Raw genomic sequence first — 115343 nt, forward strand, 5'->3', positions numbered from 1 at the left:
GCTCAAGCGGTCTGCGATCATTGGGAACATGGGCGGCAAGAGGATGGTCTCCAATCGCTCCACCATTGCCAGGCGATTGCCCAGGAACTGTACGCTGGGATTCGCGACGACGGGAGCCCGCTCGTCCAGCAAGTGTTCGCGATCTATGGCTTTGTGATCAAGGAACTGATCGAAGCCGAACTCGACTTGGATGCTGCTCGCGTGACTGGGGTTCTGAACGTGCTGCAAGAAGAGCGTCAAACCTGGCAGGAACTTTGCCAGACGATGCCCGAAGCACCCGTGGCGCGGGACTCTTATTCCGCCACTTCGCAGGAAGTAGTCGCACCCCAGCGGGTTGACGCCGGCAACTACTCCACCGGTTATTTCGCACCCCACATGTCGAGCTCATTTGCCCCGACAGCCAGCAGCGGCTTCTCGCTCGAAGGCTAGGGGAGGGGCTAGGGACTGGGAGCTGGGAACTAGGGCGGGGAAGTGTGGCCAGGTCGGCGACTTTCAAGGTGCTGCCGCGCATTTCATTCTGCATTCTGCCTTCTCACTTCTGCCTTCCGTTATCCCGCACCCGCCCTTGCGGTTCAGACAGCAGATGCCATTATTAATGGCTTACCTTTTGCTGTTTGAGGATCCGCTGGCATGTCTGCAACCACTTCATCCGCCGAAAAGCTCATCCGCGTTGGCCACAGCCCCGACCCCGATGATGCGTTCATGTTCTACGCGCTCGCCAAGGATTGCCTCGATACCGGCAAGTTCCGCTTCACACACGAGCTGGTCGATATCGAAACGCTCAATCGCCGGGCTTTCAGCGGCGAGCTCGAATTGACCGCCCTCAGCCTGCATGCGTACGCGTACCTGGCCGACAAATACATGATCTGCACCTGCGGCGCAAGCATGGGGGACAACTACGGCCCCATGGTCATCGCCCGCGAAGCCCGCGATATCGCCTCCCTCAAGGGGCAAACAATCGCCGTCCCCGGCACACTTACCACGGCCTTCCTCGCGCTCAAGCTCTGCATCGGCAACGACTTCAAGCATGTCGTCGTGCCGTTCGACGAGATTTTGAACGTCACCGAGAAGGGTGAATTCGAAGGGCAAAAAATCGACGCCGGCCTCTGCATTCACGAAGGGCAGCTGACCTACGGCGAGCAGAACCTGCACCTGATCGTCGACCTGGGCAAATGGTGGATGAAAGAAACCGGGCTGCCGCTGCCGCTCGGTGCCAACGGCATTCGCAAGGATCTGGGTACCGACGACATTCGCGAAGTGAATCGCATTCTGAAAGAGAGCATTGCCTACGGCCTCGAACATCGCGGCAAGGCGCTCGACTATGCCCAAGGCTACGGCCGCGGACTCGACCGCGCCAAGGCCGATGAGTTCGTCGGCATGTACGTCAACGATTGGACGCTCGACTTCGGCCCCCGCGGTCGCGCTGCCGTCAAAGAACTTCTCAAACGCGGTTACGAAGCGGGTGTAATTCCCAAACTCGTCGAACCCGAATTCGTCGATTAGCCAACTCACCGCCTTAAACGCCACCGCCCCTGCGGCGGTGGCTCGTTGGCTTGTGCACTACCCGGCCGCTCGACCGTCCCTTTCATAGCCAAGCCGCAAAAGGGGGGTGTTCAATTAAGAGTCGCTTAATTGAACAGCAGATGGCTTAACTCTCGTGTTTCACGGCGATGAGTGTTCAACAATGCAGGGTCATGTTGAACATTTACGTTCAAACTGAGCGGCTGCCTGAAGGGGTGGTCCCAGCTTGCAATTCGCGCGGGCATGTAACAGACTCGCTAAAGAGGGCCACTGATTGGTGGTTGGCGACTGGCCCAGTTTGAATCTCTTCGCCCGCGGAGTTTGTGCGTTATGCCTGAATCAGGAAGCTTGCAGCGCCGGACGTTTCTCGCGTTAACCGTGGGTGGCACTCTGGCCGGTTGGCAAGGACTATCGCTTTCGGCCAGCGGGCAGCAGAACAGCCCCTTGCCGCGCAAGCAAAGCAAAACGCCGGACGCCAGCGACGCATTCTTCATCAATGGCGAAATTCCCTCGATGAAGATTTTCATCGAAGATGGCGAACTCAATAAACTGCGTGGGAACCTGCGGGCATACGTTAAATGCCGCGTGCTCGAAAACGACAAGACCGAGTACAAAGACGTCGGCGTGAAGTGCAAAGGGGCTGCGGGGAGCTTTCGAAATATCGACGACCGCCCGGCCCTGACGCTGAATTTCGACAAGTACATTCGCGAGCAGAATTTTCATGCGATGGACAAGATCCATCTCAACAACAGCGTGCAGGATCCGACCTACATGCACGAGATTCTGTGCAGCGACATCAACCTGGCCGCCGGTGTTCCCTGCGCCCGCGCGTCCCATGCTCGCGTCTGGATCAACAATCGCGACCTTGGTTTTTACGGCTTGAAAGAGGGCTTCGATAAGAAGTTTCTCAAGCGGCATTGGACCAACGGCACTGGCAACTATTACGACGGCGGCTTCTGCCAGGACATTGATGCAGCCCTGGAGAAAGACGAGGGCAAGGGGGTAGACGACCGGAGCGACCTGAAGGCGCTCGTCGATGCCTGCCGCAATGGCGACCCAGCCAAGCGCTGGCCGCTTGTCAATGAACTGCTCGATGTCGATGCCTTTCTGCGGTTCATGGCGCTCGAACTGATGTGCTGCCACTGGGACGGTTACTGTAACAACCGCAACAACTACCGCGTCTATTTCGATCCGACGACGAAGAAGGCCTACTTCATGCCGCACGGCATGGACCAGATGTTCGGCGACACAAACGCCAACATCATGCATCATCCCGGTGCGCTCGTCGCCAACACGGTGATGCACAATCCCGAATGGCGCGCCCGCTATCGCGACATCGTCAACGAAGTAATGCCCCTCTTCAATCCGCCGGATAAGCTCCATCAACGACTCGACCAGATTCATGCCCGCACGCGACCGGTGTTGGCGGCAATCAACGAGAACGTGGCCAAGGATCACGACAATCATGTGAAGGGACTGAAGGATCGGTTGACGAACCGCGCCAAGAATCTGCTGCAACAAAACTCCACTGTCGAGCCCCGCCCGCTGAAGTTCGATGGCAACGGAATCGCCAAACTGCCCACCTGGGGACCCAAGCCCGCCAGCGATGCGTTGCTGGGCGAAGAGACTCCAGACGGCGTGAAATGTTTTGTGATTGGCGTTGGCCCCAGCGGACGAAGCGCCGATTCGTTCCGTACGAAGGTCTTGCTCTCAGCGGGTACTTATAAACTGCAAGGCCGCGCGCGGGTCGCCGAAGTTGCCGCAGTCGCTGAATCGCCGGGCACAGGTGCAGGGCTGCGGATCTCTGGTGGCCAGCGAACGAATAAACTGGAAGGGACGACCGACTGGACGAACCTTGAGCACGAGATTGTTGTCAGTAATCCAACACAGGAGTTGGAACTGGTCGCCGAACTGCGAGCCACCAAGGGCAAAGTGTGGTTCGATGCCGGTTCGCTGCAAATTGCCAAGGTGAATAAGTAAAAAGTCGCTTTTGTCCTTCGCTTACTTGCGCCCCCGCTGCTTACTTCCGCCCCCGCCCCTGCGGCGGGGGTTGATTGGCTTTTGCACTGGACTGTAATTACCGATCCTAGCGCAAAACCCAATGAACCACCGGGGCAGGCCCGGTGGCGTTTGAAGGAGATGGGTTGTTGGTAGAATGGCGACTTTCACCGCGCCACCACGACATTCCCTCCCTTGACTGCATCGCCCACAGATTCTGATATCGCCGAGCCCATCAGCATCCCCACGGGGCCGTCGAACTGGGCGCTCATTCTTCGCATGCTCGCGCTGGGGTGGCGTTATCGCTGGGGTTGCATTCGCCTGCTGGTGCTACAAGGTCTACTGCTCCTGACCGCGCTGTCGTGCCTCGGCTTGACCGGCTTGGGCATCGATTTGATCCGGCATTTTGCCGATCCCGATAACGTGCCGATGACGCCGTTTCCGTTCGGCCTGGCACCGCCGACCGGTTGGTCCCCCATGGCGCAGGTGGCCTTGATTGCCGGGTTGATCTTGGCCTTAGAACTGACGCGCGGCGCGCTGAACTATACGTACGCGTTGTCGGCCGGTTACCTCGTACACACGCGGATCGTTGTCGATCTGCGGGCGCAGGTTTACGACAAGTTGCAACGACTGTCGTTCAATTTCTTCGATGCCAACGCCACGGGCTCGATCATTAACCGCGTAACCGGCGACGTACAATCGGTGCGTGCGTTCGTCGATGGCGTGCTGATTCAGCTGGTCATTCTCACGTTGTCGCTCATTGGCTACATGAGCTACATGCTGACGATCCATCCGCTGCTGACATTCGCCTGCCTCGCGACCACACCCATCATGTGGCTGGTGACGGCCATCTTCTCGCGGATGGTCCGCCCGCTGTACGACCGCAATCGCGAACTGGTCGACAACGTCGTCCTGCGACTGGCCGAGAGCATTCAAGGCGTGCAGGTGATTAAGGGCTTTGGCCGGGAGCAAGAAGAGATCGCGCAGTTCGCCAAGGACAATCGCGAAGTGAAAGACCAACAGCAGGGCATCTTCTGGCGAGTCTCGATCTTCGGCCCGATCATCGGCTATATGACGCAACTGAACCTCGTCATTCTGCTGGCCTATGGCGGCTATCTTGTTTCGCGCGGCGAGCTGCCTCTGGGTTCTGGGTTGATCGTCTTCGCCGGTTTGCTGCAGCAGTTCTCTAGCCAGGTGGCGAACCTGACGAACATCGCCAACAGCGTGCAGCAGAGCCTCAGTGGTGCGCGGCGGGTGTTCGAGATTCTCGATGCTCCGATTCACGTGCAGAACCCCGTGAATCCCACACCGATTGGCCGCGCGCGAGGGGACGTCGCGTTGGAGAATGTGTGGTTCGAATATGTTCCCGGTGCGCCCGTGCTGAGCGACATCAGCGTAAAGATTGCCGCAGGCACTCGCATTGCCATATTGGGTGCGACCGGAGCTGGCAAGAGTACGCTGCTGAGTCTGCTCTGTCGCTTTTACGATCCGACCCGCGGCCGCATCACGCTCGATGGTCACGACCTGCGCGATCTCGATCTGGATGAGCTGCGGCAGAATATCGGGCTCGTGTTTCAAGAGACGTTTCTTTTTAGCAATACGGTTGCCGCCAATATTGCGTTCGGTCATCCTGGGGCCTCGCAGGAGCAAGTCGAAACAGCTGCTAAGATCGCCGCGGCCCACGAGTTCATTGTCGATTTGCCCGATGGTTATCAAACTGTGCTGGGCGAAAGCGGACTCGATCTTTCCGGCGGCCAGCGACAACGGCTGGCCATCGCCCGGGCCGTGCTGCTCAATCCCGCGCTTTTGCTACTCGACGACCCTGCGGCTGCCATCGACCCACACACCGAGCACGAAATTCTCGGCGCGATCGAACAAGCCATGAGTGGCCGCACCACGTTCATTGTCGCGCACCGCCTCAGCACTTTGAGAGCGTGCGATCTGGTGATGGTGCTCGAAGAAGGACGCATCGTGCAGTTCGGCACGCATGACGAACTTCTCAAGCAGACCGGGCACTATCGACTGGCAGCGGAATCGCAGTTTGCAGAAGTGTAGCTCTGTCTAACACCCGTGCCTCGGTACTCCGAGGCGAGGGAGTGAAGATGACTACCCGTACAACTTATACGCTTCGCTGGTGCTTAAGCGTTTGGCGCGGATGCGATTGTCGCTGAGCTTTTCGCCCTTGGGATCGATGTAGAGCCGGCCGCTGCGGTTCTTGGCGTTGGGGTCGACGTTCATCACGTGGATGTTGAAGATGAAGGCTTTGTCGCTGGTGGCTTGGAACCAGTGGACGTTGTCTTTGTGATCGCTGACAGTCGAGTGACCACCGGGACCAAACTGGGCGTCGACGGTGGGGCGGATAATGATGTGGTCGGCTTCGTCTTCGAGCCGGTCATAGTGCTTGCCCTGGAAAGTTCCCTGCAAGATGAGGAAGGCGGTCGCCATGTTGTTATGCCCGTGCGGCACCACGCTCCGACCCTTGCTGAGGGCGAAAATCTGGTGGCCGAAGACGAGGCTTGTCGGCAGCCCTTCGACTTTGGGGAACTTGGCCCGCAAGCTGACTTCGCCTTGATCCTTGTATTTAATGTTCTCGGTCAGTTTTTCGATATCGAGAAACTTCATCGCATCGGCCAGATCGACCTGGGCAAACAGTTCGTCAACCTTTGTCTGCCAATCGGTTTGCTTCAGCTTCTGCCCCTTCACATCCTGGCTCAGGTCGTGCAGATCTTTCATCCACTTGTTAGCGAGCAGCTTCATGTCGGCCGCAAACAGTTCGCGCGTGCAGAGCGTCTCGAGCAGCGAATAAGTGAGGAGCGCACCGAGAGTGTGCTGACCGAACGACCGACGGGAGAGAGACATCGAACCGCCTCCGAGGAAAGTAGCCAAGGGAATGGCAATATCTTAGGCGTATGACGAAGGCACCCGCAAACAAAAACGCCCCCGGGCCTGCCCCGGGGGTTTAACGGCTATTGCGATACTTAGAACGAAGCTCGCAATAGTCGCATTGCGCAAAAGCTAATGAAACACCGCCGCGGAGTCGCGGGGGCGACGGCGATGGTTAGGGTGTCGCCGTTTCTGCCGTGCCACCCTCGCTCGGTGGATCGCGGTGCCGCTTGGGCTTGTAGATTTCGGTGGCGGTACCGAAGAAGGTTTCGCTGGCGTTCATCAAGGTTTCGCTCAGCGTGGGGTGCGGGTGGACGGTCTCGGCCAGGTCGCGAGCTTCGCAGCCCATCTCGATGGCGAGTGCTGCCTCGGATATGAGATCGCCAGCGCCGGGGCCGACGATCCCGCAGCCCAACACGCGCTCGGTCTCGGGATCGATGACGAGCTTCGTAAGCCCTTCGGTTCGCCCCAGGGCGATGGCTTTGCCACTGGCGGCCCAAGGATAAACGGCGATGTCGACGACTCGGCCAGCCTTCTCGGCCTCTTGCTGGGTGAGACCGCACCAGGCGAGTTCGGGATCGGTGAAGACGACAGCTGGGATGCAGAGCTTATCGAACGACGCGGGCTTGCCGAGCACAGCTTCGACCGCCACGCGGGCTTCGTGCGAAGCTTTGTGCGCAAGCATCGGATCGCCGGCAACGTCGCCAATGGCGAGGATGTGCGGGTCGGCCGTGCGCATCGACTTTTCGACTTGGATGAAGCCGCGCGGCGTGACAACGACGCTGGTGTTTTCCAAACCGATGCCACGAGTGTTCGGCTTGCGACCGACAGCCACCAGCACGCGGTCGTAGCGCTCGACACCAAACTTGCCGGGCCCTTCGAAGGCGACTTCGACTTTATTATCGCGCAGGCCGAGCGAGCCGACCTTGGTGTTCAGGAAGATGCGATCTTCGAACAGCTTCATCAGATGCTTTTGCAGCGGCTTCACGAGGTCGCGATCGGCAGCGAGGAGGATGCCATCGAGAGCTTCGACCACGCTCACCTTGGAACCCAGGCGGGCATAGACGGTACCCATTTCGAGGCCGATATAACCGCCGCCGATGACGAGCATCGATTCCGGCACGTCGGCCAAGCGCAGTGCGCCGGTGCTGTCCATCACGCGGTCGGAACCAATATCGAAGCTGGCGGGCATCGCAGGGAGCGAACCGGTCGCGACAATGCATTGGTCAAACGTGAGCGTACGATCTTCGGGAATCGAGGGATCGTCACCTTCCAGCTTGAGGGTGGTCGAATTTTCGAACACGCCTTTGGCGGTGATGACTTTCACCTTCCGCTGCTTGGCGAGATTCTTTAGCCCGCCCGAGAGGGACGAAATGACTTTGTCTTTGCGGCCGCGCAACTTTTCGATATCGAGCTGAGGCTGGCCAAACGTGATGCCCCAATCCTTGTTCAGTTCTTCCACTTCGGAAAGAACGCGGGCCACGTGGAGCAGAGCCTTTGAGGGTATGCAGCCGCGCAGCAAGCAGGTGCCGCCGAGTTTGCCTTCTTGCTCGACGATGGTGACCTCCAGCCCCTCGTCAGCTGCGAAAAAGGCTGCGGCATAGCCGCCGGGACCACCACCGAGAACAACCACAGGAGTATGCATTGTGTCGACTTGGCGAAAGATGACAGCGCGGATGTAAGAGGTGCGAGGAATCGCACGTTGAGAGGCAGGGCGAATCCCGCTTACACGCTAAATCATGTAAGCGGGTCTCGTTGCATTCTATCCTGCAGCCGGAACAATTTCCGGCCAGCGCTTTAGCGGGAGAGGAATTCGACGACGATATTCACGTCGACCGGCAAGCTGAAGTCGTTCGGGCCGGGGACGGCCAGCAGGGTTGCCCGCAGGGTTTCACCGTCGAACGAGACGAAATCGGGAGTGTTGGCCCCGCCTTCGCTCAGCACACCCTTGTACAGGTTGTAGATCGGTTCCTTCGCGCGAACCGTGATCACGTCACCCTGACGGAGTTGATAGCTGGGGCTGGTCACTTTGACGCCGTTCACAAAGAAGTGACCGTGCACAATTCCCTGGCGGGCTTGTGGACGGGTCTTGGTGAAGCCAGCGCGGCGGATGACGTTATCCAACCGGCGTTCGCACAGTGTCAGGAGCTGCTCGCCCGTGTTGCCCTTCTTCGAGGCCACCATGTGGTAGTACTTACGAAGTTGGCGTTCGCCGAGGCCGTAATAGTGCTTGATTTTCTGCTTCTCGGCCGAGGCTTTACCCCAGTTCGACAAGCGGCGGCCACCCTTCACGTGCATACCAGGAGGGTTGTCGCGGCGCTCCAGGGCCTTGGCGGCACCTGCCGATTCATAAATCAGCGCACCCAAACGACGATTGATACGGGCCTTCGGACCATGATAACGAGCCATCGAGCAGTCTCTTTCAAAACGTGTGCGAAATACCTCAGTGGTGACGTTGGCAAGGCTGCTTTTGTGCGACAGCCGATCCTCGCCAAAACAAACGCCCTAGACTCACAAATTTGAACTCGGAAGTTCAACCGGGACCGGGTGCGGCCATCGCGGGAAGCCCGACATTTTGGCAAATCAGGCGGCTTTCGACAAGGGGCAAACTGCGGTCGTTGCAAGGTTTAAGGCTTAATGCTCAAGGATGCCAAGCGCACGAATTCGTCGTATTTCGTCAAACTTGAACCCTAAACTTTGCACTGGCTGCCCCGGCAAACCCAGCGACCAGCAGAATGAGCAGGCAGGCAGCAGCCACCTGATTATCGACCCCAGAATGGATCATGCCAAAGAGTCGGCGCTGGATCAGGTCTTTGCCGGCGGGAATGACAAGGAGCGAGCAGGAGACATCGCCAATGGCAATCGTCAGCCCCAGGAGCCAGGCGACAAGCAGTGCCAAAAGACGCTGGGGAAGGACGATTCGCCAGAGAATTTCCCAGGGGCCGCAGCCGTCGAGTTGGGCGGCCTCCAGTTGGGAACGGTCAAATTGGGCCACGGCATGCCAGACCACCAGCAGGACGAGGGGCAGGGCGCGAATGGCCTGCGCGAGGGCTGGGGCGAACACGGTCCGGTCATACAGGAAGGCCAAAGCAGGGAGCGCCGGCTGATTGAGCAGTTTGATGATCGCCAAACCAATGAAAGGGCCGGGAATCGCCAGCAAAAAAAACGCGACGAGGAACACGAGAGCGTATCTCCAGTTCTCCCCGCGCGCCCACCAGGCAACTGGGACTGCGAGCATCAGTGAGAGCGTGGCGGCGCTGGCCCCCGCCACAAACGTCCACCAGAAGTCCATGCGCGTCACCAGCAGCGTTCGCCAGAGCGTCGACCCGAGCGATTGCAGACTCCACTCGCGCAGCGCTTCGCTCCCCACAATGCGAGTCGACAGGCCAGCCTGGCGAACGAGAACCAGCAACGGAACTCCGGCGAGTAGCACCAGCATCAACCAGACGATTGCCGATGAAATAATCTGCGTTCGATTCACCGACCAGCGGATAGGCGATTGTTCCAGCTGGCGATAGTCGCCGAGCAGCAGCACGCGAGTGGAATAGGCAGCCATGACGATCAAGCCGGCGCATACCGCATAGGCAGGAAACGGATAGATGCTTTCGTTGACGAAGTTCCCAGCGATGCGATTGTAAACGCCTTCGGTCACCGTCGGCACCAAATAGACGTTCGTGACTGTCATCTCGTACCACGAACTGACCGCAGCAAAGAAGCCCGCGGTAACAATCCAGGGCATGGCCCGAGGCACGATGATTTGCCACAGCACCGCAGTCAGCGGCAACTCGAGCAGCGCTTGCTCTTCTTCACTGCGCGGGACTTGCGTCAGGCCAACGGTAATCAACACCACAGCCCACGGAACTGCAGCCACTCCATGCACCCAGATCGCGATGGGCAAACCACTGAGCACTGCTTGTGGTGCATTACGACCAAACAGCCCCAGCCAGGCCCCGACGGCATCCCAACCGGCAAGATGAACATAGAGCGGAGCGAACAGCAGCGCGGCGATGATGGCCCAGGCGATGCGCCCCCCGGCAATGTGCAGTCGCGAGAGCATCACCGCCAGCGGCAGGCCGAAGGAAACGGCGATCAGTCCCGATCCGATTGCCAGCGAGAGAGAAGTCAGCAGTTGCTGAATAGCAGCGGGATCAGCGAGCTCGCTCACATCAATCTCGCTAGGAGAACGCGGAGTTCTTGTTGAATTCTCAGTCAAAACGAGCGAAGCCGCTGTTTCTATCGCGACTTGGCGGGCTCTTTGCCTGGCAACTCCGCGGTGGCATGGCCAGCGGTCGGTTCTTCGGTAAAGCGGGCCAGGTATTCCATCTGACTATCGGCACCGTTGAAGCCCAGGACCGTTTCGCTCATATCCATCTGCTTGTGAAGCAAGCGGCCGGCATCCAGGTCGAACTTGATCGTACCACGCTGCAGCCGCTGCACCAGTTCCGACTTCAACTTGGGATCGTCGACTGGCGTGATGACCTGCGTTTCCATCGAGATGGTCGCTACACCTGTTTCGACCTTCAGCAGGCGATAGACCTGCGAGACCTGAATCTTCTTGACCTGACCATTGTCTTGCTTCAGCCGCACTTCGTCGGGCATGCTCCACTTGGTGCCGACCTTCACCTTTTGCTGCGGCAGGGGAATTGTCAGTTCGCCAATGCCAGGATTGAACTGCGAGTGCGTGTTTTTGCGTTCGAGCACGCGGCCGTGACGATCCATCGTGACTGTGGCAAGGGGGACGCCGACCGAGGTCGCAACGAGTTCGTAGCCGGGCGGCGGAGTCTTGTCGGTTTCGCTGTTGTATTTCACTTCTTGCCGGCCAGTCACACTTTGCCACATGTCGACGTGGTCGACCGAATGAACAAACGTGGTTTTGCCATCTTCGGCCACGCTCAGAATCTTCCAAGTTTTGGTCGATACGCTACGAGTCTTCGCCACTTGAGTCGCGCCACGAATCGTCGTTTCGACCGTTACCAGATGGACGACCTTGGTGTGAAACGTCTGCTCGGGGCGAAATTTATAGGCCAGATCGTAAAGTTCGGTGTCGGTGATGGTCTTGGCCGGCGCACTCTGGGAAGACACGGCTTCTTGCGCGAGGCCCGTGCCAATGAGAGACAAGCCGGAGAGCACGGCAGTGAGAGTCAACAGGTAGGTTCGCATCAGCGCATCCTTGCTGAAGGTGATCTTGCTTTGTCTTACCACCCCCGGGCCTGCCCCGGGGGTTCATTGGCTTTTGAACTAGGGCCACTCGATCAAGGTAGTGCAAAAGCCGCTAAACCCCTGCCGCAGGGGCAGGGGCGGAAAAGGCGATTAGTGAGCATCTTACTTGCGATAGATATTTCCCGCCCAGCCCAGTTTGTCCTGCAACGTGTGATAGTAGCTATGCTCCTGCGAAGCAATCAATTTGAAGGTGCTATCAGCCCGCTCGACTCGAACGCGGTCGCCAGGTAGCAGCGGGCCGATGACGCGACCATCGACCACCAGCGAGGTTCCTTCGTTGGGCTGCAGCACTTCCATTTCGTAAATCCGCTCCGCAGTATCGACGACTGGGCGCACGGTCAGCGTATGCGGGCTGATGGGGCAGATGACGAAGCCTGCTAGCGTACTGCGGAGGATCGGCCCACCCGCCGACAAGCTGTGGGCTGTCGAGCCGACCGGCGTGCTGATAATGAGACCATCGCAGCTATAGGTGGTGGCGAGTTCGCCATCGACATACAGGTGGACGTTCAGCAGGGTGAAGGGAAAGCCTGAGGCGATGACCGCCTCGTTAAGGCCGAGATGCCGTTCGAGCACCGCGCCCTTGCGTACCAGCGAGCAGTGGAACATCAGGTGTTCGACGACGCGGCAGTTTCCTTGGGCCACATTGGGCAAGCGCTCGGCCACGTCTTGCGGGCTGTGCCAGGCGAGAAAGCCAAGCTTGCCCATGTTGATGCCCATGATCGGCAGCTGATTGCTCCCCATCAACTTCGCGGCCCGCAAGATGGAGCCATCGCCGCCCAAGACGACCGCAAAATCGGCGGGCGGAAGAGCCAGTTCGGGCCGATAGTGAAAATCTTCGTGCACCAACTCGCAGTTGGCGCTGACCAGCGGACGAATTTCAGCGGCCCCTGCCAGCACATTGGGCCGGTCGCCAGAGCCCAGCAGCATCACGCGCGGACGGCGGCCCGCGGTATTTTTCCACGCGGGAGTTTCGTCGGCAGAAAACGCGGCTTGCATGAAAGGGCCAGTGTGAACGAACCGTGGGCAGACTGAACCGGTTCCATTCTAATCACACGGGCGAGTGCGCGGGCATTGAGGGAACTTGAATGTCAGCGAACTGCGCACTCTTCGCTGGCGCTTCATGTTTTTTACAAAACGATCAACCGAGCTTCTTTTCCGGCGGCAGGGTAGCGTCGATGCGGATGGCTTTTTGCCCCTTGAAGGCGCCGGGGCTGGCGTGAAACTTGGTCACGTCTTGCACGGCCACTTGCAGCGGCGAGCGGATGTCGTGATCGGTGGTGATGATATCGCCTACGCGCAGACCAATGAGATCTTCGGTCGTGATTCGCGTTTCGGCCATGGTCACCACGACGTCGACCAGCGAACGGTCGATCTGCCTGCTGATTTGCGCGATCGACGCGGCGGAGACCGTCTGTTTGCCGTAGCTGGCCCAACTATTCGAGGTGAGCTTGCTGCCGATGCGCTCGATCGAATTGTAAGGAATGCACAGGTTGATCATGCCCCGAATATCGCCGAGCATCAGTTCGAAACTGATCAGCACGACGACTTCGTTCGGCGGCACAATCTGCACGAGCTGCGGATTGCTCTCGACGCGCTCGACAGACAGTTTAAGGGCGAGGACGTTCTCCCAGGCTCGTTTCAGCTCGTTCAAAAACAGTTGTGTGATCCGCGAGACCAGCCGCAATTCGATTTCCGTGAGCGGGCGACGAGCAACCGGCCCCGCCTCTTTGCCACCACCCAGCAGGCGGTCGATGATTGGATAGAGAATCGATGGGTTGATATCGAGAATCAGGTTGCCTTCGAGCGGCTCGGCGCGAAGAACATTGAAGTACGTGGGGTTTTCGAGACTGAAGACAAACTCGCTGTATGTAAGCTGATCGACGCTGGTGAGCTTCACATCGACAATGCTGCGCAAGAGGGCCGACATCGCGGCGCCGAAGTTCCGGCCAAACCCTTCGTGCAGCGACTGGAGCGCTCGCATCTGCTCTTTGCCGACGCGTTCGGGACGCTTGAAGTCGTAGGGGGTGACCTTTTCGCGCGTACGGGGAGCTTTGTTGATGGCGGCAGCGCCGGCAGCAGGAGCAGCCATTGCGGGCGCAGCAACCGCGCGGCCACCGCCAGCTTCCATCTGACTGAGCAGGCTTTCGACTTCGGCCTGGCTGAGGACTTCGTCTGCCACTGCTAATCACTCCGTTGAATTTCGCCTTAACCGTAGTCCAGTCACTCCGTGACGGGGTTATATACGAGCCATGGAATGACTCGCCCACGGTTACTCCCTCACTTGTCCGTCGCCATAGCACACATATTTGTACGTTGTCAGCTCTTTCAGGCCACAAGGGCCACGGGCGTGGAACTTGTCGGTGCTGATGCCGATCTCGGCCCCGAGCCCAAACTGAAAACCGTCATTGAACCGCGTGCTGGCGTTGACCATCACGGCACTACTATCGACGCGGGCCGTAAAGCTGCGGGCCGCGGCGAGGTTACCAGTAATGATCGCGTCGGTATGTTTGCTGCCATAGCGATTGATATGCTCAATCGCTTCGTCAAGCGAATCAACCACTTTGCACGAAATAATCGGCCCCAAGTATTCCTTGCCGTAGTCTTCTTCCGTCGCCGGCTTGGCCTTCGTTAAGCGTTGCGTGGCTTCATCGCCGCGAATTTCAATTCCCTGTGCCATCAAAGCATTGGCGATGCGCGGCAACATCTTCGCCGCAACGGCGGAATGCACCAGTAGCGACTCCGCAGCGTTGCACACACCCAGGCGATGACACTTGGAATTGACGACGACCCGCTCGGCAATTTCAACATCGGCGAATTGATCGATATAGACGTGACAGTTGCCATCGAAATGCTTGATGACGGGCATTTTGGCTTCAGCTGTCACGCGGCGAATCAGACTCTCGCCACCGCGGGGAATCGCGACATCGATGTATTGCGGCAGTCCGAGAAAATGTCCGACAGCCGTTCGGTCGGCGGTCTCGACCAGGTGCAAGGCATCGGCGGGCAGACCAAAGTCGTTCGCGCAGCTCTTGAGCACATCGACGATGGCCCGGCTGGAATGGGCAGCCTCTTTGCCGCCACGCAGAATCACGCCATTGCCACTCTTCAAGCAAATGGCTGCTGCGTCGGCCGTAACGTTGGGCCGCGATTCATAAATAAAGAACACGACGCCCAGCGGAACGCGTGTCTTTAAAATCTGCAGACCGTTCGGGCGAATGGTCGATTCGATCACTTCGCCAATCGGATCGGGGAGCGCAGCGACTTCTTCCAAGCCGACGGCAATTTCTTCAACCCGCTTGGGATTGAGTCGCAGTCGATCGATGGCCGCTTCGGTCAAACCAAAACCCGGAGCCGCTGCCAGATCGAGTTCGTTGGCTGCGATGATTTCCTTCGTCGCCTTGCGCAAGGCGACCGCGCTAGCCCGAAGCCAACCGTTTTTTTGCGCGCCGGTGCAAACGGCCAGGTCAGCTGCCGCGTGTTTCACACGCTGGGCAGTTTCGAGGCAGTAAGCAGCTAAGTCGGGAGTTGCCAAAACGGCGGACATGACGGAGCTTCCGGAGAATGAGTCGAGCGGAGTATCGGCAGTTAGCGAAAAATGGTCAATGCGAGCTTATTGACCGCCGGCAGTGCTAGCTTCCTGCTTTTGCACGACATTACGTCTTTACCGGCGGCGGGGCCTTGGGGGTCACACGCACTTGGACTTCGTCGCCGACGACGCGAGTCTCGAAGGCGTCGATCTTGATGCGGGGGTTATCCATCCATTTGCCATCCTGAATGCAGAATCGCCAGGCATGCCAAGGACACGAGACGAGTCCCTTTTCGACATACCCGCCAGCGAGCGAGGCCCCCATGTGCGGGCAGAAGTCGTCGATGGCGAAGTAAGTTCCCTGTTCGCAAAAGACCGCTACCATCCGGCCGTTGACCGGATATGCAGTTCCTTGTCCCTCGGGAATCTCGCCGACCTTGGCTACGGTCGTGAAATCGGTTGCCGCGGGTTCGCCTGTAGTCATGTCGCCGGTTACGTCACTCATGTTCGCTTGCTGCAGAATGGTTTAGGCTGAAATGCGGCTGCCCGCTTCGCTCAGTCATTGAGAATTCTATGCATCGACTCCGTTCAGCACTCAATTTTACGTTCGGCCGCATTTCGCCGACAGGTGGCGAAGCTGGCCCCTTGGCGATTGCCCAACTGGGCCTGCTGCTGACTGTTTCGCTCGCCACGACCATGCCCACGCGCGCAGCGGGCCTCAACGATGCTCAAAACCTGCTGCTGAAAGGTCGTTACGAAGAGGCTCGTGAGCTGTTTGCTGCCGAGCAGGCGAACGACGCAGTTGCGGCGATTGGCCTGGCGCGGGTGGCAGAAGAAACTGGGGATCGCAAGGCCGCGGCAGACCAGCTTGCCGCCGCGGCGAAGCAGTTTCCTCAAGATGCCAAAGTCCACGGCGAGCGCGCTCGCCTGGCGCTCGATCAGGGTGATCTGAAGTTGGCCGAAGAGGCGGCCCGGCAAGCGCGCGAAATCGACGATGCGTCCGCCGTAGCCCGCTGGGTGCAGGCCGAGATCTTGCGGCTCAACGGCAAGTTGGATGAGGCACTGCAAGGCTATTTGAAGATCGTTGCCGTGATGAATCGGTTGCAGACGGTAAAGGATCCGTACGAGTTGCGGATCATCGGACTCGCCGCAGCGCGTTACGCCCGGCTGAGCAAGAGCAGCGCGATCTACGAGCGATTGGTGAACGATCTCTATCCCGCTGCGCTCAAGTTGAATGAGAATTTCTGGCCTGCTCATTTCGATAGTTGCCAGCTGTTTCTCGAAAAGTACAACGTGGCCGATGCCACCGACCAATTGCAGGCCGGGCTGGCTATCCATCCCCAAGCTGCCGAGTTGCATGCCGCGCAAGCGGCCATATTGATCGACAAGTTCGATCTCACTCGCGCTCGGGCGGCGGTCGCTCGCGCGCTCCAGGCACGACCTGACCTGCTCTATGCCCAGCAACTGGCCGCCGATATCTGCATTGCCGATCAACGGTCAGCTGAGGCGATTCCACTGCTGGAAAAAACTCTTCCGCTGCAATCGCATTCGCTCGAAACCAAAGGGCGGCTCCTGGCTTGCTACGCCCATGTTGATGGCTGCGATCTTGAGCGGCCTTCGCCGCGGATGATCGACCTGCTCAAGCCGGTGCAAGAAAAATCCTCCTGCCTAGGCGAAGTTTACTTTGTGGCGGGCGACGCCTGCGACCGCACGCTTCATTTTCCACTGGCGCAACATTTTTATGAGGCGGCCCTCAAAAAATTGCCGCAGCACATTTATATCCGCGGCAACCTGGGCCTCGCGCACATGCGACTTGGTGATGAAAAGCAAGCAGCGCTAACACTCGAAGAGTCGTTTCGGCTCGATCCGTATAACGTGCGAGTGAAGAACCAGTTGGAAGTGCTGGACCTGCTGCAGTCGTATGCAGTCATCGAGACGCCGCACTTTCTGATCAAGTTCGATCGCGGGGCCAGCGAACTGCTGGCGAAGTACGCGGCCGAAGTGCTGGAGGAAGAAATCTATCCGCAGATTACGCGCGCGTTGAACTACAAGCCGACTGAGAAAACGTTGATCGAAATCTTCACCCGCGGCAAGAACACTTCCGGCCACGGCTGGTTCAGTGCGCGGATGGTTGGACTGCCGTCGATTGGCACGGTTGGGGCCTGCGCGGGAAAAATGGTGGCCATCGTTTCGCCCGACGAGTTGAACAACAGATTCAGCTGGGCGCGAGTGCTGCGACATGAGTTCGTACACGTGGTCAACCTGCAGCAGACCGATTTTCGAATTCCCCATTGGCTTACCGAAGGGCTGGCTGTTCACTTTGAGAATCAACCCCGGCCTGCCGAGTGGAACAAGCTGCTCGTCGCACGATCTGATGCTGGCAAACTCTTCACGCTCGACGATATTCGCTACGGCTTCATCCGCCCGGCGAATAAAGACGATTGGACACTCGCCTATTGCCAATCCGAGATTTACGTCGACTACCTACTCAAACGATTCGGTCCCGCTGCGCCGGGCAAACTGCTGCAGGCCATCGCCGAGCGCCAGTCGCTGAACGAGTCGATTCAAACAGCTTGCGCTGTCGATCTGCCCGAGTTCGAGAAGGGTTACTCGGCGCATGTGCGTAAAGTGATCGACGAGATTCGTGGCCCCGTCGCAACTCACTCACTGCCGCTCGCAGTGCTGCTGAAAAAGGCAGCAGAAAACGACAAGGATCCGGCCATCGCAGCAGCTCTGGCGCAGGCCTATCTCGAACGCAGCGATCGGTCAGCTGCGCGGCGTTGGGCGAAGCAAGCGATGGAACTCGATCCCAAGCAACTGGCGGCCGCTTATGTCTTGGCCCGCTTGGCCCAGCTCAGTGGCGATGACGAAGCAGCGCTTGAGTTGCTACGTCCTTCGCTCGAAGAAGTTTCCACGAATGCCGACTCACTCGCCCTGCTGACAGACTTGCTAGTTGCCGCCGGCGATCACGCAGCGGCCCTCAAGGGGTACGAGCAAGGACGCCAGGCCTTTCCCACTGACGAGCGCTGGCTGAAGGGGCTCGCGAGAATTTATTTGCAAAAGCAGGAGAACGATAAGCTGCTGCCGATTCTTGCCGAACTCGCCGCCCGCGATGGAGACAACGTCACGCTGCGGAAGAAGCTCGCGCAGCTGACACTCGCGGCCAAAGACCCCGAGGCAAGTCGTCGCTGGGCAACGGAGGCCGTGTATCTGAACGTCCGCGATGCGACGGCGCATGCCCTGCGCGCGGCAGCCGAAGCAGAACTGAAGAACCAGACGATTGCCGAACGAGAATTTCAGACGGCCATCGACCTCGATGGCGCGCAGCCCGAGTATCGCGCCGGTTTGGCGCGGGCTCAAATGGCTCAGAAGAAACTGACGGCAGCGAAAGCAACGCTTGCCGAACTGACGAAACGACACCCCGATTTTTCGCAACTCCCCGAGTTGGAACAGATGCTGAAGGAGGCCCTTCCATGACACCCATAGTCCCCCCGCCAAATATCTCTCTTGGTGATTTGCAGGCACTGATTCGCGAAATGTATTTTGAAAAGGATCAGGCCCGCGGAATTGAAGGAACCTTTCTCTGGTTCGCCGAAGAAGTGGGCGAACTAGCAACGTCGCTTCGCAGCGGCACACACCAAGAACGTCTGGGCGAGTTCGCCGATGTCCTCGCCTGGCTGGCCACCATGGCCAACGTCGCCGGCATCGACCTGAGCGAAGCCATCTCCAAAAAATATGGCTCCGGATGCCCCGGCTGCCGCAAGTTCGTCTGCACCTGCCCAGCGAGTGAGAAGCCGTAGTTGCATTTCATTAAGTAGCCCGACGCGTCAGCGAGGGATTTTATCGCGAAAGTCTCGCCTCAAGTTAAGATTCGCAAGACGGTTTTCCAGCTGCGGCGGAGATCGAACCGTCGTCGGGATGTCCCCTCGCTGACGCGTCGGGCTACGTAAGAGAGTGAGGAAGAAACTGTCCCGACTTCGCCCGATTTTTGCGCAACTCACAAAAGGGGGTGTTGATAAACCCGCTGAGCTTTTCGACCTCAACGAGCGCCATTCCCGAGAGTTGCGCGGTTTGACTCGGAAAACGCAGGCCAGTTAATCAACAAACAGGATGATTTCAGCAGTCGTCATTGACGATTAGGCACTCAAAACTCAAAGTACAACCTGCGTTGCCTTTCAACTCCCATCGCCGGCAATTGTCTCTGAACTCGAAACCTAGAACTTCGCATCTCTCATGTCTGACTACACGAAGATCGCCCAACTGAAGACCGTCGATGCACTCCGAGCACGACTCGCTGAGTTAGGGCTCGAATTGCCAGTTGACGATCAGATACTGACCGCGGCGGGGGGATCGCCACTGGCGGAGCGGTTGTCGCTGGGAACTTTGACGGCGGGGAATCGTTGGTGCATTCATCCCATGGAAGGCTGGGACGCCAATCGCGACGGCAGCCCTAGCCCGCATACACTGCGGCGCTGGCGACACTTTGGCCTGAGTGGTGCCGGGCTGATTTGGGGGGGCGAAGCAGCTGCGGTGCAGGAAGATGGCCGCGCGAATCCGAATCAAACGCTGGCGGTGGAATCGAATCGCGCGGGGCTGCGGGCGTTGTGGGACGAATTGCAGGCCGGGCATCAAAGCTTGGGTGCCGATTCGCCGCAAATGGTCGCGGGATTGCAACTGACGCATTCGGGGCGGTTCTGTCGGCCAAACGATAATCGCCTCGAGCCGCGAATTGCCTATCATCACCCGCTGCTCGATGCCAAGTTCGGCATCGATCCGCAAAATCAAAGTGTAGTTTGGACCGATAGCGATTTGGAACGGTTGATCGATCGCTATGTGGCAGCAGCCAGATTAGCGCTGGAAGTTGGCTATCAGTTTGTCGACGTGAAAGCTTGCCACGGCTACCTGCTGCACGAGTTTCTCAGTGCCCGCACGCGGCCGGGCAAGTTCGGCGGCGATCTGGCGGGCCGCGCGCGGCTGCTGCTTACGATTATCGAACGCATTCAGAACGAAGTGCCGGCGTTGCCAGTCGTTGTGCGATTGAGCGCGTTCGATACGCTGCCATACCAGACGAGCCGCGAAGTCGGCCGGCCGATGAGCTACCAGAACCTGCTGCCGTACGGATTTGGGTTCGGCGTGAGCGATCAAAACCCGCTGGAATACGACCTGCGCGAGCCGATCGAATTGCTGCAGTTGCTGCACCGTGCCGGGGTGATTGCCGTGAACTTGAGCTGCGGCAGTCCTTACTACAACCCACACATTCAGCGGCCGGCAATTTTTCCGCCCAGCGACGGCTACCTGCCCCCCGAAGACCCGCTTGTCGGCTGCGTGCGGCAAATTCAAGCTCATCGTCAACTGAAGGCGGCCGTGCCGGAAATGGTGATGGTGGGCACTGCCTACTCTTACTTACAAGATTACCTGCCGCATGTTGCGCAGGCGGTGGTTCGGGCAGGCTGGATTGACGCAGTGGGACTTGGCCGCATGGTCCTGTCGTATCCGCAATTACCGCGCGACACGTTGCATCATGGCAAGCTGGAGCGGAAGAAAGTCTGTCGCACCTTCAGCGACTGCACCACCGCGCCGCGTAACGGCATCGTCAGCGGTTGCTATCCACTCGATCCGTATTACAAGGCGATGCCGGAATACGGAACGATGCAGGAACTGAAAAAGGCAATCGCCAACGGCTAACTTGACTCTGCCGCCTTCGCGCCTACAGTGCTCAGGGGAACCAACCAACCTGCGAAGGACGAATCGAAATGAACGACCAGCTGATTACGCGCGGGTTTCTGGCACTTGTGGGAGTGGCTTACATCATCCTCGGAGTGTGGTGTACGGTGAGCCCGCAGCAAACGGCCAACTCGATTGGCTATAGCTTTCGTAACGGCTCAGGGATGTCAGAATACATCACCGTCTATGGCGGGCTGGAATTGGGCATGGGGCTGTTCTTCTTGTGGCCCCTGCTAAGGCATGAACAATCGCTGGCCGTGCTGATGGCCTGCTTGCTCGTGCATGGTTGCATCGTGCTGTTCCGCGTGCCGACGCTCCTCACTGTGAGCGGGGTCGAGCGGATGACGTACTACTTGTTCACGACCGAGTTCACGATCTTGCTGATATCGGCCTGGCGAATGGCGGTGACGAGGAGTGCGTGAATAGCGACAACGGAAAGACGATTGGCCCAAAGACGATGGCCCGTTGAGTCAAAACGAGTGAGACGATTACGACCACTGCAGAACATCGAGCGTGAGGTTGGCTCGTTCATTCTGACAGATGAGCATGATGTCGTCGTGGGCAGTGAAATACGCGTTGATGACGTTCGGATCCCACTGCCGGCCAGCACCTTCTTTGAAGATCTGGTCGACTCGTTCGAAGGGTAAACCTTTGCGGTAGGGTCGATCGCTCGACATGGCATCGAAGGCATCGGCCACTGCTACGATTCGGGCAATGAGTGGAGTTTGATCGCCACTGAGCCGGAATGGGTAACCGGCACCGTCCCACTGTTCGTGGTGGTGGAGCACCGCAGGGAGAACGTCCGACAACTGCTTGATATCGGCGAGAATCCGATAGCCCAATTCGGGGTGCTGCTTGATGTGTTCAAACTCGGCGTCGGTGAGTTTGCCGGGCTTACGAAGAACAGCGTCGTCGATGCCAATCTTGCCAATGTCGTGCAGCAGGCCAGCCATGTAGAGTGTGTGGAGGACTTCGGCATCGCAGCCCAACTCCTTGGCTAAACGGACGGCAATGCGAGCCACGCGATCGCTGTGACCGCAAGTGTACGGGTCCTTGGCATCGATGGCGGAGGTCAAAGCCCGCACGACACTGGCGAGGAACTCGGCCTGTTCGCGATAGAGGTCGCGGTTGCCGCTGTGGATGCCGAGCATGGCACCCACGGAATTGAGCAAGCTCGCCTCGACGGTACCGAACTCATCGCCCGTGTTGTGATTGAAGATGGCGATCCAGCCGAACAGGCGCTGGCCATCGCTCATTGGCACAATGATCAGCTCTTGCACTTCCGGAAAGGGCCAGTCTGGTCGTGAGGTAATATTGGGATTCAGCACCTGCGGCGAACAGCCCGCTTCGAGGCGGAGGAATTCAATGAGCCTAGTAAAGCGGTCGTCATCGAGCGGACAGTTGCCGGCTGTGACAAGCTGCGAGTTGGTGCGGGCCTTGTACGTGACGTTGCCATCTTTGGCGACGGGCAGGAGTTGGATCGCCGCCCCGCGAGTGGGCAGGCAATCGAGCACCCAGTTCACAATCAGGTTCGAGAGTTCTTCTTCATCGCGCGAGATGCGGAGGTTTTGAGTCACGCCATGGAGCAGACAGATCTCTTCGTAGGTGCTGGCCAGGCTATCGGAGAGTTTTTCGACTTCGCGGCAATAGCGAGCAGCTTGACGCTCGGCCATGTACTGGGCTTGGACTGCGGCACCGAGTCGGACCAACGAATCGGGCGTCCATTGCATTTGGCGACTGAGCCACTGCCGGGCGCGACGATCGTCGACGCCCAGCATTTCGCACAGGCTTTCTGAAGATTCGTGAGCTTCTAAGGAGCGGGTCGCAAAGGCAGCCGTAGCGGCGACCATCACTCCGCCGGGCAATTGAAAGGGAATCGCGAGCAGCAGAGCGGCGTCGTCATCGAATACGAATTGAGGTTCGAGGCCAACGACACCTCGCACCAGCAGACCGCGGTGAGGATCGTTGCTGCCGGGTTGTTGCAGCGAGACGTGCATCAGTTCGCCGGTGTAGCAGTCCCAAATCGAAAAGGCCACACCGAAGGCTTTGCGCAGGGCGACGGCGACGGCTTGCAGTTCTGCCGATTGTTCCGCTTGGGCCGCGGCCAGGGCGGCGCTGGCACCTGCAGGAGCACTGGGTGCTGATCGAATTGAAGGCTCTAAGACGTTGCTCATGCGAGACCTAACCTCTGTGGCAAACTGTATCGCTACCCACGAGACGAGTTCGTCCAACCAGAACTTAGGTTGCGGATGAAAGGTGGTCAGAAAGCAACGTCCGGTGAGACGGACGATTTGCGGATGCCGGGGTAAGTTTGACCGGTGATAGCGGCTGTGCCGGGGACCACCCCGTGGTGCCCGGGGGCAAACTATACAAACGGTTTGAGCAGCCGACCTAGGTGCAGGCGGCATGCTTATTACAACCGTCACGTGCAGACTGTGATCCGCTACGACTGATGCAGTTCGAGGGGGAAGTGGTTCAAGGTGCCAGCATCTGCCACCGATACTAACTACGCACGGTTTGCGATCCGTGATCAACAACAAAACACGCTGCCAGCGTTCGCGACGTTGGTGGCTAACGGAGCCGTGCGGTTTGCTGCCCCAGCCGCACGGCTCCTCTTTTGTATTGCCATGAAAGATGTGCTCATCCAAAACTGGCCGTTAATCTTGTTCGCCGGCACCTGCGTGGTGTTGGTGATCCTGGCACTCATTTCTTTGCGCGATGGCCCACTTCCCTACGAACGCCGGGGCGTCCTTCTTTCGCCGGCGGAAGTCACGTTTCTGCGCAGCTTGAATTTGGCCGTGCGAGAGGACTGGCTTGTTTTTTCCATGGTCCGCCTGGCCGACATCATTAAGGTCCGGCCAAAGACCCGTAAGACCAGCTTTTGGCAGGGGCGAATCCAGAACAAACATCTCGATTTTGTGATCTGCGATTATGAGACGCTGGAGGTGAAGTTGGCCATCGAATTAGAGGATGAGACTCCATCGCGAACGGAACGCGCGCAGCGTGATAAGTTCCTCAATACGGCCCTGCATGCCGCTGGTTTGCCCCTCATGCGGGTGAAGCCCGAGGCCAAGTACGAAACTGCAGCGCTGCGGAAAGATATTGAAGATGCTCTCGGTATTCAGCGCAAGAAGAAACGCTAGGAATTACACCCAGGTGGCTATTGTCCACTCTTCAGGGTCTGTGGCAGGCATTGAGCTGGGCTTAGCGGCCGAGTATTTTCCCTAGTGTCTGATAGCAGGCACTCTACGAATTCCTGACGAAACCGTGCGGAATTCGGGGCAATTTCGCGATTTTGCCGACTCGGCTATTTCCCCGCACTGGTGAGCCCGGTTACAATACGGGAGCTAGAGGAGGCATTAACCGGCCGACTTATCAACAACGGCCCCATTCGCGGGCTGCCGGTTAGAAGGTTGCAGTTGATTCACTTTTCGTCAGCAACAGCACGATCGCAGGTGAGGCGCAAGGCGGCGTCATCCACCAGCAAAAACCAAGCAGCTTTCATTCTTGGGAATGGACGCGGCAGGGTAAAGGGCAGCTCATGATCCCTGCGGCTAAGGTTTCGTCGCGCCTGCATCAGGCCGTCGGTACCGCACCGGAATCTGGGAAAACAATACATCGTTGCCGGGGGTCCGTCTCTCGGCAGGTTCAACTCTTATGGAACGGACTTCCTGAACCTTTCAGCCAAGGTTCGTTAAGAGGCATTTATGGTAACGACAGTGATAAAAGCCGTGTTGCAAGACACCCCCTCCAATACCGATGACCCCCGCGACGCAGCCGACGAAAGTCCGGCTGTCTCGCTCGAGCGGCTCCCCGAGCCCACAGGCCGCGATCTGGTGCAGCTGTTCAAACTGCTCTCAGACGAAACGCGGCTGCGCATTCTCTACTTCCTAATGCAGCAGGAAGAACTGAACGTGCGAACTCTGTGCGACCTGCTCGAGCAGAGCCAACCGGCGGTCAGCCATCACCTGGCACTGCTGCGTGTGGCGGGAATCATTGAATGCCGCCGCGACGGCAAACACAATTTCTATCACATTGTTCCGAAGCGTTTTCAGCACTTTTTGGACATGCTCTTCGCTGTCGAAGATGGCCAGCCGCGGCGCATCCGCATCGAAAATGCCCTGCTGACTTACGCTCACGACGGCAAACCGGCCGCCGAATAAAGCAGCGGTTGCTGAAGCCGGCAACCGTCAAAATCAACCTCTCCCCAAAGCCCACGGATTGCAACCCGTGGGCTTTTGTTGTTTCATACCCTGTTTCCCTAATTGAACACTGAACAGGCTGCGGCGGCAGAATCGTCGCCAATCACCAGCGGGAGTCCTCTCGATGCGCTACGGTATGAACTTGCTCCTTTGGACCGGCGAACTCAGCGACGAGATGCTGCCTGTCCTGCACATGCTCAAGAATCTGGGATACGACGGCGTCGAAGTTCCGATCTTCAATCTCGGACTCGACTACGCCAAATGGGGCAAACGACTCGATGAACTGGGCCTCGCCCGCACCGCGGTCACCGTTCGCACTGCCGACGATAACCCAATCAGCAGCGAGGCGAGTGTCCGTGCCAAAGGGGTGGAACTGAACAAGAAGACGCTCGACTGCTGTGCTGCCATCGGTGCGACCACGATTGTCGGGCCTTATCACTCGGCTCTCGGCCATTTCAGTGGCAAGGGACGGACGCCAGACGAATGGAAGTGGGGCGTCGACTCGATGCGTCAAACGGCCGAACACGCGGGCAAAGTGAACGTAACGCTCGGCGTCGAACCGCTCAATCGCTTCGAGACCTACCTGCTCAATACCCACGCCGACGCCGCCCGCTTTTGCCGCGAAGTGGCCCACCCGCGTTGCCGCATGATGTACGACACATTCCATTCCAACATCGAAGAAAAGTCCATCACCGAAGCGATTCACAGCTGTGCCGACATGCTCTGCCACGTGCATATTAGCGAGAACGACCGCAGCACTCCGGGGCGCGGCAATGTCCGCTGGTGCGAGAACTTTGAAGCCCTCCATCAGATCGGCTACAACGGCTGGATGGTGGTCGAAGCCTTCGGTCTCGCCCTGCCCGAACTGGCTGCTGCCACCAAGATCTGGCGGCGCATGTTCGATAGCGAAGAGCAACTGGCACGCGACTCATTGGCCTTCATGAAGTCCCAAGTCGCCAAGCGTTGGTGCTCGTAAAACGCGTTCCATTTTCACAAGACTCCCCGGGTGCCACTGGCTTGGCCAGTGCGACATGCAGTTTGACTCTGCATGTAAGCAAGTCGGTGGCACAGCGCACCCTTCAATTCCGAGAACACTATGCCCCGCTTCAAAGTGCTGATTACCGACTATGCCTGGCCCGATGTCACCATCGAACGCGACACGCTGGCCAAGATCGATGCGGAACTCGTCGTCGCGCCGAAGGGGGACATCGAAACCCTGAGCAAACTCGCGGCAGACTGCGACGCCATCATGACCAACTGGGCGAAGGTGCCGCAGCCAGTAATTGAGGCGTGCCCCAACTGCAAGATCGTCTCGCGTCTTGGCATCGGCCTCGACAATATCGACGTCGCCTATTGCACAAGCAAGAACATCCCAGTCACGAATGTGCCCGACTATTGTTTGATCGAAGTGGCCGAACACGCGCTCGCCCAAATGCTCTCGATGGCCCGCAAGATCGCCTTTTACCATCATGAAACGATGAACGGCCGCTACGTGCTGCAAGCGGGTCCGAAGCTGCGCAGAATCGAAGGGCAGACGCTGGGGATTGTCGGCCTCGGCAATATCGGCCGAAAACTGGCCGAAAAAGCACTCGGGCTGAAGATGCGAGTGATCGCCTATAGCCGCAGCCGGAAGGATCCGATGCCCGGCGTGGAGTTCGTTGAACTCGACGACCTGCTCAAGCAGAGCGACTACATTTCGCTGCATACGCCACTCACGGCCGAGAACAAGCAGTGGTTCAATGCCGAAAAGTTCAAGCTGCTCAAACCCACGGCCTATCTGATCAATACCGCCCGCGGCGGCCTCATCGACCACGCCGCCCTGCAAGCGGCCCTCGATGCGGGACAACTCGCCGGCGCAGCGCTCGACGTACAACCGGTCGAACCGCCAGATTTGTCGCAGGCCCCGTTTAACGACCCGCGGGTGATCGTCACGCCGCATGCTGCCTTCGTGTCGGAAGAATCGTTGCAGAACCTTCGTTCGCGCGTGGCTCAGCAAGTGGCCACGTTGCTGACGGGCGGCAAACCCGAAAATATCGTCAACGGCGTTAAAGTCGCTTAGGCGGTCAGCTGCCAAATACTTCGCCTTGCCGCCTTCTATCGCAGTCTGCAATTGCGTCTTTGACCAGGGCTCCGTTTCGACGTAGATATTCTGTAGAAGATTGCGCGACCTCTCCGCGGTTGCAGCGGGGCATTGTCGTCTGCGCATCTTCTCGCCGCTCTTCAGCGAGCAGCGCGTACTGCCCCAGACGTTATCCCCGAACAAGTCGCAATGCACACCATGGACGACCAGGCTCTCGATGTCGCCTCCGCCGAGCACTGGCATGCGACGCTTGCGCGCCGGTTCGACGAGCGTCGCACTCAGGCGCAGGCAGCGCTCGAAGAACAACGCGGCCGCATTCGCAATCTCGAAGCAATGCTCGACCAAAGCTTGCAGCAACTCGCGGGCGAGTTGAACGAGCAGGCCCGCACGCACGACCAATGGTCGGCCGATCATGCGAACTACGAAACGCGGCAGGCTGAGTTTGTCGCTGCCCGGCAAACGCTCGAAGATCAGCAACAGCAACTTGCTCTGCAACGGCAGGCTTGGGAAGCGACCCAGCTGCAAGCGGCCACCGATCAGCAACGCTTCTTCGCCGATCTGCAAGCGCGGTCCCTCGAACATGCCGATCGACAGACCAAGCTCGCCGAACAAGCCCAGCGACTCTCCGAGCAACAGCAGGCGCTGGCCCAACGAGAACTCGCCCTCAGTCAGCGGCAAGCGGAACTGGAAGCGCAGTGCGCACAAGTCGAACAACAACGCCTGGCGCTGCAGCAGGCCGAACAACAGCTGGCCCAGCAGCGGATCGAGTTCGAAAATCAACACGCCAGCCAACTCAACGAACAACTCGAACTGCAGCGGCAACGAGACCAATTGGCTCGCGACCAGGAAGTCGTTGCCGAACGCGAGCGAGATTCCCACAAGCAGCGGCGGCATGTCGCCCAGCAATTGCGGGCCCGCAAGAAAGAGTTGACGGCCGAAATCGAGCTTCATCGCAGCGAAATCCTCTCCAGTGCTCAAGGGCAAGAACTGCAGTTGCAACTACGTCTGACCGAACTGCAAACTCGCTTCGACCGCCAGCAGGAAGAGCTCACGCTCCGCGATCAACAGCAAGAAGAACTCCGCACCCGGCTCGCGCAGCAACAGCCCACGCTCGATCAATCGCAGTCCGAACTTCGCCGCCTGACCGATGCCTTGCGTCAGGCCGAAATGCAGCAGCAAGTCGCCCAGGGCGAATCAAATCGCTATCGCGACATGCTCACGCAGGAGCGCGAAACCGCCGACCGCCAGCGCGAGTCCCTCCGCCAGCAAGCTTCGCTGCAGGCCGAAAAACTCCGCAGCGACATGCAGGCCGAACTCGAACGCTTGCGCCAGGAATTGAACGCCGCACAGCTCCACTCCACGCAACTGCATAACGAACTGGCCCAGTCGCAAAACGATGCAAGTCAGCGGCTCCTCGAACTTCGTAGCGAACTACAGCAATCGGGGGCTGGCCAATCCGAGTCGCTCCAACGGCAATTCAAGCAGTGGGAAGACGAACGGACCAAGCTGCAAATCCGCCTCGACGAACAGATGCAAGAGCGAGCTGCCCTGGCCGCCGAACTGCAACAGTATCGCGACCAGGCCGACTCTCAACTGCTCGACCAGAACTCTTCCAGCAGTCTCTGGGAAGCGGAACGCAACCGCCTCGAGACCCAACTCGAAGAGGCCTTGCAACAAGCCCAACAGCAGCCGCTCCTCAGTGCCGATCTCGACCGCCTGCGCACCGAGAAGCGACAGCTCGAAGCGGCGCTTGCTTTGGCCCAAAAGCAGGCCGACACGGTCGGCGGTTCGCAAGAGATCGACGACCTCCGTCGCCGTTTCGAAATGGCCGTACAAGACGTCCGCGAACTCAAAACCAAGAACACCGAGCTCAACGAGCAACTTTCGAAGGCCAAGCAAGCGTCGGCCAAGTCAGCCGCGGCTGGCCATGCTGCCTCTGGTGCCATGGACTGGGAAACTCGCAAGCAGCAGCTCCTCGCCAAGCTCGAAGCCGATACCGACGAAGAAGACGAGAAGGCCCAGACCGATCGCCTTACCATCGAAGGGACGATCCGCATGACGGACCAGATCGTCGCCGACAAAGAACGCGAACTCATCGAACTCCGCAAGTTGCTCGAAGACCAGTCGAGCAACATCGGCGGCCTCGCCGTCGGGGCAGCTGCCATTGCCAGCATGTTCGATGGCGACGAACTCATCCAGCAAGAACGCGCCAGCCTCAAGCAGATGCAGGAGCAACTGCAGGAACAGCTCAAGCGGGCCGAAATCGACATCAGCGTCGAACGGGCCAAACTCGCCCGCGAACGGGCCACCATGGAAGAACGCCTCCGCGCCTTCGAACAGGACCGGGCCAAATTCCCCGGGGCGAAGGACGTCCCCATCATCGACACCAAGAAAAAGGGGAGTGGCGGCGGTCGTTGGCTCTCCAAACTGGGTCTCGGCGGCGACGAACAGTAAATTCTCACGGCAATCTTCCTGCTCCATTTTTCTTCGGTAACATTTCCGCCGACCCCACGCCTAGCAGAAGTGTCCAAGTCACTTCTCTTCTCAACTAGGCCAAAAAGGGTCGAAAAATGTTACGCAACTGGAAACTCGCGGCTTCTCTCGCGATCGCTATAAGTGCTGGCAGCACAATGAGTTCTGTTGAAGCTGGTGGTTTTGGCGGCTTCGGCGGCGGCAATAAGGGCAGCTCCGGCGGCAGCCGCTCTTCGGGCGGCTTCTCGGGCGGATTCTCCGGCGGCGGGTCCAAATCCTCCGGTGGTTTCAAGTCGGGTGGTTCGAGTGGCCCTGCTGTCATTCGCAGCGGTAACCTGGGTGGCATCAACCTGGGTAGTTCCGGCAATAAGTCAGTTCCACGGAATTCCGGCATCGTCGGCCCGAAGATCGGCAGCCTGGGAAATTCGGGCAACTCTGGTAACTCTGGCATTTCGTCTGTCATTCGCAACATCAGTGGCAGCAAGCCGAGCACGGGAATCAAGCTTCCCGGCGTCGGCACGGTTGGGTCGAACAACGGCTCGTCCAGCGGAATCGCCAACGTGCTGAAGAAGGCCAGCGTCGGCATCAACCCGCAGCACAAGTCGCTTGGTGGTCTCGGAATCAGCGTTGGCAACATCGTTGGTAATAAGGGGCCAGGCAACGGCAATGGTCACGGCAATGGCAATGGTCACGGAAATGGGAATCACCATCACCACAACCATCACAATTTCTGCTCGCCGTTCATTTTCTCGCTCCCGGTGTGCAAGCCCAGCTACTGCCCACCGCCATGCCCCCCGGTCATCTACTATCCGCAACCTTACCCGGTGCCAGTGGGCGAACCCGCTCCCATCCCGGTGCCGACTGCTGATCCCATGGTGGTCGTGGTCAATAACGAAGTGAACGTCAACACCGACCAGCCTGCTGATGCCGCTCCCGCCGCAGTAGCTCCGGTCGAAACCGCCAAGCCAGTGACCGAAGCCACCTCGACGGAAACCAAGCCCGCTGCCCCCCAACCGGCCGACTCGACCGAAGTTGTCAGCACCCCGAGCAACTTGCCGCAGATTCCTGTCGGTGCCACGCTCACCCTGAAGGGAACCGACCTTTCGGACAAGCCAGGCCAGGTGGTGCTGCAACTGGGCGAATTCGCCCTGCCAGCCACCATCAAGGAATGGACGAACGACGCTGTCACCTGCACGCTCCCCGCCCTCGGCCTGACCAAGGCCAGCAAGGCGACTCTGCATGTGCTCAAAGCTGACGGCAAAACCGCCAGCACCATGGACTGCGAACTGGTCATCACCTTGCCCACCTCGATCGAAGTTGCCCCAGCCAGTGCATCCGACATCGACCGGGCCAAGTACGAACAGTAAACCAACCGCAACCAATCCCGGGAGTCACTCCGCGTGACTCCCCACCTCGCGACCCCAGCTGCTCCTCAGCCGCTGGGGTTTTTTCGTGCGCGCACCTCACTCCTTCCTCACTCCCTCGCCTCGGTACTCCGGTCAGTGAAGGGGTCGGGGCAATTTTCGGGATCGCTGACGTTACCTTCAGCTGCCAACCGCTGGCCCGAAACATTGTCCTGACCCATCAGCGCAATTCCGCGACCTCGGTCTCCTCGCGCGATTAACCTCCCTTCCTCACTCCCTCGCTTCGGTACTCCGGGGTGAGGAGCCGCACTGTGCACGACCTTTCCTTCGCTCCCACTCTCCCTCTCTCCCTCTCTCCCCCTCTCCCGCTCCGCCTTCTCCCTTTCCTCCGCCCTTTCCCGTTCCTCCCGCTTCCACGGCTTCTCCGGCTCGACCCACATGCCTGGGATCGGCATGAGGTAGCCACCCACGTCGCGAAAGATGCGGCCGTGCTGGTTAACGTGCAGCGAACTCTTCTTCACGGGCTGCGCGGGCGGCGCGGCTTGCGAACGTTCACCCTGCGACTGCACTGGAAGTTCCGCGGGCCGCTCGTGCGGCTCGAGCAGTTCCGGAGCATGCTGCAACTTGTACGACAGCGACAACTGCTGCGCTAACCGGCTCCTTCCCTCTGCGGTCAGGTTCTGCGGGATCTCTAGCTTGGGAGTAGAAACAGGAGCGGGAATTGACGTCTGGAAATTTCCGGAATCTTCAATTGTTTCGACACGACTCTCTGCACTCTTATCTACTGACTCCTCCACGACTTCCGCCACAATCACTTCCTCCTGTATCCCAAAACTTTCCATTTTCAATTTCCAGAATTCTTCCTCCGTCTTCACTTCTGCATTCTGACTTCTACCTTCTAACTTGTTCTCTTCTTCCTTCTCCCCCTCTCCCTCACTCCCACTCTCCCCCTCTTCCCCCTTCCGCTCCCACTTCGCCAGTTCCCGCAGCGATAGGTCCACCTCCGCGCGCAGTTCGGCGATCATTTCCTCCTTCGTCAGCGCGGCGGGCTCGAACAGTCGACCCTCGCAGCTTAGATCGACCGTGCCGTCGCGCTTGAGCCCGTCGAGTTCGGCCAACTCGCGGCTGATCTCGCGGGCCTCGCGCAGCATCCGTGGATTGCCGCGGCACTGCCGGCTCCACGATTCTTCGCGCTCGATGACGCCGTTCCGTTTTACGACCTTGGCCGAGACGAGCGGCTTGCGCGACTCGCGCCACGCCTCCATCGAATCTTCGTACATCATCTGCAGTTGCCGCCGCCGCAATCGCACGCAGTTGTACAACCGCTGCTCGCGGCTCAGCTCGCGAAACTCCGCCGTTTTTCGCGTGATGTGCGGCACGAGCGAGCCTTGCCACTGCTCCATCTTCTGCACGATTTTGCAGATCGCGCTCGGCGTCAGCTGAAACCTGATCGCCACGTCCTTCTGCTTGCGCCCTTCGACGCGAACCAACTTGAAAATCTCAATATCCTGGGCACTGATGCGTAGCTTGCGAGACATAACGGCTCCTTTCGAAATGAAAAACAAACAATCCCAAACCGGGTCGGGGCAATTTTCGGGCGCGCAGACGTTGCCTTCCGCCGCCCAGCGCCGACCCGAAACATTGTCCTGACCCACTAGCGCAGCCTCGCTAGATCGCCCTGCTCGCGCGATTGTTCCACCCCATCGGGTTCCGGAGGATTTTCGGGCCAACCTCTCTCGGCCCAAGCAACATTTCTCGAGCCCGAAAAACCTCCCGACCCCGGTCAGTAGTTCTCACTAACTGCACAGAACATCCTGCGCAACTACTCACAACATTAATGACATGCTGCTCACCTCGCAAGCACATTTTGAGAACATTTCTAGATAGTTCCCAGCATCTCTAGTGCACAAGCCAATGAACCACCGCCGCAGGGGCGGTGGCGTGAGAAAGAAGTAATGAAAAACGCAGGCCGCACTTGACATGTAAGCATTTACTTACCTATAGTGGCCGCATGGTGACGACTACCACTCGCGAGCCCGACGTCTTCACGGCAATCAGCCACCCTGCGCGGCGGCACATGCTCGACCTGCTGGCGGAAGCCGACCGCTCCGTCAACACGCTGGCGGGTCATTTTCAGATGAGCCGCCCGGCGGTCTCGCAGCACCTGCGCATCTTGCTCGATGCCGGCCTGGTGACCGAGCAGCGGCACGGCCGCGAGCGTCGCTACCACTTTGTCCCCGAGCAACTCGGCCAGGTGCGGGAGTGGATCGCGCAGTACGAGCGATTCTGGGACGATCGACTGAAGCGACTGCAAAAGCTACTCTCGAAAAAGAAGAACGCCCAATGAGCAAATCGATTCAACGAGAGATTCTGATTCCGCAGCCACGGGCTGAGGTCTGGCAAGCAATCACCGACAGCGCTACGCTCGCCGAGTGGATGTTTCCCAATGACTTCGAGCCGCGCGTTGGTCACCATTTCACGTTTCGCGTGCCGGCCAACCCCAAGCTGAATTTCGACGGCCTCACCGTCCGCTGCGAAGTGCTTGAGTGCGAACCGCCCTGTACTACCGCGAGTGGGGAGCATAGCGGGGGCCGACTCGTATTCTCGTGGTCAGCGGGTGGCCCCGTCGAAAATACGCAAGTGAGCTTTCGACTTGAACCCGATGGCGACGGCACGCGCATCTACTTCGAACATTCTGGCTTCGACTTCTCTCAACCCTACGCCGATCAAGCGTTTGGAGGTGCTGAGCACGGCTGGGAGAGGATGTTCAAACATTTAGCCACGGTCGTCGCGGCACTGAAGGCCGCAAGCAATAGACGGCAGTAAGCCGAGACAAATTAACGAACTTCTACTGGCTTCCCTAAAACTCGCCAATCATTGATCACAACATCATGAACCAAAACACCAAACGCTCGATCCTTCGCTGGACTCACATTCTCTTCGGCTTGCCGCTGATCGGCTTCGTCTATGGCCCCCCTGCGGAGACCGAACCGTACCGCTACATGTTTCAATATGTCTTCGTGCCGGTGCTGCTGCTGACAGGACTGTGGATGTGGAAAGGGCATGTGGTGGAACGACTGATCTGGAAAAAAGCGGCCTGACACCGGGCGGCGCAACTGTTCACGTTGGAATTGAGGTGCGGGTTGCGGGTAGAAATGCCACTTCATAGCCCGACGCGTCAGCGAGGGGGAATCAAGTTCAACCATTCCTCGCAGCGGAACGCGAAATCCGCTTTGCTCCCTCGCTAACGCGTCGGGCTACTGAGGAAACTCACCCTGGCAGCGTGAATCGTCAGAATCCAGCAGCGGTGCTCCGGCAACGATATTCAATCAAGGCAAAACAGAACCATGGCTAAAGCAAACAGCAACAAAAAGAAATTGTCGCCAGACCAACATGTGGAGCTACTCAAAGCCTTAGAAGCCCGTTTTGAGGAGAACATGAGCCGGCACAAAGCTCTGGAGTGGGACCAGGTGCTGGCCAAGCTGGAAGCAAGTCCCGACAAGTTGTGGTCGCTGCACGAAATGGAACGAACCGGCGGAGAACCGGATGTTGTTGGTCACGACAAGAAGACGGGCGAGTTCATTTTCATGGATTGCTCCGCAGAAAGCCCCGAGGGCCGCCGCAGTGTTTGTTACGACCGCGCAGGGCTGGAATCAAGGAAAGAACATCGACCGGAAAATACCGCGATCGATATGGCAGCTGCCATGGGCATTGAGTTGCTCACCGAAGAGGAGTATCGCGAGTTGCAGAAACTGGGCAAGTTCGATCTGAAAACGTCGAGCTGGGTGAAGACGCCGGCCGAGATTCGCAAACTGGGCGGCGCGATCTTCTGTGACCGTCGCTATGGCCAGGTATTCATGTATCACAACGGCGCGCAGTCGTATTATGGCGCCAGGGCGTTCCGCGGTTTGTTAAGGGTCTAAGTTCCGGTGAGGAAAGGCACACGGGAAGAGAGACCAGAGTAAGTTACGAGGTAACTGACCTATGGGCGAGGGAATCGCATAGAATGCGGCCTGGCGCTATTGCCACCCATAACCGCACAACGAGCTCTTTCGCCAATGGTCTTTCCCCTTAGTGACGACAATCGCGACCGTCTCATATTTCCGTGGGTGAATGTCAGCCTCATTGCCGTGAACATTTTTGTGTTCGTGGTGCTGCAGGGAATGGGCGCGAACGAATCGTTCACGATGGCGTTTTCGACCGTGCCGCGCGAGATTATCACCGGCAAAGACCAGGTGTCGGCAGACGAGGTGAAGACGTTTCAGACCGCCGAAGGTCCGGTGCAAGTGAAAATCCCCGGGCTGAAGAAAACGCCGGGGTCGGTCTATCTCACCCTGCTAACGTCGATGTTCATGCACGGCAGCTTGGCGCATATCGCCGGGAACATGTGGTTCCTGTGGATCTTTGGCGACAACATCGAGAACGATCTCGGCCGCTTTCGTTACCTGCTGTTTTATCTACTCACCGGGCTTGTCGCTTCGCTGACGCACGTGCTGGTGAGTGCTTCCGGACCATCGTCGCTGATTCCCAGCTTGGGCGCGTCGGGCGCGATCTCGGGCGTGATGGGTGGCTATCTGATGCTTCATCCGCACCGGCAAGTGACGGTGCTGTTGTTTCGCTTCATCACCCAGGTGCCCGGCTATGTGGCCGTGGGCCTGTGGTTTGGTTTTCAGATTGTTAGCAGTTTGCAGGTGCTCGGCGGCAGTGGCGATGGCGTCGCTTACGGCGCGCATATCGGCGGCTTCATTGCCGGAGCTGCCCTGGTGAAGTTGTTCACCTTGGGACTTCCCGAGAACAAACCGCTGACCGACACGCAGCGCCCCACCAGCTATGGCAAGCCGCGCGGCGACTACTACCGCTAACCCGGCCGCTTGTTACGCACTTATACGTGGCATAGGCTTCTAGCCTGTGATGGTACGTGGCATAGGCTTCCAGCCTGTGAACGAAAAGAAACACGACAGGCTGGCAGCCTATCCCACCAATGCAAAGGAGTTCTGCGATGAAGGCTTCTCCCGTCGGGCTGCTCGTCATTCTTCTCAGCGGTCTGCTTGCGGTCACCAGTCGTGGTGCTGAGCCCACAGCCGAATGGCCACAGTTTCTCGGCCCGCAGCGCAACGGCATTTCGGCCGAGACCGGCCTGCTCGATGCCTGGCCTGCAAGTGGCCCCCAGGTCGTTTGGCGGCAACCGGGGGGCGTGGGCATGAGCGGACTGGCGATCAGTCGCGGCCGCGTGCTGACGGTGATTGAACGGGCGGGCAAGCAACAACTGATTGCGCTCTCGTCTGCTGACGGCAAAGAGCTGTGGCTCACGGAACTTGCGCCGGCCTTTCGCAACGCGATGGGCAACGGCACTCGCGCGACACCCACAATCGATGGCCAGCGGGTCTTTGCTTTCACCGGCGAAGGCCTGTTAATCGCCGTCGACTTCGTCACTGGCAAACAGTTGTGGTCGAAAGATACGCTCCGCGAACTGGACTCGCCGCAGGCCGAGTATGGCATGGCCTGCTCGCCACTGGTGGTGGGGGACCATGTCGTCGTCACTGCAGGGACTGCGAAAGAAGCGGTAGCAGCCTTCAATAAAGAGACTGGCGCGCTGGCTTGGAAAGTCGGTCGCGGTCCCGCGGGCTATTCTTCGCCAGCGCTCCTGAATGTCGGCGGCAAGAATCAAATCGTTGTCTTCACCGGCGATGCAGTGCTGGGACTAAATCCCGAAACCGGCGCGCAAGGCTGGCGCTTTCCCTACGAGACCGATTTTGCCTGCAACATTGCCACGCCGGTCGCTTATAAGGGGCAAGTTTTCGTCTCCGCTGGCGAGAATCACGGCAGTGCGCTCCTCGCTTTGAAGGGAACCAATGCGGGCTTTGAGGCCAGCGAAGTCTGGGCTTCGCAAGGTCCCCAAAGCGTGCTGCGGACGGAATGGCAAACAGCGATTCTGCTCGGCGATCACCTCTATGGTTTCGATAACGTCGGTGGTGCCGGGCCCATCTCGCACTTAACGTGCATCAATGCCGCCTCCGGCGAGCGGGTCTGGCAACAGACTCGCTTTGGCAAAGGGAACATGATTGCCGCTGACGGCAAGCTCTTCATCTCGACGATGAACGGCGAACTGGTGATCGCCCGTGCAGCGCCCGAGAAGTACGAAGAACTTGGTCGAATGGAAGTCCTCGGCAGCACGCGACAAGCACCGGCCCTTGCCGGCGGTTTGCTTTATTTGCGCGATGACAAAGAGATCGTTTGTTTGGACGTGCGGAAAAATTAACTTCCGCACACCTTCGGTTTTTGAATCGTGCCTTACCTCCTGCGCGCCGGCGGTACGTCCAGCAAAAACGTATTGTCGTTCTCTTCAATCGTCACTTGAGCCGGCAGAATCACTGGCTCCTGATTGGCGACCGTTTGGTCGACCACCAGCGGCGCGTACTCCACCTTGTAGGTGCCGATTGGCGCACCTTCACGTCGTTCTCCGTGAGTATCGGTCGTGCGGACTGTCGTCAGCGCGAACTGGCCGTTTTCGTCGACCAGGCTGTTGATGATAAACTCCGCTCGATCGGGCACGGGCATGAACCGCACAACTCCGCCGGCCAGCGGCTTGCCACCTTGCATCACTTTGCCAGACGCGGGCTTGAGTGGCTCAAACGAGGGCTGACTCGTTCCACAGCCCACGCAGATCCCGACCAGTACCAGCAACACGCCACACTTCGTCACCGACTGCCAATTCCCAGCGTTCATCTTTTTCTAATTCCTCATTCTCGACGTGAAACATCAACTGACGCGACCATCCACCCCTTACCAATCGCTGTCGAGAACCTCGCCTTCGCGCGGGTCGCAGATGCGTTGCCACGTCAAATCGGACATGGTTCCCGATAAGTTCCGCACACTTCCATCGCCGATCGCAGCAACCATTACGCCCGGGTGATTTCCTTGCGGCACCAGGTAGTTGCAATTGTTGAAGTAGTGCGGCGTAATTTGAAATTTCGCTGCCGGCGGATAGTTCGAGAGACCCGCGCCACTTTTGCCAGCTGCGTAATTGAAGCCTGGCCGCCAGGTGCCGTTGGCATCGGCCCACAGCGTGGCTTGTGCGGTTGTCAGGCTACCGGAGGATCCGCAAGTGGCGGATACTTCGGCAAAAAACACGGTGTTCGACAAACCGTCCGGGATCACGCGTCCCATATCGCGCCGATCGATCGAATAGGTCCGGTTGTTGTCAGGGTCGCCAAACACATAGTTGTTCGGCGCGTAACAGGCGATGGCCCACGCATTCGCACCGCCCGACGTCGTGCGAGCCATGCCCTGCTGATGCGAGTTGTCGCTGGGGCAGATCAGAAACTTCAGCGGCATGTTGTAGGGTCCGCCGCCGGTCAACGTCGGCGAGCAAACCGCAGCAAGTGCCGTCTGTTCGATGTAGGGAAACATGTGGTGGAACACCGTGTAGTTGTGCGCACCAAACGGAGAATCGACCGGAGTCCAGCAGCTGGCAGCGCCAGTCGCGCAAGGGGCTGAAGCCGGGGGCAACGACAGAATCGAGTCGTTCAGATTGTGAATCGACAGAATAATTTGCTTCGCCTGATTGCTGCACTGTGTGCGGCGCGCCGCTTCGCGGGCAGCTTGCACGGCCGGCAACAGCAACGCGACCAGCACGCCAATAATGGCAATCACGACCAGCAGTTCGACTAGCGTGAAAGCACCACGCGATTGACTGCCCCGCTGATCAGCACGACGACTTGAAAACAACAACATAGGACCTCTCCAGAAAAAAGGACGAATCAAAAATGGAGAGGTTGTTCGGCGAGAGCCGCTGGCACTTGCGTAGCGCGCAGCAGCCGATATTGGCGGTAGTGGTTTGAAGGCGACTCTATCCGTTCTGAGAGATCGACTTCGACTGACGGGCGGGGGGAAACACTCCAGGCCAGCTGGTCCGTTACGAACGGCCTGGATAACTATATTTTACGTTATTGCATACTTATGGCTTAACACCTTGGACGATATTCGTTGGCAATCCGTTCCTATTTTTTCGCGTTGCGGCGGGTTTACGTTGGTTTGTCGACTGGCAGTTCGAGCTTGATTTGGTTGTCGTTGGCTTCGATGGTTACGGTCTGCGGCAGTGTCACTGGTTCGCTGTTGCTAACAGTCTGGTCGACGACCACGGGGTAATAAATCACTGAGTACTCGCCCGCTGGAGCGCCAGGCCGCCGCTCGCCGCGAGTATCGGTCGTGCGAACGGTTGTTAGTCGGAAACTTCCATCCTCTTCCACAATGCTGTTGAAGTTGAACTCGGGCTGGTCGGACAGAGGCACAAATCGCAGCGATCCGCCAGCCACGGGCGCACCGGCGCGAACCAGCTTGCCGCTGACAGGATGCAAGGTGGCAAATTCTGGTTGTGCGACGCCATTGCCGCAGCCGCTGAAAATCGTCGTTGTCCAAGTGAGTACGACACAAATGGCTAGTCTCGAATACATGGTGTGAACTGCTCCGCCTGTGATTGCTTTGGTTACCAATCATTGCCGAGCAGTTCGCCCTCGCGGGGATCAACGGCGCGCTGCCAGGTCAGATCGCTCATGCTACCCGACAAAGCGCGCACACTGCCATCGCCGCATGCCACCATGATGATTGTGGGATGAATTCCTTGGGGAGTTTCTGAAAAACAGTTGTTGTAGTAATGGGGAGTGATCTGAAACTTCGGCGAAGGTGGAAAGGTCGTCACCGCGCTGCCACCTTTGCTGGCTCCCAAGTTGAACGCAGGTCTCCAGGTACTGTTCGAATCGGACCACAGGCTGCCGTGGGCAATCGTCACTGAACCGGTGTTGCCACACGTCCCATACATCTCGGCGAGAAAGATCGTGTTTGACAGGCCATCGGTCACAATTCGGCCCATATCCTGCCTGTCCATCGAGAAGGTTTTGCCCTTGGCTACATCGCCAAACACGTAGTTGTTCACACCATAATTGGTGATGCCCCAACTGGTGGCACCTCCATAGGGCGTCAGGCACTTGCCCGATTTGTGAGTGTTGTCGGAAGGGCAAATCAACCCACGGATAACGGTGGGATATTGCCCGCCGCCATACGTGGTGATGTCGAATTTACTGGCGAGATTGCTCTGCTCCATGTACGGAAAAATGAAGTGATAGGCCGTGTAGTTGTGCTTGCCGAAGGGACTGTCGTTCGGCGTGTAGCAGGTTGCCACCGCGGGATTCGCACAGGGCGCACAAGTCGGCGGCAGGGAAAGAATCGAGTCGTTGTGGTTGTGAATGGCCAGGGCCACTTGCTTGAGTTGATTGCCACACTGCGTCCGGCGCGCCGCTTCGCGGGCACTTTGCACGGCAGGCAATAAGAGTGCGACCAGGACACCAATAATGGCGATTACCACGAGCAGTTCCACAAGTGTGAAACCAGGTTGCGAGCGGCGGAAACAGCAGCTAGTTGAAGAACCTAGCAAACGCCTCATAAGAACCTCTCCCGACAGACAGCAAAAGAACCAAGCCTTGGGAGAGTGATTTCAGGTTATCCAAGCGACCGCCTGATTGCCTAGGCGTGAATTCGCAAAATTTGCCTGCGGCTTCCCGCCGTTCGAATCGAAAACCGCTGAACCTAGGGGGAGTCAAATCCCGCCACACCCCCAACGGAGCGGTTTAATTCTCTGAACATCGCGTCTTAGCGCTCTGGCGCTTTCGTTTCGTAACGATTCAAGCAGTATCTGAAACGTCTTCACCGTTCTCGCAAGCTCTTGAGGGGCAGATGTTCACGATTCTGAACATTTTGTTCAGCCATTCGCCTTCGAGCGCTAAGAACGCTTAACATCGGCTGAACACTTTGCTTCGCAGTTTGAACGCTTCAAAATGCTGTTATCTCTTTACGTTGTTTCAATTTACGAGCACTTTGACAAGAATTCTTCGCGCGTGTTTTGCTTTTGGTACAGATTCTGCCAATGATAGTGAACATGCCGGTAACGCCGGTTAACACGAAGAAGCAGAATTCCCTGATGAGTCGCGAAGTGCCGGCTGGATTGTTTCCTGTCGGAGTTAGCGGCGAGCAGCATGAGCGAAGGAGTGAGTCCGTGAAGAATTTATTGTGGAAGATGTGGCACGAGACGGACGGCGTGCTGTCGTTTGAATGGACGTTGTTGACGTCGCTGTTGACGGTCGGCGTGGTCTCGGGGGTCACGGCGGTTCGAGACAGCACGATCGATGAATTCGGCGACGTTTCGCAGGCCATGTTGAGCCTCGATCAGTCGTACTTCATCGACGCTCCGCTGGTGATTGGCGTGCACACGACCTATTACGGCTTTGGCAACTACCCCACTGCTGCCAGCAGCTCGCGCTTTATCGACGCAGCGCGTTACACCGACTGCGCACGGGGCGGTATCAAGGTGCAGGAGTTCAACTGGAAGGCCGGCGGTCTGAAAGCCACCGGACCAGCTGGACCGGTCGATCCAGTGGAATACGAAGACGCCCTCTAATGTCTGGGACGATCTTGGTTCAACCGCGGCCACAAACGACGGATTGAACCAGATGAACCATGTTCACTCTCTGATACAGGGAGTGAACGCCGGCCGCACAATCGGCTTAACCGATACAAGTGAAGTGCAGACGCGGATTGAAACCGGTGAAGCGGCAATTCGCGCGAGATGTAAAGTAGAGTTTTCAGTGGCTGAGTAGCCCAGACTGGGCTCGGCACAGTTTCGCCAACACCGCTTCCCAAACTCGTTGTGACTGCCGCGAGTGTGTGCCCACGCTCCGGCCGAATGTTTCGACTCCTTGTTATGCCAGAGATTCGTGATCTGAACGTCCGCCAAATCAAGCCTGGTGGGAGTGCCCCCCGCCAGGCCTGATCCCAAACTCACCTTTCTTCTGTACCAGGAGGAAAGGATCGACGCGGCGACAGATTCACGGAAAGCACGCTCCGCTGCTGAGTTCGCTCAGCAGCGGAGTTTTTTTATGGCCCTCTGGCCTCTTTGCTGCGTACTCCACCGCGCAGCTGCTGACCATTTTTGGCACGCGCATTCGTGCTCTCTTTTTGAAACATATGTTGCCGCACGTAAACATTGTGCTTCGCGCATCGCGCACGTCATGTTTCGTAACCACAACATCCACGCGTCACTCACCAAGTGGCGGGGCAACGCACTACGTTTCTCTAAGCCCAATCGGCATAACAGCTAAGTCACTGTCGAGAAAAAATTACTGAGAACCTTCTTACGCGTGGCATGAAGAGTGCAAAGCAACTCGGCACGAGAAAGTCGGCGCTTCGGGCACAACAAGCGCCGACGGAACAGTTCTGTGTTGAACGGTTCCACACGTGTTTTCCGTGTTCCTGGTACAAGGAGTTTGGGATGAAGAATGTTTTGGCTCGTGTTTGGAAGGAGGAGGACGGCGTCCTCTCCTTCGAATGGGTACTGCTCGTGACTTTGCTCACGATCGGTATCGTCAGCGGTCTCGCCGGTGCTCGCGATGCGATCATCGACGAACTGGGCGACGTGGCTCAGGCAATGTTGGCGTTGGATCAGTCGTACGTAATCGACTTCCCGTTGGCCGTCATCGTTCACACTTCGACGACGACCTCGGGTGCCAGTGATTCGGCCTTCACCGACTTCCTGTTCTACACCGACTGTGCGCGTGTAACTTCCACGACGGGTCAGGGTCCGGTTTCGGACATTGAGTCGTAAGCTGTCGAAAATCAAATGCGAACTTGCCCGATCCTGAGAGGTCGGGCGAGTTTGTGTTGACCTTCAACTTCGTGTTGAAGGTTGGCAACTTGTCTCTGGTGTACTGGTAATTGCAGGCTCAATCATGACTCGCATCGCGACTCTCTGGTGGCACGAAGAAGACGGCGTCCTCTCGTTCGAGTGGGCAGTCCTCCTCACGTTGCTGTGCATTGGCATTGTCAGCGGTCTGGCAGCTGCCCGTGATGCGGTGATTGACGAGTTGGGCGATGTCGCCCAGGCCATGCAGGCCTTGGACGGAACCTATGAAATCGACCTCCCCTTAGCGTTCACGTTCATTTATCCACCCGCAGTTGACGGTGACCCCGATGTTGTGGTGGATATTGGCGGCGCGAGCGACAGCGGATTCTTGGATTCTTTCTTCTATACGGATTGCAGTCGAGTCACCGGCCCGGTCGGTCAACTCCCTCGGCCCGTATCGGACATCGAATCCTAATTTTCCGGGCAACCATCGAATACTCAATTCAACAACGTTCACTCAATACCTACGCTGAATTTGGAACAACTTGCTGGGACTGGCAAAGCCAAATTCGCACTCCCCCTCTGTGTCGAAGGTAGTTCAATCATGCAAATGTTCTCGCGAATGTGGAACGAAGACGATGGCGTCTTGTCGTTCGAATGGGTTCTCCTCGTTACCCTGCTCACCATCGGCATTGTCAGCGGCGTCGCTGGCGCTCGTGATGCTATCATCGATGAACTAGGCGATGCGGCCCAGGCGATGATGGCGCTCGATCAATCGTATGTGATCGACTTCCCACTAGCCGTTATTGTTCATACCGCCACGACAACCTCGGGGTCCAGCGATTCGGCCTTCACCGATTTCCTGGAGTACACCGATTGCGATCGAACATTGCGTGGCTTGCTTGATCCACCGTTCGAAAACCAGGGACTCAACAATCCTGAACTTTTGCTTGATGAACCAGACGAAGGCGTCTAAGAACCTATTCACCGCCAGCCATGAAGGCGGCGGCGAACCATACGAGCGATTGAGAAAGCCGCTTGTCGATTTTTTGATCCTACCGCAGCGTCTGCCGCCACGGCCGACGCACTTCATGACGAGGGAAAAGAAGCGCACCATGAACAGCACCTTGAAGCAGATGTGGGTCGAGCAAGACGGCGTTCTCTCGTTCGAGTGGACGCTCCTCGTCACCCTGGTGACCATTGGCATTGTCAGTGGACTGGCTGGCGCACGCGATGCAATCATCGACGAACTGGGGGACGTGGCCGAAGCTGCCCAAGGCATCGATCAAAGCTTTTCATTGGCCGCGCTGGTCGTTAATTTCGATGGCGTGGGACCACCGGAATTCACAACGAACGCCAGCGTATTTGCAGAAGTTAACGGAGTCGACAACGCCTACACCGACTGTGGCCGTGTGAGCCAACCGCTGGGTCAAAACACCGTGGCAAGTCCTTCTTCCGACATCGAGTCCTGATCGCCACTCGGCAAGCAGGGTACTCGGGAATCAGTTTCAGGCTGTCGGATCGGAGATGCTGTGATGTTCAAGACTGCGATGCTTAAGGCTGCCATGCTCAAGACAGTGCGGCTGTTGTGGCAAGAAGAAGATGGGGTTCTCTCGTTTGAGTGGAGCCTGCTGGGTGTGATTGTTGTGTTCGGCATTGTCGGCGGCCTGGCGGGCGCTCGCGATGCCATTATCGATGAACTGGGTGACACCGCCCAAGCGCTGCTTTCGATCGACCAAAGCTACTCATTCGCCGGCATTCCCGGCGTTCTCGATGCGTCGGTCTACACCGACGTGCGAGTGACCGTTATCGACTGCGATCGAAATTTCGCTGACGTGGGAGTGCCACCACTTTGGGATAACGAGTCCTAAAGTTGGATCGTAGTGACTGTAAGGCTTGAACTGTTGGATTTCTGGGAGTGAGAGTTGCCAAAGGGCAACATACTAACGAGGAAGCGGCAAGAAGCTGCAACCTCTTTAGTAAGACGTAGAGTTAAAGTCGAGATTTCACGTTCGCACCGTTGCGCACGTGCTCACTTCCGTCCGAGAGAGGCAGGCTGCCGATGATCGTGGGTTACGATTACGTTGCGCTGGTCGCTGGTTTTGTTACCGCTGCTGCGGTGACCGATTACCGCACTCGCAAGATTCCGAATTGGCTAACGGTGCCGGCCGCGATTCTGGGCCTGGCCTACCACTCCTTTGCTCCGGGCGGCTTCGGCCCGTTGACTGCACTCGCCGGTTTTGCCGTCGGCTTTGTCTTGTTGCTGCTCCCTTGGATCCTGGGTGGTGGCGGCATGGGCGACGTCAAGCTGCTGGCCGCCTTGGGAGCCTGGCTCGGACCGCTCTACATCCTTGTCGCTTTCGCGCTGGGAACCTGCTTCGCCTCGACCATGGCAATGGCCCTGATGCTCAGCAGCGTGATCACCAGCGGAGTCTCGGCGACCCAGCGACAATATTTGACCGCCGGCGCAAGCGGTGGCACGTCCACCGGTCCGGGAAAAGCCAAGAAACCGAAACGCTTCCTGCCGTTTGTTATCCCCGTCGCCATGGGTACGTGGTTGGTTTTGGCCTGGATGTTGCTTCGTAGTCAAACACACTAACTTCTGAGCAGAATTTGAGGACGCGGATAGTCTCTTGTTGCTTCCCAGCGACAAAGTGTTGCCAAACGTTGACATGACGCATCATCACTTCCGTAGAACCACCGACATTGAGTACCCACGATGAAGTTGTTCGGAAAATCCGCACTCGTCGCTCGCGCTAAGCAGACTGCCGCTCGACGCGGGATTGCCTCTGCCGCTCGGCGCGGAGCCGTGCTCGCGCTCGAATTGGTTCTGGCGCTGCCGATCCTGCTGATCGTGCTGGTCGCTACGGTTGAGTTCGGCATTCTGCTCATGGCTTCGCAAGGCGTAGGTGCCGCGGCCAGCATCGGCAGCCGCAATGCAGCTTTGCCCAGTTCTTCGCGAGCCAGTGTCGAAGCGGCCGTGAGCACGGCACTCGATGGTTACGTTTGGAACGGCATGGAAGAGGTCGTCATTCACGTCGACTACAACGACAACGCCGGCTTCCTGCCGGACGAAGGAGCCAACAATCGGCTGGCGAATGCTCCTTCAGGTTCCCTTGTGAGCGTCTCCGTGAACGTCTTTATGGACGATGCGGCACCGGATTTGCTTCGGCAGTTCGGTATTAGCATTGCGAATAAAGAATTGACAACAACCTTTGTGACTCGCAAGGAATAACCCTACTTTTCGGAATTTACGGCACTCGAAGTGGTGAGGAGATTTTGACGTGAAGCGTATTAGTCCCGCAACAGTGACGTTTGGCTTAATGGCCGTCGTCCTCGGCCTTGTGGCCGCCTACATCGTGAAGCAGGCTTTGAACAAGCCGGTGGTGGTTCAGCCGCCGCCGGTCGTCGTACCCGCGCCGGTCGATCCTGGCGTGCGCGTGGTCTTCGCGAAGGCCAACATCACGAAGAACAGCCGAATCCTCGCCGGCGATTTGTACACCACGTTCGTTCCCCGCACAGCCAAGGCGGCCACCGGCACAGTGCCCGACGTCAGCCAGATCGAAGGCCGAATCTCGAAGGTAACGATCAAAGCCGGCCAGGCCATTCGCGACGAATATCTGCTCGGCATTGGCGAGGGCTTACCAAACTTGGCCGAGCGCTTGCCGCCGGGCATGCGAGCGGTCACGGTTTCGGTACAAGATCCAGAAGCTGGCGGTAAACGTCTCGCGGAAGGTGACCATGTCGATATTTCACTAACCGTCGAAGGTACGCATCCCGACCTGGGCGAAGTGACCACGCGCACGCTCATGCGGAATGTCCTCGTCGTCGATGCAATCGCTAGCCGGCCAACGATTCGCGGAGTCCGTCGCTCACAAGATCAAATGGAAAGCAACCTGACTTTCGCCGTGAGCCCCGCCGATGCCAACAAACTGATCGTGGCTCAGCGCACGGGCACACTGAAGGTTAATCTGGTGGCAGCTGCCGACCTCCAGCAACCTCCTCTCGATGCCAACGACAGCATCACGCGCCGCCAACTGCTGGGTCTGGCCGACATTCCGCCGCCGGTCCAGGTTGTCCCACCCAGGAAGTACACCGTGGAAAAGTGGTCCGGTGGCAGCATGCGAGTGCTGGAGATGTCGGGCGATCGCGTTCGTGACGTTCGCGACGTGAACACCAACACAAAGGCAGTCGAACCTCCACCCGCGGCCGCCGATCCATTCAAGACGAGCTCTACCCACAGTGGTGTGAAAGAACCCGTCCGCGGCGCTGTTCAATACGAAGCAGATTACGCCGCTGTTCCCGCCGAGTAGCACTCGCGACCGTGCGCCCGACTGCACACGGTCGACAACTGTTCCTTTTTAGTCTGTCGCAACTGGTCCGATCGCAGCTATGAGCACACCCACCACTTCGCCGATGCGAGCCACACGCTCGTCCGCTCTGCGGACGGGGCGGGCCGGGCGAAAGCTGCGCCGGGGCTATGTGACACTGTTTTCGATCATGCTGATTGTGATCGGCATTGTCACGTTGATGCTGGTGGTGAACTGGACCTATCTGGTCCTCGTCAGCCGCCGCACGTTGCAGCTCACCGACAACCTCGCGCTCACGTCGGTCAGCAGGCTCCTCGATGAGGCCGTGCTGCGCGACACCTATAACTTCCCGGCCACACAAGCCGACGATCTGACCGAAGCCAACAACGATGTGAAGGTCGGTGGCACCAGCTTTCTGGCGCTGAACAATGCGGCGGCCGGTCCTTCGCTGCGACCATTGCCGTCGCAAGTGAATGTGATTGGTGCCCGCATCGAGAATGCCGCAGCACCCGTCGGGCCCAGCAATTACACCACGATGCCTGGGAATAACCAGCCTTACAACACACTAGTCGTCGAAGTCTTCCGTGGTGGTGAATTAAGTAGTCCGAACCCGGTGAAAACGATTCTCCGCGGCTTTGGTGCGCCGGAGCAGGCCCAAATCACAAGTTCGTCGTACGCCACGCTCGATAGCCGCGTCGTTGGTTTTCGCCCCACACTCACCGTCAACGCTCCTCTCGCTCCCCTCGCCGTAGATGCCGATGCCTGGTTCGTTCAGCGACCCAAAGGCGCACTCGACGATTCAATAAAAGATTTCCGTATCGAGTTCGACTTCACGCTACTTAACACCGCTGGTGCGGGAACGGCCACTTGTGCCCTTGTCGGGTTGAACGACGACGCTCCCCTGACTGCCTCAGCCCTTGCTGGCCAGGTGACAGACGGCATCGGGCCCACAGATGTAAACACCAGTGGCCAGTTCGGGCCGTTGGTCTTGGCACAGCCTCTCCGGGTGAATGCCACGCAAACGAGCCCATCGATGGATGTGGCGGAAACCATTGCCGCTGCCTTCAACACGGTTGCGGCGAGCAACAATCCCCGGCGGGCATTTCCCGTTTACACCGGTGCCTATGCAGACCGACTCGAGATTGTGGGATTTGTCGGTGCCCGCATCCTTAGTGCCGACGCGGCCCTCTTCGCCAGCAATCCACGGCTGCGAGTTCGCTTGCAGCCTGCATTCATCGTCCACAGCACGGTCGAAACCCAATTTCAATTTCCGGTACCGATCATTCCTGATCCGAACCCGACCGTTCCTGAAAACCTGTACATCCACAAAATCCGATTGACACGCTAAGCCAGCTAAACGCTGATTCGCCCGAAGGAGCTGCCCGAATGTTTCTGAAATCGACCCGGCATACCGGAGAGAAGAGCGGCGTCATTCCTGCCGAGCCGATCTTGCACGTCGAAAACGCGGAAGCAGATTTCCAGCGGATCAAGACAGGCATTCATCGCGAACTGCTCGACTCGCTCGACCTGTCGCGAATCGCCGGCCTGACCGAAGAAGAGCTGCGCGAAGACATCCGCCATCTGGCCGAAGGCATGCTGCGAGCGCGCTCGCGCAAGCTGCCAGCCATCGACGAAGATCGCCTGGTCGAAGAACTGATTGCCGAATCGTTCGGCCTCGGCCCACTCGAAACGTACATGCAAGATCCCGACGTCACCGACATCCTCGTCAACGGCCCGAGCGAAGTATATGTCGAACGCTTGGGACGCCTGCAAGAGACCAACACCGTCTTCGCCGACAACGACCACCTGTTGCAGATCATTCAACGTGTGGCCGCTCGCGTTGGTCGCCGCATCGACGAACATTCGCCGATGGTCGACGCGCGCTTGGCTGATGGTTCGCGCGTGAATGCGATCATCCCGCCCCTCGCACTCGGCGGCCCGGTCCTTTCCATTCGCCGCTTCGGCCATCGCCCGCTGCAAATTAACGATGTCCTGGTCCGCGGTTCGGTCTGTCCCGAAATCATGGCCGTGCTCGAAGCGGCCATCGAAGGCCGCATCAACCTGATGATCAGCGGCGGTACCGGCAGCGGTAAAACGACTATGCTGAACATCCTCTCGCGTTACATCCCCGCAAACGAACGGCTGGTAACCATCGAAGACTCGGCAGAACTCAATCTGCAGCGAAAACACGTCGTCAAACTCGAGACTCGCCCCAAGAGTCCCGAAGGTGCCTCCGAAGTCACCCAGCGCGACCTGGTTCGCAATGCTCTCCGCATGCGTCCCGACCGGATCATCCTGGGCGAAGTTCGTGGTGGCGAAGCGCTCGACATGTTGCAAGCGATGAACACGGGTCACGAAGGTTCGCTGACCACGATTCACGCCAACGACACGCGCGATGCCCTCTCACGGCTCGAAGTGATGGTGAGCATGAGTGGCTTCGACCTGCCGGTGAATGTTGTCCGCCGTTACATCGCCTCGGCAATCACCGTCGTCGTGCACCTGGCACGCCTCAAGGGTGGTGCCCGCCGCGTGATGAAGGTTTCGGAAATCACCGCGCTCGAGAATGGCGAATACACCGTGCAGGACTTGTTCGGCTTTCAGCAAACGGGCGTCGACGAGCGGGGCATCGCCCGCGGACACTTCTATGCCACCGGAAACAAACCCAACTTTGCCCGCCGCCTGGCCGAAACGGGCATCGACTTGAACGAGCGGCTCTTCACCGCTCGCAAACTGACAGCTGACTCAGCCATTGGACCGATGAGCAGCGCCGAAGGGGCCCAAGCCCTCGCGTTGCAGGAGAACCTGGCATGACCGCACAACTGGCAATTGTCACCATTACCTTCGCGTCGGTTTCGACCGCGCTCGCTGCACTCGGATTTTTCCTGCGCGACCTGTTCGCCAAGCCGCAAACGAGTCGGGCTCGCCTTGAATTCCAAGCCGAAGAGCCCGAAGGTGGCATCGATGGCTGGTTCTTTCGACTCGTTGAGCAGTCGGGAGTCGCCATTGATGCAACCTCTGCCATGCTGATTGTGGTGGGCTGTGGCATTGCCGGGCTCGGCATTCCGCTGGTGCTGTTCGAAAACTTTCTCGGTGCTGCGGGGGGCATGATTCTGGGCGTCACGCTCGGGTTGTTGTACTTTGCCGTGCTGCGATTCTTTCGCCTCCGCACGATGCAAAAGCACCTACCCACCGCGCTGCAGGCCGTTTCCGATTCGATCCGCAGCGGTCAGACATTGTCGGAAGCGTGCGATATGGTTTCCAAAGAAATCAAAGGACCGCTGGGGGCCGAATTCGGATACGCCCACGAACAACTCGAATTGAGTCATTCGCCGGTCAGCGTGATGACGCGCATGGCCCGCCGCATTCCCCTTCCCGAGTTTCGCATTTTTACGACAGCAGTTGTCGTGCATCGCCGCGCGGGTGGAAATCTTTCCCTCCTCAGCGAACGCATGAGTAAAGCAGCCCGCGATCGCCAGGAAGTTCGCAGCCACTTGATGGCCGTGACCGCCGGTGGCCGGCTGTCGGCAATCGGCATGGTCGTTTGCACCATTGTGGCCCTGATTGCACTCAGCTGGATGGACCGTGGATACGTCGACCGCTTTCTGTCGAACCCCAAAGGCCCCTGGCTGCTCGCCACCGCTGTTGGCTTGCAAATTGTCGGTGCCATTTGGGTGTGGCGAATCCTCCGCACGAGCTACTAACCGGTTTCACTCGCACGCAGGTTGAGGCGTTTCGGGCACACCAGAAGAAATCACGGACTCGCAATGATCGAAAACATTCAAACCTGGCTGGCCGATCAGAACGCACCCGAGTGGCTGCAGAGTCCCTCGTCGTGGCTGGTGATTGGCTGCTTCCTGCTTGCCATTCCCGTGATCGTGCGCCTCCTGCTCAAGCGTAAGCGACCGGAACAACCGCCGGAATCTCCCGCTGCAATTCGCCGGCGCGGCAATGGCGGCGTCTTCGGTTCTTTAACAGACGCCTTGGCCGGCCAGATTCCGGAATCCGAAAAGGAACGAGTCGAGTTCGGCCAGATGTTGCGGCAAGCGGGTTTGTACAGCCCCACCGCTCGCGCCAGCATTTATGCCTACCGGTTTCTGTTCCTGGTCTTCCCGCTGATTTGTGCGGGAATCCTCGTCGTTTTCTCACCGCCAGAACATACCTGGCGAATTCTGATTGGCGGCGGCATCATCGCCGCGATCCTGTCGATCGTGCCGCGTTTGTGGGTTTACTTTCGCCGCTCGAGTCGTCTGGCGCAAATCAATGCGGGCCTGGCCGACATGCTCGATATGCTCGGCATGTGCTTGGGTGGCGGTATGCCCTTGTCGCAAAGTCTCGATCATGTTTCGAAGAACCTCACCTCGTACCCCGCACTCTCCGAAGAGCTGCAAATCATGCGACGCCAGTCCGATCTGGGAAGCATGCGGATGGCTCTCACCGACTGGGCGAATCGAATTGACAGTCCCGATGTGCGGCAAGTGGCAACCCTCCTTTCCCGCGGCGATCAACTCGGTTCGAGCATGAGTGGCTCACTACTCGCGCAGGCCGATCACCTCCGTTCGACCCGCAAGAATCTCGCGAACCTGCAAGCGAATCGGCTCCCGGTATTCCTCACCTTTCCGCTACTCTTCTGCTTCGCCCCGGCAGCGCTCATCATCCTGATGAGCCCGGCCTTCATGGAACTGGACGAATTCTTCGACCCCAGCAACACCAGCAATCCCCTCGTGAACAATAACCGGATGGGAACGACGGCCATTGTCGATACGCTGAATGCCCTCGACCAGAATGTCGATACCGATCCAGGTCGGATCGCCATGCCAACGAATAGTCCGTTGTTTCAAGAGCGTTTCCGACGGCCCCAACGACGGCAGGGCGAACAGTTTAATTATCGGTCTGCGAATCCGTACGTGACCCAAGAAGAGTAATGGTCAGCTATACGTCTGACCTCAGCCTAGTTCAACCCGCTGTCCCCTCGAAAGCCTGCGAAGGAATTTGGGGGGACAGCTCTCGGTTTCTTGACGAAGCGTTTGTCCACCTATCGCTGACTGAGATCAATCACGCGCTCGGCTACGAGATGCGGTTTGCGGATGGCCTCGACCATGCCGCGCTTGCCATAGATGCCGACGGGCTTGTTCTCGTAGCGGCGCAGATTCATGCCCGGGCCCGGCGTGACAAAAGCCACTGGGTTTCCATCGGCGTCGACAATCGCATAGGGAGCAATCTTGGTCTGCCCATCGCGACTGATCACTGGCTGCAACATCCCCACGCCATCGTAGCGGGCATCGGCGGCCGAAGCGGCACCGCCGCGCGTCGCTGCTATCAGTGGATCGTTGGGCAAGTCGAACGTCTCTTCGAACTTTCGAATCTTCTCCAGCAGCAGTCGCGCTTGCCCACGCTCTTGCGGAGTCTGACCGCCGTCGACAATCTTTTGCGCTTGCACACGGATCGGTTCGAGATTCCACGTTTCGCGCGGCTGAGCAATTCGCAGCGACAATTCCAGATCGAGTTGCGTCAACTTCTCGCTGGCATTGGCACTATCGAACGCAGGCTGATTACTGAGCGTGAGTGGTTGCACGGTCGTCGTTCGTGCGGGGCCTGAACTGGCTTGATTCGGCTGAGACTGAACGCGTGGCGTCTCGTGAATGCTATTTTGCAGGCGTTCGCTACTGGCCATGCGCAGTTCGGTAGAGGGAGCCGGTACACCGGCGGTGTTATCAATCCTGCGCGGCTTGCGCGGCACAAAACCATCAGGGGCGATTGCATTGCTGCGAGAAAGATCGATTGTCTGCTGATGTTGAGCAGGACGAACATCTTCGCGCTCGCTCTTCTTGGCATCGTGCAAGGCGATGTGATCGTTCACCGGGGGCGTCAGGTCGGTGAGGATAATCGCGTGTTGGGCCGGTTTGATCGGCCGCTCAGTGGCCGCGGCAAGTGCCGTCAACGAATCCTTGGCGCGATTCACGCCGGTTCCAATCGCCCTCTGCAGCTCGGGCAGATCGCGTTTCGTACTTGTCAGGGCTGCCGGCTCTGCTTCGCGCGGCGGCGTGCGTGAGACTTGGCTAACGTGAATCCAGCGAAACTCGCCCGCGGGGGGCGCGATTTTTAACCAGGTTTCGTTTCCCTCGGTCGATTGCACCGTCTTTTGGCCGATCACTTCAATCAACTCGCCCGGGCGCAATTTGACCTGGTATTTGTGTTCGCGCACGGACGGAAACAAGGTGCCGATCCACGACTGCGTTTCGATCAGCACGCGATGAATTCCTTCATCGTCGGTTTCTTCGACCGTGTCAGCGGGCACCCAACTGAAGCTGCCAGTGGGGGGACGAATCCCCAACCAACTGCTCCCTTCGCGGCGATAGACTTCGACCTGATCCCCCTCGAACAGTTCGTCCGTGGGATAAAAATTTCGCGAGGGACCACTATGGACGTTTGTCTGTGGCACCGAGACATAGGCCGTGTAGGGATAGTCTTCGGCAGCAGCAGCCACTCGCGCAGCGCCACTCATTCCAGCCAAAACGATGGTGGCAATCAGCAGGTAATCGCGCATGGGCGGACTCACGCAACAAGAACAGGTGCTTCAACCACGAAACTCAAACGTGGCGAATCACTGCGGCTTGTAGCGAACCGAGTCCCTGCGAGCAAGATCAGTAACCATCCATGCTGGCCAGTAGAGTGGGCCGAATCGCGCTATCGGCTTCCCAATCTCGCAGGATTCAGCCGCGAAGAGGCCCACCAAGAGGGAAGGCAGCTGATGCGACCGTTCTGGCCGCGAAAGCGCTGGCGGTGACCGGTTGGAAGCACATGCTCGCCACCTAACTTGTTTGGCGCTTTCGCGGAACGCGAGACCTCCACCGTTCCCAACCACCTTGGTGGGCCTCGTCGCGGGAAACTCATTTGTCATAGCCAAGACCATCGAAGCGACCTCGGCCACACCCTACGTGTAACAGCGTGAACGGTTAGCAAGATCAAGAATTCTTACTCTGCTAGCGAATTTTCGACTTCAGCCGGAGTATTCAGCGAAGAAAGTGGGGAGGTGAGCAACTGCGGCGGAGCAGCCTTGCCACCCATGAATCCCTGGCATTTGCCAACGAAAGCATTCCAGTAATAGCGCGACCAATAGGGCCGAAGTCGCAAGGCCATGATCAGGCTGCCACCCAGCGAGCGGCATAAATTCATCGCCACGGCCATGGGCGGAAAATGGTGCTTGCGAAACAAGTATCCCCGTCCCCGGCAATACTTGAAATTCCGCTGCTGCAATTGTTCGTCCAGCGTTTGCATGGGATTGGGATGATGAATGACCAACTCGGGGTGATACTCAAGCCTCAACCCTCGCTCCATCATCCGCAGCAGCAGGTCGGGCCCTTCGTCGGAGTTCCACGGAGTTTCGCAGCCCACACCCATCCGTTCGTCGTAACGCAGATCTCCCAAGGGAGCGCGGCGAGCGAACAGCGCCGCTTCTATGCAGCGGTGCAGAACGTTTTGGCGAGTGATGCGACCGGCTTTGGCATCTGCCTTGCCCATGAACTCGACCGTTGCCGAGATGGCGGTAACCTCTGGGTCGTCAAAGCAGTGCAGTACACGCTCCAGGAAGCCAGCCGGATAGTGCGAGTCGTCATCGGGAAAAGTAATGAACTCTCCCTGCGCGAAACTCCAACCGTAGTTGCGCGCACGCGAGGCACCTCGTCCCGTCATCGGCAAATGCCGAATCGTGAACTCAGCCTGTTGCTGAGCCAGTAGTTCGCCAGTGTCGCGCTTGCCACTCTGATCGACGACAATCAGTTCCAATTCGCGCAGGTCGACCCGGTCTCCGCCTTGCAAGTGCAAGTGGTCGATGAACCGCTGCAACTCGGCAGGGCGACCGATGGTGGGAACAACGAGCGAAAACTTCACGAAACTTTTTCCTCAGTTGCGAAGGCCATGCCTTTTGCGGTCAGTGCCCACGGCGAGGCATGACACCACACGCCAACGAAGTAACCGGCCGCCAGCCATTCCAAGATAACTTGCGCTGCGGTGCAACTCGCGGCGGCAATGGCCAGGCCCATCAAGCCGCCATAAGCGGCTCCATAGGCACCAGCGATAATCGCGGCACTGCCGCACAGAGATGTAATCAATAGCACGCTCCAGCGGTGCCCTGTCATCAGCAACATATAGCCGCAGGGGCCCAGCAAATTGGCGGAGAGTTGCCCCAAGGTGAGAATCATCAAAGCACTGGCCGCCACTTTGTAGTGCGGCTTAAAGGCAATCGACAAAATCTGTTCGGGAACCAGAAGCAGTCCCAGGCAAGCGATGAGTGCGGGAATGGCAGCAAGTGTTGTCATCTTCCGCACGAGGTGCTGTAGTTCAGCCAGTTTGCCCCGCGAGTAAAGATCGGGAATGTTGGCGATGATCGCCAGCAGCGCTAATTGCTCCGGAATCCCCACGAGTAGGACCAAGCGCTTGGCGCTGCCATAAAAGGCAACATCGTCGGTGCCGAGAAACCTGCCCGCCACCCACAGATCGGCCGAGAGTGTGCAAAAGGCCGCGATTTGCGAAAGGGCAATCGGCAGCGCGTCGGCAGCCAGATCGCGGAAAGAGGGAACGTGCTCGGCAGACATGCTGGCAAGCAGTCCGGCAGTTCCGGGCGCAGGCATCGTTTTCCACAAGCGCCACGCCGTCAGCCCGCCAGTGAAGAGAATCGCGTGCAGCAGCAGGATTGCGACATAGGTGCTCGTCAGCAGCGTCGATTGCCAGAGGAACACTAGCGCGAGAACGAGCATGAACGCCGTTACCGCGATGGGACCACCCGATTGGCCGCCACTAAGCAGATTCGACCATCGCACTTCGTGCAGGCCGCGCAAGATCGCCACGCCCACCAGTTGCCAGGAGAGCACAACGATGGCGGTGGCGATTGCCAAACTAAGGAGTGGGTTGCGCGGCAAATGAAAGAAATCGAAGCCATGCACCCAGAAGTAAATCGACACTGCCGTTGCCACGACCAGAGTCGTACAGAACAACAACTGCCCGCAGCGGGCAATGAGCGGCCGAATCGAGGCCAAGCGCTGATGGGCCAAACGCTCCGCCACGAGCCGAATCATGGCTTCGGGAAGGCCAAACGAAGCGACCATCGCCGCCAGGCCAATCAGGTTGATGATCAGCAGCACTTCGCCGCAGACGGAATCGCTGAAGAGCTTGGGCAGCAAGAACGCGAGCGCCGCAGTCGAAGCGACACTCCAAGCGCGGGCCAAGACAACCCACAACACGGAATGCGAGAGAGGGAGCACCGCGACGTCGTTCGTAACGGCTTGGCCTTCGTCAACATCCGCGCATTCCCGCACAGCGGCAAGCGCCGCAAGATCGTTCGACGGGAGTTGTGAAGTTGCGTCCATCAGAAACTCAAGTAAGTCCGCATTCGGCGGCGAAATCCGCGTCTTACAGACAAGAATAACTTGAGCTCTCCAGTATAGTCCTCGGCCTTCCATTCGATAGTTGAACGTTTCGCCTCTCCCTCCCAGGGAAAGTCATTTGCGGGAATTCCTCCTCACAATTGGTACGGGCCGCAGGACTGGTACCATTCGCCGGGCATGTTATTTTGATGCCGGTCAGAACGTTTTCCTTGGTTTGCGCCTCTTCCCGAGATTTGCCCATGTGCAGTTCACTTTGTCCACGAATTCACGCTCCCTTGCTCGCCATCCTCGGTCTGCTGGCCGCGTCATTCGCGCCCGCGCAAGCAGCAGAACCGATCGCCGAGCCCACGAAGATCGATTTGTTTACGGGGGGGAAGGAAGGCTACGAACTGTTTCGCATTCCGGGAATCATCCGCACGGGCAACGGAACCCTGCTCGCCTATTGCGAAGCGCGCCGTAGTGCCAAGGGAGATTGGGGACACATCGACTTGGTTGCCCGTCGCAGTACCGACAATGGCCTAACGTGGACACCGATGAAGAAGCTCGTCGAACTGGAGGGGAAGTTCGAACGTAACCCAGCAGCTGTGGCGCAAAAGCTCGGCAGGGAAGGGGAAATCACGCTCAACAACCCGATCGCCATTGCCGACCCGCGTCCGTACATCGTGCACTTTCTGTACTGTGTCGAATACAACCGCTTGTTCTACGTTCGTAGCGAAGACGATGGCTTCACCTTCAGCAAGCCGCTCGAGTTGACGGCCGCGGTCAACAAACTCACGCCGAGTTACGCCTGGCAAGCTTTGGCCGTTGGTCCGGGGCACGGCATTCGCCTGGAGAACGGCCGCCTGCTCGCGCCGGTCTGGCTCTCGACGGGCAAGGGTGGTCACGCTCATCGGCCCTCGATCATCAGCACCATCTATAGCGACGATGAGGGCAAGACCTGGCAAATGGGAGACGTCATCGCTGGCGAAACGAAGCCCCTCGTGAATCCGAACGAGTCGATTCTGCTGCAGTTGGCCGATGGCCGCGTGATGATTAACAGTCGGAGTGAGTCGCCCGAACATCGCCGCGCGGTTTCGATCAGTCCCGATGGCAGCACTGGTTGGAGTGAGCCGAAGTTCCATGACCAGTTGTTGGAACCGATTTGCATGGCCAACCTGGTGCGCTGGACGACCACCAAAGAGAGCGATAAAAACCGCATTGTGTTCTCGAACCCGCACAACCTGGAGCGAGCGAATGCCAAGCCCGGTCAAGGACGAGATCGAAAGAACGTCTCGCTCAAACTCAGTTACGACGAGGGCGCAACCTGGCCGGTGAACAAGACGCTGGAAGCAGGACCCAGTGGCTACAGCGACATGGCCATCGCCCGAGACGGAACGTTGATTTGCTTTTATGAGCGAACAACGCCTGACGAAGCCCCCAACAGCAAGTCACCCAAACTCACGATTGCCCGTGTGAGCCTGCAATGGCTCACCGATGGCAAAGATCAACTTCCACAGGAATAGCTCGCGCGATCGTGACGACTATTCGGCATCACGCTCGGTGAGTAGTTCTGTCAGGCGTTCGGTCAGCGCTTCTGCGGTGTGAATGCGCCCAGTGGGGAGCGCGAAATCGCGAGTGCGAGGGTCAGTTGCCAAAGTCTTCGAAAACTTGGCGACATCGTCCTTCGTTTGCAGTTGCTTGAGCCGAGTAGCGCCGTCCTTCGCGCGCACCATCTTATCAACGACATAGCGGCCGTCTCGCGTCCACGAGAGCCGCTCCAGTCGATCGTAGGCAGTCGGATCGCCGACCAACTTTCTCATGAACGCGCGGCCATCGGGTGTCTTCAGGATCTTGGCCAGGGGCGAAGTATCGGAAAGTAGATCTTCGTAGAGCGCCTCGCGATCGTCGGGAAGCTCGAGACCTTTCTCTTCAAGCATGCGGAACACAGACTCCGCATCGCTGCGGGTGATCAGGAAGCCAGGCGAATAAAAGGTATTGCGCCGCAATTGTTGTTCGACCGCGCTGCCGATCTCGGCGGCCGTTAGCTTCTTCGGTTGGTTCTCTTTCGTCGAAACCTGCGTCCCCTTGCGCTGGGCAGGTTGCGGCTTGGCTTGCCCGAACACTGGTGTATTGAGCAGACAGCTGGTCCCGACGACGAACAAAGCGGCAACAAATTGTTGGCGAGACAGTTGGCAGACACGAGTTGTCATCGGCGGAAGTCCTTCAAAATCATACAAACGGAATAACTGTACCCGGCGGCGGCTAAAGCTCGGGTTGATCCCCAGCGACCTTGAGAAAATCTAGCTTGCTTTTTGTACTTTTCCCGCCTCCGGTTCCTTTTCGTACTAGGTTTCAACATAGAACGCCGGCATCCCCGTAGTTCTGTTTCTCATCTAGTTGTTTGCTGCCCGACTGCGTGCCTCAAGGCAACAGCCGTGATCTGCGGCAGTCCATTGCAGGGAGATTGATTTATGTCCGCTTCGCCAGTCTTTCGTCGTTCCGCATCCCGGGCAGCGATGCATGGTCGTCGCGGAAAAATCATCGTGATGACCGCCTTCCTCATGACCACCATGATGGCGATGATCGCCTTCTCGGTCGACGTGGGTTACATGGCTGTCACTCGCACCGAGATTCAAATCTGCACCGACGCTGCTGCTCTCGCAGGCGCTGCGGGGCTCGTCGACGGAAGCGCTGCGGCAGTTACGCAAGCAACCTCTTACCTTGGCAAGAACAAAGTCGGCGGACAGACGCTCACCGCCTCGAATGCCACGATCGTCACTGGCATGTGGAACGACACCACGAAGGTGTTCACTGCGGGCGGTGACACGCCCAACGCCATCAAGATCAACACTAGCCTCAGTAACACGCCGCTGTTCTTTGGCAAAGCGCTGAATAAGCAGAGCTTTAACACCAGTGCCCAATCGATCGCCACGTATCAGCCGCGCGATATCGCGCTCGTGCTCGATTACTCGGGCTCGATGGCCTACGACAGTCAATTCCGCAACATGAGCCTGATTGGCAAATCGGCCATCGAAGCGAATCTGCTGCAAATCTGGCAAGAACTCGGCTCGCCGACGTACGGCACATTGCCATTCACTCCACTCGCGTACGGTGATCGCAATACGTCCAAGTCATCCGTGAAGAGCAAATTCAAACTCACTAATGTCGCCTATCCCTACCCTGATGGTTCTTGGGATGAGTACATCGACTATGTGCAAGACAACAGCTACATCAACTCAGCCGGCTATCGCTGCAAGTACGGGCTCATGACTTGGGTTCACTTTCAGATGGAGAAGTTCGGTTCGGCAGCCGATTCGCCTGGCTTCCATGTGACCAGCCAACAGCCACTCACAGCTCTCAAAGATGCAGTTGATGAATTCCTCGGCTTCCTCTCCGAGAATAGCACCGACGATCGTGTGGCCTTCTCGCTCTACACCGCCTCCGATAACACGGCGAAACTGGAACAGGCCCTCACGAAGACCTACACGCTTGTTTCCGACAAAGTGCAAGGCCGCCAGGCCGGGCATTATGTGGGCAGCACGAACATTTCTGCCGGCATGACCAAGGGTCGCTTGGAACTGCAGAACAATTCCCGTGTTGGCGTCTCGAAGTTGCTCGTGCTCATGACCGACGGTGAAGCAAACCTGCCGACCGGCAATACCTCGACCGACAAGCAAAAGGTGCGCGACGAAGCGGCTCTCTGTGCTGCTGCGAAGATTCCCGTAGTCACCATCACGGTGGGTGCCGGAGCCGACGTCGACCTGATGCAAGAAGTGGCCGATATCACCGGCGGTGCAGCGTTTGTCGTTCCCGGTGGCCAGCCCATCTCGCAAGTTCAGGAACAACTCGAGCAAGTCTTTTCTCAAGTTGCCGCCGACCGCCCGCTGAAGCTGGTGCAGTAAGCACCTGTGACGCGTTTGCAGTTGAAACACACTGAAGCCCTCGTTTCCTGGTGAAGCGAGGGCTTTTTTCGTCGTTTGATTGACCCTGACCGCGCCGATCCCCGAATTCAAACTCCGAACTTGTTTCTTCTGCGGCTGCGTGCGAAGATAACTCCCGGCAGGGGCGTCTCTTCTGGAACAAGAGGTGGTGTAATGGCAGCTCGCAGCAAGCGCGCGAACGCGCGTGGAACGGGCAGGCTCTTCTTTTCTTTCACCGCAGGCTGGCTGATTTTTGCCACAGCCCTTTCGGCCCAGCAGCCGGCCGGCGAACAGCAAATTCAAGATCATCTGGCAGCGGGTGAATTTGGCCCCGCGAAGGCAGCCGCTCAGGACGTGGGCGATGCCCGCGTGCGCGATCGACTCCTGGGCGACATTGCTGCCGCCCAGGCAAATGCTGGCGCTAAAGCCGGATCTCTCGAAACAGCAGCGGACATTTCTTCGGACCTCGCTCGGAGCGGGGCCTTGCAGCAAGTTCGCAAGGCAGCGGGTTCGCGCTGGTTTGGTCGCGGCGGTGGTGTGCAGGCCGACTTCGATCCACTTATTGAATTGATTACTTCAACCATTGAGCCCGATAGCTGGCAAGATGTGGGCGGACCAGGTTCGGTGAGCGGTTTCGATGGTGGTGTGCGGGTCGATGCGCTCGGGCTACTGCGGCGAATGACGCCGCGCACCGATGCAGCACTCGAAACCGTGCGCAGTTCGGCCAGCCAGATTGGCTCGTCGCACAATCCGCGCAAGAAGTCGGTGCTGCGAAAAATCTCGCTCAATCGACTCGAACGGGAACTGCAACTGCTGCAAGCAGCCGGCAAATCGCCCGATGAAACCATGAAGCTTCTCGCCGGGCTGCAGCGCATCAAGTACCTGCTCGTCTATCCCGAAACGGGCGACATCGTCATCGCTGGCCCCGCCGATGATTGGCGTCAGAACAACGAAGGTCGCTGGGTCGACATCGAGAAGCAGCGCCCGATTGTGCAGCTCGATGACCTGGTCGTGACCTTTCGCAATGCTTTCAGTGCCGAACCTAAATTCGGCTGCTCGATCAATCCCACCAAGCCTGGGCTGGCCGAAGCGCAAGCGGTCAACGATCGCTGGGCCGCGAAAGGCCCCATGAAGCCCTCACAGCGTGCCGAGTTTCTCGAAGAACTGCGGGCCGGTCTCGGTCGGCAGGATATCGTCGTTTACGGTCTCGATCCTCAAACTCGCGCTGCCCGTGTGATGGTCGAGGCCGATTACCGCATGAAGCTCGTCGGCATGGGTCTGGAAGATGGAACGCTCGGCGTCACGAGTTATCTCAATTCGCTCGATCCCAAGCGTCACGATCTGAACAACCTGAGCGTGCTCCGGTGGTGGTTCACCCTCAATTACGATTCGCTGCAAGCGACCGAATCGCGCGATGCCTTCGAACTGAAGGGTCCCGGCGTGAAAGTCCTCAGCGAGAACGAAATGCTCAGCGAACAAGGGGACCGGATTCACACCGGTCGTAGCAGCGAAGTGAACAGCCTGTTCGCTGAAAGCTTTACCAAGCACTTCGAGATTCTGGCCGCGAAGTATCCGGTCTATGCCGAATTGCGTAACGTGTTCGATCTGGCCCTGGTCGCCGCAGTCGTTCGCAGCCACGATTTGCCCGGGCAAGTGAATTGGCATCTGACCCACTTCGGGCCCGATGGCACATACGAGCCCGAACTGGACTTCGCACCGACCAAGGTCGATTCGGTAATTAACCACCGCATCATCGAAGGCAAAAGCCTGGTCGCCGGCGTTAGTGGTGGTGTCACCGTCGATGCTCGCGGGTTGGCCACCAAGACCGCCATCAAAACCGATGAGTACGGCCTGCTGAAAAGTGAACGCTCGGCCAGCACGCCGAAAGAACTCCCCCGCCGTCACTGGTGGTGGGATTAATTGCTGGCAATCTCAACTATTGAAGTTGAGGAAACGGGGCCTGGCACTCTCGCCTGCGCCCCAGCGCTGAGGTTCGAATTCTTACTTACGCGCGCTTGCGTTGCTTGCTGCGCAGCTTGAACGCGATGTCGGCGCGATTAACGCTACATTGCGGATGCTCGCCCGATCGCGAGTAGGATACCTTGCCGCAGATGGGGCAAGTGCGTGGGCTGATGGAGGCAAAGACCGGCGTAGGCTTCTTTTCGCTCATGGCTTGCTTTCAGATTCGAGCCGACCTTGACGGATCGGCTATTCGCTCGGGAATGAATTCGCGCGGCGCATCAGCAATGCCCATCCAAGACATCTGACTCGCGATTGTCCTTCGCCATCGACAGCGCGTGGAATGAACCGGCACGCACGGCGGTCGATGTACTTCCCTGTAGGCCACGAATCATTAGGTCCAACGTGGCAACTGCCAGACAGCTGCAATCATCGCAGCACCGACACGGCCCAACGGAAATTCCCAGTCTTCCAAGCCAAGAGGTTGCGGAGTTCAGCGAACTGGCAATCGCAAGTTCGTGTGGCTCCTACGCTTACCCCTCAGTATGACCAGCCAGATTCAAAAGACAAGCTGCCACCGTTGGAGTTCCGCCTTTAGGCGGTCCTTGTACCCCTGACCCTTGCACCCGTTCACCGCCTGAAGGCGGAACTCCAACCAATGCCAAGTGGGTATTGCGGGTTACGCGGATTGCAGCCTGATGTCCGCTGCGAACAGATTGCTGAATTCGCAGAGCTAGCAGAAGTTTGTGGCTAGGCCGCCCCCCGTTATTCACCTATAACGAGATAAGTCGGTCTGACGTCATGAGCGCAAGCGCACAGTTTTTAATTGATTCGCCGCCCTTCTTTCGCCTCTCCCACTTGGCGGACCACCACGCTGGTCTCTTTCTCTCGGCCCCGAAAGTTAACGGGGGCCGCGTATCAATTATGTCAGGGTTCTTTAGTGGCTACGCGCTTGTACGTCGGTAATCTCAGTTACAACATGACCAACGAATCGCTCGAACAACTGTTCAACGAATTCGGCTCGGTCAAGAGCGCCCAAGTGGTGCAAGACCGCGACACCGGTCGCAGCAAAGGCTTCGGCTTCGTCGAAATGGGTGATGGCTCGCAAGCTCAGGCTGCGATCACCGCGCTCAACCTGAAGGAAGTCGACGGCCGCGCCTTGACCGTCAACGAAGCTCGTCCGCGTGAAGAACGCAGCTTTGGTGGTGGTGGCGGCGGCGGTCGCAGTGGTGGTGGTGGCGGTCGCAGCGGTGGCGGCGGCGGCTACGGTGGTGGTGGAGGAGGCGGTGGTGGCGGTCGTCGCTACTAAGCGACTTCCGGCGCGTCGCGCTCTGTTGTTTGGAATCTACGTGCGCGCAGGGGCCTATTGCCTCTGCGCCTCACTTGATCTCGTCCCCAGGAGTTTTTACTGATGGCTCAAAAGCGTCGTGCCCCCATACCAAACAAGCGTCAAGTTGCCCGAGCCCCTCAATCGGAAGTGCGCCGCAGCTTGCTCGCCAGTCCCGTCCTGATGGAACGGGCAGAGCCCATCGTTTACGGCAAGCCTTTCATCGTGGCCGAGGACTCCAGCAAGAACACCTTCGTCTACAAACAGGGCGCCTGGGTACCTCACGACAGCATCGCCGAAATTCGTAAGACTTGTCTCGTCAAGGAATTGCCGCAACGACTGAACAACATGATTCGTTATGAGGTCCGTGCGCCGGAATAAAGTACTTGGTGCGCTAAGAAGTTCGACGCTGCGAACCAATTGCCCAGCGTCGAAGGAGTTGCTTTATGGGTTTTCTGCAACGGCTCAGCAACTGGTTCAGTCAGGGCGGGCGTGAAGAAAACCTGCTTCAGCAAGCAGTCGACCTGGCCAAAGAAAAGCAACCTGCCGAGGCGATCAAAATCTACAACGAGCTGCTTCGCTCGCAATCGGCCAGCAGCATCTTAAAAGCCCGCGCGCTCTTTAATCGCGCGCTGGCTTATTCTTCTCTCAAAGACGATCAGCGGGCCGCGGCTGACCTGCAAACTCTCGTCTCGTCGAACGACGCCCCCGAGAACGTCCGCTCCGCTGCCCGCACGCAACTCGTGCGCATTCGCAACCGAGCCTAGCTTTCGGGTGGCACGTGGTGTACTCACCCGTGTTTCTTCCAGTCTTTTTCATTACGTCCGAACTGTCCTGAGCGCTGGACCTCTCCCAGCAGGTAATTATCCACCTGCACACGCCACGCGGCGGTGCCTTAGAAGTAGTGAAATTGCCATTTGCAGCTTCCACGCTTACATCAGGCTATCAGGGCTTGAGAACGACGCAGGAATTGAACGACGAACCGCCGCCAGCCATTCGAGCCGTTTTAATCGATGAGCTTCGGCGTCGGAAAAGCTCGCGCCTAGCCCAAAAGGGCTGTTCGCATCCCCTCTTTGAAACCCAATTTGCCATAAACCGACGAAAAGTCCCTTTGAAAACTGGCAATTCTTAATCTCCTCCTTATAGTCCGATTCGTAGGCATACTCTGCGCGTTTGGCGCGGTCCTACGAGATACCCACCCCCGCCGAGCTTGAGAGTAACGGCTCAATCGCCGCGAATTTCACCCTTCTTACTAACTCAACGGCTCCCATGCTCAATCGCTACCTTCGGTCGCAATGGTTTCGTTTTCTTGGCAAGCAGAAAAAAGCTCCGTCCACAAAACAACACAATCGGCGAACGTTCCTCGAGTCGCTCGAAGACCGCCGCGTGATGGCGGTTTACACGTTTGATGCGATGACCAACACCTTGGGCATCGGGTTGGCAAACAACGATTTACTAACCACAACCGTCTCGGGTTCGGATGTGGTTTTCACGCTCGCTGGCGCGGGTACCTTCGTCCAGTCGGGCGGAGACCCTGCGCCGATTTTTGGCGCAAACTCAATTACGATTCCAGCAGCGGACCTGGTCTCGTCACTTAACATCACCAACAGCACAGTGACCACGGGTACCAATTCGGTCACGTTCTCGGGAGCAATCACTTCGGGAAGCATTGGCGTGCTTCTCAACGACGCCGATGCCGTCGGCAACATCAATGTGAATGCTGCCTTGAGTGCCACCGCAGGTAGCGTGGCCCTGAACGGCGCTGCCATTGCTGGCAATGCTAGTGGGACGATTTCCACAACGGGTGGCTTGAGTGTGACCAATACGGCCACGAGTTCCCTGGCCGGAGTTATTTCGGGATCTGGTGGTCTGAACAAGTCCGGCGCGGGCACGCTGACGCTCAGCGGCGACAACAACTACACGGGCATCACGACCCTGAACCGAGGCACGACTAGTTTACTCAGTGCGAACGCCTTGGGCGCAACGGGTGTCGGCAACCACACCGTCGTCAACGGCGCGGACTTGGCCACCGGCACAACCCTCGCGCTGAATCCAGCGGCTGGTATCAGCGTTCCCGAATCGTTGAACCTGAATGCGAGTGCCAGCGGTCTCGTTACGCTGCTCAACTCGGGCCAGAATAATACGATCTCCGGCAGCATCGATGTCACGAGCGCCAGCAATCCCGTGCAATTCACCTCCAACGGCGGATCACTGACCGTCACGGGTGACATCACCGGCGCATTGTCGAGCGGAGCGAGCCTGGTCCTGCGCGGCACCTCCACCAGCACCACGAATCGCCTGCAAGGCAGCGTCAATCTGACGGGCGGTAACTTGTCAAAGACCGACGCCGGGCTCTGGGTCGTGGGGGCCGCTGCAAAGACTTACAGCTGGGTAAATACAGAGGTTTCCGTCGGCACATTGCGGATGGCGGCTGCCGATGTGCTGCCAGCCACCGGCAACATTATCATGGGGCAGAACAACACTAACAGTTCGACCCTCGATCTGAACGGATTCAATCAAACGACCGCGGACATCACCTACAACTACACCAGCGGCATTGGGATCATCAGCACCGGCGCTGGCACTTTGACCCTCGACGGCGATCTGAACTTCAATGCCACAACCGCCAATAATGCGGCCGCCACGGGTAGCCGAATCACCGGCAATCTTGAATTGGGCGTTGGAGACCACAACTTCAACATCGCCAATGCCACCACTGCCTTCGATTTCAATATCACCGCCAACATCAGCGGCTCCGGCACAGTGAAAAAGACCGGCCAAGGGAATCTGCTGCTGAGCGGCACGAATTCTTTTTCCGGCACCTACGAAATCAACACCTTGAGCACACTCGGCTCGCTGGTGTTGTACAGCACCGGCGCCGAGAACGGTTCTCCCAACGTCATACTCAACAGCGGCGGCTTGGCACTCGGAACTGCCTTCATCGGCCAGACGGCGACCATCGGCAACTTGACCGGCACCGGCGGCGTCGTCTCGGCACGATTTGAGTCTACGGCGGGAACGCGGACCCTTTCCATTAATCAAACCACCTCCGGAACCTACTCCGGTCGCGTCGGCGACGACGTGGATGCTCGGTTGCTGGCAATCCAAAAAATCGGCGCCGCAACCTTGACCCTTAATGGAACCAATGGCTACTCGGGCACAACCAACGTTAACGAAGGAACGCTGCTAATCAACAGTTCTGTGGTTGACGGCACGGCGGCCACAGACGTGAGCGTGAATGGCACCGGCACGCTCGGTGGCACCGGCACGATCAATGGCGTGACGCAGGTGTTTTCTGGCGGTTCAATCGCTCCGGGAACAAATACCGGCATCCTCAATAGCGGCAGCCTGACATTTGACAGTGGGTCGAACTTCAACGTCGAACTCAACGGCACGACCGTCGGCACGCAATACGATCAACTCAATGTTACCGGCTCGGTCACTTTAAACGACGCCAACCTGGTCGTCGCGCTGGGCTACACCCCAGCCAATGGCCACTCGTTCACGATCATCAACAACGACCTAAGCGACACAGTTCTCGGACTGGGGACGTTCAAAGTCGGCGGCGTGACAATCCCCGACGACACCGCGTTCATCGCGGGGGGCAACCGCTTCATCATTAATTACAACGGTGGCAGCAACAGCAATGACGTCACGCTTACGGTGCAGAATTTTACGACCGAGCTGACTCTTTCCAGCGGCAACCTGGTGATCACCGACATTGCCGGCGGCGGCCAGACTGACACGCTGACCATCAAGTCCGACACGACAAATTCTAAGTTCATCGTGAGCGATCCGAATCGCATCCTGGGGGCCACGGGCATTGCTGGTGCCGTGGTCAGCGTTGACCAACACACCGTCGACGTGCCATTCAGCTCGGTGACCGGGACGCAGATTCTGGTCAACACGCTGGCTGGCAACGATTCATTGACGGTCGATTTCTCATTGGGCAACTTCAGCAAGTCGATTAGCTACAGTGGCGGCTTGGGGGATGACGCGCTCGGGTTCCGTGGGACAGGAACAGAAATTGCCACTTACACCCCGAGCGCCACGACGAATGGCGATGGTTCGGTGGTCGTCAATGGTCTGGTGAATTCCTTCACAGGCCTAGAACCGGTCGACTTCGATAACTTTGGCACATTTAATCTCAATCTGCCGGGGGCGAACGACAATGTCACACTGACCAACGGCTTTAACTCGGCGGTGACTGCCGCGCTGGAGGCCCCGGGAAGCGTGCCGGCCATTGTTTTCACTGGCGACTCCGGCGCCGTCAATTTCGAGTCGGCGCATGTCTTCCGCACGGCCAACGTCAACTTGAATACCACTGCCGTGGCAGGCATCGATGTCATCACCATCGCGAGTGCGAGCAATGACCACGCCAACACCAACCTGAGCATCACCACCGGCGCGGAAGCAGGGGACGTCATCACCATCAACGGCGGCGTGAGTGTTGCCGGGGCCGTTGGTTTGAACACGGTGAATGTGAACTCAATCGCGGGCGGCACGATCAGCACAGGAAATGGGCTGACCGTGAACATCACGGGCGTGGCCAGCACGTTGACGGGCTTGATTGGTGCGGGAAGCGTGATCAAGCAGGGAACCGGTACGCTGATACTGAACGGTGCGCACACTTACGGTGGAGCGACCATAGTCAACGCCGGCACGCTGCTGGTGAATGGCTCGACAACTGCGGCTACGAACGAGTTTGTTGTCAATGGTGCCAGCATTCTCGGTGGTACGGGCTCGATTGCTGGATCGGTCACGCTGAACGGCACGGCCACCCTCGCGGCGGGCGATCCGACGGTCGCCGATACCACCGACAACCTGGGAACCGGCAGCCTCGCCTTTACCGCCGCAACGCAGCAGTTCAATGTTGAGGTCGGCGGTACCGCAGCCGGAGACTATGACCAGATCGAAGTGGGCGCGGCTCAGACCGTGGCGCTGGCCGGCGCTACACTCAACGTTAGCTTGTTGAATGGGTTCACACCCGATTCTACCTCGTTGCAAGAATTCATCATCATCGACAACGCCGGTACCGATGAAGTCAGCGGCATCTTCGCTGGCTTGCCCGAAGGTTCACCGATCGTACTGGGATCAGGTCCCTTCTATACGTTCTACATCAGCTATCGTGCCGACTCCTCGACCACCGGCAGCGGCAACGACGTCGCTCTCTACTCGCAACCGGTGCTGAACGGCACCGCCCTGAACGACCAGTTTGATGTAACGGGCGATGGCACGAATTTCTCGGTCACCACCCGAACGTTTGATAACACGGGCGCTCTGGTTGCGGGACCGACAACCGTCAATTACACCTCGCCACCGAATTTTGCCTTCAACGGCGGTGCGGGAGATGACGTTCTCCGAGTCACTTACAGTTCGACTTCTACGGATCCAATTCCGGTTGGCGGAGTCAGTTGGAACGGTGAGGGCGAAACAAATAATGCAGTAGTCACACCGAACCAACCTCCATTTATTCCTTCGCAGACGTTTGGCGATGTGCTCGTGGTGGAAGACACTCGCTTGGTCCACACGCTGAGCACCACCTACACTCCGAGCGCCACCACTTTTGGAAGTGGCGTTGTCACTGTTGCCGGTGCAACAGGTGGCACAATCACGTTCGCCGACCTGGAACCTGTCGACATCAGCGGCATGGCGGTCGCGACGCTGGCCACTCCGGCAGCCAGCACCAACGACGCGCTGACTATCACCAACGGCAAAGACTCGGCCACAGGAACGATCGATGCCTTGGTCGTCACTGGCACCACTGGCCTGACCGCCACCTTGATCGAGTCCGGTCACTTCTTCAACAACGACTTGCTGGTCATTGACACGACTGCCAACGACGGCGACGACTCAGTCATTGTTACCAGTGCTGACAATCTGCACGCGAACGCCCGCTTGCAGATTGAGACGGGCACAGGGACTGACTTCGTTCGAGTAGACGGCAACGTCAGATTCACCGGCGACGCTTTGGCTGCCACTGTCGATATCGAGATCGATTCCCAATCGATCATATTGAATGGCGGCACGCTGACCGTCACCGACGTGACGGGCTCCGTCGATCTGGATGCCAACCTCGGCGCGATAACTTCACCAGGTGCCGCCACTACCGATGTCGTCGCTACCTCGCTCGTTGCCACCGCCAATGCCGGCATCGGCACATTGGCTGACCGACTGCTGACTAACGTGGCTAACCTTAGCGCGGTTGTTACTACCACGGGCAACATCTTTATTACTGAAACCAACGGCGTAGAGATCAGTGCCGGCGGTCTCATTAGCGGCAGTGGCAACATCAGCCTCAGCGCGGGGGGCGCGGTCACCCAGACCGGAGCCATCACCACCACCGGCGGCTTGGAACTGCTTGGTGCGGGCTCGTTTACCTTGAACAATGCCGCCAACAATGTCGGCACGCTTGCCGCCAATACCACGGATACTATCGACTACACCGACTCGACCGGTCTGATTGTCGGCACCGTCAACACGGTCGGCATCACCAGCACGGCAGATGTGGCGCTGCATAGCGCAGGGCTGACGATCAGCCAGCCGGTAGCGACCGGAGCAGGTGACTTCCGGATTGATTCGAGTGCGGCCGTAACCCAGACCGCGGCCATCACCGCCACCGGCTTGCAACTGACGGGGGCCGGGCCGTTCACGCTCAATAACCCCAGCAATGATGTAACGACGATTGCCGCCAATGTCACGGGGACGATTAGCTATACCGATGTGAACGCTCTGACGGTGGGCACCGTGGATGTGCTCGGTAACAGTGTCAGCGGCATCACCAGCAGCGGCAACGACGTGCGACTCTCCACACTCGGCGGCAACTTGCTGCTCGACGACGATGTGGCCCTGGGCGCTGGCGACTTGACTCTGGCGGTGATCGGCACAGTCACTCAGATTGCCGGCGATGACATTACCGCTGGCGGCTTGGAACTACTGGTCACTGGCAATGTCACGTTGACCAATGCGGCCAACAACGTTGCCACCCTGGCCGCCAACGTCACGGGCACGCTCAACTACACGGACCTGGACGCGCTCACCATCGGCACGGTCACCGGTTCGGGAACCAGCAGCGTCAATGCGACCGGCGATATTGTCCTCAGCACCGGCGATGCAGGGGCTACCGACAATCTCACGCTTCCCGTTACCTTCAACATCACCTCCTCCGGTGGCAGTGTGACGCTCAATGCGGGTGACGATGCGTTGTTGGATGGAGATGTGAACGCGTTGACGCAGGTGACCGTGAATGTGGATGCGGGCGATGGGGAGTCGAATGGAGTCGGAGAAGTTGCGCCGGGAAGCGGTGGGACGGTGACGATCAATGGTGTGATCACCGTCAACGGCGGCGCTGGCACGACGTTCTTAAACGGCGGCGACGACTATGACACGTTCGACTTCGATCCGCAGACAACGACCTCGTTCAGTGTGAACGGCAACGCGCCGCACGGCACGGCCGACGGCGATCGCCTGGTGATCACGGTCCCGGCACTCACCGTGCAAACGGTCAGCGACGTGGGGAGCGGCGGCTTCTCGTTCGCGCCGACCGCCAATCCGGCGCTCGACCCGGTGACCTACGTCAGCATCGAAGAGCAGGACGTGACCGGCGGTCCGCTGAACCTGCTGATTGATCTCACGCCGGTCTATAACGGGGTCAACAATCAACTCACGATGCAGCGGGTCGGAGCCGACCTGGTGATCAATCGCCTGGGGACGGGCCCGGTCACCGGCAACTTCTACACCGGCACCCTGGCCACGATCAACTCGCTGGAGATTCGCGGCGGCGGGCAGAACGACTCGGTCGAAGTGTTCGACACCGGCACGGGCCTGCCCGACTTCGTCGGCACGGTGCCTGGGGTAACGAATAATCCAAACGTGGTGGGGACGCCGGAGTTCTTGTTCACCGGCGGTGCAGGCACCGATGTGCTGACGTTCAACCTGGGATTGGCCAGCACCGCCCAGGTGTACGGCATCGGCAGTGGCTCGGGAACTGCTGCGAACGACGGCGAGATCAGCACGACCAATCCGGCGAACACGCTGATCACCTACTTCACCAGCGTCAGCGAAGTGAATCGGGCGGGCTTCAATGCCACGGCCGGTGGGCTGCAGATCTTGGGCGACCTGTCAGGCAACACGATCAACACGACCGATAACGGTGGTGGTGAGACCCGCGTCCAGCCGACCGGTTACACGCCGTTCGACTTCAGCGGCGATAACTTCAGCAGCTTCGAAGTCTACGGCCTGCGGGGCAGCGACACGCTGACGCTGACCAGCTTCGGCAGCGGTCAGACGAATAACCCGACCATCGTGCTCGACGGCAGCAATCCGACCGGCTTCGGTGGTCCAACGGACGACGGCCTCGCCGACACGCTCCGCGTCCTCAGCACCAGTTCGAACACCGGACTGGTCACGCTGCTGGGTGGTCTGGGCAGCGATCAGTTCTTCCTCGCGGGTCCGGGCCTGACGGTCGACGACATTGCCGGCCCGGTGGTGGTCGACGGGGAAGACAACAACCTGGCGGGCAATAACGATCAGTTGTTCATCGACGACAGTGGCGACACGACCGCTGACCCGAACGTGCTGATTGCTGCAGCCGGCGGGATGAATGCGGACTATGCGGTGACGGGAATCAACGCCAGCGGAGTCACGTTCCGCAACATCGACAGCTTCGATTACACGGGCACGGAGCAGGGGGACACGATCGACGGCCGGTTCACCCCGACCAACGTGCCGCACGACCTGAACACGGTGGCCCTGCGTGGTTTCGACGGCGACGATCAGTTCCTCCTCTTCACGTCGAACCAATGGGGCGGGGTCACCCCGGTGACGGAGCTACCGTTCACCCGCGTGGCCAGCGGCGTGGGGACGATCAGTCTGTACGGCAACGATGGTGAAGATATCTTCGGCGAAACTCCGGCCCCGGTCATCGGGAACACGGGAGCCATGCACGTGGGCCTAGCCGTCCCCGCCACGACGCGGCTGATTCGTCCGACCACGGCCGCGACTGCGGGGGGAAGCACCATCTTCATCGACGGTGGCGATCCGGTACCGGCGCTCAATCAGGCCGGCGATACGGTCGGCGATGTGCTGAACCTGGATGTCACGGACGTGCCGAAGAACACGGCGATGATCGTGGGAGCCGGTTCGTCGGGGAACGTCCTCAGCGCCAACACGGCCCCCTTCAGTTGGGTCAGCATCGAAGACCTCAACCTGGTCGACAACGGCAAGCTGACGGGCGTGCAGATCGGCGACGTGTTCGGCCGCGGGACCACGGGGAACGACCTGATGCAGATCTCGGCCAATGCCACGGCCGCGCTTCCGCATCAGGTGCGGGTGCGCATCGGCGGCGCGATCATGAACTACAACGTGCCGGGCAAGGCCGTGCTGTACGGCGGCAACGGAGTCGACACGATGTCGCAGACCACGGCCAAGATCCCGGCCGTGTTCTATGGCGAAGCGGGCAACGATTCGCTGGCGGGGGGCTCGAACAACGACTGGCTGGTGGGTGGCGACGGGAACGATCAGATCACAGGTGGCGAAGGCCAGAACGTGATCTGGGGGGATAACGCGCCGACGAATCCGGGCGACCCGACTCCGCAGGACTTCCAAGGCCCGAACGACGGTAACGACTCGATCAGTTCGGGCAACGGAGCCGACGTGATCTATGCCGGTGGTGGCCACGACGTGGTGAACTCCGGTGGGGGCAACGACTACATCCATGCCGGGGCTGGTAACGACAGCGTCGATGCCGGGGCCGGAGACGACCGGGTGTATGGCTACAGCGGCAACGATACGCTGCAAGGCAACAGCGGCAACGACCTGCTGTCGGGCGGCGACGGTAACGATTGGCTGCTGGGTCACTCGGGGAACAACGTGCTAATCGGTGGCACGGGGAGCGACACGCTCTCGGGTGGGGACGGCAACGACCTGCTGATCACCGGTGGGCTGGGTGGTGAAGAGAACAGCACCTGGACTTCGGCTCCCAACACGATGACCTATGCGGCGAACACCTACAGCGACCCAATGGATAACGATGCAGCCCTGCTCGCACTCCTGACGGCCTGGCAGCTGAACTCCAACGCCGCTGCACCACCGCCCGAAGTGCTTGCCCTGCTCCCCATCATCGCGCCCGACGGCTCGGACGACGACGCCTGGGGCGGCAACGGCAGCGACCTCTTCAGCTGGGACGCCGCCGACATGGCCGACGAATCCCTCACCGCCCCCGGCCCCAACGACTTCAACAACCCCGCCACAGGACCTGACGTCCGACTGATCTAAACCAGCGGGACCAACCGCGGATTGCATTCGCAAGGGGTGTGGGGTAATTTGGGCAGTGCGAGTGGCAGCGGGCGGGTACTTCGCAGTTTAGCGATACTTGTCTGTCCAGCCTGCTGTAACTTACTGGCTGGATCTTACCGGGGAGTGGATCGTATGGCGGTTTATCGACGAATTGAGTTGACCAGTTTCAGCGGCACTAGCGGCGATGTAACGCTAGTTCGGTTTGTCGACCGCAAGATCATCGATGCCACCAACATTCAAGAGTTGGGGGACGAACTGTTCTCCCTTGTCGAAAAAGAAGGGCGCAAACTTCTCGTCCTCAATTTCACCAGCGTCGAGTTTCTTTCGTCCGCAGCCCTCAACAAGTTAATCATCCTTGAAAAAAAGGTTAAGGCACACAGCGGCAAGATGCGGCTCTGCCAATTGCGGCCAGAAATTTACGAAGTCTTCGCAATCACTCGCTTGAATCAACTGTTTGATATCAAGGGTACCGAAGGCGAAGCACTTACGGGTCTGTAAACGTCCGGGCAGTGTCCCGCAACATTCGCACTGTTGTTCAGACTCGTGCGCGACGTAATTCTCTCCTTGTAGTACGGAAGAGTCATGCCCCAGTCGGATTGGAACTGGAAGCTGGAACGCCGCTTTCCTAGCGACACCACGCCCGGGCAAGATGCCATCGCGATGGTGCTCGCCCAGTTGGATGAGGCTGGTTGGCCGTCGAAAGATGTCTACGGCATTCACCTCGCTTTGGAAGAAGCTCTGGTCAACGCTATCCGCCACGGCAACCGCAGCGACCCATTGAAGGAAGTCGACCTGCGCTGCTACCTGACCGACAATCGCTTGCGCGTCGAGATCAAGGACGAAGGCCCCGGCTTTGATCCCAGCAAATTGCCGGATCCCACCAGCGACGAATATCTTGATCGCCCCAATGGCCGCGGCGTGCTACTCATTCGCACCTTCATGAGCCGGGTCAATTATCTGGGCCGCGGCAATGTCGTAGTTATGGAAAAAGATCGCTCCGCTAGCAGTGCTTAAGTCGCTAGCGGTCGCCACTTTGTTCATCTCACTACGCACCTTCACTCGCCCCTAGCTCCTGCAGAAGCCGTTCTTTCTCCTTTGCGCGCAAGGGAGATTTCGCAGCTGCCACTACGTCGATTCCCGCATCTTTCCTGCAGATAAATCCACTCGTCAGCTATCTCACTCTTACTCAATATTGTTCCTTTCGCACCGCCGGCCGCTAGCACAAACTCGCCAGTTAACCGGCAGGGTTTGACTACTCTTCCGCTGTCAATCTAGGGCGAGTGTGCGGCAACGCACAGGCTCGATGAAGCCTACCCAGGGGGTGGGCCGATCAAACCTTCGGACGGATTGGTCTCGGCAACGTTCTGCCGCCGCACCCCGTCTGCCTTGCAGCGACCCAGTTGTGAGGCAGACTTAAATCGGGCGCTGCGACTGTTGTCGACAGGCGTTGGTTGATCCGCACTTGACGTTGAACCAGCAGCGACGAGCCCGCAATGCCCGTAAATAATCCACGCCTGAACCAGCTCGACCGGCAGTTGTCTGCCAGTGTTGCTGGACAGAGGACCGCCAATCGCCGACGCTGGCTGCAAGGCTTCTCCGTCGCTTGTGCGGCCGCAGTCTTGGGCAGCAGTGCGCTGTCTCCGCTCGCTCCCAATATCCAAGCCTCCGAAAATCGCTTCACCCCGCTCGTTCGAGCCATCGAAGCGGCCAAGCCCTCGGTCGTGAACATCCACGGCCGCAAGACCGTTCGTGCCGAAAATGCCTCCTTCGGGAGTGATGGCATGAAGCAAGTCAACGGCATGGGCACCGGCATCGTCTTCGATCCGCGCGGCTACATCCTCACCAACTATCACGTGGTCGAAGGGGTGAGCAACATTCAGGTGTCGATGCACAACGACCGCCAGGCCGTTGCCAAGCTCATCGCCCACGACCCCAAGACCGACCTGGCCGTCATCAAGATCGAGTCCGATGGCCCGCTCAAGGCCGTGCAATTCGGCACCAGCTGCGACTTGCTCACGGCCGAGCCCGTCGTCGCCATGGGGAATGCTTATGGCTATGAATACACGGTTACGCAAGGCATCATCTCCGCGTTGCATCGCACGGTGCAAGTCAGCGACGAACAAAAGTATCAAGACCTGATTCAGACCGACGCCAGCATCAACCCCGGCAACTCCGGCGGACCTCTCTTCAATGTCGATGGCGATGTGATCGGCATTAACGTGGCCGTTCGCGTCGGTGCGCAAGGCATCGGCTTCGCCATTCCCATCGATGAAGCACTCGATGTGGCCGCTCGCCTCATGAGCATCGAACGACTCGAGCAGCAGAGCCACGGCATCGTCGGCAAGACCAAGTGCGAACCGACCCAGCGGACGTTTGTCGTCAGCAGTGTCCGCCGCGATAGCCCCGGCGAAGTGGCTGCCCTGCAAGCAGGCGACGTCATTACCGCCATCGGCGAACGGAAAATCGAACGGGCCCTCGATATCGAACTGGCCCTGCTCGGTCGCAAGCGGACCGAAGACCTGCCGATCGAAGTCCTCCGCAGCGGCAACCGCCTGACAACCAACATTGTGCTCGCTCCTGCCAATGGACGCGGTGGCAAAGTCGCCCTCGCCGATCGCGTGTGGGAAAATCTCGGCCTCCGTTTGGCCCCGATGGACGACACCGAATTCAAAACCCTGAACAGCCGTTATCGCGGCGGCTTGGCGGTTCAAGCAGTCCGCCCCGATAGTCCCGCTTCGGCCCAAGGGATTCGTCGCGGCGATGTCCTGGTCGGCATGCACGTTTGGGAAACCGTCTCGCTCGATAATGTCTCGTATGTCCTCGATCGCGAAGACGTCAATCGCCAAGAGCCCGTGCTCTTCTATATCCTCCGTGGCAGCGACACCCTCTACGGTCACCTTCGCTTCGCCGAACGGACTCGCTAGCCGCTCGTAGTGTTGGCATTCGCCGACACCCTCTCGCTGGCCGGACCAACTGTCGCGCTCTGCGCTTGCGAGAATGGTAAACTCGTAAAGTTGATAATCTTCGAGTTGCCAATCTCCCTTTCTTCTATTGTTCGGTTCTCATGCGCATCGGAATCTTTGCGGACACGCACGACCATCTCGATAATCTGCGCCTCGCGGTCGAGCGTTTTAACCGCGAGCAGGTCGAGTTGGTCCTGTTTGCTGGCGACCTGGTTTCGACGTTCGCCGTCCCGCCCCTCCGCAAGTTGCAGATGCCCATCATTGCCTGCTTCGGCGATAACGAAGGAAATAAAGTCGGCCTCCTCGCGGGCTTCGGGCTCCTCAAGGGGAAGCTTGCCGAGGCACCGGTTTTTTGGACGACCGACGACGGCACGCGTTTTGTCATCACGCACATGAAGCGGCAACTCCGCGGGCTGACCGAGGAGTACGATGTCGCCATCTTTGGCCACACCCATAAACCGCGAATCGAGCGGGACGAAGCCGGTCGCCTGCTCATCAACCCCGGCGAGACCAGCGGCTGGACGTTCGGCCGTCCGACCATCGTCCTCTTCGACACCACCACCCGCCACGCCGAAGTCGTCGACCTGCTCGTGCCAACGGCCACCCAACCAGCCCCCTGACCTTTCCACAACCGTAGCCTGCCTGCTGGCACCGTCTTGCCAGAAATTTCCGTAATCCCAACTCACTACGAAGCGGAATTGCTTCCGTAAGTTATTAAATGCAAACAACTTATGTGAATAGAATTAAGGACATTTCAAAAAATTAATTTCCATTATTTCCATATTCGCGGCCAACAATCTCCACCGGAACCCCGCGATTCCAGACCTTGCTCTGATCAGGAAATTTCCGTTATTCGCAAACATCGCACGTTCGCATTCTGGCCTGAACCCATTGTTCGCCAATAGCTTGCGCTCGCTCCAATCAGGCACTTTCCAGAATTCGATTTCCATTATCTTTCCGTTATTCCGAGTTCCCGTGCGGAAATCTCCCGGCCCCATTCGCAAGCCAGGCGATTCCGTTTTCACCAACTGGCCACTACTCACTTTCCAAATTGCGGCAGCGAACTTCGCAAACCTTATCTCGCCACTTCCTGCCATCACCGCACCTTCCCCTCCCTCCGCGCGCACCGATAGAACTCAGCAACTGCCTTAAATGTATTGCCAACATCCGAATAAACTGCCAAACACCTTTGTCCATTCTGATTAGATACTTACGCCGTGACACGTCTGGTCACGACGCCAAGTTTTTCGTAACCGTTCACGCCAGCATGTAAATCACATCCGCCGGATGTGATCCTGGTCGGCAGTTGGACCATCATTCGGCATCCGACCGGCAAACTACAAATTCGGTGTCTCGCCGCTTCAGGTTCCGGCCAGCGGCCAGAACCTACCGGGTACTGGCGTGAACGTTTACAGTTTTTTTGCGAAAGATCTCGCTGCCGCCATGCGGCGATAGCCAGTGACCAAAAACTTGCGGAATTTAGGTAACCCGAAGCGTCAGCGAGGAGAGTGCTCATCGTCGGTTTGAATTGTTGTCGCAGTTAGACCATTCGCTTCGGTCACCTGCGATTCACCTCGACCTTCGATCGAACGAATCACGGCACAATTCAATTCTGTGCCTCCTGATCGCTCTCCTCGCTGACGCTTCGGGTTTCCTGAAAAATGCCAGCGTGAATCGCGACAGACTTTTCCAGGATTTCCTCGCGATGGAGGTGAATCGACTTGGTCGCCAACCCGCGAGATTCTGCTGGCGGGTTATTCGTCTAGCTATTTGATGTGAGTTTACGCGGATACAATTTTCTCAAATAAGAAAGTCGCCTATCCAAGCTGCCAACGACCCTTGCCCCGATCGCTTCATCAATGAATCAAGAGCGTCTTCTTCGTATGGGCCTATCCGAGGCAGTCATCTCGAACATCGTAACGATCGTTTCCGAGGGTCGCGAGTTCATCGGCAGGTACAAAGATAACCCTGGCCAGCCGTCGGATTACGGCTTTTTCTCCAGCGACTTCGCACGAGAGCACGATCTGAGTCTTTACTTCGATGTCATCCACCTGGCTCACTTTGGCGTAGAGGATCCTCATCTGAGGATTCCAGTTGTCATTCCAACGGCAGCTCGTCTTGCTTGCGATTATTTTTTGGGTGACTGGCGGGAAAACACGATCGTCTACTATGAGCCTTGTGATCGCCAAAAATGTCGCGAAGTACTTAACTGGGTCGACGAGTTTCGCATGGGAGTTCTGTCAGCTTTGCTCGCGCGTGACTACGAAGTGCTGGCGGCAATCTGCAGCTATGTGAAGGACGATTTGCCACCTGATGACGGCGCTTGGCGGCGAACCATTGCAGATCGCCGGGCGTTGTACTTTCTGGCTGAAGTTTTGCCGCACTTTGTTCTGGCCCACTGGGCAGCAGTGCCGCCAACAAGCACGCTTAACAAACCTCGCGCAGCGGCACTGCAACGTGGCATTCAATGCATCGCAGCCGGCGATCCAGTAGCTTGTGCCAAGTACGTCACCAAGTTGGTGCGTGAATTCATTCGCTTGGACTTTCGGCCTCGGCACTCCAGAGTCCCTGTTAGCTGGGATGCTTCGATCTTATTCGCCGCAGCAGGGCTGCGCTGGCCAAATGGCTTGCAACTACCTTGTGAAGTGATGGATTTCATTTTGACAAAAGAATCCGTTGGCCTGGCCAACTAAGCGAAAGACGCATCACGCTAATCCTCCGTCACGCCCAGTCGGGGAGTGTGGTATTGGCCACTGCCCGCAAGCGCGGAATCGCTTCTTCCAGCAAACGAACAATATGGGTCGGTTTATTTTTGGTGGCACAATGACTTTTGATCCCGCAAACTTCGCCACACTTCCTGAGACGATCGATTAGATTAGGGCCATGAACTTTGGCCAGCAAAATCCAGCGAACGAGCGCGCAGATCAGAGTCCCGTCTATCGGGCCCTGTGGTCAGCCGTTGATTGCCCGCAGCAATTGTTTCAGTCAGCAGATGACCCCGTTCCCGCGCATGTTGAGTTGGTGATGTCCGCTTCACTGCAGGTCTTGCAGCAGCATCGCGAACGTGGAACCTTGCGCGGCACGGACAACAAGAACAGCGACGCGGTCATTCGCGAACTGGGTCGCGCTGGCTACTGGGGCTTGCTGGTGGCTCGCGACTATGGCGGCAGTGGCTGCGGACTGCGGCATTTTCTCCCCTTCCTCACGCGCGCGGCGACAATCGATGCTCCCTTCGCCGGCTTGGCAGCCGTGCATGGCTGCATCGGCGCGGTCGATCCCTTGCAGTCTTTTGGCAGTCCCGCGCAGCAGCAGCGATATCTCCCCGCACTGGCCCGCGGCGACAAGCTCTCGGCATTTGCCTCGACAGAACCTGCAGCGGGCTCCGACTTGCGCCGCATTCGCACGATAGCTGTGCGCGCCGGGAACGAACTGCGACTGACGGGCCAAAAAGCGTTCGTCACCAATCTGGCCCCTGGCCGCACGATTGGGCTCCTCTGCCGGTTGGAAGACCAACTGGCTGTGGTCGTTGTCGATTTGCCTGCGGAAGAGAACCAGCAGTTTTCGCTCGTGCCCAATCCACTCCATCCGCTACGGCATACGATCAATCAAGGAATGAAGCTGACCAACTTCGCGGTGCCACTCGATTCACTCCTTGCGCCACCTGCGGGTAAAGATGGCCTGGCGATTGTCTATCATGGATTGAATCGCGGCCGCGCAGCGATTGCCGCGCTGGCCGCGGGACATCTGCGGGCGATTCTCGGTGGTATGCTTGCCTGGGCCCGTTATCGCCACGTGCAAGGTCAGCCTTTGGCTGCGACCGAATTGGTGCAAGCGCGCGTGGCCCGCGTGGCGGCACTGATTGCGGGCTGCGATGCACTCGCCGCCTGGTGCGGCACGCTGCTCGATGCGGGCTATCGCTGCGAACTCGAAGCGATGATCGCCAAAGTCTTCGCCAGCCAGGCCGTGAAAGAAGCAGCGCTGAATCTGGCCTTGCCCACGCATGGCGGCCGCTTCTTTCTCCGCGGTCAGGCCACGGGGGACAACGCCTACGATTACCTCGCACCTTGCATCTACGAAGGCGAGAACGACTTGCTAGGGCTGGCGATGATTCACGCGCTCGCGAAGAAGCCGGCACGTCGATCGAAGGACGAAGAATCTCGCAGATCAAATGCGCTCCCTGCCGAATGGGGAGCGATGGGAGCCGAGCTTGAGCAGTTGCTCGATTCAAATGGCAAACTCGGCGGCACACAGAGCCAACTGCTCGAACTGGCTCAGCGCATTCAAGCGGTGACGGCGCTCACCGTGATTCAAGCGTGGCAACAACAATCGCCGAATCAATTGCAGCAATCAGCAGCAGAACTCCTTTGCCAACAAATGCAACGTACTCTCAGCGGCACGCGCGCCACGCCCAACGAACGAGCGTGCGAAGTGCAACTCGGTCGCGAAATTTTGACGAGCGATCCAGCCTGGCTCGGCCCGGTTGCCGAGTTCGAAATCCCGCTGTCGTACGACGCGTGATGCCCATCGTAATTTGACGCGGGGCCCAAACTGGCCAATACTGGCACGCTCCCACCTCCGGAAAGTCCTTCCCTCTCTTGCAAAGGTTCTTGTATGCGGCTTCAGCCCTTCTTCGTAGTTGGTTTACTTGCGCTCACCTGCTTCACCGCTGCTGCCCCCGCGGCGGAGCCATTTCAAGTCAAAGCGGGCGATGTGTGGGTGATGGCCGGCGACAGCATCACCGCCCAGCGTCAGCATTCGAATTACATCGAGGCTTACTACCGGACGCGTTATCCGAACTTGAAGGTGCAGTTTCGTAATTCGGGCGTTGGCGGTCACACCACTGGCAGCACGCTGGCCCGCTTTGACTACGACCTGGCTGCTTTCAAGCCCACGATCATTAGCATCGAACTCGGCATGAACGACGTCGGTGCTGGCGACGATCCGGCCAGGTACATCGCAGGCATGCAGAAGTTGCTTGCGAGCATTCGCGCCGTGAAGGCCACGCCGGTTCTCATTTCTTCGAGCCCGGTGAACGATGGGAGCAAAATGGACGACTGGAAGAGCGACCGCTGCCGCCGCATTCATCCGTACACCGATGCCCTCGCCAAGTTGGCCGCCGAAGAGAAAGTGGTGATGGTCGACCAGTATCACCCGCTCATCAAGCTCTGGCACGAGAACCGCAACGAAGACAACACGCAGAAGCTGAGCCTCGGGGGCGATCCAGTTCATCCTGGCCCGGTCGGACAATACACCATGGCCGCGGCCATTCTCGCCGGTCTCGGTGCCGAGAAAGAAGTCAGCTCAGCCACACTCGATGCGGACGGCAAGGTTGTCGACGCCAAGCAGTGCAAGATCTCGGACGTGAAGGCTGGCGCTGGTTCGCTTTCGTTCACACGCCTCGACGAACGTAGCCCCTGGCCCGTGCCCACCGCTTGCAAGACGGCGCTGCAAGTTCTCCCTTCGATTGCCGACCAGTCGCGCTACCTGCTGCAAGTCAACGGCCTGGCTGCTGGTGACTACAGCGTGTCGTTGAATGGCAAGGAAGTCGCCAAGGTCACTGCCGAGCAACTGGCCGCTGGCTGGAACATCGCCACTGCGGGCGAAGCAGCGACCGGCGAACGAGGTCAGCAAATCGTGGCTCTGATCGGCAAATTACAAGGCCCGGCCAACAACGCGTTCCGCACGGCCAGCAAGGCGAACGACGTAGCTGTGAAGGCGAAGGACGAAGCCAAGATCGCTGAAACTCAAAAGGCCATTGCCGAAGCTCAAGCAGCCATCGACGCGCTCGAAACGGAACTCGCCGCACTTTGCCAGCCCCAGCCGATTGCGTTTGAGATTAAGGGAGTGAAGTAGCGTTTGCCTTTGAAGTTAGCCGATCCCTTTCTCAAAGGAGAGAGGGATCAGCCTAGATTTGTTCACGTCCTAAAACGGAACGATATGGTCTGCGGAGTTGCCCGTATTTCGGAACTCCGCGTCGGCAGGGCAAGTATCCAAGTCCTTGAAAAAAACGGTTCGCCCGGCAATACCATCGGTCAGATGAATCGGATGTACGATCTCGTCGCCATCGACGCTGATGATTAGCTGGGCGTTACCCGCTTCCAATTGCTCTGGCTCGCGCAAGATGAGCGAGTTCTCGCCGACTTGAGAAACGCGCAGACGCAAACCATCCACTTGCAGGTGAATTCGTACTGCAGTGGACATTCCGTCGCTGTGAATGATCGCCATGACGTCCTCTGAATTATTCCAACGTGCTGCTTTGTACTGCCAGCACCATCGAAGTTCAATTGTACGCGAGTTGGGCAGTGGAACCGATGGCAGTGTTTGGGAAACGAATCGCCGAACTGCAGTTAAAATCTTGAAATTGCCGCAAACCTTTCAGCAGGAACTGGAAAGCTATCGGCGACTATTTCAGGCCAATATTACTGAGATTTGTGGGTATGCCGTTCCTCGCTTGATCGATTTCTCGGTACCGCTACTGGCAATCGAAATCGATATCGTTCAGCCACCTAGAATTCTTGACTTCGGTAAGGTGACCCTGGATCGTCCGCCCGACTTTAGCGAACAAACGATGGCTGACTGGAACGATCTTCAGCAAGAGCTTTGGGGCGATCACTGGCCAACGATTCAGAAAATCCTCGCCCGCCTGAGATCGCTCGGAATTTACTACAGCGACCCCAATCCCTATAACATCACCCCGGAAAACTGGGATCCAGAACTGTAAATTAAACAGGTCTTGTCTTACACCAACTCCCCAATCACCTTCCCGGTGCCGACCAGGTGTTGCGGGCGACCGGAGGGATCGGTGAGCGTGGTGCTCACGGGGTCGATGCCCAGTTTGCGATAGAGTGTGGCCATCACGTCTTGATAGTGAACGGGACGTTCGATGGCAACCGCGGCGTTGCGGTCGGTCTTGCCGATGACTTGCCCGGTCTGCATGCCGCCACCGGCCAGCAGGGCCATCCCCACACCGGGCCAGTGATCGCGGCCCGCATTCTTGTTGATCTTGGGAGTGCGGCCGAATTCGCCCCAGACGATGATCGAGACGTCGTCGAGCATGCCGCGCTCTTCAAAGTCGTTGACGAGCGTGGTGAGCCCGTGGTCGAGCACCGGCATCAAGCGGCGCATGCGGTCGAAGTTGCCGCTATGCGTGTCGTAATCGGCCAGCGTGAGACTGACGCAGCGAACCCCCGCTTCGACGAGCCGTCGCGCGAGCAAAAACTTGTTCGTGGCAAAGCCCGCGTCGCTGGTGCCGACTTGTTCAACCGGGTTTTCGAGTTCGTAGCGCTTCAGCCCCACGGCTGGCTCGTCTTGCAGATCGAGTGCGCGGGCGAAGCGACCAGAAGTCAGAATGCCGACTGCTTGCTGCGAAAAATTATCCATCGCGCCCATCATTCCGCTGCGGTCCACTTCGCGGCGGTAACGATCGAGACCTGCGAGAAGCTGGCGACGATCGTCGATGCGACCGAGCGACAGCGTTTCGTTCAGCGCGAGACTGGTGGCGTGGTTCTGGCCGCGACGGGCCAGTTCGCCGACCATTCCTTGTTCGAGTTCGCGCACAAACAGGTGCGAAATATCGGGCCGAAAGGCCTGGTAAGAAGGACCGAGGAAACCAGGCCGCGCACTGTTGCGCACGAGCGGACGGCCTTGCATCATGTCGACAAACGACGGGGCCGGATCGCGCGTGGTCCCTTGCAACTTGCCGAGTACGCAGCCGAGCGCCGGCCAGCCACCCATCGTATTCAGTTCTTTGGCCCCAAAGCCCGACTGGCATTGAAACGCATCGTGGGCACCCGCGGAACCGACCAACGAGCGGATGAACGCAAACTTTTTCGCATTCGCCGCCAGTTTGGGAAGGAGTTCGCCCACGTGAAAGCCTGGGATAGCAGTTGGAATGCTGGTGAACTCGCCGCGAACTTCGACCGGTGCTTCCGGCTTCAGGTCGATCATGTCTTGCTGCGGCGGCCCACCGTCGAGGTGAATCAAAATCACCGCCTTCTGCGAATTCCGCACACCGGCTGCTGCTTCTGCTCGCAGCATGGTCGGCAACGAGAATTGTCCCAGTGCCAGCCCGCCGAAGGCTAGCGAACCGGCGCGGACGAAGTCCCGCCGGGTCAGGCCATCGCAGTATCGATACTTTCCGCCTTGAATATTCAGCATCGGACCAACTCAGCTTGTGGGGTGCAGGAGGGGAGGGAGTTGAGGTGGGCATCAATCCACAATCGCTGATGAATATGATCGTCTCTCGGAGTGTGCCGAGTCAAGCGAAGGTCGCCGGCAAGCCGAGCGAATGCAGTGGCCGCTAGCAACAAGCAGCAGAAGCCCTGCGGGCTGGCGCGAGCCGCGTACAGATTCGCGGGGGAAGTGCCGAAAGTGAGAGCATACGCTTTTCCCAGCGGGACTCTCCTGCGGCAGAGCCGCAAATCTACCCTACCCAGCAAGAAGCGCGACGAAGATGGATTTTCGACGCAGCGGTCAGCTCGACGAGCGCCGGCGGCGCGTTCTCATGGATGAGATCGCTACGCCCAGCGACACCGACAAAGCCCAGGCGACTACGTCGTCGAAGGGGCCTGTCCGAGCGTATAGCGAAAGCGTCCTCAGCGACCGCCAAAAGCGCGTCAGCGAGTTCATTCCACTCCGTCCCTTTGCCGTCATCGCCACCATCTTACTGCTGCTGACTGCGGTCGCCGGCATCGAAGCACTCTATATCTTTGCCACGCCACCCGGCGGCTATGCCAAAATAAATCCGGCACAGATCAAGGCCGGCGCTACGACTGCGGAACATCCGTTCGCCGCGCTCGATTTAGATGCGCGGGGCAATATCGGCTCTTGGTTCTCGTCGCTGATGTTCGCCGGCGGCGTGCTGATGGTTTATAGCCTGCTCTCGATTCGCGCCCATCGCGTGGACGATTACCGCGGCCGCTATCGCGTTTGGTGGTGGGTCGGCGTCGCACTCGCGTGGGCCAGCATCGATACCGCGACTGGCCTGCACGATGCCTTGGGTCACGCGCTGCAATTGCTGGCCGGCGATGGCATGCCCGGCGGCCATAAGCTGCTGTGGGTCGGCATCTATGGCCTGATCTTTGGCACGCTTGGACTGCGCGCCTCGTTCGAAATCTGGTCTTCGCTGGCTGCGATGGTCGCCGCTTCCTGTGCAGCTTTGCTTTACTTCGCTGGCATCGCCTTGCACCTCGAAATGGCTCCGCTACCTGGCGGGCATGTCCTGCAAACGGTGATCTCCAGCAGCCTCACCTTGCTGGCTCACGTTTCGCTCATCACGGCGGTCCTGCTCTATGCTCGGCACGTCCACTTCGACGCTCAAGGGCGCTTGATGGTGACGGTCGATGCCTCGCCGAAGGCCAAAAAGAAACCGAAGAGCAAAGCCAAGTTGGCAGTTGTTGCGGATGACGATGCCGAGAAGAAACCAGCCGCCAAGGACAAGAAGGAAGCGGATAAAAAAGAGGTCGACAAGAAGGAAGCGCCAACTGCTGCCAAGCCCGCCGCAGCCAGTGGCTTGAAGTTTGGCTCGTCAACCGCTCCCACGGCTTCGGCCAGCATCAGCAGCAAGACGAACACCGCACCCAGTAACTATGCCGACGACGATGACGAGGATGAAGACGAGGACGAAGACTCGAACCTCTCGAAGTCTGAACGTCGCCGCCTGAAAAAGCTCGCCCGCCGCGACCCCGGCCAACAACGCCGCGCCGCGTAGCCGGTAGCTGGTAGCTGGTAGGTCAGGCAGGTTGGTTGCGCTTTGCAGTTGGTTGGCCAGGTCGGTACCCCGCACGGACGAACCAGGCCTGACCCAACAAACAACACACCGGTTTATTCCCCGCGTTGCGGCAACTCCGGTGATCGATTGTCGCCACGAAATTGTGTCGATAGCGGGACATATTTTGCACACACACCTTGGAGACAACCGTTGATCGGCAAAGGATTCTAAGCGATCCCGCATCGTCTTGCCAAATCACGCTCGCAGCATTTCAAACTCCGTCTGTCAGGACGGAGTACCGGCCTGACCTACTTACTTACTGCCGAGTTTGCCGGCAACCACGGATTCGGATTTGATGTGAGCAGATCTTCATGAAGTGATCGAAGTGCGGCACTACGATCCAGCCCTTCTTCCTCGATCGCAATCAGAACATCAAATGCTACCTGATATGCAACCGCTCGTACCAAATGCGTTATTTCCGACGGTTTCACGCCGAATCCTTGTAGCTTGCGAATAGCAGCAACCCCTTCGCTCGTCATCGCGGGCAGCTCACTCGACTTAGCGCTGAACATTTCCGTGAGCCTGTCCGAAGTGGTCCATGAGTCAATTGCGTCCTCCCAGAGTCGCTTCAGCAACCGATCTCGTTTGGTAGTTATTCGTTTCTTGACCCTGGGCAAATCTCCTCTTGAAACTTCAGGTAAGCTGGAACTGGTTCCGATAGTACTCTCGCCGCTTCTGCTCCAAACTCGACGAAGCCTCAAGCCCGTAAGAGAGTGTTTTTGAACAAGGTCCACCAAGCTATCCGTTGCATAGTAGTGAAAGGATCCCGGGAGCCTAAAAAGTAAGTCATTTGGAATCATATTCTCAACAAACACAGGATCGCGAATCTGAGAATTGTCTGGTGTCTTCGACCAGAACGGCGATTTATCTAAATCAAGACAACTAGATGTCTTAGGCAAATACAATCCCCAATATGTTTGACCTAGGCTTTCAAATGGCAGAAGTTCACAACACGAGGCAAGCGGCTTTCCAAGAAGATCAATCACACGTGCAGTCGCAGCGATGCGAGCAAATATCACCGGCCCCCCAACGAAGTCCCCAGCCATTCCAGGCAAAACATCGACAGGGCCTTTTGTCCAGTACTTCGCTAGCGATACTCCATTGAGCATCTCTTTAAATCTATTCGCGAACAGGTCCGATCGTTTATCACGAAAGCCAACAAAGCGATTAGTGTCATCTTCCACTCGGAATACATTCATCACAAACTCCCGCCCTGACTTAATGCGAGGGGACCAGGTTGAGCAGGCCGGCGATGGTCGCTGCTTCAGTTTCCATTCACCGTGATTGCCGTGGTTTTGCTGCCCGATCATTCGCACGTATTGGGGCAATTGCTTCCGACGATCGCGACTCACATTGCTCGAAGAACATTCCAGCAAATTGTATCCGTTCGCGCCAGCACTTGGTGGGATAATGATTTGCGTATTCTTAGGAAACCCAAAGAGGTGCTGGAGTCAAAAGACGGCGGGGTGGCACCGTCAATCTTGTGAATAGATATTGAAAAGTGTGCCACTGGCTGCCTGGGCCAGTGCTGAGGTGTGTACGATGCTCGTTGGGCAGTAGGACGTCAAGGGAGTTTTTGGCAGGAGGCGGCAGTAGGCAGGTCAGGCAGGTACTCCTGCCTGACACAATGCGAGGGGACCACGTTGAACAGGCTCCCGACGATCGCGATTCGCGTTGATCGAAGATTCTCAGCAAGTTTACTCGCCGGTGGTTGAACTAAGGCAGGCACGAGCAACCTTCCGCCAGAATTGGCGAGTGACCGAATGACCGGCGTCACGACAATTGCTATTCTGTCAGGGCGGAGTACTGACCTGACCTACTGACTGACTACAACCCTTCACATTAACATGTCATCGCACGCAATACTAATAGTCAACGGCAAAAAGCACTCCGTCTCAGACGGTTGCCTTGCAATTGCCATGCTTTATTTGATCGATGCAGCGTCGTCTGATCTTCAGGAATCCGAACAAGGAAATGCGGAGAAGTTATCGGGGTGGTGGAATGACCGTGCTACGACGGGGATCTACTATCTGGATGTCGAAAGTGAGTTGCGCGAAGTCGAGGTCCCCCACGTCGACTTTCAGAGGCTCGCAAAGGCAGCATTAGAGAGAATGTCGCAGGAAGAGGGAGAATTCTTGAATCGCGATAAATGCACTCGCCTTACTGCTGCGGTTGGACGTAAGGACGAGACGTGCCACACCCCTCCGCTTCGGGAGATTCTTGGAATTCTGGCCGGATAAAACGGTAAGCTTTTCATGGGCCCGACTTGATCAGTAGGTAGTTCAGGCAGGTACTCCTGCCTGACACAATGCGGTTCGACTCGGCGCATGGGACCAGAGTTGCGGGGCAACGCGGGAGAGTTAAACGGCGGTTTGTTGTTGGGGCAGGGCTGGTTTGTCAGGACGGAGTACCGGCCTGACCTACAAACTCATTCAGATCTTCTTCCCAAAACTGTTTGCTGCTAACGCGATTACCAATTTGAAGCGTGTAGTATGGTCGCTCTTGCTTCCAATGCCATTGAACGCCGACAACTGTGCCGTTTACATCGCCCGATTTTCCGTTTATGCGGATCCTTTGGTTTAAATGAAAACGTGGTGCATGAACTGTTTCGAAAAGAGAGGGGGCGACCCTGAATCGCTCATCGCCATATGAAATATAAATCCAATCACCTTCTATACCCTCAACACAAAACACCTTTCCGTATGGACTGAGTCTTGTCAGTCTCTCGAGGTCATCTGGCTGTACCTTGTCAATTCCATGCTCCTTGAACCATGGATAGAGACCGTACGAACCAACAGCAACTGGCACCGTCATACATCCTACTCCTCTGCATCTCCTTGACCATAGACTGGCGGGGCCATGCCGTTAAGCCGGTAGCTCAGGTCGGTACTCCGCCCTGACAAATGAGCGCTGCCGAAGGTTGTGTGCGCGAATGTTTCTTTGGTGGCGATCCTCACGATTCGCTTTTTATTCAGCTCAAAGTCAACGTGTCAGGGCTGAATATCCTCCGGATGTAGCCGAAGTAACTGTTCTTGAGACTTTCCAATTGTCAACCGAAACCTGGACGCTCCACACGGCTTCACGATCATCCCTTTGCCGAGGACATACTCCGAAAACCCCAGATCATCAACATTCACATGAGCATCCAAGAACTTAGTTTTTTGCGCATGGCGCTTTCGCATTCCCAAAGTGATAGGCTGTGTAGGTTCCAAATCTAACTTTAAACCATAAACTCTTCGCGGCGTTCCTGAAATAGTCACACGGTCTAACTCACCTGGAACAGAAAGAAGGTCGTAGTAACTTTCAAACGTTCCATCGCTGCGACGCAACTCAATCTCTATCATTCCATTTGCGCCTACTGAGTTCGCCATCCGCGTTTTGTACACCTGCACGTGAGCATACGCATCTGGAAACCACAGACGATACAGTGGAATCGAAATCCCGAGAAAAAGGGCAACTGCGCATACGACCATCAACAATGAACGCACAGAGAATCGCATGAATGAATTCGTCCTCACGGCGGGGTGGCACTCAACGCCGTGAACCCTTTTTGGCGAGAGTGAAAAAGTCTTGATGCGATTGAGGTTAGTGGCGATGCTTTCGTTTCTCACCGCGAAAGGATCGTTCACCGCTCACCCGAAAGGATTCGGGAATGTCGCATCAAGACCCTAGTCGAAGTCAGCAAGGTCGAAGTCAGGTTGTCGTTGCCGAGTTCCAAGCGGATCAGCTCAAGCAGTCACTGGAGCGATTGCTCGGCGAGGGGGACTGGGGTGCGATTCGGTTTCGTGACGACTGCACGTGGGGCCCACGGCAATTGGCGGCCACGGCGTTGCTCTGGGCTTGGTCGGATGAACTCACGCTGGGGGACCGCTTCTTTGCTGCCCGCAGATTAGCTCAATTTCTGTTTGCGCCGCAACAGGAGTTTGCCAGTTCGGTGCAAGCCTTCATGAAGTTGCTGCTGCGTTGGACGGTGCTGCTGGTCGGCGTATTGCAGGTGACGTTTCGACGGCAGATGCAGCGTGCATTACCCACCCTTTGGCGAGTTCATGGCCTGGTCCTCTTCGGCATTGATGGCAGCCGAGTCGACGTGCCGCGAAGCAAGTCACACGAGGCGGCACATGCTCCGGTTCGCGATGGTAAGGGACGAAAACTCAAACGCAATCGTCGCCAGAAACCGCGCACCGCGATTCACTCGCGCAAGGCAAGCGTCCCGCAAATGTGGTTGACCCTGCTGTTTCACGTCGGCACAGGACTGCCTTGGTCGTGGCGAATCGGTCCGACCGGCAGTAGCGAGCGCGAGCATTGGTTGGCGATGCTCGACGAACTTCCGAGCAATGCCCTGATCACCGCCGATGCTGGCTTCGTGGGTTACGATTGTCTGCGCGCCGTTGTTAACAGTGGTCGCCATTTCCTGGTGCGAGTCGGTTCGAATGTGCGTCTGCTGTACAAGCTGGGCTTCTCCCGCGAAGTCGTTGGCACGGTGTATCTCTGGCCCGATCGTGCTGCCCGTCGCAGTCAGCCGCCGCTCGTGTTACGCCTCGTCGTGGCCACTGGTGGAAAGTATCCGGTCTACTTGCTCACCAGCGTCGGAGAAGAAGAATTATCGCGCGGGCAAGTCCTCGACGTTTACCGTCGTCGCTGGGGCGTGGAACTCTTCTTTCGCCACTTGAAGCAAACGTATCAGCGCCGCAAACTTCGCAGCACCAATGCCGCGCATGCGCGTTTGGAGTTGGAGTGGTCGCTGCTGGGACTATGGAGCATGGCGCTCGATGCTCAGGTCCAAGCGACGCGCGTACAACTAGATCCTACTCAACTCAGCCTAGCGGGCGTCTGGCGCACGTATCGGCGGCTGATGCGCGACTATCGACATCCGCTGGCTCGGCAACAATCGCTCCCCCACCAACTCCCTCAAGCAGTGCGCGACACCTACGAGCGAGCCAACAAATCCAGCCGCAACTATCCTCGCAAAAAACGTCCCGACCCGCCCGCTGGCTCTCCCGAGTTCCTACTCGCCACCAAGTCCCAAATCCATCGCGCCCGCTACCTCACGACCGCTGCCTAAAAAGGGTTCACGGCGTTGGGTGGCACTGCCTAATATGTGATTAGTTATTCACAAGTGTGCCACTGGCTGCCTTGGCCAGTGCTGAGGTGGGTACGATGCTCGTTGGGCAGTCGGACGTCAAGGGAGTTTTTGGCAGGAGGTGGCAGCTCGAACCAGGCCAGAACTCGCGGGAGACAAATCGTGCGTTACGGGCCAAGCCAGAAGTCCGGCGGCGTGGGTGGCACCTATAGGAAGTCCCAACTCAAGTCTGACGCTGGTTGCCCGGGGCGAGTGCTGGTGGGGGTACAAACGTCATGCGGCAACAAGAAATCGACGTAAGTCGATAATAGCTAAAATGGGTGGTGTTCAACTACTGCCGCAGCCACCTGCGATTTTTCTCGGGGAAACCCAATACAAACCACCCGAAAGAACTGGTCTTAATTGGACAAGTTGGTGGTGCGGAGTGACTGGGCCGGCAAAGTTACGTCGCGGATGAACGGGGCGAGCAGAGCAAAAGCCAGATAGCCACTTCGCCAAGTCTTGGCATGTCTTGGGTCGCTCCCGGTGGTAGACTCCGGTTCTATTTGCTGGCGATCGTACTGCTGACGATCTTGAATTCAACGTTCGCTGCCTCTTCACTCGCGGTGACTGCCATGTGGGATATTTGGACCGCGGTTGTAGTGATGTCGTTCGTCTCGGCGGGCGCGGCGATTCTTTCCGCTCGATTCCTTTGGGCAGAGAAGGGGCAAAGCAACATGCTGCTGCTGGCCCTTTCGATTCTGGCGATGGTGTTGTTCCTGCAATTCTGGGCAGGCCAACTTTTCTGGGCCCGCGTTGTTCCCAGCTCGGCCGCCATCGTCTACACGAACCTGACCGCGATCTTCGCCGCGCTGGGTGCAGGGTGGGCCTGGCGATTGCCACAGATGGCACGCTGGCGTCGAGCCCTGATGGCGACCGCCTTGGGGTTCGCTTCGCTAGCGGCGATTCTCTGGCCTCTCTTGTCGATCGCTTTGCGGCCGCCGCCGGCAGGTCAAGACAAATGGCAAGGGCCCGTGGCGATGCAAAGCTCGTGGGCCACTTGCAGCCCGGCCGCCGCCGCCACGTTGCTACGTGCGGAAGGAATCTCCGTCAGCGAGCGCGACATGATCCCGCTCTGCCTGACCGACTACGACGGCACGCCCACGCTGGGACTCTATCGCGGCATCCAACTGATGGCCGCGAAAAACAACCGCCAAGTCGAGATCGTCGACCGCAGCTTGAGTCGATTGCTCCTCGACAACGACTGGCCGGTGCTCATGGCCGTCCGATTGCCGCTGGGGGTTGAAGACGAGCGCTTCGAAAAGGAATGGGGCTGGATCCCCGGCATGGGGCACGCCGTCGTCGCCCTCGACCGCCACCCCGATGGCGGCTTCGTCATGGCCGATCCAGCTGTCGGCCTGGAGGTCTGGTCCGAGGAGAAACTCAAGACACTCTGGCAGGGGAACGGAATGAGGATGAAGTAGCGCTATTTCCTGGGCGGTTCACTCCCCGCTTGGGTTGGGGCACGGTTCGCCCAGGATTTGGCGAGCGCTCAGGCGCTTGGTACATTGGGCGACGGCTTCCTTTGCCCTCACGCAGAAAACTCGCCCAGGAACCTCGATCATGTCTCGCTGCCGCCTGTTCCTCTGTTTGCTGATTGGCACGCTCGTCGATCTGTCTGGCGCAATCGCTTCGGCTGCCGATAAACCCCCGGTCTTTCGCGCGGGGGCTTTTGCGATGGATGTCACGCCGCTGCAGTTGCCGGTGATTGTGAACGGCGGCATGAGCGAACGAGTTGCCGACAAGATCGAAGATCGGCTGCATGCCCGCTGCCTGGTCCTCGACGACGGGAAGAATCAAATCGCCATCGTCGTTGTCGATAGTTGCATGATGCCGCGCGAATTGCTCGACGAAGCCAAAGAGATGGCCAGCAAAGCGACCGGCATTCCCACCGAGCGCATGCTCATTTCGGCCACGCACACCCATAGCGCGCCGAGCGTGCATGGCTGCCTGGGGTCGGATGCCGACGAAGCTTATAGCAAGTTCTTGCCCGTGCAGATTGCCAAGGGAATTGCCCAAGCTCACTCCCGCTTGCAGCCCGCGCGCATTGGTTGGGGCGTAGGTCGCGATGAGCAGAACGTGGCTTGCCGGCATTGGGAAATGAAGCCTGGCATCGCGCCGACGAATCCGTTTGGAGGCACCAAGAACGACACCGTGATGATGCACCCTGGGTTTGACAATCCCAATAAGATTCGCGCCACGGGGCCGACCGATCCTGAAGTTCCCGTGCTCAGTTTGCAAACTCCGGAAGGCAAGCCATTAGCAGTTCTGACCAACTATTCGCTCCACTATGTCGGCGCGCCGGCCCTCTCGGCCGATTACTTCGCGCTGGTCTGCGAAGAGATGCAGCGCCTGCTTAAAGCGGATGAGGTACCGGGGTTTATGGCCGCGCATAGCAATGCCACCAGCGGCGATCTTTGGTTGATGGATTACACCAAGCCGCGGCGGATGTTCGATCGGCAAACCGTGGCCAAGGAAGTCTCGGCAGCTGCTTTCGCCGCGTTTGAGAAGATTCAATATTTCGACTGGGTGCCGCTGGTGATGACCGAAGAAAAACTGACGCTAAAAATTCGCAAGCCCACGGCGGAAGAAATCGAACAAGCGCGCGAGTTTGTCAAAACCTATGAAGGTCGCAAACCCAAGACTGTGCCAGAAGTCTATGCTCGCGAAACGCTCCTCATGCACGATATGCCGCCGACGCGCGAGTTGAAGTTGCAAGCCATTCGGCTGGGCGACTTGGGCATCGCCACGATTCCCAACGAGACTTACGCGAGCACGGGCCTGTTCATCAAAAAGAACAGCCCGCTCAAGACCACCATGAATATCGAGCTGGCTAATGGGTGCGAAGGTTATATTCCACCCGAAGAATTGCACAAGCTGGGCGGTTACACCACCTGGCGAGCGCGCACGAGTTGCCTGCAAGTGGATGCCGAAGAGCAGATTCGCAACAAGCTGGTCGAGTTGCTGCAGGTCGTTGCCAAAGAGCGAACCGCGGAAGCTGCGGTACCCTCCAAACCCTAGGTCGAGGGGCTAACGGGAACTGCTGTTGGTTTCACTCGTCGGCTGGGGCAACTGTTTGAGCCAGGTTTCGAGCGAAACCAGGTTGTTGCAAAAGTTAGCGCCTGGCATTGCCGCGCGCAAGTTCTCGTCGACCGCGCGACCACCAACCACAATGGGCGTATTGCTCCCTAGTGTGGCTGCGAGTCGCCCATAGTCGGCCGCAAAATCTGGCGGGTTCGAGACGTGCGACACGCTGAGCCAGAACAATCCCGGCCGCTGTTGCAGGGCAGCAGTTGCCAGCGTTTCGAAGGGCAAGTTGCTCCCCAGCGAAACCGTGCGCCAACCATTCTGCCGCATTACTAGTTCGACCAACGCCCCGGGCAGTTCGTACCAATCGCCAGTCGGCGTTGCACCGAGCGCAAGCGGTGCTTCGGGCGGCGGTTGCACAATCAGTCGGCGAATTTCGTCGATCACCCGCGTGCAAATTCGGCAGGCCAATCGTTCGCGATAGACTTCGACATCGCCGCAGGCCCACAGTTCGCCGATTCGCGCAAACGCGGGCGCTAAGACCGCATCGCCAATCTGACTCACGCGGTGATGGTCGAGAAACAAATCCATCAGCAGGCGACGTGCGCCGAGTTCATCGCCGGCGACGAGCAGGTTAACGAGTTCGGCACTTCCATCGCTGAGCGTTCGACGCCGGCCACCCAAAGGAGAAGGTAGCCCAAGTACCTCGGGGTGCGCGAGCGTTCGCTGGCTCGTCTTGATGAAATCGAGCACGCCCTGCACAGGCAACCGACGATGTCCCCCGACCGTGCAAACGGTGGGAATCAGCCCGCGGTCGCACCACCGCTTCAGCGACGACTCGCTGACGCCGATGGCTCGGGCAACCTGTTTAGGGGAGAAAGTTTCGGACACAGCAGTGCCTGCCTGAGTAATGAGATACCGAACCGTCGACTTGGTATCGTCCTGGACATTTTGACAACGAACGACCTGATGGCAAGTGTGTTTATTTGGCAGACAATTCGTAAGCCTTTGCAGATAAACACCTTAAATGCAACTGCGAACGAATTGGCCTTTTTCTGCCAGTCGTCGGTTGTGCCTGATTTGCGGCTGCGGTAATAATGGTGCGTGAACGATTTGAACGATTTAATGCCGTTAAGAGAGTTCTGGAGTGTCGAGTAATGATTCTTCTCACCGCCCGGAGTGATGCCGATTCCAATTCTCCGACCACCGAATCTGCGCCGCGGCGCTCAGCTAGCCGCACCTTGAAACAGTGGCGCGAAGCAGCCCATCAACTGGCTGCCCTCGAGCCGGAGTTTATGTACAACGCCGCCTTTCGCAGCCCGCGCCATGGCCGCGAGATCATGGCAGCCTTGCCGCTGGAAGTCGACCCGCGCGAGCAACAGTGGCAGCCCGGCAAAGGGATGCCCGTCCATTTGGCGCGACTGTGCGAGGCGAAGTTGCTCAAGCCCGCGGAAGAAGTCGCCCTCTTCCGCCGCATGAACTACTGCAAGTACGAAGCAGATCGTTTGCGCCGCAAATTAAACCCGCAGCGGCCCAATCGCGAACTCGTACACCAGATCGAAGCTTGCCTGTTGCAAGCGAAAGCCGATCGCGATCGCATTGTGCGAGCTAACTTGCGGCTCGTGGTTTCCATTGCCAAGAAGTTTGCCAATCCGCGCCTGGCCTTCGATGATCTCTTGAGTGAGGGAATCGGTTCGCTCCTGCGGGCAGCTGAGAAGTTTGATTATGACCGTGGTTTTCGCTTTAGCACTTACGCCACCCAGGCGGTGCGCCGCACGCTCTGCCGCTACCTGCAAAATTCTCAGCGCGACGATCGCCGCTTTGTGAATGCCGATGCCCTGTTGTTTGAAGATCAGCACGAAGAGCAAACCGATCCGGCGCTGACCGAATCTCGCTGGGAGGATCTGCGCCGCAACCTCAAACGACTCCTTGCGCGGCTCGATCCTCGCGAACGAGCCATCATTCGTCGCCGGTTTGGCCTCGATGAACAGGCAGAAGTACAAACTTTGCAAAGTCTGGCGGAAGAGTTGGGTGTTTGTAAGGAGCGTGTGCGACAATTGGAGATGCGCGCCATCTCTAAACTCCGCACCCTGGCGGAGAAAGTGAAACTCGCCCCGCCTGAAGAGGCTTAGTTCTCGCCCTTTCGCAATTCCTCCAGCATCAAACTCGAAACTTCTCCCATGACACACACTTTCGAACGTCGCTCGCAGCTGCCGGTCTCGGCCGCCGAGGCCTATGCCTGGCACCTGCGACCCGGCGCGTTCGAACGGTTGAGTCCGCCTTGGGAGACGGTCAAGGTCTTAAAGCGAGAAGGAACGATCGAAACGGGCGGGACGGTGCAAATCGCAGTTCCCGTCGGTCCGCTCTCGATTCGTTGGCTGGCCAAGCATCACGATTTTCTCCCCGGTCAGGAATTCCACGATACGCAAGTCACCGGCCCCTTTGCTAAGTGGGAACATACACATCGCTTTGAAGCCCAATCGGGGGGCGAGTCAACGCTGCTCGATCATATCGAGTACAAACTGCCCGCTGGTGGCGTCGGCAATTTGGTAGCGGGTAACTCCATTCGTCACAAGTTGGAACGAATGTTTGCCTATCGCCATCGCGTGACCCTGGCAGACATTCAAGCCCATGCCCGTTATGCAGAAAGAGATCGCATGCACATTGCCATCACCGGCGCGAGTGGCTTGGTCGGCTCCGCCCTCGCAGCATTCCTCAGCACGGGCGGTCATCGAGTCACCAAGTTGAATCGCTCCCGTAGTAACAAACAGAGCCAGGACGATGGTCTGGCTGCTGCAGCATGGAACGCGGAGACCGGCGCAATTGATATTCCTGTCGACGACTTTCCCGAGGTAGTGGTTCACCTGGCTGGCGAGAATATCGCCGGCAGTCGCTGGAATGCGAAAGTGAAGGACCGCATCAAGCAGAGTCGCGTCGGTCCCACCCGGCAACTTTGCGAGAAACTGGCAACTGCACCACGTAAGCCGTCCGTGCTCATTTGCGCTTCGGCCATAGGCTATTACGGCGATCGCGGCGAGGAGGTCCTCACCGAAGAGAGTGCGCCGGGCGAGGGTTTTCTGGCTGACGTTTGCCGCGAGTGGGAAGCAGCCACGCAACCTGCCGTCGACGCGGGCATTCGAGTTGTGAATGCGCGGTTCGGCATGATTGTGACCACGGCAGGTGGCGCGCTGGCGAAAATGCTGACACCGTTCAAACTCGGCGGCGGCGGCATCGTTGGCTCCGGCAAGCAGTATTGGAGTTGGATCACGCTCGACGATGTAATCGGCGCGATTCACCACTCCATCATGGCCGAGTCGCTGCGCGGTCCCGTGAATGTGGTGGCCCCCGAAACGCTGAACAATCATGACTTCACCAAAGTGCTTGGTCAGGTTTTGCATCGCCCCACCATCATGCCGCTGCCAGCCTTTGCCGCTCGACTGATGCTGGGCGAAATGGCTGACGAACTCCTTCTCGCCTCTGCCCGCGTGGTGCCAGCCAAACTAGAAGCGACGCAGTACCCGTTTCGCTTTCCCACCTTGGCTGCCGGTCTGCGGCACGTCTTGGGCAAGATTGAAAAATCTTAGAAAGGTTCGCATGCAGATTGCCGTCATTGGTTCCGGGATCAGCGGGCTGCTGACCGCGCGCCTATTAGCTAGCCGGCATCAGGTCTGCCTCTATGAAGCGAGCGCCACGATCGGCGGCCATACATGCACGATTGACGTCGAACTAGCTGGCCGCAGTTTTGCGGTCGATACCGGCTTTATGGTCTTCAACGAGCGGACCTATCCGAACTTCTGTCAGTTGCTCGACCTGATTGGCATCGACTCGCAACCGTCGGACATGAGCTTCAGCGTGCGCTGCGATCGTTCGGGCCTGGAGTACGAAGGGAGCTCGCTCTCTGGTCTATTTGCGCAGCGCCGGAACATATTTCGCCCGCGGTTCTATCGCTTGCTGGCCGACATCCTTCGCTTCAATCGGGTCGCCATCGCTGCCCTGCAAAAACTGAACGACGACCAAACACTGGGGCATTTTGTTCAGCAGCATCATTTGGGAAGTGACTTTGTCGACCAGTATTTAGTCCCAATGGGAGCTGCCATTTGGTCGACGCGGCCGCGCGACATGCTTGATTTTCCCGCGAAGTTCACGCTCGCGTTTTTTCATAACCACGGGCTACTGCAGATTCGCGATCGCCCGGTCTGGCGCACGATTCCCGGCGGCGCGCGGCGGTATGCGTTGCGCTTGGCAGCCGACATTCCAGAGATTCAACTCAGCGCGCCCATTCGCCAAATCACTCGGACAGCGGACGGCGTCTGGGTCTCGGCGATGGGGGCCGATCCCCGCCACTTCGACCATGTGGTGCTCGGTTGCCACTCCGATCAAGCGTTACGACTGCTTGCCGATGCTACGGCCACCGAGCGTGAGATTCTCGCCGCGATCCCCTACCAGCAAAACGAAGTGATCGTCCATACCGATACTTCGATCTTGCCGCGTTCCCAGCGTGCCTGGGCCAGTTGGAACTATCTCACTCCGCGAGTAACGGACGAGCAGGAGACTGGCAACGTTGCGGTAACCTACGACCTCTCGCGCTTGCAGCGGGTGAACTCGCCAACGCCCATTCTGGCCACGCTCAACACTCCGTATGAGATTGCGCCGGCGAAGGTATTGCGCCGAATGCAATTTCAGCATCCGGTGTTCAGTCGCGCCAGCGCTATTGCGCAATCTCGCTGGGCCGAAATCAATGGCCCACGGCGAACCTGGTTTTGCGGCGCGTATTGGGGCCACGGTTTTCATGAAGATGGCGTGCGCAGCGCGCTCGCTGTCGCCCGCGAATTTGGAGTCACGCTCGAAGCATGCACAGCAGTCTGTACGAAGGAACGGTCTGGCACCGTCGCGACCGCCCGGTGATCCACCAGTTCCAATACAGGCAATTCATGCTGTACTTGGACCTGGACGAAATTCCCGCCCTCGCCGCGGCTGGCATCTTCGCGCGCGAAACGCACCTGGCCACGGCCAGCTTCTGCTTGGCCGACCATCCCGTTGGGGAAGCAGGCTCGAACGAGGTAACTCTCAAGACAGCGGTGAGCGATTTGGTTCGGGAGCGGACGGGACTGCACATCACCGGCCCGATTCGGCTCCTCACGCACTTGCGTTTTTTCGGCTACTACTTCAGCCCGTTGAATCTTTACTACTGCTTCGATCCGCGCGAAGAGCTGCAGTGCGTGGTTGCCGAGGTGAGTAACATCCCGTGGCGCGAACGGCACTGGTATGTGTTGTGGTCGGGAAATCAGACATCGACTGAGTTCGGTCGCTTCCGGCACGAGAAGCAATTTCATGTTTCGCCTTTCTTGAGCATGCAGCAGCAATATCGCTGGTTGATTCAGCCGCCAGGCGAGCAGTTGAAAGTTTCTCTGCGGGCGGAACTTGACGACCAGCCAATACTGACGGCAGTGCAGTCGATGCGCCGTCGCGAACTGACGCGCGCGTCGCTAGCCGCCGCGATGATTCGCCAAGGCTGGATGTCGGCCAAAGTGGTCGCTGCCATTTATTACCAGGCTTTTTGGCTGTGGCGCAAACAACTGCCGGTCTATTCGCACCCCAAGGAATCGCAACCATGTCCGACGACGCAGGGCTTGTAATGCCCCGCCTGGCAACACCTGCCGATGAAGTTAGTGACAGCAAACCTGCAAACCAAAGAAAGGCGACTGCCAGTCATTGGAACTGGCAGACCCGTGCGTGGCGTTCTGCCGTCCATCGTTCGCTGGTCAGTTTAGACCAAGGCGTGCTCACGCTCACCGATGCGCTGGAATCGACGACCTTTGGCACGCCTTCGGCCGATGGCGTGGCAGCTGAGATCACGGTGCATGATCCGGCGCTTTACAGCCGTGTGGCCTTGGGAGGAAGCATTGGCGCAGCCGAATCGTACATGGCCGGTGAGTGGTCGACCAACGACCTGCCCGCCGTTGTGCGGCTGATGATTCGCAACGCGCGCGTCACGGGCGCGCTCGAACGCTGCGGAAAATGGCTGTTGCAGCCTTGGCTGCGTTGGGGGCATTGGTTGCGGCGGAATAACGAGCAAGGAAGCAAGCAGAACATCGCGGCCCACTACGATTTGGGGAACGATTTCTATTCGCTGTGGCTCGATGAATCGCTGGCTTACTCGAGCGCGGTCTTTGAATCTCCGCAAGCCACGCTGGCCGAAGCGCAAATCGCGAAATTCGACCGCTTGTGCCAAAAGCTGCAACTTCAGCCCGGAGATCGCGTGCTAGAAATTGGTTGCGGGTGGGGCGGCCTCGCGCTTCATGCAGCCCGGAATTATGGCTGCCACGTCACGGGGACGACTATCTCGCGCGAGCAGGCAAATTGCGTGCGCGAGCGAGTGGAGCAGGCCGGACTAGCGAGCCGGATCACGTTGCTTCAGCAAGATTACCGGGCACTGACCGGTGAATACGACAAGCTGGTATCGGTCGAAATGATCGAAGCCGTTGGTCCGCAATTTCTCGACGAGTACTTTCGAACTTGCTCGCGCCTGCTGAAGCCCGGCGGTCTGTTGGTGCTGCAAGGAATCACGATTGCCGACGACTTATACAAAGACTATTGCCGTTCGGTCGATTTCATTCAGAAGTACATTTTTCCCGGCGGACACTTGCCCGCGGTCTCGCCCATGCTGCAAGCGATTTCTGAGCACACCGATCTCAAGCTACAGCAACTTGATAATCTGCCGCAGCACTACGCGCGCACGCTGGCAGCCTGGCGGTCAAACTTTCACGCAGCTGACGAAAAGTTGGCTCAACTCGGATTGCCGATCTCATTTCGGCGGATGTGGGACTTCTACTTCAGCTATTGCGAAGGAGGCTTTCGCGAACAGCAACTCGGGCTGGTGCAGATGAAGCTGCAGAAGATGTAGCCCGCGACTGCAGGCTTGCTGAAATTACCGTCCTTGGACCGGCATATCGTCTGAGATGGGCCGCGCATCGTAGTTATCGATGGCGACGATCTCTTTCGCGGGATCGAACTCGGCATCGGGCACAATCCAGATTTCGCCGTGCAGATCATTCTGTTCCGCCCGCACGCTGTGATGCCGCACGAGTTCCAGCACGGCGAGGAACACGCCGATCATCGCTGACTTGTGCATGCCCGGCGCGAACATCTCGCTGAACGCCGCCCGCTGCTGGCTGGTCAGCTTTTCGTGAATCCGCTTCATGTAGACCTGGATCGGCGTTTCGTCGTACGTGATTGTCGCCTGTTTGACGGCCTTTTTCTCCCGCAAGATGCGTCCCATCGCACTCACCAGATCCCACAGTTCCACTTCGTGGATTGGTTGATCGGCGGGAGCAATTTCGCGCGGTGGCAGGTCGCTGGCCAGGCGCGAAACGTGCCGCTGCCAATCGCGACCGCGCTCTTCGAGCATACTGGCGGCGTCTTTGATCTGCTTGTACTCCAGCAACTTTTGCACGAGGTTTTCGCGCGGGTCGTCGAACGTCTCGACCTCTTCGCCACCGTGCGGCAGCACTTCCCGCGACTTGATCTCAATCAGCGTGCTGGCCATCTCCAAAAAATCGGCGACGCTGTTCACATCGAGGTGTTCGAGCAATTCGAGGTACTGCAGATATTGCTCGGTGATGAGCGCAATCGGCAGATCGGCCAGATCGACCTCCTGCTTGCGTACCAGGTACAACAGCAGATCGAGCGGCCCGCGAAAGGTCGTTAGGTCGACGCGAAAATCCATTACTTATTTATTCCAAGTGACTGGTCACGTCAGCGATTATTTGCAGTATCCCAGGAATCGCGCTGAGCGGCGAGGCGCGGGGAAGTTAATCAGTGAAGGACTTCTCTGTCTTTTTTCGCTCTGGGGACAATGGTGATTCAAGCTGACGAGCTTCGTATGCTTCAATCGCTGCCTTCAGTTGCTGCATGTTTTGTTGCACTTGATTGCGACGAACTGATTCGCGGACAGACTGCAGCGCAATGGGCAACACGCAGAGAAACAGACTGACGGCCAGCAGCAAGCAAACCAGAGACAAGCCAACCAGCACCCAAACCAGGCGATTGGTGGCCGGCTTCGTGCTGCCAGTTGATACCTGGGAATTATCGTCTCTCATTTCGACCACGTGGCGATTCATTCCGGTCGAAGGATTGGCTCAATTTCAATGACAACCCGCCTACTTCCCAATCTTCAGCAGCGAACCGCTCCGAGATTTGCCAACGTGCGGCGGCGGAACTTTGCCCGCGGAAGCAAGTGCCAGGGCAGGTTGGTCGAGGTTCGTCGACGAACCAAACAGGCTCACCTTGGCAGTATGCAGGAAGCCCTTGAGTGTGCCGAAGGTGGCGGCGACGGCGCTCGGTTCGTGACCACAGTGGACCATGCAATCCTGGCAGCGGCTATTTCCGCTCTTTTGCCCGTACTTATCCCAGGCAGTCAGTTCCATCAACTCTTTGAAGGTCTGCACGTAGCCTTCGTTAAGCAAGTAGCAAGGCTTTTGCCAGCCAAAGACGTTGTACGTTGGGCTGCCCCACGGCGTGCATTCAAGATCGAACTTGCCTTGCAGGAATTCGAGGAACAGCGGCGTTTGATTGAACTGCCAACGCCGCGGCGCGCGATTGAGCAGTCGTTGAAAAAGGTTCGTAGTTTGTTGTCGTTTGAGAAAGTGATTCTGATCGGGAGCCTTTTCGTAGCTATAGCCCGGTGAGACCATCATCCCTTCGACGCCAAGCCGCATCATGTCGTCGAAGAAGCCGCGCATCCGTTCGGGATTGGCACCATCGAAGAGTGTGCTATTGGTGGTAACGCGAAAGCCTTTGGCACGGGCCGCTTTGATCGCCGCGACCGCGATATCATAAACGCCTTCGCGGCAGACGGCCTGATCGTGTTCTTCTTTGGGCCCGTCCATGTGTACCGAAAACGCCAGGTATTTGCTCGGTTTGAACTTGGGCAGCGCTGCTTCCAGCTTGAGCGCGTTCGTGCAGAGATAGACATACTTCTTGCGCTGCACGAGCCCCGCGACGATTTCGTCGATCTGCGGATGCATCAAAGGTTCACCGCCAGGAATTGAAACGATCGGCGCGCCGCATTCGTCGGCGGCGTGCAGGCATTTCTCGGGTGAGAGATTCTGCCGCAGAATCTCAGCCGGGAACTGAATCTTGCCGCACCCAGCGCAGGCCAGGTTGCAACGAAACAGCGGCTCCAGCATCAGCACCAGTGGATAGCGATTGATGCCGGCCAGCTTCTTGCCCAGCACATAACTGGCGACCGTCCACATTTGGCTGATGGGTACCGACATGATTCTCTCTTTTAGGTAGCCCGACGCGTCAGCGAGGGTCGTTTTTGGGAGGGCGAAGCTCCTGCTGAGCCGCCCGTTTGGATTTGCAATGGCTGTCTGTGCTAATGCTCCACCGTTCGGCTCGGCGGGAGCCTCGCCCTCCCGAGCGATCGGGTAGCTATCCCACCACTCGTAACCGCGGCGAGACGGATTCGCGCTGGGGCTTCGGTAGCTCCTGGCCGCGGGCATTGGCGTAGGTCGCCAAGGCCAACAGCGGGAAGTAAATCGGGTAGGCGTGGTACTTTAAGTAGAACACTCGCGGGAAACCGGTGCCGGTGAACTCGGTTTCGGCCCAGGTGCCGTCTTCTTGCTGTTGATCGACGAGCCATTGCACGCCTCGTTCGACAGCGGGATGTTCGGCGAGTCCCGCCGCCAGCAAGCCGAGCAATGCCCAGGCAGTTTGCGAAGCAGTGGCCGGACCTTGCCCGCGCAGGTGCGGCTTTTCGTAAGTATCTGCCGATTCACCCCAAGCACCCGAAGCTTGCTGATGAGTCAACAGCCAATTCGCTGCCCGCTGCATGAGCGGATCGTCCTTGGCGATATCGATGGCATTCAGTCCGACGAGCACTTGCCAAGTGCCATAGATGTAGTTCACACCCCAGCGGCCAAACCAGCTGCCGTCGCTCTCTTGCGTTTCGCGCAGGTATTGCAAAGCGCGGTCAACGGCAGGCTGGCCACGTTTCGCACCCCAATGCGCCAGCGCTTCCAGCACGCGGCCCGTCAGGTCCGGCGTACTGGGATCGATCATGGCGTTGTGATCGGCAAACGGCACGCGGCAAAGAAATTCGCTGTCGTTGTCTTTGTCGAACGCGCCCCAGCCACCATCTTTGTTCTGCATGGCCAGAACCCAGCGCCGGGCGCGTTCGCAAGCACCAATGGCCCACCGACGACGAGCATCGGCTTCGTCGATTTGCATATCGCTGCTGCTGCGCGGATGTTGCAACTCTCGATTGACTGGTTTCGCAGCTGCAGAAGATTCCGAAGCAATCAGCAGTTCTTTGACGGCGATCATCACCATCACGGTGTCGTCGATATCGGGATAAAAATCGTTGTGATGCTCGAAGAACCAACCAGCTGGTGCAGCGTTCACATTGGCGGCCCAATCGCCGGGACGGGTCACTTCCTTCTCGAGCAGCCAATCGATGGCGGCGATCAAGGATTGGTCGTCAATCGTCACACCACTGGCAGCCAGCGCGCGCACGGTGATGGCCGTATCCCACACGGGAGACAAGCAGGGCTGCAAATGGGCCGAAGTTTCTTCTTCTACCGTCAGCCCGGCCAGTTGCTCGTGGTTGTAACGCACCTCGGCAGAGTCGTCGTCATAGCCGAGGCACTTGAGCGCGATGATGCTCCAAATGATTGGCGGGAAAATGGCTCCCAAGCCGTCGCTATGCGCGAAGCGCGTGGTCATCCATTGCGTGGCGACTTTCAGGGCTCGCTTGCGAAGAGGCTTGATCTTGCGGCGTTCGAGCCACTTGATGGATTGATCCGCGCGCCGAAAGAACTTGTCCCACGAGAACCAACTCTGTTCTTGCTCCAGACCCGGGCATTTCAGTTCTGGCCAATGATCGGGCTGCTTCAGAAATAATTCGCCAATGCTGCGATCAGGCGCGAGTTGCCGCACCGGTCGATGGGCCCACATGATGGCCAGCGGCACAACAATCGTGCGCGACCAGGCGCTCATGCGGTAGATATTGATGGGGGACCACTTGGGCAACAGCACCAGCTCGGGCGGCACAGCGGGGCAATGATCGTACGAGATCTGCCCGAGCAGCGCGAGATAGAACCGGGTGAAGCTATTCACGGCATCGGCACCGCCGGCCGCGCGAATGGCATCGCGAGCCCGCACCATGTACTCGGCATTGCGATCGTGGCCCGTCAGTTTGAGCGCGAAGTAAGCTTTCACGCTACCGCTGATTTCTAATTCGCCGCCGGGATACATGGCCCAGCCACCCGTGGGCAACTGAGTGTCGATCAGCCGCTGAGCACATTTTTTCGCGATCGGCAGATTCTCGCGGCGCAACCAGGCGAGCAGCAGAATGTACTCGCTTTGCAGGATGCTATCCCCTTCGAGTTCCGCACACCAAAAGCCGGCCGGCTGTTGCTGGTCGAGCAGCCACTGGCGGGTGTTGTGCACGGCGGCGGCCAGCGTTCCCGGCTCGGGCGCTTCCTCTGTGCGAGTGGTCGGTGGGATAAAATGCGGGCGTGGTACGCGAATTGGCTCACGGGCTGACATTCCCTGGCTTCCTCCCTGATCTGCAGCGGCCGCAGGCGTAACCGGCTCCCCAAGAGCAAGCTCGCTAGCGGCCCCATGCCTGTCAAAATGTCGTATAAGGAATCGAGCGCGTGCCTACAAGATCAATCCCGGAGCGCTACAATGCTGAATACCCGCCACCCTGACCGCGTTACGCTGATGGTCGCGAAATTCGCCAGAATTCCGACCGCAGCCTATTGTGCCTGAATAGGGGCGATTTCTCCTACACGAAAAAGGGCGGCTGTGCCGCAAACCACGGACGATGGCCGCTGACTGGGATCAAGACGACGCAGAAGATTCGGCGGAAGATATCGTCGCCGCGGAACTGCAAGCAGCGGCTGCCGAAGCCGAAGAAGGACCACAGCCTTCGGAAGCGGAAGTCGATGCGGCCCTCGATCAGGTTGCGGGGCCGCTAGCACCCGATGCTTCGCTGGAAGAAGCTGCGGCGGCCGCAGAGGCCGCCGCCGATCCCGGCTATCGTTACGAATTTGCCTTTCGCCGGGCAGCTGCCAAGGTTCGCGAGTTTCCCCGCGCGCCGGGCGTCTATCTGTTCAAAGATACCTCGGGCATCACCATTTATGTCGGCAAGGCCAAGAACTTGCGAAGCCGCGCGGGAAGCTACTTCTTGATCGGTGCCCAGCAGGAGCGCCGCACTGCCGACTGGGTGCTCGATATCGCCGATGCCGACTACATTGAGTGCGAAAGCGATGTCGATGCCCTACTGATGGAAGCCCGGCTGATCAAAGACATTCAGCCCAAGCACAACAAGGAACTCAAGGACGATAAGACCTTCCCTTACCTGATGATCACCAAGGGGGAAGATTTTCCGCGCGTCGAAGTGACTCGCCAACCGCCCGATCGTGGTGTGCGTCTGTTCGGCCCGTTTGCCAGCGCTGGTGCTTTGCGCGGCGCAATGCAGGTGCTGCAGCGGATTTTTAAGTTCCGCACCTGTAGTCTCGATATCGAAGAGAACGACGAACGGTGGAAGTGGTTCCGCCCCTGCCTGCTCGCTAGCATTCAACAGTGCACCGCGCCGTGCAACTTGCGAATCAGCAAGGAAGAGTACAAGCACGATATTCAGCGCCTGGTCATGTTCCTGGAAGGGAACAAAAAGCGACTGCTGAAAGAACTGCGCGAAGAAATGCAGACTGCAGCCCAGGCCAAGCAGTTTGAAAATGCAGCCCGCCTGCGCGACGAAATCAAGATGCTCGAATCGCTCGACCGCCGCGGCGATATCGACGTCCACGCTCAGCCCGAAGTCTTTTACATCGACCCGAAGAAGGGTCTCGCCGGCCTGAAGAAAGCTCTCAAGTTGGCCGAGGTGCCGCGGACCATCGAAGGGATGGATATCGCGCACTTAGGCGGCGGCGAAACGGTCGCCAGCGTCGTGCAGTTTCTCGACGGGCTGCCGTTCAAGCCCGGCTATCGTCGCTACAAGATCAACGGCGTCAGTGGCATCGACGACTTCCGCAGCTTGCACGAAGTTGTCTCGCGCCGCTATCGCAAGCTGAGCGACGAAGATGAAGTCTTCCCCGACCTGCTGCTGATCGACGGTGGCAAGGGGCAACTCAATGCCGCTTTGCAAGCGTTTCGCGATCAAGACATTACTCCGCCAGCCATTCTGTCGCTGGCCAAGCGAGAAGAAGAGATCTATCTGCCCGATCTCGACGAGCCGATTCGCCTCTCGAAGAACAACTTTGCCCTCCGACTGCTGCAATATGTGCGGGACGAAGCCCATCGCTTTGCCCAGCACTATCACCATCAACTGCGGCGCAAGTCGCAGCTCGGCGATTCGTAATCGTCGATTCCGCTCTTCGAACCGGAACCATGCGGACGCGAGCAATTCGTCGTTGAATGAGAATGCGCGGCGGGTTATGGTCCGCACAGCGGACCCTACGCCTAAGCGACCAATTCGGCGAGCGGTTGTACGCCTGCTTCGACCAGGTACTGCGGCCGGCCGTGCAAGTCGGGAATGGTCGCGTGCCGGACGTCGATTCCCAAGTTGCGATAGAGCGTGGCGTAGACTTCTTGAAACGTGACGGGTCGATCCTTGGCTTCGCTGCCGGTGCGATCGGTGGAACCAATGACCTGCCCTGTTCGCATGCCACCACCCGCTAATAGCGCGCACGAAACCTGCGGCCAGTGGTCGCGACCAGCATTCTTGTTGATCTTTGGCGTGCGGCCGAATTCGCCCCAAGCGAGCACCGTCACATCGTCGGACATACCCCGCTCGTGCAGGTCATCGACCAGGGCCGTGAGTGCTCGGTCAAAGATCGGAAATTGCTTTTGGGCGTTTTTAAAGTTGTCGTTATGCCAATCCCAAATGGCATGGTTCAGCGTAACGACGCGCGCTCCGGCCTCAACCAACCGGCGGGCCATCAGGAAATGTTGCGGCACACTGGCGAGGCGAATCTTGGGGTCGCCGTGGCCATAGCGGGCTACGATTCGCGGATCTTCCTGGCTCAGGTCGAGTGCGGTCGCCAATTTGCCCGAGGTCAAAATGCCGAAGGCCTGTTCTTGAAACGCAGTGCTCCCTTGCACGCGGGCATCGGCTTCGCGCTGGAGCCGATCGAAGCTGTGGAGCAGGTTGCGGCGATCGCCCAAGCGGTCGAGCGTCATGCCTTGCAGCACCATGTTCTGCCGCTCGTTGCCAATCGGTTCGAACGGTGCCTGCGACGAACCGAGAAAACCGGGGCCCGGGTTCTCTTCGTTCCACTTGTACCACAGGCTCATACCCGGTGGCGCGTGCGCGCTGGCTGGGCCTTTCAGTTTCGCGACGGCAGCGGGCAATGATGGCCAGCCGCGCATCGGTGCCTTTTGCGGCGGCCAACCCGTCGTGCATTGGTACTGCGAATGGCCACCCTCGCTGCCGACCATCGAGCGGATGGCGACGAGTTTGTCCATCGACGCCGCAATCCGAGGCAAGTGTTCGCAGACTTGAATGCCGGCCACATTCGTGGCAATCGGCTGGAAGGGGCCGCGAATCTCGGCGGGCGCTTCCATCTTCAGGTCGTACATGTCTTGATGGGGCGGTCCCCCGGTCAAGAAGATCATGATGATCGCTTTGTGCGAACCGCGGATTCCTTGCTGCGCCTCAGCCTGCAGCAACTGCGGTAGCGCCAATCCACCTAATCCCAGCCCACCGATCCGCAGAAAATCGCGTCGCGAATGCCCGTCGCAAAAACCAGCTTGCCGATCAGCCTGCCCAAGAATTGTCAGCATCGGGTGCGTGTCCTTCCGGTCCACTTAAGAATTCACATCTGCAGCCCGCATCGTATAAGCAGCGATTGATGGGGTCAAGCGAAATGGGCTGCCAAAAGGTAGTGGGCGAAAGCTATGTTTCTGGCAGGATGAAATCAATATCACGGGCACCATGCAGAACGCGTACGATCTCGATCTCCTGTGGTCGTCTGTAATAAAACAACACGTGATTAGGAAAGCCGCTCACTCGGAAAACAGATAGGTTTTCGAGCCGCTGGTCAGTTGTCGGATAAGCTCCGCCGATCCCTGGCGAATCTGCCAACAACTGAAATGTTGACTCACAAGCATTGAGAAACCGGTCAGCTAACTCCGCGTTACGCTCGCCCAAGAACACGGCCAACTCAACGATGTCCAAACGCGCGCGAGGACGGATGCAGATGGAGTTAGGCATGCGAACGTCGCTGTTCGATATCGCGACGAATTCGGCTCCATTCGTCAGCGTCAAGTTGAATCGGATCGCCGCTTTCCAAACCCTCGATAAGTTGTGCGTGTAGTTGCTCTTTGCCGTCTTTGGCTCGTTCGATCAGCGCAGCAATATAGCCGGCCGGACTATCAAACTGTCCTGCCGCAGTTTCGCTAGCGACGAACTGCTGCAGTTCGTCGGAAAGATTTAGAGTGACATTGGTCATGACGCACTGGTCCTCGCGAAACTCGCTCCCGATTTTGCCAGGGATACCAATTCTGATTGTACTCACGTCAGATTCGTGTGCTCAACAGCAACGGTTGCTTACGAAGACGGCCCTTCGGCTGTCGGCGGGGGCACTTCCGGCATCGGTGGCGGGGCCACAATGACCACATTGGGCTCTGGAGGTTCCAAAATGGCCAGCGGCGAAGTTGCCAGGGCTTCGCCGGGGGCTTCGCGCACGTAGCCATCGAGCAGGCAGCTGACGTTCACATCGCCCATGACGTTGAGCGCGGTGCGGCAGCGGTCAAGGAACCAGTCGACGGCAAGCAGCATGGGTATGTGCTTGATATCGAGACCAACGGCCGTGAAGACGAGCGTCATGGTGACGAGTCCCGCTTCCGGAATGCCCGCCGCCCCGACCGAGGCAATCACACTGGTGACGACAACCATAAACTGCTGCCACATGCTGAGCTTCGCGCCAATCAGCTGCGCAATGAAGAGGGCCGACATCGCTTCGTAGAGCGCAGTGCCGTCGTTATTAAAGTTCGCCCCGACCAGCGAACCCAAGCTGGCCGACTGTTCGCGGAGCCCGACTTTCTCGCGCAGGCAGGCGTAGGTGACCGGCATCGTGGCGGTCGAACTTCCCGTCGAGAAGGCCATCACGAGGGCATCACGCATGCCGTACAACACCGCCCACGGCGAACACCACGAGAAGAACTTGATCCGAATCAGGTAATAGGCCATCTGCAGGGTCAGCGCGAGGAGCACCGCAATCACGAAGCCGCCGAGGGACATGAAGGGAGCGAACCCCTTCACGCCGACGAGGTTGGCCACTTTGCAAAAGACGGCGAGCGGAATGACTTCGATCACCCAGTGCAGCATGGTAATGAGGACGGCGAACATAATGTCCACAACGTCCGCCACTTTGGTGATCGGCACGTTCTTGTTGGGCCGCAGCGCGAGCCCCAACGTAACGGCCAGGATGATTACCGAAATCGCCTTGCCGTTGTCGGTCAGCGGACCTAGCACGCTGCGGGGAATGTTTTCGAGGATTTCCTCCATCGAAAACTTCGGCCCTTCGGCGTCCTTCGGTTTTTCAGCTGTCGGTTTTGCTGCTTGTTTGGCCGCGGGCGCGTCAACGCCAAACTTCCACTTGCCGGGCTGCAATGTGTTTGCCACGGCCAGGCCAATCAAAATCGCAACGATCGTATTGATCAGCAGCAGCGAGACCAGTCGCCCCAGTGTCCCCGGCGGGAACTTGGCGTGCATGAGCGCCTGAATGATGGCGAGCAAGATCAGTGGCGGAGCCAATGCCCCCAGCACTCGCAGCACCAGATTCGCGGGAACTTCGAGCACGTGAAGCAAACCGGCGGCATAGCTCTGGACGGTTTGCTGGCCGCTGGGCTCTTTGATCTCGCTCCCGGCAATTTGGGCGAGGACCAGGCCGAAGACCAGCCCGGCAATCACGCCGAAGAGAATCCGCAGATAGAGCGGCCAGGAATGCCAAACTTGAAAAATTCGGCCCACGGATGAGGTAGGACTGGCCGCTTCGTGCGATTTCTGCATGGACTCTCTCCACCGCCTGACAAGGTGCAGAGAGCAGCTTAGTTTGCTGGCCGAGAATTAGGTAGCCCGACCTCACGCGTGGGACAGGCATCCTTGCCTGTCGCGCCTTGTTAGCGAATCAGCCCGCTGCCAATTTTCTATTGCGTCACCAGATCATTGGCGCTGTACTGGCAGTTGTAATCGCCAAATTGCAGAAAGAGCCAATCGGCACCGTTGCCAGATGGAAGGCAGTCCTGTTCTTGGTCGTCGAAAATCGTCTGCCCCAATTCAAGACGCACGCCGTTGACGCCATTTAGCAAGTTGAGACTTCGATTGGCCAGCGAGTTGCCGCTCGTCCATTCGGCCAGAATCGATTGCAGTGCCAGGGTCTGGGCATCGTAACTCGTTGCCCCGCCGATCAGCAGGTCGTCGCCCTCGCCGGCATCGAGCACGTCCCGCCCTTCGCCGCCAATCAGGACGTCGTTCCCTGTGAAGCCGATCAGCCGATCGTCGCCATCACCACCAACAAGCACATCGTCCCCTTCGCGCCCTTCGAGGATATCGTTGACCGGGCCACCCAGGAGGATATCGTTCCCCGGCCCACCGATCAGCCGATTGAAGCCGTCGCCACCATCGAGGATATCGTCCGCACGACCGCCGACGATATTATCCTGGCCCGCCTGGCCGTAGATCGTGACCGGGGCAGCACTGTCGGTGGCATAAACCCAATCGTTGCCGCCCCCTGCGTAGACAATTACTCGCCCGCCGGCACCGAGCGTGAAGGGGCCGCGATTGACACCAGCCAGCCAGGTCATCACCTGCCCCGAGGCATTGGTCCAGACATAGATATATTCACCAGCATCGGTCCCTTGCACGATTACGTTCGGGCCCGCTTGATACACGGGGCCAACCGGAGCTTCGACTACATTGGTCAATTGAATCGAAACGTTCGCCTCGGCAAAGCGGGCGGGGGTGCCGTTGTCGGTCACGCGCACAACCAGGTTGAAGGCTGGAGTTGTTTCAAAATCGAGCGCACCGACATTGGCGACGACGATCTGACCCGTCGCAGCGTTGATCGCAAAGGCCCCGCTCGTGTTGCCAGAGACGATGGAGTAGGCGAGCGTTTGCCCCGCATCGACATCACTGCCGCTGACTTGTCCCACAACGGTTCCCGCAGCGGAGTTTTCAGGCAACACGAAGTTGCCGTTCGCTGTGGTTGGTTGTTCGTTCTCATTCAGCACATTGACAGTCACGACGGCATCGGTCGACAGCGCTGGATCGCCGTTATCGGTCGCGCGAATCGTAAGCTGGAACGAGGCATTGGTTTCGTAGTCGATGCCTGCGGGAAACACAACGTTCAAATGACCGGTCACCGAATCGATGGCGAAAACCGCATTCGTATTGCCGCTGACGATTGCATACGACAAGGTTTGACCCACGTCGGGATCGGTGGCGACCACCACGCCCGCAGTGGTGCCCAGCGCGGGATTCTCCGCCAGCGAGAACGATTGCGCCGAGAACTGAGGAGCGCGATTGGGAAGCACTTCTACGATATCGCGCAGGTTGATCGTCACGACGGCGTCGGCAAATAATGAGGGCGCACCATTGTCCATAGCGCGCACCGTCAAGTTGAAGGTCGGTGTCGCTTCGTAATCCAGGGGAGCCGCATTGGCGACTGTGACTTGCCCGGTCGCACTGTTGATGGCAAAGCCGCCGGCCAAATTGCCACTGACGATGGAATAAGACAGGGACTGCCCGACGTTCGCGTCGCTGGCGATGACTTGTCCCACAGCTGATCCAGCGGCGGTGTTCTCGTCCAGGTTGAAGACCGCTGCGTTGATGGTGGGAGCAACATTGACCGGCGCTGGTGGTTCCGATTCAGCAATCAGCCGCTGCGCGATCACTTGGCCGAACAAGCGAGCACTGAAGTTATCTTCGGCGGTGATGATCTTGCCATCGACCCAGACATCGTCGGCGGTTGTATTCGGATTGCCGACCGAAGCGTGCGGACGAGTAAGTCCGCCGTTCGTTTCCATCTGTGTCGATTGGCGGTACTGGTAGTAGCTGTAGAATTGCCCGTTGTAAAACACGGGAGGTCCGCCACCGTTCGTCACTCCACCTTGGGGCGTCATCACGGTCTTCCCCGCAATCGGACTCACACCATCGACGCGCGCCCAAGCCAGCACAGTGGTGGCGTGGCACACGGCAGCGACGTACTTGTCTTGATCGGTGAACTCGTTGATCAGCCGATTCACGGTCTCCTTGGTCGTGGCATCGCCGCGGTACAGCCCATCGGAATAAATCCCGGTGAAAGCATACTGATACATCGACGAACCCCAGCCCCCAATGAAGACGATGGCTGAGTAATCCTGCGAATTCACATCGGCCAGTCGCAGGTCGGGTGTCACGATGCCGCTTCCCGTTTGCCCGCTGTTCGCATGCGGCGTGCTGGGTGAAGTGGTCGTCGCAGCCACGCGAGTGGTGAGCCCCGCTTCCAGCAGCGATTGACGCGTATCGCCGTACTCCTGATAGAAGAAGTCGCGCTGATCGGCGATCACCATCAGCACGGGCAGGACATCGCCTGCAGCAAAGACTTCGCGGCGTTCCAGGGTTTCGAAAAAGGAGCGGCGACGTTGAGGGGTTCGAGTCGGGCGGCGGCTGGAGTTCTTCATGGCGTCTGTTCCTCTGCGTGTTCCGAGATGAGATAAGTGCGGACAGAAGAGAAATGGCAAGCTGGGAAAGGATCTTTCAGCAGCTTGCCAGAATTGTTGTCGCCACACGAAACAAGCGGCCCGGTAACGACTTACAGAACGTCCAGCAGATCGCCAGCCTGACTGGCGTGGACATAATCGCTGGCGTGAATCAACAGCCAATCGTTGTCAGCACCGCCAATCAAAACGTCCTGCGCACTATCGTCAGCGGTGGTCTGGCCGTTGAACGTCAGTTGAAAGACTCCGCTACGACCGGCAAGATCGGCCCCCGCTGTCCAGTCGGCCAGAATGGCCTCGAGCGCGAGCTGATTCGAGTCGTAACTCGTCGTACCGCCGATGAGCAGGTCTTCCCCACTCTCTCCTTCGATTCGATCGCTGCCTTGGCCGCCAATCAGCACATCGTCGCCCGTGAAGCCGTACAGATAGTCATCGCCGTCCCCCCCGACGATCAGGTCGTTCCCTTCGCGACCGTGCAGCCAGTCGGTCCCTGCCCCGCCGACGATCAAATCGTCTCCGCCACCAGCCCAGATGCGATCCCAACCTTCACCACCGTCGATGACATCATTGGCCGATCCTCCCGTGAGACTATCGTGCCCACCTTCGCCGTAAATGGTCACCGGTTTCGCACTGTCCGTGGCATAAACCTGATCATTTCCATCGCCACCAAACACGATGACGCGACCGCCGGAGCCGAGCGCAAGTGGTCCCGTTTGCAGGCCATTGATCCAGACAAACTGCTGGCCGTAGTAGTCACTCCAGATGTAGATGGTGTCCGCATCGGCAGTTCCCTGCACGAGTACATTCGGTCCGTCGTGCGAAACAGGTCCGGGCGGAGTTTCGAGTTCGTCGAGCAGATCGATCATCACGCTCGCGACGCCGTTGAGCGAAGGCGTTCCATTGTCGGTGACTTGCACCGTCAG

At 58.3% G+C, this 115343-nt stretch carries 94 protein-coding genes (2 of these 94 only partly in view); 58 read left to right on the forward strand and 36 right to left on the reverse strand.

Annotated elements, in window-relative coordinates:
* From ETAA8_RS29375 to ETAA8_RS29390, 4 genes are all read left to right on the forward strand, one after another.
* A protein-coding gene (locus ETAA8_RS29375; protein WP_145097382.1) for a flagellar export chaperone FliS crosses the window boundary here: on the forward strand, positions 1 to 429 show its 3' portion. 96 nt of this gene lie to the left of the window's left edge; only the last 429 of its 525 coding nucleotides appear in the window; the start codon falls outside the window, past its left edge; it ends in the stop codon at positions 427 to 429.
* Positions 430 to 630: 201 nt separating this feature from the next.
* On the forward strand, positions 631 to 1503 hold the full coding sequence (locus ETAA8_RS29380; RefSeq protein ID WP_145097384.1) for a menaquinone biosynthesis family protein: 873 nt from the start codon (positions 631 to 633) through the stop codon (positions 1501 to 1503).
* A 348-nt stretch (positions 1504 to 1851) separates the two neighbouring features.
* Positions 1852 to 3501, forward strand: a complete 1650-nt coding sequence (locus ETAA8_RS29385; protein ID WP_145097387.1) for a CotH kinase family protein — start codon at positions 1852 to 1854, stop codon at positions 3499 to 3501.
* Positions 3502 to 3714: 213 nt separating this feature from the next.
* Positions 3715 to 5574, forward strand: coding sequence for an ABC transporter ATP-binding protein (locus ETAA8_RS29390; RefSeq protein ID WP_238397607.1), 1860 nt, complete (start codon positions 3715 to 3717; stop codon positions 5572 to 5574).
* 51 nt (positions 5575 to 5625) lie between these two features.
* Here the strand turns inward: ETAA8_RS29390 and ETAA8_RS29395 are convergent, their stop codons facing one another.
* From ETAA8_RS29395 to ETAA8_RS29435, 9 genes are all read right to left on the reverse strand, one after another.
* On the reverse strand, positions 5626 to 6378 hold the full coding sequence (locus tag ETAA8_RS29395) for a hypothetical protein (RefSeq protein ID WP_145097390.1): 753 nt from the start codon (positions 6376 to 6378) through the stop codon (positions 5626 to 5628).
* Between the two features lie 199 nt (positions 6379 to 6577).
* A complete protein-coding gene (gene lpdA / locus ETAA8_RS29400; protein WP_145097393.1) occupies positions 6578 to 8047 on the reverse strand; it encodes a dihydrolipoyl dehydrogenase in 1470 nt (489 codons plus the stop codon).
* Positions 8048 to 8199: 152 nt separating this feature from the next.
* Positions 8200 to 8811, reverse strand: a complete 612-nt coding sequence (gene rpsD, locus ETAA8_RS29405) for a 30S ribosomal protein S4 (protein ID WP_145097396.1) — start codon at positions 8809 to 8811, stop codon at positions 8200 to 8202.
* A 268-nt stretch (positions 8812 to 9079) separates the two neighbouring features.
* A complete protein-coding gene (locus ETAA8_RS29410) occupies positions 9080 to 10567 on the reverse strand; it encodes an ABC transporter permease (RefSeq protein ID WP_145097399.1) in 1488 nt (495 codons plus the stop codon).
* A 68-nt stretch (positions 10568 to 10635) separates the two neighbouring features.
* The gene (locus ETAA8_RS29415) at positions 10636 to 11562 is read right to left on the reverse strand and encodes a hypothetical protein (protein ID WP_145097402.1); all 927 of its coding nucleotides are present in this window, start codon (positions 11560 to 11562) and stop codon (positions 10636 to 10638) included.
* Positions 11563 to 11724: 162 nt separating this feature from the next.
* Positions 11725 to 12618: an NAD(+)/NADH kinase gene (locus tag ETAA8_RS29420; protein ID WP_238397608.1), complete on the reverse strand. Its 894-nt coding sequence runs from the start codon at positions 12616 to 12618 to the stop codon at positions 11725 to 11727.
* 142 nt (positions 12619 to 12760) lie between these two features.
* Positions 12761 to 13801 carry a flagellar motor switch protein FliM gene (gene fliM, locus ETAA8_RS29425; protein WP_145097405.1) on the reverse strand — a complete coding sequence of 347 codons (1041 nt, stop codon included), beginning with the start codon at positions 13799 to 13801 and terminating at the stop codon, positions 12761 to 12763.
* A gap of 90 nt (positions 13802 to 13891) precedes the next feature.
* Complete coding sequence (locus tag ETAA8_RS29430) at positions 13892 to 15166, reverse strand: glutamate-5-semialdehyde dehydrogenase (RefSeq protein ID WP_145097407.1); 1275 nt, start codon at positions 15164 to 15166, stop codon at positions 13892 to 13894.
* A gap of 109 nt (positions 15167 to 15275) precedes the next feature.
* Positions 15276 to 15653, reverse strand: coding sequence for a Rieske (2Fe-2S) protein (locus tag ETAA8_RS29435; protein WP_238397609.1), 378 nt, complete (start codon positions 15651 to 15653; stop codon positions 15276 to 15278).
* 68 nt (positions 15654 to 15721) lie between these two features.
* Here ETAA8_RS29435 and ETAA8_RS29440 point away from each other — a divergent pair, with 68 nt between their 5' ends.
* From ETAA8_RS29440 to ETAA8_RS29455, 4 genes are all read left to right on the forward strand, one after another.
* Entirely contained in the window at positions 15722 to 18625 is a 2904-nt protein-coding gene (locus ETAA8_RS29440) for a tetratricopeptide repeat protein (protein WP_145097410.1), read from the forward strand.
* Positions 18622 to 18948 carry a MazG nucleotide pyrophosphohydrolase domain-containing protein gene (locus ETAA8_RS29445; RefSeq protein WP_145097413.1) on the forward strand — a complete coding sequence of 109 codons (327 nt, stop codon included), beginning with the start codon at positions 18622 to 18624 and terminating at the stop codon, positions 18946 to 18948. Before ETAA8_RS29440 ends, ETAA8_RS29445 begins: the two co-directional genes overlap by 4 nt.
* A 433-nt stretch (positions 18949 to 19381) precedes the next feature.
* A complete protein-coding gene (locus tag ETAA8_RS29450) occupies positions 19382 to 20833 on the forward strand; it encodes an oxidoreductase (RefSeq protein ID WP_145097415.1) in 1452 nt (483 codons plus the stop codon).
* A gap of 68 nt (positions 20834 to 20901) precedes the next feature.
* A complete protein-coding gene (locus tag ETAA8_RS29455; protein WP_145097418.1) occupies positions 20902 to 21294 on the forward strand; it encodes a DUF4345 family protein in 393 nt (130 codons plus the stop codon).
* A 66-nt stretch (positions 21295 to 21360) separates the two neighbouring features.
* Here the strand turns inward: ETAA8_RS29455 and ETAA8_RS29460 are convergent, their stop codons facing one another.
* Positions 21361 to 23046 carry an HD-GYP domain-containing protein gene (locus tag ETAA8_RS29460; protein WP_145097421.1) on the reverse strand — a complete coding sequence of 562 codons (1686 nt, stop codon included), beginning with the start codon at positions 23044 to 23046 and terminating at the stop codon, positions 21361 to 21363.
* A gap of 306 nt (positions 23047 to 23352) precedes the next feature.
* On the opposite strand from ETAA8_RS29460, the gene ETAA8_RS29465 reads away from it, so the two are divergent.
* The 6 genes from ETAA8_RS29465 to ETAA8_RS29490 all read left to right on the forward strand — a co-directional run bounded on the left by ETAA8_RS29465 (position 23353) and on the right by ETAA8_RS29490 (position 30993).
* Entirely contained in the window at positions 23353 to 24015 is a 663-nt protein-coding gene (locus ETAA8_RS29465; RefSeq protein ID WP_145097424.1) for a DUF2726 domain-containing protein, read from the forward strand.
* A gap of 588 nt (positions 24016 to 24603) precedes the next feature.
* Entirely contained in the window at positions 24604 to 25035 is a 432-nt protein-coding gene (locus ETAA8_RS29470; RefSeq protein ID WP_238397610.1) for an ArsR/SmtB family transcription factor, read from the forward strand.
* Positions 25036 to 25198: 163 nt separating this feature from the next.
* Positions 25199 to 26050 carry a sugar phosphate isomerase/epimerase family protein gene (locus ETAA8_RS29475; protein ID WP_145097430.1) on the forward strand — a complete coding sequence of 284 codons (852 nt, stop codon included), beginning with the start codon at positions 25199 to 25201 and terminating at the stop codon, positions 26048 to 26050.
* Between the two features lie 120 nt (positions 26051 to 26170).
* Positions 26171 to 27133, forward strand: a complete 963-nt coding sequence (locus ETAA8_RS29480; RefSeq protein ID WP_145097433.1) for a C-terminal binding protein — start codon at positions 26171 to 26173, stop codon at positions 27131 to 27133.
* Positions 27134 to 27343: 210 nt separating this feature from the next.
* Complete coding sequence (locus ETAA8_RS29485; protein WP_145097436.1) at positions 27344 to 29608, forward strand: coiled-coil domain-containing protein; 2265 nt, start codon at positions 27344 to 27346, stop codon at positions 29606 to 29608.
* A gap of 176 nt (positions 29609 to 29784) precedes the next feature.
* Positions 29785 to 30993: a hypothetical protein gene (locus tag ETAA8_RS29490; protein WP_145097439.1), complete on the forward strand. Its 1209-nt coding sequence runs from the start codon at positions 29785 to 29787 to the stop codon at positions 30991 to 30993.
* Between the two features lie 107 nt (positions 30994 to 31100).
* On the opposite strand, the gene ETAA8_RS29495 is transcribed toward ETAA8_RS29490, so the two are convergent.
* Complete coding sequence (locus ETAA8_RS29495) at positions 31101 to 32528, reverse strand: hypothetical protein (protein ID WP_145097442.1); 1428 nt, start codon at positions 32526 to 32528, stop codon at positions 31101 to 31103.
* A gap of 437 nt (positions 32529 to 32965) precedes the next feature.
* Between ETAA8_RS29495 and ETAA8_RS29500 the strand changes: the two genes are divergently transcribed.
* The 6 genes from ETAA8_RS29500 to ETAA8_RS29525 all read left to right on the forward strand — a co-directional run bounded on the left by ETAA8_RS29500 (position 32966) and on the right by ETAA8_RS29525 (position 37249).
* Positions 32966 to 33337 (forward strand): ArsR/SmtB family transcription factor, encoded by a 372-nt coding sequence (locus tag ETAA8_RS29500; RefSeq protein ID WP_238397611.1) that lies wholly within the window; start codon positions 32966 to 32968, stop codon positions 33335 to 33337.
* The gene (locus tag ETAA8_RS29505) at positions 33334 to 33816 is read left to right on the forward strand and encodes an SRPBCC family protein (RefSeq protein WP_145097445.1); all 483 of its coding nucleotides are present in this window, start codon (positions 33334 to 33336) and stop codon (positions 33814 to 33816) included. The genes ETAA8_RS29500 and ETAA8_RS29505 overlap by 4 nt, the downstream gene beginning before the upstream one ends.
* A gap of 65 nt (positions 33817 to 33881) precedes the next feature.
* Positions 33882 to 34091 carry a hypothetical protein gene (locus tag ETAA8_RS29510; RefSeq protein ID WP_145097448.1) on the forward strand — a complete coding sequence of 70 codons (210 nt, stop codon included), beginning with the start codon at positions 33882 to 33884 and terminating at the stop codon, positions 34089 to 34091.
* Positions 34092 to 34337: 246 nt separating this feature from the next.
* Positions 34338 to 34913 (forward strand): DUF4256 domain-containing protein, encoded by a 576-nt coding sequence (locus tag ETAA8_RS29515; RefSeq protein ID WP_145097451.1) that lies wholly within the window; start codon positions 34338 to 34340, stop codon positions 34911 to 34913.
* A 135-nt stretch (positions 34914 to 35048) separates the two neighbouring features.
* Positions 35049 to 35852, forward strand: coding sequence for a rhomboid family intramembrane serine protease (locus ETAA8_RS29520; protein ID WP_145097455.1), 804 nt, complete (start codon positions 35049 to 35051; stop codon positions 35850 to 35852).
* A 137-nt stretch (positions 35853 to 35989) separates the two neighbouring features.
* Positions 35990 to 37249 (forward strand): PQQ-like beta-propeller repeat protein, encoded by a 1260-nt coding sequence (locus ETAA8_RS29525; protein ID WP_145097458.1) that lies wholly within the window; start codon positions 35990 to 35992, stop codon positions 37247 to 37249.
* A gap of 32 nt (positions 37250 to 37281) precedes the next feature.
* Here the strand turns inward: ETAA8_RS29525 and ETAA8_RS29530 are convergent, their stop codons facing one another.
* The 4 genes from ETAA8_RS29530 to ETAA8_RS29545 all read right to left on the reverse strand — a co-directional run bounded on the left by ETAA8_RS29530 (position 37282) and on the right by ETAA8_RS29545 (position 40429).
* Positions 37282 to 37716, reverse strand: coding sequence for a hypothetical protein (locus tag ETAA8_RS29530; RefSeq protein WP_145097461.1), 435 nt, complete (start codon positions 37714 to 37716; stop codon positions 37282 to 37284).
* A gap of 57 nt (positions 37717 to 37773) precedes the next feature.
* The gene (locus tag ETAA8_RS29535) at positions 37774 to 38724 is read right to left on the reverse strand and encodes a DUF1559 family PulG-like putative transporter (RefSeq protein ID WP_145097464.1); all 951 of its coding nucleotides are present in this window, start codon (positions 38722 to 38724) and stop codon (positions 37774 to 37776) included.
* A 290-nt stretch (positions 38725 to 39014) separates the two neighbouring features.
* Positions 39015 to 39443 carry a hypothetical protein gene (locus tag ETAA8_RS29540; protein WP_145097467.1) on the reverse strand — a complete coding sequence of 143 codons (429 nt, stop codon included), beginning with the start codon at positions 39441 to 39443 and terminating at the stop codon, positions 39015 to 39017.
* A 32-nt stretch (positions 39444 to 39475) separates the two neighbouring features.
* Positions 39476 to 40429, reverse strand: a complete 954-nt coding sequence (locus ETAA8_RS29545; protein ID WP_145097470.1) for a DUF1559 family PulG-like putative transporter — start codon at positions 40427 to 40429, stop codon at positions 39476 to 39478.
* Positions 40430 to 41038: 609 nt separating this feature from the next.
* Here ETAA8_RS29545 and ETAA8_RS29550 point away from each other — a divergent pair.
* The 13 genes from ETAA8_RS29550 to ETAA8_RS29610 all read left to right on the forward strand — a co-directional run bounded on the left by ETAA8_RS29550 (position 41039) and on the right by ETAA8_RS29610 (position 51893).
* On the forward strand, positions 41039 to 41440 hold the full coding sequence (locus ETAA8_RS29550; RefSeq protein ID WP_145097473.1) for a Flp family type IVb pilin: 402 nt from the start codon (positions 41039 to 41041) through the stop codon (positions 41438 to 41440).
* Positions 41441 to 42310: 870 nt separating this feature from the next.
* Entirely contained in the window at positions 42311 to 42643 is a 333-nt protein-coding gene (locus ETAA8_RS29555; RefSeq protein ID WP_145097476.1) for a Flp family type IVb pilin, read from the forward strand.
* Positions 42644 to 42767: 124 nt separating this feature from the next.
* The gene (locus ETAA8_RS29560; protein WP_145097479.1) at positions 42768 to 43136 is read left to right on the forward strand and encodes a Flp family type IVb pilin; all 369 of its coding nucleotides are present in this window, start codon (positions 42768 to 42770) and stop codon (positions 43134 to 43136) included.
* Between the two features lie 129 nt (positions 43137 to 43265).
* Complete coding sequence (locus tag ETAA8_RS29565; protein ID WP_238397612.1) at positions 43266 to 43637, forward strand: hypothetical protein; 372 nt, start codon at positions 43266 to 43268, stop codon at positions 43635 to 43637.
* A gap of 139 nt (positions 43638 to 43776) precedes the next feature.
* The gene (locus ETAA8_RS35480) at positions 43777 to 44133 is read left to right on the forward strand and encodes a hypothetical protein (protein WP_238397613.1); all 357 of its coding nucleotides are present in this window, start codon (positions 43777 to 43779) and stop codon (positions 44131 to 44133) included.
* A 63-nt stretch (positions 44134 to 44196) separates the two neighbouring features.
* Positions 44197 to 44532: a hypothetical protein gene (locus ETAA8_RS35035; protein ID WP_202921341.1), complete on the forward strand. Its 336-nt coding sequence runs from the start codon at positions 44197 to 44199 to the stop codon at positions 44530 to 44532.
* Between the two features lie 191 nt (positions 44533 to 44723).
* Entirely contained in the window at positions 44724 to 45260 is a 537-nt protein-coding gene (locus ETAA8_RS29580) for an A24 family peptidase (protein ID WP_145097482.1), read from the forward strand.
* A 120-nt stretch (positions 45261 to 45380) separates the two neighbouring features.
* Entirely contained in the window at positions 45381 to 45896 is a 516-nt protein-coding gene (locus tag ETAA8_RS29585; RefSeq protein WP_145097485.1) for a TadE family protein, read from the forward strand.
* A gap of 49 nt (positions 45897 to 45945) precedes the next feature.
* A complete protein-coding gene (cpaB, locus tag ETAA8_RS29590) occupies positions 45946 to 46974 on the forward strand; it encodes a Flp pilus assembly protein CpaB (protein ID WP_145097489.1) in 1029 nt (342 codons plus the stop codon).
* 79 nt (positions 46975 to 47053) lie between these two features.
* Positions 47054 to 48319: a hypothetical protein gene (locus ETAA8_RS29595; protein WP_145097492.1), complete on the forward strand. Its 1266-nt coding sequence runs from the start codon at positions 47054 to 47056 to the stop codon at positions 48317 to 48319.
* Positions 48320 to 48357: 38 nt separating this feature from the next.
* Complete coding sequence (locus ETAA8_RS29600) at positions 48358 to 49782, forward strand: CpaF family protein (RefSeq protein ID WP_145097495.1); 1425 nt, start codon at positions 48358 to 48360, stop codon at positions 49780 to 49782.
* On the forward strand, positions 49779 to 50672 hold the full coding sequence (locus ETAA8_RS29605; protein ID WP_145097498.1) for a type II secretion system F family protein: 894 nt from the start codon (positions 49779 to 49781) through the stop codon (positions 50670 to 50672). The genes ETAA8_RS29600 and ETAA8_RS29605 overlap by 4 nt, the downstream gene beginning before the upstream one ends.
* Positions 50673 to 50735: 63 nt before the next feature.
* Positions 50736 to 51893, forward strand: coding sequence for a type II secretion system F family protein (locus ETAA8_RS29610; protein WP_145097501.1), 1158 nt, complete (start codon positions 50736 to 50738; stop codon positions 51891 to 51893).
* Positions 51894 to 52003: 110 nt separating this feature from the next.
* Here the strand turns inward: ETAA8_RS29610 and ETAA8_RS29615 are convergent, their stop codons facing one another.
* The 3 genes from ETAA8_RS29615 to ETAA8_RS29625 all read right to left on the reverse strand — a co-directional run bounded on the left by ETAA8_RS29615 (position 52004) and on the right by ETAA8_RS29625 (position 56333).
* Positions 52004 to 53515 (reverse strand): SH3 domain-containing protein, encoded by a 1512-nt coding sequence (locus ETAA8_RS29615; protein ID WP_145097504.1) that lies wholly within the window; start codon positions 53513 to 53515, stop codon positions 52004 to 52006.
* A gap of 428 nt (positions 53516 to 53943) precedes the next feature.
* The gene (locus ETAA8_RS29620) at positions 53944 to 54858 is read right to left on the reverse strand and encodes a glycosyltransferase family 2 protein (protein ID WP_145097507.1); all 915 of its coding nucleotides are present in this window, start codon (positions 54856 to 54858) and stop codon (positions 53944 to 53946) included.
* Positions 54855 to 56333 (reverse strand): lipopolysaccharide biosynthesis protein, encoded by a 1479-nt coding sequence (locus tag ETAA8_RS29625; protein ID WP_202921342.1) that lies wholly within the window; start codon positions 56331 to 56333, stop codon positions 54855 to 54857. The genes ETAA8_RS29620 and ETAA8_RS29625 overlap by 4 nt, the downstream gene beginning before the upstream one ends.
* A 257-nt stretch (positions 56334 to 56590) precedes the next feature.
* Between ETAA8_RS29625 and ETAA8_RS29630 the strand changes: the two genes are divergently transcribed.
* Positions 56591 to 57853 (forward strand): sialidase family protein, encoded by a 1263-nt coding sequence (locus tag ETAA8_RS29630; RefSeq protein WP_145097513.1) that lies wholly within the window; start codon positions 56591 to 56593, stop codon positions 57851 to 57853.
* 18 nt (positions 57854 to 57871) lie between these two features.
* On the opposite strand, the gene ETAA8_RS29635 is transcribed toward ETAA8_RS29630, so the two are convergent.
* The gene (locus ETAA8_RS29635; protein ID WP_145097516.1) at positions 57872 to 58540 is read right to left on the reverse strand and encodes a hypothetical protein; all 669 of its coding nucleotides are present in this window, start codon (positions 58538 to 58540) and stop codon (positions 57872 to 57874) included.
* Between the two features lie 261 nt (positions 58541 to 58801).
* Here ETAA8_RS29635 and ETAA8_RS29640 point away from each other — a divergent pair, with 261 nt between their 5' ends.
* Complete coding sequence (locus ETAA8_RS29640; RefSeq protein ID WP_145097518.1) at positions 58802 to 60232, forward strand: VWA domain-containing protein; 1431 nt, start codon at positions 58802 to 58804, stop codon at positions 60230 to 60232.
* 192 nt (positions 60233 to 60424) lie between these two features.
* Entirely contained in the window at positions 60425 to 62170 is a 1746-nt protein-coding gene (locus tag ETAA8_RS29645; RefSeq protein ID WP_145097521.1) for a DUF1598 domain-containing protein, read from the forward strand.
* Between the two features lie 85 nt (positions 62171 to 62255).
* Here ETAA8_RS29645 and ETAA8_RS35040 read toward each other — a convergent pair whose 3' ends face one another.
* Positions 62256 to 62420, reverse strand: coding sequence for a hypothetical protein (locus ETAA8_RS35040; protein WP_202921343.1), 165 nt, complete (start codon positions 62418 to 62420; stop codon positions 62256 to 62258).
* Between the two features lie 729 nt (positions 62421 to 63149).
* Between ETAA8_RS35040 and ETAA8_RS29650 the strand changes: the two genes are divergently transcribed.
* The 11 genes from ETAA8_RS29650 to ETAA8_RS29700 all read left to right on the forward strand — a co-directional run bounded on the left by ETAA8_RS29650 (position 63150) and on the right by ETAA8_RS29700 (position 82648).
* On the forward strand, positions 63150 to 63518 hold the full coding sequence (locus ETAA8_RS29650) for an RNA recognition motif domain-containing protein (RefSeq protein WP_145097524.1): 369 nt from the start codon (positions 63150 to 63152) through the stop codon (positions 63516 to 63518).
* A gap of 102 nt (positions 63519 to 63620) precedes the next feature.
* Positions 63621 to 63917 (forward strand): hypothetical protein, encoded by a 297-nt coding sequence (locus ETAA8_RS29655; RefSeq protein WP_145097527.1) that lies wholly within the window; start codon positions 63621 to 63623, stop codon positions 63915 to 63917.
* A gap of 65 nt (positions 63918 to 63982) precedes the next feature.
* Complete coding sequence (locus ETAA8_RS29660) at positions 63983 to 64303, forward strand: tetratricopeptide repeat protein (RefSeq protein WP_145097530.1); 321 nt, start codon at positions 63983 to 63985, stop codon at positions 64301 to 64303.
* A gap of 502 nt (positions 64304 to 64805) precedes the next feature.
* Positions 64806 to 73811 (forward strand): autotransporter-associated beta strand repeat-containing protein, encoded by a 9006-nt coding sequence (locus ETAA8_RS29665; protein ID WP_145097533.1) that lies wholly within the window; start codon positions 64806 to 64808, stop codon positions 73809 to 73811.
* Between the two features lie 153 nt (positions 73812 to 73964).
* A complete protein-coding gene (locus tag ETAA8_RS29670; protein ID WP_145097536.1) occupies positions 73965 to 74330 on the forward strand; it encodes an STAS domain-containing protein in 366 nt (121 codons plus the stop codon).
* Positions 74331 to 74414: 84 nt separating this feature from the next.
* Positions 74415 to 74846: an ATP-binding protein gene (locus ETAA8_RS29675; RefSeq protein WP_145097539.1), complete on the forward strand. Its 432-nt coding sequence runs from the start codon at positions 74415 to 74417 to the stop codon at positions 74844 to 74846.
* Positions 74847 to 75325: 479 nt separating this feature from the next.
* Positions 75326 to 76756, forward strand: a complete 1431-nt coding sequence (locus ETAA8_RS29680) for a trypsin-like peptidase domain-containing protein (RefSeq protein WP_145097542.1) — start codon at positions 75326 to 75328, stop codon at positions 76754 to 76756.
* 140 nt (positions 76757 to 76896) lie between these two features.
* Positions 76897 to 77415, forward strand: coding sequence for a metallophosphoesterase (locus tag ETAA8_RS29685; RefSeq protein WP_145097545.1), 519 nt, complete (start codon positions 76897 to 76899; stop codon positions 77413 to 77415).
* Positions 77416 to 78678: 1263 nt separating this feature from the next.
* Positions 78679 to 79488 carry a hypothetical protein gene (locus ETAA8_RS29690; RefSeq protein WP_145097548.1) on the forward strand — a complete coding sequence of 270 codons (810 nt, stop codon included), beginning with the start codon at positions 78679 to 78681 and terminating at the stop codon, positions 79486 to 79488.
* 331 nt (positions 79489 to 79819) lie between these two features.
* Positions 79820 to 81313 carry an acyl-CoA dehydrogenase family protein gene (locus ETAA8_RS29695; protein ID WP_202921344.1) on the forward strand — a complete coding sequence of 498 codons (1494 nt, stop codon included), beginning with the start codon at positions 79820 to 79822 and terminating at the stop codon, positions 81311 to 81313.
* Between the two features lie 93 nt (positions 81314 to 81406).
* On the forward strand, positions 81407 to 82648 hold the full coding sequence (locus ETAA8_RS29700) for an SGNH/GDSL hydrolase family protein (RefSeq protein WP_145097554.1): 1242 nt from the start codon (positions 81407 to 81409) through the stop codon (positions 82646 to 82648).
* Positions 82649 to 82717: 69 nt separating this feature from the next.
* Here ETAA8_RS29700 and ETAA8_RS29705 read toward each other — a convergent pair whose 3' ends face one another.
* Positions 82718 to 82996 carry a hypothetical protein gene (locus ETAA8_RS29705; RefSeq protein ID WP_145097556.1) on the reverse strand — a complete coding sequence of 93 codons (279 nt, stop codon included), beginning with the start codon at positions 82994 to 82996 and terminating at the stop codon, positions 82718 to 82720.
* Positions 82997 to 83009: 13 nt separating this feature from the next.
* Between ETAA8_RS29705 and ETAA8_RS29710 the strand changes: the two genes are divergently transcribed.
* Positions 83010 to 83516, forward strand: coding sequence for a hypothetical protein (locus ETAA8_RS29710; RefSeq protein ID WP_238397614.1), 507 nt, complete (start codon positions 83010 to 83012; stop codon positions 83514 to 83516).
* A gap of 17 nt (positions 83517 to 83533) precedes the next feature.
* On the opposite strand, the gene ETAA8_RS29715 is transcribed toward ETAA8_RS29710, so the two are convergent.
* Positions 83534 to 84952: a DUF1501 domain-containing protein gene (locus ETAA8_RS29715; protein ID WP_145097561.1), complete on the reverse strand. Its 1419-nt coding sequence runs from the start codon at positions 84950 to 84952 to the stop codon at positions 83534 to 83536.
* Between the two features lie 295 nt (positions 84953 to 85247).
* Here ETAA8_RS29715 and ETAA8_RS29720 point away from each other — a divergent pair, with 295 nt between their 5' ends.
* Positions 85248 to 86504: a hypothetical protein gene (locus tag ETAA8_RS29720; protein ID WP_145097564.1), complete on the forward strand. Its 1257-nt coding sequence runs from the start codon at positions 85248 to 85250 to the stop codon at positions 86502 to 86504.
* 308 nt (positions 86505 to 86812) lie between these two features.
* On the opposite strand, the gene ETAA8_RS29725 is transcribed toward ETAA8_RS29720, so the two are convergent.
* From ETAA8_RS29725 to ETAA8_RS29740, 3 genes are all read right to left on the reverse strand, one after another.
* The gene (locus ETAA8_RS29725; protein ID WP_145097567.1) at positions 86813 to 87763 is read right to left on the reverse strand and encodes a hypothetical protein; all 951 of its coding nucleotides are present in this window, start codon (positions 87761 to 87763) and stop codon (positions 86813 to 86815) included.
* Positions 87764 to 88961: 1198 nt separating this feature from the next.
* Positions 88962 to 89378 carry a DUF6960 family protein gene (locus ETAA8_RS29735; protein WP_145097573.1) on the reverse strand — a complete coding sequence of 139 codons (417 nt, stop codon included), beginning with the start codon at positions 89376 to 89378 and terminating at the stop codon, positions 88962 to 88964.
* 176 nt (positions 89379 to 89554) lie between these two features.
* Positions 89555 to 90064, reverse strand: coding sequence for a hypothetical protein (locus tag ETAA8_RS29740; protein ID WP_145097576.1), 510 nt, complete (start codon positions 90062 to 90064; stop codon positions 89555 to 89557).
* Positions 90065 to 90216: 152 nt separating this feature from the next.
* Here ETAA8_RS29740 and ETAA8_RS29745 point away from each other — a divergent pair, with 152 nt between their 5' ends.
* The 3 genes from ETAA8_RS29745 to ETAA8_RS29755 all read left to right on the forward strand — a co-directional run bounded on the left by ETAA8_RS29745 (position 90217) and on the right by ETAA8_RS29755 (position 94704).
* Positions 90217 to 91626, forward strand: a complete 1410-nt coding sequence (locus tag ETAA8_RS29745; protein WP_145083689.1) for a transposase — start codon at positions 90217 to 90219, stop codon at positions 91624 to 91626.
* Between the two features lie 524 nt (positions 91627 to 92150).
* A complete protein-coding gene (locus tag ETAA8_RS29750) occupies positions 92151 to 93107 on the forward strand; it encodes a cysteine peptidase family C39 domain-containing protein (RefSeq protein WP_238397615.1) in 957 nt (318 codons plus the stop codon).
* 139 nt (positions 93108 to 93246) lie between these two features.
* Positions 93247 to 94704: a hypothetical protein gene (locus tag ETAA8_RS29755; RefSeq protein WP_145097579.1), complete on the forward strand. Its 1458-nt coding sequence runs from the start codon at positions 93247 to 93249 to the stop codon at positions 94702 to 94704.
* Positions 94705 to 94713: 9 nt separating this feature from the next.
* On the opposite strand, the gene ETAA8_RS29760 is transcribed toward ETAA8_RS29755, so the two are convergent.
* Complete coding sequence (locus ETAA8_RS29760; RefSeq protein WP_145097582.1) at positions 94714 to 95601, reverse strand: B12-binding domain-containing protein; 888 nt, start codon at positions 95599 to 95601, stop codon at positions 94714 to 94716.
* 266 nt (positions 95602 to 95867) lie between these two features.
* On the opposite strand from ETAA8_RS29760, the gene ETAA8_RS29765 reads away from it, so the two are divergent.
* From ETAA8_RS29765 to ETAA8_RS29785, 5 genes are read left to right on the forward strand one after another with little or no spacing between them, the layout of a single operon-like run.
* Complete coding sequence (locus ETAA8_RS29765; protein WP_202921346.1) at positions 95868 to 96842, forward strand: sigma-70 family RNA polymerase sigma factor; 975 nt, start codon at positions 95868 to 95870, stop codon at positions 96840 to 96842.
* A gap of 48 nt (positions 96843 to 96890) precedes the next feature.
* Complete coding sequence (locus ETAA8_RS29770; protein WP_145097588.1) at positions 96891 to 98294, forward strand: TIGR01777 family oxidoreductase; 1404 nt, start codon at positions 96891 to 96893, stop codon at positions 98292 to 98294.
* Between the two features lie 10 nt (positions 98295 to 98304).
* Positions 98305 to 99615 carry an NAD(P)/FAD-dependent oxidoreductase gene (locus ETAA8_RS29775; RefSeq protein WP_145097591.1) on the forward strand — a complete coding sequence of 437 codons (1311 nt, stop codon included), beginning with the start codon at positions 98305 to 98307 and terminating at the stop codon, positions 99613 to 99615.
* Positions 99561 to 100346: a DUF1365 domain-containing protein gene (locus ETAA8_RS29780; protein ID WP_145097594.1), complete on the forward strand. Its 786-nt coding sequence runs from the start codon at positions 99561 to 99563 to the stop codon at positions 100344 to 100346. The genes ETAA8_RS29775 and ETAA8_RS29780 overlap by 55 nt, the downstream gene beginning before the upstream one ends.
* Positions 100322 to 101614 (forward strand): SAM-dependent methyltransferase, encoded by a 1293-nt coding sequence (locus ETAA8_RS29785; protein WP_202921347.1) that lies wholly within the window; start codon positions 100322 to 100324, stop codon positions 101612 to 101614. The genes ETAA8_RS29780 and ETAA8_RS29785 overlap by 25 nt, the downstream gene beginning before the upstream one ends.
* A gap of 24 nt (positions 101615 to 101638) precedes the next feature.
* On the opposite strand, the gene ETAA8_RS29790 is transcribed toward ETAA8_RS29785, so the two are convergent.
* The 4 genes from ETAA8_RS29790 to ETAA8_RS29805 all read right to left on the reverse strand — a co-directional run bounded on the left by ETAA8_RS29790 (position 101639) and on the right by ETAA8_RS29805 (position 106263).
* Positions 101639 to 102436 (reverse strand): segregation and condensation protein A, encoded by a 798-nt coding sequence (locus ETAA8_RS29790; protein WP_145097598.1) that lies wholly within the window; start codon positions 102434 to 102436, stop codon positions 101639 to 101641.
* An 85-nt stretch (positions 102437 to 102521) separates the two neighbouring features.
* The gene (locus tag ETAA8_RS29795) at positions 102522 to 102809 is read right to left on the reverse strand and encodes a type II secretion system protein (protein WP_145097601.1); all 288 of its coding nucleotides are present in this window, start codon (positions 102807 to 102809) and stop codon (positions 102522 to 102524) included.
* Between the two features lie 60 nt (positions 102810 to 102869).
* The gene (gene hpnH, locus ETAA8_RS29800; RefSeq protein ID WP_145097604.1) at positions 102870 to 103988 is read right to left on the reverse strand and encodes an adenosyl-hopene transferase HpnH; all 1119 of its coding nucleotides are present in this window, start codon (positions 103986 to 103988) and stop codon (positions 102870 to 102872) included.
* Positions 103989 to 104145: 157 nt separating this feature from the next.
* Positions 104146 to 106263: a terpene cyclase/mutase family protein gene (locus ETAA8_RS29805; RefSeq protein ID WP_145097607.1), complete on the reverse strand. Its 2118-nt coding sequence runs from the start codon at positions 106261 to 106263 to the stop codon at positions 104146 to 104148.
* A 280-nt stretch (positions 106264 to 106543) separates the two neighbouring features.
* Between ETAA8_RS29805 and ETAA8_RS29810 the strand changes: the two genes are divergently transcribed.
* A complete protein-coding gene (locus ETAA8_RS29810) occupies positions 106544 to 108079 on the forward strand; it encodes an excinuclease ABC subunit UvrC (RefSeq protein WP_145097610.1) in 1536 nt (511 codons plus the stop codon).
* Positions 108080 to 108180: 101 nt separating this feature from the next.
* On the opposite strand, the gene ETAA8_RS29815 is transcribed toward ETAA8_RS29810, so the two are convergent.
* The 6 genes from ETAA8_RS29815 to ETAA8_RS29840 all read right to left on the reverse strand — a co-directional run.
* The gene (locus tag ETAA8_RS29815) at positions 108181 to 109503 is read right to left on the reverse strand and encodes a DUF1501 domain-containing protein (protein ID WP_145097613.1); all 1323 of its coding nucleotides are present in this window, start codon (positions 109501 to 109503) and stop codon (positions 108181 to 108183) included.
* A gap of 112 nt (positions 109504 to 109615) precedes the next feature.
* Entirely contained in the window at positions 109616 to 109933 is a 318-nt protein-coding gene (locus ETAA8_RS29820) for a type II toxin-antitoxin system RelE/ParE family toxin (RefSeq protein WP_145097616.1), read from the reverse strand.
* Positions 109926 to 110171, reverse strand: coding sequence for a ribbon-helix-helix domain-containing protein (locus ETAA8_RS29825; protein WP_145097618.1), 246 nt, complete (start codon positions 110169 to 110171; stop codon positions 109926 to 109928). The genes ETAA8_RS29820 and ETAA8_RS29825 overlap by 8 nt, the downstream gene beginning before the upstream one ends.
* 98 nt (positions 110172 to 110269) lie before the next feature.
* Positions 110270 to 111733 (reverse strand): dicarboxylate/amino acid:cation symporter, encoded by a 1464-nt coding sequence (locus tag ETAA8_RS29830; RefSeq protein WP_145097621.1) that lies wholly within the window; start codon positions 111731 to 111733, stop codon positions 110270 to 110272.
* Between the two features lie 137 nt (positions 111734 to 111870).
* Positions 111871 to 114384, reverse strand: a complete 2514-nt coding sequence (locus ETAA8_RS29835) for a cadherin domain-containing protein (RefSeq protein WP_145097624.1) — start codon at positions 114382 to 114384, stop codon at positions 111871 to 111873.
* A 131-nt stretch (positions 114385 to 114515) separates the two neighbouring features.
* Positions 114516 to 115343, reverse strand: partial view of a cadherin domain-containing protein gene (locus tag ETAA8_RS29840; protein ID WP_145097627.1) — the 3' portion only. It continues 1056 nt past the right edge of the window; the window shows 828 of its 1884 coding nt (coding positions 1057-1884); its start codon lies beyond the right edge, outside the window — the gene reads right to left on this strand; it ends in the stop codon at positions 114516 to 114518.

This window comes from Anatilimnocola aggregata (assembly GCF_007747655.1).
GTDB lineage: Bacteria > Planctomycetota > Planctomycetia > Pirellulales > Pirellulaceae > Anatilimnocola > Anatilimnocola aggregata.

Bases quoted from the DNA above. Each gene is read 5' to 3' on its own strand.
- ETAA8_RS29825 (WP_145097618.1), bottom strand. From the start codon at position 110,171: ATGACCAATGTCACTCTAAATCTTTCCGACGAACTGCAGCAGTTCGTC.
- ETAA8_RS29835 (WP_145097624.1), bottom strand. From the start codon at position 114,384: ATGAAGAACTCCAGCCGCCGCCCGACTCGAACCCCTCAACGTCGCCGC.
- ETAA8_RS29770 (WP_145097588.1), top strand. From the start codon at position 96,891: ATGACACACACTTTCGAACGTCGCTCGCAGCTGCCGGTCTCGGCCGCC.
- ETAA8_RS29665 (WP_145097533.1), top strand. From the start codon at position 64,806: ATGCTCAATCGCTACCTTCGGTCGCAATGGTTTCGTTTTCTTGGCAAG.
- ETAA8_RS29815 (WP_145097613.1), bottom strand. From the start codon at position 109,503: ATGCTGACAATTCTTGGGCAGGCTGATCGGCAAGCTGGTTTTTGCGAC.
- ETAA8_RS29660 (WP_145097530.1), top strand. From the start codon at position 63,983: ATGGGTTTTCTGCAACGGCTCAGCAACTGGTTCAGTCAGGGCGGGCGT.
- ETAA8_RS29725 (WP_145097567.1), bottom strand. From the start codon at position 87,763: ATGAATGTATTCCGAGTGGAAGATGACACTAATCGCTTTGTTGGCTTT.
- ETAA8_RS29790 (WP_145097598.1), bottom strand. From the start codon at position 102,436: ATGGATTTTCGCGTCGACCTAACGACCTTTCGCGGGCCGCTCGATCTG.
- ETAA8_RS29775 (WP_145097591.1), top strand. From the start codon at position 98,305: ATGCAGATTGCCGTCATTGGTTCCGGGATCAGCGGGCTGCTGACCGCG.
- ETAA8_RS29490 (WP_145097439.1), top strand. From the start codon at position 29,785: ATGAGTTCTGTTGAAGCTGGTGGTTTTGGCGGCTTCGGCGGCGGCAAT.
- ETAA8_RS29700 (WP_145097554.1), top strand. From the start codon at position 81,407: ATGCGGCTTCAGCCCTTCTTCGTAGTTGGTTTACTTGCGCTCACCTGC.
- ETAA8_RS29395 (WP_145097390.1), bottom strand. From the start codon at position 6,378: ATGTCTCTCTCCCGTCGGTCGTTCGGTCAGCACACTCTCGGTGCGCTC.
- ETAA8_RS29670 (WP_145097536.1), top strand. From the start codon at position 73,965: ATGGCGGTTTATCGACGAATTGAGTTGACCAGTTTCAGCGGCACTAGC.
- ETAA8_RS29485 (WP_145097436.1), top strand. From the start codon at position 27,344: ATGCACACCATGGACGACCAGGCTCTCGATGTCGCCTCCGCCGAGCAC.
- ETAA8_RS29690 (WP_145097548.1), top strand. From the start codon at position 78,679: ATGGGCCTATCCGAGGCAGTCATCTCGAACATCGTAACGATCGTTTCC.
- ETAA8_RS29515 (WP_145097451.1), top strand. From the start codon at position 34,338: ATGGCTAAAGCAAACAGCAACAAAAAGAAATTGTCGCCAGACCAACAT.
- ETAA8_RS29580 (WP_145097482.1), top strand. From the start codon at position 44,724: ATGATCGTGGGTTACGATTACGTTGCGCTGGTCGCTGGTTTTGTTACC.
- ETAA8_RS29705 (WP_145097556.1), bottom strand. From the start codon at position 82,996: ATGTCCACTGCAGTACGAATTCACCTGCAAGTGGATGGTTTGCGTCTG.
- ETAA8_RS29820 (WP_145097616.1), bottom strand. From the start codon at position 109,933: ATGCCTAACTCCATCTGCATCCGTCCTCGCGCGCGTTTGGACATCGTT.
- ETAA8_RS29715 (WP_145097561.1), bottom strand. From the start codon at position 84,952: ATGCTGAATATTCAAGGCGGAAAGTATCGATACTGCGATGGCCTGACC.
- ETAA8_RS29435 (WP_238397609.1), bottom strand. From the start codon at position 15,653: ATGAGTGACGTAACCGGCGACATGACTACAGGCGAACCCGCGGCAACC.
- ETAA8_RS29615 (WP_145097504.1), bottom strand. From the start codon at position 53,515: ATGCGCGATTACCTGCTGATTGCCACCATCGTTTTGGCTGGAATGAGT.
- ETAA8_RS29685 (WP_145097545.1), top strand. From the start codon at position 76,897: ATGCGCATCGGAATCTTTGCGGACACGCACGACCATCTCGATAATCTG.
- ETAA8_RS29510 (WP_145097448.1), top strand. From the start codon at position 33,882: ATGAACCAAAACACCAAACGCTCGATCCTTCGCTGGACTCACATTCTC.
- ETAA8_RS29445 (WP_145097413.1), top strand. From the start codon at position 18,622: ATGACACCCATAGTCCCCCCGCCAAATATCTCTCTTGGTGATTTGCAG.
- ETAA8_RS29415 (WP_145097402.1), bottom strand. From the start codon at position 11,562: ATGCGAACCTACCTGTTGACTCTCACTGCCGTGCTCTCCGGCTTGTCT.
- ETAA8_RS29605 (WP_145097498.1), top strand. From the start codon at position 49,779: ATGACCGCACAACTGGCAATTGTCACCATTACCTTCGCGTCGGTTTCG.
- ETAA8_RS29585 (WP_145097485.1), top strand. From the start codon at position 45,381: ATGAAGTTGTTCGGAAAATCCGCACTCGTCGCTCGCGCTAAGCAGACT.
- ETAA8_RS29535 (WP_145097464.1), bottom strand. From the start codon at position 38,724: ATGTTGTTGTTTTCAAGTCGTCGTGCTGATCAGCGGGGCAGTCAATCG.
- ETAA8_RS29610 (WP_145097501.1), top strand. From the start codon at position 50,736: ATGATCGAAAACATTCAAACCTGGCTGGCCGATCAGAACGCACCCGAG.
- ETAA8_RS29680 (WP_145097542.1), top strand. From the start codon at position 75,326: ATGCCCGTAAATAATCCACGCCTGAACCAGCTCGACCGGCAGTTGTCT.
- ETAA8_RS29740 (WP_145097576.1), bottom strand. From the start codon at position 90,064: ATGCGATTCTCTGTGCGTTCATTGTTGATGGTCGTATGCGCAGTTGCC.
- ETAA8_RS29440 (WP_145097410.1), top strand. From the start codon at position 15,722: ATGCATCGACTCCGTTCAGCACTCAATTTTACGTTCGGCCGCATTTCG.
- ETAA8_RS29785 (WP_202921347.1), top strand. From the start codon at position 100,322: ATGTCCGACGACGCAGGGCTTGTAATGCCCCGCCTGGCAACACCTGCC.
- ETAA8_RS29455 (WP_145097418.1), top strand. From the start codon at position 20,902: ATGAACGACCAGCTGATTACGCGCGGGTTTCTGGCACTTGTGGGAGTG.
- ETAA8_RS29830 (WP_145097621.1), bottom strand. From the start codon at position 111,733: ATGCAGAAATCGCACGAAGCGGCCAGTCCTACCTCATCCGTGGGCCGA.
- lpdA (WP_145097393.1), bottom strand. From the start codon at position 8,047: ATGCATACTCCTGTGGTTGTTCTCGGTGGTGGTCCCGGCGGCTATGCC.
- ETAA8_RS29480 (WP_145097433.1), top strand. From the start codon at position 26,171: ATGCCCCGCTTCAAAGTGCTGATTACCGACTATGCCTGGCCCGATGTC.
- ETAA8_RS29565 (WP_238397612.1), top strand. From the start codon at position 43,266: ATGCAAATGTTCTCGCGAATGTGGAACGAAGACGATGGCGTCTTGTCG.
- ETAA8_RS29520 (WP_145097455.1), top strand. From the start codon at position 35,049: ATGGTCTTTCCCCTTAGTGACGACAATCGCGACCGTCTCATATTTCCG.
- ETAA8_RS29385 (WP_145097387.1), top strand. From the start codon at position 1,852: ATGCCTGAATCAGGAAGCTTGCAGCGCCGGACGTTTCTCGCGTTAACC.
- ETAA8_RS29595 (WP_145097492.1), top strand. From the start codon at position 47,054: ATGAGCACACCCACCACTTCGCCGATGCGAGCCACACGCTCGTCCGCT.
- ETAA8_RS29495 (WP_145097442.1), bottom strand. From the start codon at position 32,528: ATGTCTCGCAAGCTACGCATCAGTGCCCAGGATATTGAGATTTTCAAG.
- ETAA8_RS35040 (WP_202921343.1), bottom strand. From the start codon at position 62,420: ATGAGCGAAAAGAAGCCTACGCCGGTCTTTGCCTCCATCAGCCCACGC.
- ETAA8_RS29810 (WP_145097610.1), top strand. From the start codon at position 106,544: ATGGCCGCTGACTGGGATCAAGACGACGCAGAAGATTCGGCGGAAGAT.
- ETAA8_RS29695 (WP_202921344.1), top strand. From the start codon at position 79,820: ATGTCCGCTTCACTGCAGGTCTTGCAGCAGCATCGCGAACGTGGAACC.
- ETAA8_RS35480 (WP_238397613.1), top strand. From the start codon at position 43,777: ATGAACAGCACCTTGAAGCAGATGTGGGTCGAGCAAGACGGCGTTCTC.
- ETAA8_RS29560 (WP_145097479.1), top strand. From the start codon at position 42,768: ATGACTCGCATCGCGACTCTCTGGTGGCACGAAGAAGACGGCGTCCTC.
- ETAA8_RS29655 (WP_145097527.1), top strand. From the start codon at position 63,621: ATGGCTCAAAAGCGTCGTGCCCCCATACCAAACAAGCGTCAAGTTGCC.
- ETAA8_RS29545 (WP_145097470.1), bottom strand. From the start codon at position 40,429: ATGAGGCGTTTGCTAGGTTCTTCAACTAGCTGCTGTTTCCGCCGCTCG.
- ETAA8_RS29755 (WP_145097579.1), top strand. From the start codon at position 93,247: ATGTCTCGCTGCCGCCTGTTCCTCTGTTTGCTGATTGGCACGCTCGTC.
- ETAA8_RS29460 (WP_145097421.1), bottom strand. From the start codon at position 23,046: ATGAGCAACGTCTTAGAGCCTTCAATTCGATCAGCACCCAGTGCTCCT.
- ETAA8_RS29745 (WP_145083689.1), top strand. From the start codon at position 90,217: ATGTCGCATCAAGACCCTAGTCGAAGTCAGCAAGGTCGAAGTCAGGTT.
- ETAA8_RS29530 (WP_145097461.1), bottom strand. From the start codon at position 37,716: ATGAACGCTGGGAATTGGCAGTCGGTGACGAAGTGTGGCGTGTTGCTG.
- ETAA8_RS29640 (WP_145097518.1), top strand. From the start codon at position 58,802: ATGTCCGCTTCGCCAGTCTTTCGTCGTTCCGCATCCCGGGCAGCGATG.
- ETAA8_RS29525 (WP_145097458.1), top strand. From the start codon at position 35,990: ATGAAGGCTTCTCCCGTCGGGCTGCTCGTCATTCTTCTCAGCGGTCTG.
- rpsD (WP_145097396.1), bottom strand. From the start codon at position 8,811: ATGGCTCGTTATCATGGTCCGAAGGCCCGTATCAATCGTCGTTTGGGT.
- ETAA8_RS29780 (WP_145097594.1), top strand. From the start codon at position 99,561: ATGCACAGCAGTCTGTACGAAGGAACGGTCTGGCACCGTCGCGACCGC.
- ETAA8_RS29710 (WP_238397614.1), top strand. From the start codon at position 83,010: ATGATCGCCATGACGTCCTCTGAATTATTCCAACGTGCTGCTTTGTAC.
- ETAA8_RS29600 (WP_145097495.1), top strand. From the start codon at position 48,358: ATGTTTCTGAAATCGACCCGGCATACCGGAGAGAAGAGCGGCGTCATT.
- ETAA8_RS29380 (WP_145097384.1), top strand. From the start codon at position 631: ATGTCTGCAACCACTTCATCCGCCGAAAAGCTCATCCGCGTTGGCCAC.
- ETAA8_RS29805 (WP_145097607.1), bottom strand. From the start codon at position 106,263: ATGTCAGCCCGTGAGCCAATTCGCGTACCACGCCCGCATTTTATCCCA.
- ETAA8_RS29430 (WP_145097407.1), bottom strand. From the start codon at position 15,166: ATGTCCGCCGTTTTGGCAACTCCCGACTTAGCTGCTTACTGCCTCGAA.
- ETAA8_RS29645 (WP_145097521.1), top strand. From the start codon at position 60,425: ATGGCAGCTCGCAGCAAGCGCGCGAACGCGCGTGGAACGGGCAGGCTC.
- ETAA8_RS29735 (WP_145097573.1), bottom strand. From the start codon at position 89,378: ATGACGGTGCCAGTTGCTGTTGGTTCGTACGGTCTCTATCCATGGTTC.
- hpnH (WP_145097604.1), bottom strand. From the start codon at position 103,988: ATGTCGGTACCCATCAGCCAAATGTGGACGGTCGCCAGTTATGTGCTG.
- ETAA8_RS29635 (WP_145097516.1), bottom strand. From the start codon at position 58,540: ATGACAACTCGTGTCTGCCAACTGTCTCGCCAACAATTTGTTGCCGCT.
- ETAA8_RS29450 (WP_145097415.1), top strand. From the start codon at position 19,382: ATGTCTGACTACACGAAGATCGCCCAACTGAAGACCGTCGATGCACTC.
- ETAA8_RS29420 (WP_238397608.1), bottom strand. From the start codon at position 12,618: ATGCAAGCCGCGTTTTCTGCCGACGAAACTCCCGCGTGGAAAAATACC.
- ETAA8_RS29625 (WP_202921342.1), bottom strand. From the start codon at position 56,333: ATGGACGCAACTTCACAACTCCCGTCGAACGATCTTGCGGCGCTTGCC.
- ETAA8_RS29475 (WP_145097430.1), top strand. From the start codon at position 25,199: ATGCGCTACGGTATGAACTTGCTCCTTTGGACCGGCGAACTCAGCGAC.
- ETAA8_RS29675 (WP_145097539.1), top strand. From the start codon at position 74,415: ATGCCCCAGTCGGATTGGAACTGGAAGCTGGAACGCCGCTTTCCTAGC.
- ETAA8_RS29765 (WP_202921346.1), top strand. From the start codon at position 95,868: ATGATTCTTCTCACCGCCCGGAGTGATGCCGATTCCAATTCTCCGACC.
- ETAA8_RS29505 (WP_145097445.1), top strand. From the start codon at position 33,334: ATGAGCAAATCGATTCAACGAGAGATTCTGATTCCGCAGCCACGGGCT.
- ETAA8_RS35035 (WP_202921341.1), top strand. From the start codon at position 44,197: ATGTTCAAGACTGCGATGCTTAAGGCTGCCATGCTCAAGACAGTGCGG.
- ETAA8_RS29555 (WP_145097476.1), top strand. From the start codon at position 42,311: ATGAAGAATGTTTTGGCTCGTGTTTGGAAGGAGGAGGACGGCGTCCTC.
- ETAA8_RS29720 (WP_145097564.1), top strand. From the start codon at position 85,248: ATGGATTTTCGACGCAGCGGTCAGCTCGACGAGCGCCGGCGGCGCGTT.
- ETAA8_RS29540 (WP_145097467.1), bottom strand. From the start codon at position 39,443: ATGTATTCGAGACTAGCCATTTGTGTCGTACTCACTTGGACAACGACG.
- ETAA8_RS29795 (WP_145097601.1), bottom strand. From the start codon at position 102,809: ATGAGAGACGATAATTCCCAGGTATCAACTGGCAGCACGAAGCCGGCC.
- ETAA8_RS29630 (WP_145097513.1), top strand. From the start codon at position 56,591: ATGTGCAGTTCACTTTGTCCACGAATTCACGCTCCCTTGCTCGCCATC.
- ETAA8_RS29750 (WP_238397615.1), top strand. From the start codon at position 92,151: ATGTCTTGGGTCGCTCCCGGTGGTAGACTCCGGTTCTATTTGCTGGCG.